The organism is Pseudomonas sp. NFX224, assembly GCF_048565165.1.
Classification (GTDB): Bacteria; Pseudomonadota; Gammaproteobacteria; order Pseudomonadales; family Pseudomonadaceae; genus Aquipseudomonas.
Map to the genome: position 1 here is coordinate 5,650,899 of NZ_CP183416.1, position 112,293 is coordinate 5,763,191.

The 112,293-nt window shown below is 60.7% G+C and carries 106 protein-coding genes and 3 pseudogenes (2 of these 109 running past the window's edge); 71 read left to right on the forward strand and 38 right to left on the reverse strand.

Going from position 1 to position 112,293, the window contains the following annotated elements:
- From ACNYC6_RS25800 to ACNYC6_RS25825, 6 genes are all read left to right on the forward strand, one after another.
- On the forward strand, nt 1-791 hold the 3' portion of the coding sequence (locus ACNYC6_RS25800; RefSeq protein WP_419709748.1) for a LysR substrate-binding domain-containing protein. It extends 136 nt beyond the left edge of the window; 791 of the gene's 927 nt are visible here — the last part of the coding sequence; its start codon lies off the left edge, out of view; the stop codon is at nt 789-791.
- Between the two features lie 578 nt (nt 792-1,369).
- Entirely contained in the window at nt 1,370-1,726 is a 357-nt protein-coding gene (locus tag ACNYC6_RS25805; RefSeq protein WP_419709749.1) for a DUF6124 family protein, read from the forward strand.
- Between the two features lie 201 nt (nt 1,727-1,927).
- The gene (locus tag ACNYC6_RS25810) at nt 1,928-2,539 is read left to right on the forward strand and encodes an antibiotic biosynthesis monooxygenase (protein ID WP_419709750.1); all 612 of its coding nucleotides are present in this window, start codon (nt 1,928-1,930) and stop codon (nt 2,537-2,539) included.
- Nucleotides 2,536-4,374: an amidohydrolase gene (locus ACNYC6_RS25815; RefSeq protein WP_419709751.1), complete on the forward strand. Its 1,839-nt coding sequence runs from the start codon at nt 2,536-2,538 to the stop codon at nt 4,372-4,374. The genes ACNYC6_RS25810 and ACNYC6_RS25815 overlap by 4 nt, the downstream gene beginning before the upstream one ends.
- Before the next feature lie 69 nt (nt 4,375-4,443).
- Nucleotides 4,444-5,070, forward strand: a complete 627-nt coding sequence (gene ycaC, locus ACNYC6_RS25820) for an isochorismate family cysteine hydrolase YcaC (RefSeq protein ID WP_419709752.1) — start codon at nt 4,444-4,446, stop codon at nt 5,068-5,070.
- Nucleotides 5,071-5,254: 184 nt separating this feature from the next.
- On the forward strand, nt 5,255-6,151 hold the full coding sequence (locus ACNYC6_RS25825; protein ID WP_419709753.1) for a LysR family transcriptional regulator: 897 nt from the start codon (nt 5,255-5,257) through the stop codon (nt 6,149-6,151).
- A gap of 60 nt (nt 6,152-6,211) precedes the next feature.
- On the opposite strand, the gene ACNYC6_RS25830 is transcribed toward ACNYC6_RS25825, so the two are convergent.
- From ACNYC6_RS25830 to gspG, 3 genes are all read right to left on the reverse strand, one after another.
- On the reverse strand, nt 6,212-6,898 hold the full coding sequence (locus ACNYC6_RS25830; protein WP_419709754.1) for a hypothetical protein: 687 nt from the start codon (nt 6,896-6,898) through the stop codon (nt 6,212-6,214).
- Between the two features lie 150 nt (nt 6,899-7,048).
- The gene (locus tag ACNYC6_RS25835; protein ID WP_416129350.1) at nt 7,049-8,236 is read right to left on the reverse strand and encodes a type II secretion system F family protein; all 1,188 of its coding nucleotides are present in this window, start codon (nt 8,234-8,236) and stop codon (nt 7,049-7,051) included.
- Between the two features lie 11 nt (nt 8,237-8,247).
- On the reverse strand, nt 8,248-8,682 hold the full coding sequence (gspG, locus tag ACNYC6_RS25840; RefSeq protein ID WP_416129351.1) for a type II secretion system major pseudopilin GspG: 435 nt from the start codon (nt 8,680-8,682) through the stop codon (nt 8,248-8,250).
- A gap of 204 nt (nt 8,683-8,886) precedes the next feature.
- Between gspG and ACNYC6_RS25845 the strand changes: the two genes are divergently transcribed.
- From ACNYC6_RS25845 to ACNYC6_RS25945, 21 genes and pseudogenes are all read left to right on the forward strand, one after another.
- Entirely contained in the window at nt 8,887-9,495 is a 609-nt protein-coding gene (locus ACNYC6_RS25845; protein WP_419709755.1) for a lytic transglycosylase domain-containing protein, read from the forward strand.
- Between the two features lie 205 nt (nt 9,496-9,700).
- The gene (gene mnxG / locus ACNYC6_RS25850) at nt 9,701-15,544 is read left to right on the forward strand and encodes a manganese-oxidizing multicopper oxidase MnxG (protein WP_419709756.1); all 5,844 of its coding nucleotides are present in this window, start codon (nt 9,701-9,703) and stop codon (nt 15,542-15,544) included.
- Between the two features lie 191 nt (nt 15,545-15,735).
- The gene (locus ACNYC6_RS25855; RefSeq protein ID WP_419709757.1) at nt 15,736-17,688 is read left to right on the forward strand and encodes a YncE family protein; all 1,953 of its coding nucleotides are present in this window, start codon (nt 15,736-15,738) and stop codon (nt 17,686-17,688) included.
- A 12-nt stretch (nt 17,689-17,700) separates the two neighbouring features.
- Nucleotides 17,701-18,354 carry an SCO family protein gene (locus tag ACNYC6_RS25860; RefSeq protein ID WP_419709758.1) on the forward strand — a complete coding sequence of 218 codons (654 nt, stop codon included), beginning with the start codon at nt 17,701-17,703 and terminating at the stop codon, nt 18,352-18,354.
- On the forward strand, nt 18,351-18,989 hold the full coding sequence (locus tag ACNYC6_RS25865; protein WP_419709759.1) for an SCO family protein: 639 nt from the start codon (nt 18,351-18,353) through the stop codon (nt 18,987-18,989). The genes ACNYC6_RS25860 and ACNYC6_RS25865 overlap by 4 nt, the downstream gene beginning before the upstream one ends.
- A gap of 9 nt (nt 18,990-18,998) precedes the next feature.
- Nucleotides 18,999-20,540, forward strand: coding sequence for an ABC transporter substrate-binding protein (locus ACNYC6_RS25870; protein ID WP_419709760.1), 1,542 nt, complete (start codon nt 18,999-19,001; stop codon nt 20,538-20,540).
- A 13-nt stretch (nt 20,541-20,553) separates the two neighbouring features.
- A complete protein-coding gene (locus tag ACNYC6_RS25875) occupies nt 20,554-21,507 on the forward strand; it encodes a peptidylprolyl isomerase (RefSeq protein WP_419709761.1) in 954 nt (317 codons plus the stop codon).
- Between the two features lie 222 nt (nt 21,508-21,729).
- Nucleotides 21,730-22,263 (forward strand): response regulator, encoded by a 534-nt coding sequence (locus tag ACNYC6_RS25880; RefSeq protein WP_419709762.1) that lies wholly within the window; start codon nt 21,730-21,732, stop codon nt 22,261-22,263.
- An 84-nt stretch (nt 22,264-22,347) separates the two neighbouring features.
- Nucleotides 22,348-24,054 carry a GspE/PulE family protein gene (locus ACNYC6_RS25885; protein ID WP_419709763.1) on the forward strand — a complete coding sequence of 569 codons (1,707 nt, stop codon included), beginning with the start codon at nt 22,348-22,350 and terminating at the stop codon, nt 24,052-24,054.
- Entirely contained in the window at nt 24,035-24,838 is an 804-nt protein-coding gene (locus ACNYC6_RS25890; protein ID WP_419709764.1) for a hypothetical protein, read from the forward strand. The genes ACNYC6_RS25885 and ACNYC6_RS25890 overlap by 20 nt, the downstream gene beginning before the upstream one ends.
- 1 nt (nt 24,839) lies before the next feature.
- A complete protein-coding gene (locus ACNYC6_RS25895; RefSeq protein ID WP_419709765.1) occupies nt 24,840-25,385 on the forward strand; it encodes a PilN domain-containing protein in 546 nt (181 codons plus the stop codon).
- Complete coding sequence (locus ACNYC6_RS25900; protein WP_419709766.1) at nt 25,372-25,920, forward strand: GspMb/PilO family protein; 549 nt, start codon at nt 25,372-25,374, stop codon at nt 25,918-25,920. Before ACNYC6_RS25895 ends, ACNYC6_RS25900 begins: the two co-directional genes overlap by 14 nt.
- Entirely contained in the window at nt 25,920-26,429 is a 510-nt protein-coding gene (locus tag ACNYC6_RS25905) for a hypothetical protein (RefSeq protein WP_419709767.1), read from the forward strand. Before ACNYC6_RS25900 ends, ACNYC6_RS25905 begins: the two co-directional genes overlap by 1 nt.
- Nucleotides 26,426-28,258: a secretin N-terminal domain-containing protein gene (locus ACNYC6_RS25910; RefSeq protein ID WP_419709768.1), complete on the forward strand. Its 1,833-nt coding sequence runs from the start codon at nt 26,426-26,428 to the stop codon at nt 28,256-28,258. The genes ACNYC6_RS25905 and ACNYC6_RS25910 overlap by 4 nt, the downstream gene beginning before the upstream one ends.
- A gap of 2 nt (nt 28,259-28,260) precedes the next feature.
- Entirely contained in the window at nt 28,261-28,734 is a 474-nt protein-coding gene (locus tag ACNYC6_RS25915; RefSeq protein WP_419709769.1) for a type II secretion system protein, read from the forward strand.
- Between the two features lie 2 nt (nt 28,735-28,736).
- Nucleotides 28,737-29,111: a type II secretion system protein gene (locus ACNYC6_RS25920; RefSeq protein ID WP_419709770.1), complete on the forward strand. Its 375-nt coding sequence runs from the start codon at nt 28,737-28,739 to the stop codon at nt 29,109-29,111.
- On the forward strand, nt 29,086-29,625 hold the full coding sequence (locus ACNYC6_RS25925; protein ID WP_419709771.1) for a type II secretion system protein: 540 nt from the start codon (nt 29,086-29,088) through the stop codon (nt 29,623-29,625). Before ACNYC6_RS25920 ends, ACNYC6_RS25925 begins: the two co-directional genes overlap by 26 nt.
- Nucleotides 29,622-30,011 (forward strand): curli production assembly/transport protein CsgE, encoded by a 390-nt coding sequence (gene csgE / locus ACNYC6_RS25930; protein ID WP_419709772.1) that lies wholly within the window; start codon nt 29,622-29,624, stop codon nt 30,009-30,011. Before ACNYC6_RS25925 ends, csgE begins: the two co-directional genes overlap by 4 nt.
- Nucleotides 30,008-30,424 carry a curli assembly protein CsgF gene (locus ACNYC6_RS25935; RefSeq protein WP_419709773.1) on the forward strand — a complete coding sequence of 139 codons (417 nt, stop codon included), beginning with the start codon at nt 30,008-30,010 and terminating at the stop codon, nt 30,422-30,424. The genes csgE and ACNYC6_RS25935 overlap by 4 nt, the downstream gene beginning before the upstream one ends.
- 30 nt (nt 30,425-30,454) lie before the next feature.
- The gene (locus ACNYC6_RS25940; RefSeq protein ID WP_419709774.1) at nt 30,455-31,357 is read left to right on the forward strand and encodes a CsgG/HfaB family protein; all 903 of its coding nucleotides are present in this window, start codon (nt 30,455-30,457) and stop codon (nt 31,355-31,357) included.
- A 1,242-nt stretch (nt 31,358-32,599) separates the two neighbouring features.
- Nucleotides 32,600-32,960: pseudogene (locus tag ACNYC6_RS25945) on the forward strand (DUF6124 family protein).
- A 68-nt stretch (nt 32,961-33,028) separates the two neighbouring features.
- On the opposite strand, the gene ACNYC6_RS25950 reads toward ACNYC6_RS25945, so the two are convergent.
- The 4 genes from ACNYC6_RS25950 to ACNYC6_RS25965 are packed head-to-tail and all read right to left on the reverse strand — an operon-like array spanning nt 33,029 to nt 38,652.
- Nucleotides 33,029-34,477, reverse strand: a complete 1,449-nt coding sequence (locus ACNYC6_RS25950; protein WP_419709775.1) for a curlin — start codon at nt 34,475-34,477, stop codon at nt 33,029-33,031.
- A gap of 27 nt (nt 34,478-34,504) precedes the next feature.
- Nucleotides 34,505-34,966 carry a curlin gene (locus ACNYC6_RS25955; RefSeq protein ID WP_419709776.1) on the reverse strand — a complete coding sequence of 154 codons (462 nt, stop codon included), beginning with the start codon at nt 34,964-34,966 and terminating at the stop codon, nt 34,505-34,507.
- Between the two features lie 60 nt (nt 34,967-35,026).
- Nucleotides 35,027-37,270: an Ig-like domain-containing protein gene (locus ACNYC6_RS25960; protein WP_419709777.1), complete on the reverse strand. Its 2,244-nt coding sequence runs from the start codon at nt 37,268-37,270 to the stop codon at nt 35,027-35,029.
- Between the two features lie 35 nt (nt 37,271-37,305).
- A complete protein-coding gene (locus ACNYC6_RS25965) occupies nt 37,306-38,652 on the reverse strand; it encodes a hypothetical protein (protein WP_419709778.1) in 1,347 nt (448 codons plus the stop codon).
- A gap of 281 nt (nt 38,653-38,933) precedes the next feature.
- Here ACNYC6_RS25965 and ACNYC6_RS25970 point away from each other — a divergent pair, with 281 nt between their 5' ends.
- The 5 genes from ACNYC6_RS25970 (at nt 38,934) to ACNYC6_RS25990 (ending at nt 47,503) form a co-directional block, all read left to right on the forward strand.
- Nucleotides 38,934-40,382 carry a sensor histidine kinase gene (locus ACNYC6_RS25970; RefSeq protein WP_419709779.1) on the forward strand — a complete coding sequence of 483 codons (1,449 nt, stop codon included), beginning with the start codon at nt 38,934-38,936 and terminating at the stop codon, nt 40,380-40,382.
- A 186-nt stretch (nt 40,383-40,568) separates the two neighbouring features.
- Entirely contained in the window at nt 40,569-43,376 is a 2,808-nt protein-coding gene (locus tag ACNYC6_RS25975) for a multicopper oxidase domain-containing protein (RefSeq protein ID WP_419709780.1), read from the forward strand.
- On the forward strand, nt 43,373-44,509 hold the full coding sequence (locus ACNYC6_RS25980; protein ID WP_419709781.1) for an SCO family protein: 1,137 nt from the start codon (nt 43,373-43,375) through the stop codon (nt 44,507-44,509). Before ACNYC6_RS25975 ends, ACNYC6_RS25980 begins: the two co-directional genes overlap by 4 nt.
- Nucleotides 44,510-44,610: 101 nt before the next feature.
- Nucleotides 44,611-46,104 carry a sensor histidine kinase gene (locus ACNYC6_RS25985; protein ID WP_419709782.1) on the forward strand — a complete coding sequence of 498 codons (1,494 nt, stop codon included), beginning with the start codon at nt 44,611-44,613 and terminating at the stop codon, nt 46,102-46,104.
- Nucleotides 46,073-47,503, forward strand: coding sequence for a sigma-54-dependent transcriptional regulator (locus ACNYC6_RS25990; protein ID WP_419709783.1), 1,431 nt, complete (start codon nt 46,073-46,075; stop codon nt 47,501-47,503). Before ACNYC6_RS25985 ends, ACNYC6_RS25990 begins: the two co-directional genes overlap by 32 nt.
- A 6-nt stretch (nt 47,504-47,509) precedes the next feature.
- On the opposite strand, the gene ACNYC6_RS25995 is transcribed toward ACNYC6_RS25990, so the two are convergent.
- Entirely contained in the window at nt 47,510-47,893 is a 384-nt protein-coding gene (locus tag ACNYC6_RS25995; protein ID WP_419709784.1) for a hypothetical protein, read from the reverse strand.
- A 223-nt stretch (nt 47,894-48,116) separates the two neighbouring features.
- On the opposite strand from ACNYC6_RS25995, the gene ACNYC6_RS26000 reads away from it, so the two are divergent.
- The gene (locus ACNYC6_RS26000) at nt 48,117-48,923 is read left to right on the forward strand and encodes a class I SAM-dependent methyltransferase (protein ID WP_419709785.1); all 807 of its coding nucleotides are present in this window, start codon (nt 48,117-48,119) and stop codon (nt 48,921-48,923) included.
- A gap of 48 nt (nt 48,924-48,971) precedes the next feature.
- Here the strand turns inward: ACNYC6_RS26000 and ppnN are convergent, their stop codons facing one another.
- Nucleotides 48,972-50,345 carry a nucleotide 5'-monophosphate nucleosidase PpnN gene (gene ppnN, locus ACNYC6_RS26005; protein WP_419709786.1) on the reverse strand — a complete coding sequence of 458 codons (1,374 nt, stop codon included), beginning with the start codon at nt 50,343-50,345 and terminating at the stop codon, nt 48,972-48,974.
- Between the two features lie 213 nt (nt 50,346-50,558).
- On the opposite strand from ppnN, the gene ACNYC6_RS26010 reads away from it, so the two are divergent.
- On the forward strand, nt 50,559-51,086 hold the full coding sequence (locus tag ACNYC6_RS26010) for a DUF3087 domain-containing protein (protein WP_419709787.1): 528 nt from the start codon (nt 50,559-50,561) through the stop codon (nt 51,084-51,086).
- A 173-nt stretch (nt 51,087-51,259) separates the two neighbouring features.
- On the forward strand, nt 51,260-52,813 hold the full coding sequence (locus ACNYC6_RS26015; RefSeq protein ID WP_419709788.1) for a sensor domain-containing diguanylate cyclase: 1,554 nt from the start codon (nt 51,260-51,262) through the stop codon (nt 52,811-52,813).
- 10 nt (nt 52,814-52,823) lie between these two features.
- Here ACNYC6_RS26015 and ACNYC6_RS26020 read toward each other — a convergent pair whose 3' ends face one another.
- Genes ACNYC6_RS26020 through dapA form a run of 3 tightly spaced genes read right to left on the reverse strand, consistent with a single transcriptional unit; the run spans nt 52,824 to nt 55,052 of the window.
- On the reverse strand, nt 52,824-53,741 hold the full coding sequence (locus ACNYC6_RS26020; RefSeq protein ID WP_419709789.1) for a LysR family transcriptional regulator: 918 nt from the start codon (nt 53,739-53,741) through the stop codon (nt 52,824-52,826).
- A gap of 21 nt (nt 53,742-53,762) precedes the next feature.
- Nucleotides 53,763-54,122, reverse strand: a complete 360-nt coding sequence (locus ACNYC6_RS26025) for a DUF2784 domain-containing protein (RefSeq protein ID WP_419709790.1) — start codon at nt 54,120-54,122, stop codon at nt 53,763-53,765.
- Nucleotides 54,123-54,182: 60 nt separating this feature from the next.
- Nucleotides 54,183-55,052, reverse strand: a complete 870-nt coding sequence (gene dapA, locus ACNYC6_RS26030) for a 4-hydroxy-tetrahydrodipicolinate synthase (protein ID WP_419709791.1) — start codon at nt 55,050-55,052, stop codon at nt 54,183-54,185.
- A 511-nt stretch (nt 55,053-55,563) separates the two neighbouring features.
- Here dapA and ACNYC6_RS26035 point away from each other — a divergent pair.
- The 3 genes from ACNYC6_RS26035 to ACNYC6_RS26045 all read left to right on the forward strand — a co-directional run bounded on the left by ACNYC6_RS26035 (nt 55,564) and on the right by ACNYC6_RS26045 (nt 56,795).
- Complete coding sequence (locus ACNYC6_RS26035; protein ID WP_419709792.1) at nt 55,564-56,262, forward strand: AzlC family ABC transporter permease; 699 nt, start codon at nt 55,564-55,566, stop codon at nt 56,260-56,262.
- Nucleotides 56,262-56,573 carry an AzlD domain-containing protein gene (locus ACNYC6_RS26040; protein ID WP_322618258.1) on the forward strand — a complete coding sequence of 104 codons (312 nt, stop codon included), beginning with the start codon at nt 56,262-56,264 and terminating at the stop codon, nt 56,571-56,573. The genes ACNYC6_RS26035 and ACNYC6_RS26040 overlap by 1 nt, the downstream gene beginning before the upstream one ends.
- A gap of 66 nt (nt 56,574-56,639) precedes the next feature.
- A complete protein-coding gene (locus ACNYC6_RS26045; protein WP_419709793.1) occupies nt 56,640-56,795 on the forward strand; it encodes a hypothetical protein in 156 nt (51 codons plus the stop codon).
- 269 nt (nt 56,796-57,064) lie between these two features.
- Here ACNYC6_RS26045 and ACNYC6_RS26050 read toward each other — a convergent pair whose 3' ends face one another.
- On the reverse strand, nt 57,065-57,337 hold the full coding sequence (locus tag ACNYC6_RS26050) for a hypothetical protein (RefSeq protein WP_419709794.1): 273 nt from the start codon (nt 57,335-57,337) through the stop codon (nt 57,065-57,067).
- A gap of 259 nt (nt 57,338-57,596) precedes the next feature.
- Nucleotides 57,597-58,277 carry an SOS response-associated peptidase family protein gene (locus ACNYC6_RS26055; RefSeq protein WP_419709795.1) on the reverse strand — a complete coding sequence of 227 codons (681 nt, stop codon included), beginning with the start codon at nt 58,275-58,277 and terminating at the stop codon, nt 57,597-57,599.
- A 271-nt stretch (nt 58,278-58,548) separates the two neighbouring features.
- Here ACNYC6_RS26055 and ACNYC6_RS26060 point away from each other — a divergent pair, with 271 nt between their 5' ends.
- The 3 genes from ACNYC6_RS26060 (at nt 58,549) to ACNYC6_RS26070 (ending at nt 60,827) form a co-directional block, all read left to right on the forward strand.
- Nucleotides 58,549-59,439, forward strand: coding sequence for an ABC transporter substrate-binding protein (locus tag ACNYC6_RS26060; protein ID WP_419713013.1), 891 nt, complete (start codon nt 58,549-58,551; stop codon nt 59,437-59,439).
- A gap of 137 nt (nt 59,440-59,576) precedes the next feature.
- Nucleotides 59,577-60,476, forward strand: coding sequence for a polysaccharide deacetylase family protein (locus tag ACNYC6_RS26065; protein ID WP_419709796.1), 900 nt, complete (start codon nt 59,577-59,579; stop codon nt 60,474-60,476).
- A 111-nt stretch (nt 60,477-60,587) separates the two neighbouring features.
- Nucleotides 60,588-60,827, forward strand: coding sequence for a DUF1652 domain-containing protein (locus tag ACNYC6_RS26070; protein ID WP_419709797.1), 240 nt, complete (start codon nt 60,588-60,590; stop codon nt 60,825-60,827).
- Between the two features lie 6 nt (nt 60,828-60,833).
- Here ACNYC6_RS26070 and ACNYC6_RS26075 read toward each other — a convergent pair whose 3' ends face one another.
- Nucleotides 60,834-61,718 (reverse strand): LysR family transcriptional regulator, encoded by an 885-nt coding sequence (locus ACNYC6_RS26075; RefSeq protein WP_419709798.1) that lies wholly within the window; start codon nt 61,716-61,718, stop codon nt 60,834-60,836.
- A gap of 127 nt (nt 61,719-61,845) precedes the next feature.
- On the opposite strand from ACNYC6_RS26075, the gene ACNYC6_RS26080 reads away from it, so the two are divergent.
- The 8 genes from ACNYC6_RS26080 to ACNYC6_RS26115 all read left to right on the forward strand — a co-directional run bounded on the left by ACNYC6_RS26080 (nt 61,846) and on the right by ACNYC6_RS26115 (nt 69,224).
- Nucleotides 61,846-62,994 carry a muconate cycloisomerase family protein gene (locus ACNYC6_RS26080; protein ID WP_419709799.1) on the forward strand — a complete coding sequence of 383 codons (1,149 nt, stop codon included), beginning with the start codon at nt 61,846-61,848 and terminating at the stop codon, nt 62,992-62,994.
- Between the two features lie 10 nt (nt 62,995-63,004).
- On the forward strand, nt 63,005-63,295 hold the full coding sequence (gene catC, locus ACNYC6_RS26085) for a muconolactone Delta-isomerase (RefSeq protein WP_419709800.1): 291 nt from the start codon (nt 63,005-63,007) through the stop codon (nt 63,293-63,295).
- A 55-nt stretch (nt 63,296-63,350) separates the two neighbouring features.
- Nucleotides 63,351-64,280 carry a catechol 1,2-dioxygenase gene (gene catA, locus ACNYC6_RS26090; protein ID WP_419709801.1) on the forward strand — a complete coding sequence of 310 codons (930 nt, stop codon included), beginning with the start codon at nt 63,351-63,353 and terminating at the stop codon, nt 64,278-64,280.
- Between the two features lie 197 nt (nt 64,281-64,477).
- Nucleotides 64,478-65,437 (forward strand): AraC family transcriptional regulator, encoded by a 960-nt coding sequence (locus ACNYC6_RS26095; protein ID WP_419709802.1) that lies wholly within the window; start codon nt 64,478-64,480, stop codon nt 65,435-65,437.
- A 132-nt stretch (nt 65,438-65,569) separates the two neighbouring features.
- Nucleotides 65,570-66,934, forward strand: a complete 1,365-nt coding sequence (gene benA, locus ACNYC6_RS26100) for a benzoate 1,2-dioxygenase large subunit (RefSeq protein WP_419709803.1) — start codon at nt 65,570-65,572, stop codon at nt 66,932-66,934.
- Nucleotides 66,931-67,419, forward strand: a complete 489-nt coding sequence (gene benB / locus ACNYC6_RS26105; protein WP_419709804.1) for a benzoate 1,2-dioxygenase small subunit — start codon at nt 66,931-66,933, stop codon at nt 67,417-67,419. Before benA ends, benB begins: the two co-directional genes overlap by 4 nt.
- Nucleotides 67,420-67,429: 10 nt before the next feature.
- Nucleotides 67,430-68,443 carry a benzoate 1,2-dioxygenase electron transfer component BenC gene (benC, locus tag ACNYC6_RS26110; RefSeq protein WP_419709805.1) on the forward strand — a complete coding sequence of 338 codons (1,014 nt, stop codon included), beginning with the start codon at nt 67,430-67,432 and terminating at the stop codon, nt 68,441-68,443.
- Nucleotides 68,444-68,450: 7 nt separating this feature from the next.
- Nucleotides 68,451-69,224: a 1,6-dihydroxycyclohexa-2,4-diene-1-carboxylate dehydrogenase gene (locus tag ACNYC6_RS26115; RefSeq protein ID WP_419709806.1), complete on the forward strand. Its 774-nt coding sequence runs from the start codon at nt 68,451-68,453 to the stop codon at nt 69,222-69,224.
- A gap of 12 nt (nt 69,225-69,236) precedes the next feature.
- On the opposite strand, the gene ACNYC6_RS26120 is transcribed toward ACNYC6_RS26115, so the two are convergent.
- The gene (locus ACNYC6_RS26120; protein ID WP_419709807.1) at nt 69,237-69,599 is read right to left on the reverse strand and encodes an NUDIX hydrolase; all 363 of its coding nucleotides are present in this window, start codon (nt 69,597-69,599) and stop codon (nt 69,237-69,239) included.
- A gap of 209 nt (nt 69,600-69,808) precedes the next feature.
- Between ACNYC6_RS26120 and ACNYC6_RS26125 the strand changes: the two genes are divergently transcribed.
- Entirely contained in the window at nt 69,809-70,000 is a 192-nt protein-coding gene (locus tag ACNYC6_RS26125) for an SPOR domain-containing protein (protein WP_419713014.1), read from the forward strand.
- 70 nt (nt 70,001-70,070) lie between these two features.
- Here the strand turns inward: ACNYC6_RS26125 and ACNYC6_RS26130 are convergent, their stop codons facing one another.
- On the reverse strand, nt 70,071-70,310 hold the full coding sequence (locus ACNYC6_RS26130; protein WP_419709808.1) for a hypothetical protein: 240 nt from the start codon (nt 70,308-70,310) through the stop codon (nt 70,071-70,073).
- 251 nt (nt 70,311-70,561) lie between these two features.
- Here ACNYC6_RS26130 and ACNYC6_RS26135 point away from each other — a divergent pair, with 251 nt between their 5' ends.
- Nucleotides 70,562-70,903, forward strand: coding sequence for a hypothetical protein (locus ACNYC6_RS26135; RefSeq protein ID WP_419709809.1), 342 nt, complete (start codon nt 70,562-70,564; stop codon nt 70,901-70,903).
- A 3-nt stretch (nt 70,904-70,906) separates the two neighbouring features.
- On the opposite strand, the gene ACNYC6_RS26140 is transcribed toward ACNYC6_RS26135, so the two are convergent.
- Nucleotides 70,907-71,476 (reverse strand): RrF2 family transcriptional regulator, encoded by a 570-nt coding sequence (locus tag ACNYC6_RS26140; RefSeq protein WP_419709810.1) that lies wholly within the window; start codon nt 71,474-71,476, stop codon nt 70,907-70,909.
- Nucleotides 71,477-71,767: 291 nt separating this feature from the next.
- Between ACNYC6_RS26140 and ACNYC6_RS26145 the strand changes: the two genes are divergently transcribed.
- Nucleotides 71,768-72,967 carry an NAD(P)/FAD-dependent oxidoreductase gene (locus ACNYC6_RS26145; protein WP_419709811.1) on the forward strand — a complete coding sequence of 400 codons (1,200 nt, stop codon included), beginning with the start codon at nt 71,768-71,770 and terminating at the stop codon, nt 72,965-72,967.
- Nucleotides 72,968-73,088: 121 nt separating this feature from the next.
- Here the strand turns inward: ACNYC6_RS26145 and ACNYC6_RS26150 are convergent.
- Together ACNYC6_RS26150 and ACNYC6_RS26155 are read right to left on the reverse strand one after the other, a co-directional pair.
- A pseudogene (locus tag ACNYC6_RS26150) lies at nt 73,089-73,238 on the reverse strand (polyamine ABC transporter ATP-binding protein); the annotation flags it as partial.
- A 133-nt stretch (nt 73,239-73,371) separates the two neighbouring features.
- Nucleotides 73,372-73,452: pseudogene (locus ACNYC6_RS26155) on the reverse strand (amino acid synthesis family protein); the annotation flags it as partial.
- Between the two features lie 151 nt (nt 73,453-73,603).
- On the opposite strand from ACNYC6_RS26155, the gene ACNYC6_RS26160 reads away from it, so the two are divergent.
- On the forward strand, nt 73,604-74,602 hold the full coding sequence (locus ACNYC6_RS26160; protein ID WP_419709812.1) for a bile acid:sodium symporter family protein: 999 nt from the start codon (nt 73,604-73,606) through the stop codon (nt 74,600-74,602).
- A gap of 498 nt (nt 74,603-75,100) precedes the next feature.
- Here ACNYC6_RS26160 and ppk2 read toward each other — a convergent pair whose 3' ends face one another.
- On the reverse strand, nt 75,101-76,018 hold the full coding sequence (gene ppk2, locus ACNYC6_RS26165) for a polyphosphate kinase 2 (RefSeq protein WP_419709813.1): 918 nt from the start codon (nt 76,016-76,018) through the stop codon (nt 75,101-75,103).
- 189 nt (nt 76,019-76,207) lie between these two features.
- Between ppk2 and ACNYC6_RS26170 the strand changes: the two genes are divergently transcribed.
- Complete coding sequence (locus tag ACNYC6_RS26170) at nt 76,208-77,143, forward strand: Ppx/GppA family phosphatase (protein WP_419709814.1); 936 nt, start codon at nt 76,208-76,210, stop codon at nt 77,141-77,143.
- A gap of 87 nt (nt 77,144-77,230) precedes the next feature.
- Here ACNYC6_RS26170 and ACNYC6_RS26175 read toward each other — a convergent pair whose 3' ends face one another.
- Both ACNYC6_RS26175 and ACNYC6_RS26180 read right to left on the reverse strand, forming a co-directional pair.
- A complete protein-coding gene (locus tag ACNYC6_RS26175; protein WP_419709815.1) occupies nt 77,231-78,157 on the reverse strand; it encodes a 2-hydroxyacid dehydrogenase in 927 nt (308 codons plus the stop codon).
- Between the two features lie 107 nt (nt 78,158-78,264).
- Nucleotides 78,265-79,344, reverse strand: a complete 1,080-nt coding sequence (locus ACNYC6_RS26180; protein WP_419709816.1) for a tartrate dehydrogenase — start codon at nt 79,342-79,344, stop codon at nt 78,265-78,267.
- A 108-nt stretch (nt 79,345-79,452) separates the two neighbouring features.
- On the opposite strand from ACNYC6_RS26180, the gene ACNYC6_RS26185 reads away from it, so the two are divergent.
- The 3 genes from ACNYC6_RS26185 (at nt 79,453) to ACNYC6_RS26195 (ending at nt 83,382) form a co-directional block, all read left to right on the forward strand.
- Entirely contained in the window at nt 79,453-80,364 is a 912-nt protein-coding gene (locus ACNYC6_RS26185) for a LysR family transcriptional regulator (protein ID WP_419709817.1), read from the forward strand.
- A gap of 228 nt (nt 80,365-80,592) precedes the next feature.
- Entirely contained in the window at nt 80,593-81,642 is a 1,050-nt protein-coding gene (locus ACNYC6_RS26190; RefSeq protein WP_419709818.1) for an ABC transporter substrate-binding protein, read from the forward strand.
- 9 nt (nt 81,643-81,651) lie between these two features.
- Entirely contained in the window at nt 81,652-83,382 is a 1,731-nt protein-coding gene (locus tag ACNYC6_RS26195; protein WP_419709819.1) for a GMC family oxidoreductase, read from the forward strand.
- A gap of 37 nt (nt 83,383-83,419) precedes the next feature.
- On the opposite strand, the gene ACNYC6_RS26200 is transcribed toward ACNYC6_RS26195, so the two are convergent.
- On the reverse strand, nt 83,420-84,847 hold the full coding sequence (locus ACNYC6_RS26200) for an aldehyde dehydrogenase family protein (protein WP_419709820.1): 1,428 nt from the start codon (nt 84,845-84,847) through the stop codon (nt 83,420-83,422).
- A gap of 138 nt (nt 84,848-84,985) precedes the next feature.
- Here ACNYC6_RS26200 and ACNYC6_RS26205 point away from each other — a divergent pair, with 138 nt between their 5' ends.
- The 4 genes from ACNYC6_RS26205 (at nt 84,986) to ACNYC6_RS26220 (ending at nt 88,850) form a co-directional block, all read left to right on the forward strand.
- Nucleotides 84,986-85,933, forward strand: coding sequence for a LysR family transcriptional regulator (locus tag ACNYC6_RS26205; RefSeq protein WP_419709821.1), 948 nt, complete (start codon nt 84,986-84,988; stop codon nt 85,931-85,933).
- A 142-nt stretch (nt 85,934-86,075) separates the two neighbouring features.
- The gene (locus ACNYC6_RS26210) at nt 86,076-86,780 is read left to right on the forward strand and encodes an HAD-IA family hydrolase (protein WP_419709822.1); all 705 of its coding nucleotides are present in this window, start codon (nt 86,076-86,078) and stop codon (nt 86,778-86,780) included.
- 60 nt (nt 86,781-86,840) lie between these two features.
- Nucleotides 86,841-88,124: an NAD(P)/FAD-dependent oxidoreductase gene (locus ACNYC6_RS26215; RefSeq protein WP_419709823.1), complete on the forward strand. Its 1,284-nt coding sequence runs from the start codon at nt 86,841-86,843 to the stop codon at nt 88,122-88,124.
- A gap of 15 nt (nt 88,125-88,139) precedes the next feature.
- The gene (locus ACNYC6_RS26220) at nt 88,140-88,850 is read left to right on the forward strand and encodes a cupin domain-containing protein (RefSeq protein WP_419709824.1); all 711 of its coding nucleotides are present in this window, start codon (nt 88,140-88,142) and stop codon (nt 88,848-88,850) included.
- A 109-nt stretch (nt 88,851-88,959) separates the two neighbouring features.
- Here ACNYC6_RS26220 and ACNYC6_RS26225 read toward each other — a convergent pair whose 3' ends face one another.
- From ACNYC6_RS26225 to ACNYC6_RS26270, 10 genes are all read right to left on the reverse strand, one after another.
- On the reverse strand, nt 88,960-89,451 hold the full coding sequence (locus ACNYC6_RS26225; RefSeq protein WP_081567735.1) for an Lrp/AsnC family transcriptional regulator: 492 nt from the start codon (nt 89,449-89,451) through the stop codon (nt 88,960-88,962).
- Between the two features lie 38 nt (nt 89,452-89,489).
- Entirely contained in the window at nt 89,490-90,176 is a 687-nt protein-coding gene (locus ACNYC6_RS26230; RefSeq protein WP_419709825.1) for a hypothetical protein, read from the reverse strand.
- Nucleotides 90,177-90,273: 97 nt separating this feature from the next.
- Nucleotides 90,274-91,563 (reverse strand): 4-aminobutyrate--2-oxoglutarate transaminase, encoded by a 1,290-nt coding sequence (gene gabT, locus ACNYC6_RS26235; RefSeq protein WP_419709826.1) that lies wholly within the window; start codon nt 91,561-91,563, stop codon nt 90,274-90,276.
- A 262-nt stretch (nt 91,564-91,825) separates the two neighbouring features.
- On the reverse strand, nt 91,826-92,914 hold the full coding sequence (locus ACNYC6_RS26240) for an ABC transporter ATP-binding protein (RefSeq protein ID WP_419709827.1): 1,089 nt from the start codon (nt 92,912-92,914) through the stop codon (nt 91,826-91,828).
- Between the two features lie 159 nt (nt 92,915-93,073).
- Nucleotides 93,074-94,534: an NAD-dependent succinate-semialdehyde dehydrogenase gene (locus ACNYC6_RS26245; RefSeq protein WP_419709828.1), complete on the reverse strand. Its 1,461-nt coding sequence runs from the start codon at nt 94,532-94,534 to the stop codon at nt 93,074-93,076.
- 270 nt (nt 94,535-94,804) lie between these two features.
- The gene (locus ACNYC6_RS26250; protein ID WP_419709829.1) at nt 94,805-95,599 is read right to left on the reverse strand and encodes an ABC transporter permease; all 795 of its coding nucleotides are present in this window, start codon (nt 95,597-95,599) and stop codon (nt 94,805-94,807) included.
- Complete coding sequence (locus ACNYC6_RS26255; protein WP_419709830.1) at nt 95,600-96,526, reverse strand: ABC transporter permease; 927 nt, start codon at nt 96,524-96,526, stop codon at nt 95,600-95,602.
- A 317-nt stretch (nt 96,527-96,843) separates the two neighbouring features.
- Entirely contained in the window at nt 96,844-97,896 is a 1,053-nt protein-coding gene (locus ACNYC6_RS26260; RefSeq protein WP_419709831.1) for an ABC transporter substrate-binding protein, read from the reverse strand.
- Between the two features lie 226 nt (nt 97,897-98,122).
- A complete protein-coding gene (locus tag ACNYC6_RS26265) occupies nt 98,123-98,578 on the reverse strand; it encodes a glycine zipper 2TM domain-containing protein (protein ID WP_419709832.1) in 456 nt (151 codons plus the stop codon).
- 134 nt (nt 98,579-98,712) lie between these two features.
- Nucleotides 98,713-98,835, reverse strand: coding sequence for a hypothetical protein (locus ACNYC6_RS26270; RefSeq protein ID WP_419709833.1), 123 nt, complete (start codon nt 98,833-98,835; stop codon nt 98,713-98,715).
- On the opposite strand from ACNYC6_RS26270, the gene ACNYC6_RS26275 reads away from it, so the two are divergent.
- Together ACNYC6_RS26275 and ACNYC6_RS26280 are read left to right on the forward strand one after the other, a co-directional pair.
- Entirely contained in the window at nt 98,835-99,023 is a 189-nt protein-coding gene (locus ACNYC6_RS26275) for a hypothetical protein (protein ID WP_419709834.1), read from the forward strand. The genes ACNYC6_RS26270 and ACNYC6_RS26275 overlap by 1 nt on opposite strands.
- 33 nt (nt 99,024-99,056) lie before the next feature.
- Nucleotides 99,057-100,064 carry an Ldh family oxidoreductase gene (locus ACNYC6_RS26280; RefSeq protein WP_419709835.1) on the forward strand — a complete coding sequence of 336 codons (1,008 nt, stop codon included), beginning with the start codon at nt 99,057-99,059 and terminating at the stop codon, nt 100,062-100,064.
- 59 nt (nt 100,065-100,123) lie between these two features.
- Here ACNYC6_RS26280 and ACNYC6_RS26285 read toward each other — a convergent pair whose 3' ends face one another.
- Entirely contained in the window at nt 100,124-101,302 is a 1,179-nt protein-coding gene (locus ACNYC6_RS26285; RefSeq protein WP_419709836.1) for a hypothetical protein, read from the reverse strand.
- Nucleotides 101,303-101,487: 185 nt separating this feature from the next.
- Here ACNYC6_RS26285 and ACNYC6_RS26290 point away from each other — a divergent pair, with 185 nt between their 5' ends.
- The 7 genes from ACNYC6_RS26290 to ACNYC6_RS26320 all read left to right on the forward strand — a co-directional run bounded on the left by ACNYC6_RS26290 (nt 101,488) and on the right by ACNYC6_RS26320 (nt 109,646).
- Nucleotides 101,488-102,417 carry a LysR substrate-binding domain-containing protein gene (locus ACNYC6_RS26290; RefSeq protein ID WP_419709837.1) on the forward strand — a complete coding sequence of 310 codons (930 nt, stop codon included), beginning with the start codon at nt 101,488-101,490 and terminating at the stop codon, nt 102,415-102,417.
- 235 nt (nt 102,418-102,652) lie between these two features.
- Nucleotides 102,653-104,077, forward strand: coding sequence for an aldehyde dehydrogenase (gene aldA, locus ACNYC6_RS26295; RefSeq protein WP_419709838.1), 1,425 nt, complete (start codon nt 102,653-102,655; stop codon nt 104,075-104,077).
- Nucleotides 104,078-104,160: 83 nt separating this feature from the next.
- A complete protein-coding gene (locus ACNYC6_RS26300; RefSeq protein ID WP_419709839.1) occupies nt 104,161-105,480 on the forward strand; it encodes an MFS transporter in 1,320 nt (439 codons plus the stop codon).
- A 1-nt stretch (nt 105,481) separates the two neighbouring features.
- Entirely contained in the window at nt 105,482-106,699 is a 1,218-nt protein-coding gene (locus tag ACNYC6_RS26305) for a mandelate racemase/muconate lactonizing enzyme family protein (protein ID WP_419709840.1), read from the forward strand.
- Nucleotides 106,700-106,775: 76 nt separating this feature from the next.
- The gene (locus ACNYC6_RS26310; protein ID WP_419709841.1) at nt 106,776-108,386 is read left to right on the forward strand and encodes a GMC family oxidoreductase; all 1,611 of its coding nucleotides are present in this window, start codon (nt 106,776-106,778) and stop codon (nt 108,384-108,386) included.
- Nucleotides 108,387-108,499: 113 nt separating this feature from the next.
- Nucleotides 108,500-108,907, forward strand: coding sequence for a response regulator (locus tag ACNYC6_RS26315; protein WP_419709842.1), 408 nt, complete (start codon nt 108,500-108,502; stop codon nt 108,905-108,907).
- Nucleotides 108,908-108,980: 73 nt separating this feature from the next.
- Nucleotides 108,981-109,646 carry an HAD family hydrolase gene (locus ACNYC6_RS26320; protein ID WP_419709843.1) on the forward strand — a complete coding sequence of 222 codons (666 nt, stop codon included), beginning with the start codon at nt 108,981-108,983 and terminating at the stop codon, nt 109,644-109,646.
- Between the two features lie 104 nt (nt 109,647-109,750).
- Here the strand turns inward: ACNYC6_RS26320 and ACNYC6_RS26325 are convergent, their stop codons facing one another.
- Nucleotides 109,751-110,410 carry a methyltransferase family protein gene (locus ACNYC6_RS26325; protein WP_419709844.1) on the reverse strand — a complete coding sequence of 220 codons (660 nt, stop codon included), beginning with the start codon at nt 110,408-110,410 and terminating at the stop codon, nt 109,751-109,753.
- Between the two features lie 275 nt (nt 110,411-110,685).
- Between ACNYC6_RS26325 and ACNYC6_RS26330 the strand changes: the two genes are divergently transcribed.
- Nucleotides 110,686-111,594, forward strand: coding sequence for a pyridoxal-phosphate dependent enzyme (locus ACNYC6_RS26330; protein ID WP_419709845.1), 909 nt, complete (start codon nt 110,686-110,688; stop codon nt 111,592-111,594).
- A 68-nt stretch (nt 111,595-111,662) separates the two neighbouring features.
- On the opposite strand, the gene ACNYC6_RS26335 is transcribed toward ACNYC6_RS26330, so the two are convergent.
- Together ACNYC6_RS26335 and ACNYC6_RS26340 are read right to left on the reverse strand one after the other, a co-directional pair.
- Nucleotides 111,663-111,980, reverse strand: coding sequence for a DUF2388 domain-containing protein (locus ACNYC6_RS26335; protein ID WP_419709846.1), 318 nt, complete (start codon nt 111,978-111,980; stop codon nt 111,663-111,665).
- Between the two features lie 114 nt (nt 111,981-112,094).
- Nucleotides 112,095-112,293, reverse strand: partial view of a RidA family protein gene (locus ACNYC6_RS26340; protein WP_419709847.1) — the 3' portion only. Its footprint extends 152 nt past the window's final position; 199 of the gene's 351 nt are visible here — the last part of the coding sequence; its start codon lies off the right edge, out of view; it ends in the stop codon at nt 112,095-112,097.

Genomic DNA, 112,293 nt, shown 5'->3' on the forward strand with positions numbered 1-112,293 from the left:
GGTTGCGCGATCTGTTCGACGATCCATTGCTGTTGCGCAATGGCCGCGCCATGGAGCCAACGGCCCGGGCGCTGGCGATTCTCAAGGAGCTGCAACCGGCGATGGACGTGATTTCCGGTGCGGTCAGCCGGGCCAAGGAGTTCGATCCGGCCAGCAGTTGCGATGTGTTTCGCATCGGGCTGTCGGACGATGCCGAGTTCGGTTTGTTTCCGCCGTTGTTGCGCCGGTTGCAGGAAGAGGCGCCGGGGATTGTGGTCGTGGTGCGTCGCGCCAATTACCTGTTGATGCCGGCGTTGCTGGCGTCCGGAGAGATTTCCGTAGGCGTGAGCTACACCACGGATCTGCCGGCGAATGCCAAGCGCAAGAAACTGCGCGACATTCCCTGCAAGGTGTTGCGCGGCGACACCCAGCCAGGGCCGCTGACGCTGGACGAGTACTGTGAGCGACCGCATGCGATGGTGTCGTTTTCCGGCGATCTGAGCGGCAACATCGACCTGGACCTGGCCAAGGTCGGGCGTCACCGCCGCGTGGTGCTCGGCGTGCCGCAGTTCAGTGGCTTGCGTGCGTTGCTTGCCGGCACCGAGATGATTGCCACGGTGCCGGATTATGCGGCATGTGCGTTGGTGGAGGGATGCGGTCTGCGCGCTGAAGATCCGCCGTTCGAGATTGAAGCGGCGCAGTTGTCGATGGCCTGGAGCGGCGTGCACGACAATGATCCGGCGGAGCGCTGGTTGCGCTCGCGGATCAGTCAGTTCATGTCGGAGTCGCTGGATATTCCCGAGCCTGCCTGATTTGATCGTGCGGGTGTACTGGGGCGGGTGGATCAAGATCAAGAGCGGCAGGCGAGCTAACGCTTGGCCTGTGGAGTGGTGAAAAGCATGGGTGTACGCCGATCCACTGTGGGAGCCAGCCTGCTGGCGATGCCGGCCTGACAACCAACCAATCTCTTTCAGATGCACCGAATCCAACTGTGGAAGTCCGCTCCCACAGGGGCTGTTTGCTGTTTCGAGGGCTATGTTTAAAAGCCTTCGGCGTATCTTCCTGAAAGCTACACCACCTTGCGTCGTTGTCTACAACTACGCCAGAATCCGCCGGCTTGTGCGCCTTGGACCCTGACTCTATCGTTGTCGGGTCGCTGCCAATTCAGCGATCGGGTTTCGCAGCCTGGATCAATCAAGGCGCTCTGCGCCACCGTTTCCTTTCAGTTGGCGCTTTTTTTCGTCTACTGCATTGCGTTATGGCGGCTGTGCGCGGGAGACTTTCGGGTCTGCCGGGTTCCTTGATTCCCGGTCTGCGAACCTGCGCACAGCTGCCACCTTCTTCGTTTCGCAGCGATTCGTGGCGGCTCCATTAATCAAGGAGCATCACGGTGATCAAACCAACGCCAAATCCCCCACACACTGACAACGTTTCCCCCTACGATTGCGCCGACCCCAAAAAGCTTCACGAAGCCGCCGACCGTGCGCTGGATTACCATCTCAATTCCCCGAAAGACCCGGTAACCCCGCGCCAACCCAGCACGATGTTCGCCATCGTTCCCGACATCAATACTGAATCCCTGTTGGCCCACGCCTGCGAATCCCTGGCGTCGGCCAGCATCATGGCCAGTGACCCTGCGGGGTTTCTGGACAGTCCGCATCGCAATGCGCGGCTGGGTATTGCGCAGATAATCATGCTCGGCGAACTTGCGGTGAATAAGGCACTGGACAACATAGACCCGCAGTAAAAAAACTCACAAAAAAACGGCCCTGACAGTGGCCGTTTTTTTTGTACCTGACGCGTACTCACTGACAAAAAAATCCCCTGTGGGACAGGGATCTACGTCGTAGTCAGAACCCAGTACGCACGAAAAAAAGAGCACGTACATCCAATTTATTCTTGCCTCGCCCCGGCACTCTGAATGCTCGTTTCGCCGGAGCCTTGCGTGATGTCTGATTCCAGTCCACTTGAACCATCCAGCCCCGGAGCTGATGAAGTCGTGACCCTGATCGTCAAGCATCGGGTCAAGGCCGGTTTTGAAGTGCCTTACGAAGCATGGTTGCGCAACATCGTCAAAGTCGCCGGGCAGAACGTCGGGCATTTGGGGGTGGATGTGGTGCGCGGCAAAAACGCGGGCCTGGATATGTACACCTGCGTGCTGCGCTTTTGTTCCACCGAGGCGATGCAGCGTTGGCTCGATTCACCGCAACGCCAGGCGTTGGTCGATGAAGCCGCGCCGATGCTCGCCGATGGCGACCAGACCGAGGTCAATCCGGTCAACGAGTTCTGGTTCTCGCCTCAAGTCGAGGACGGTTCACCACCACCACGCTGGAAGCAGGCCGTAGTGACGCTGCTGGTGATCCTGCCGCACACGCTGCTGGTGCCGCTGATCTGGGGTCCGCTGCTACGGCTCAATGCCTTCCTGTCCAATTACGTGGTCGCCACGTTCCTGATCACCCTGACCATCGTGCTGTCGGTGGTTTACGTCTTCATGCCCATGGCGACGCGTCTGTTCGCGCCCTGGCTGTCCGCCGCCCAATTGCCAAAGGAAACGCAATGAACGCCGATCTGATTCTGTTCAATGGTCAATTCCATACCGTTGACCGCAAGAACCCGTTCGCCACGGCCGTGGCGATCAGTGAGGGTCGTTTCGTCGCGGTGGGGAGCGATGCCGAAGCCATGGCGTTGCGCGGCGCGAACTCGCAGGTGATCGACCTCAAGGGCCGCTGCGTGATTCCCGGTCTCAACGACTCGCACCTGCACTTGATCCGTGGCGGCTTGAACTACAACCTCGAATTGCGTTGGGAAGGCGTGCCGTCGCTGGCCGATGCGCTGCGCATGCTCAAGGAGCAAGCCGATCGCACGCCGACGCCGCAGTGGGTGCGGGTAGTCGGTGGCTGGAACGAATTCCAGTTCGCCGAAAAGCGCATGCCGACCCTCGAAGAACTCAATCAGGCGGCACCGGACACACCGGTGTTCGTCCTGCATTTGTACGACCGCGCGTTGCTCAATCGTGCCGCGCTGCGCGTGGCGGGTTATACCCGCGATACGCCGAATCCGCCGGGTGGTGAGATTGTCCGCGACGCCAACGGTAACCCGACCGGCATGCTGGTGGCGCGGCCCAACGCGATGATTCTCTACTCGACCCTGGCCAAGGGGCCGAAGTTGCCGCTGGAGTATCAGGTCAACTCGACCCGTCAGTTCATGCGTGAACTCAATCGCCTGGGCCTGACCAGCGCCATCGATGCCGGCGGCGGTTTCCAGAATTATCCGGACGATTACCAAGTGATCGAGCAGTTGGCCAAGGATGAGCAACTGACCGTGCGCATCGCCTACAACCTGTTCACCCAGAAACCCAAGGAAGAGCTGAGCGACTTCAAGAACTGGACCGGCAGTGTGACGTTGCATCAGGGCGACGATTACCTGCGGCACAACGGCGCCGGGGAAATGCTGGTGTTCTCGGCGGCGGATTTCGAAGACTTTCTGGAGCCTCGCCCGGACCTGCCGCAAAGCATGGAGGACGAGCTGGAGCCGGTGGTGCGCCATCTCGTGGAACAGCGCTGGCCGTTCCGTTTGCACGCCACTTACAACGAATCCATCAGTCGCATGCTCGATGTATTCGAGAAGGTCAACCGGGACATTCCGTTCAATGGCTTGCCGTGGTTTTTCGATCACGCCGAAACCATCACCCCGCAGAACATCGAGCGTGTGAGGGCGTTGGGTGGCGGCATCGCGATTCAGGATCGCATGGCGTTTCAGGGCGAATATTTTGTCGAGCGTTATGGCGCCAAGGCTGCCGAGGCCACGCCGCCGATCAAGCGCATGCTCGCCGAAGGCGTGCCAGTGGGCGCGGGCACCGACGCCACGCGGGTATCGAGTTATAACCCGTGGACCTCGCTGTACTGGATGGTCAGCGGTCGCACCGTCGGCGGCTTGGAATTGCATGCCGAAGGATTGTCGCGGCAGACCGCGCTCGAACTGTTCACCCATGGCAGCGCCTGGTTCTCGTCCGAGCAGGGTCAAAAGGGTCAGATCAAGGTCGGGCAACTGGCCGATGTCGCGACGTTGAGCGCGGACTTTTTCAGTGTCGATGAAGAAGCGATCAAGTGGATCGAATCGGTGCTGACAGTGGTCGGCGGCAAAGTGGTGTACGCCGCCGGTGATTTCGAAAAACTCGGGCCGGCCAGCGTACCGGTGCTGCCGGATTGGTCGCCGGTAGCGAAAGTCCCGGGGCACTGGCGGCCGAACGCACCGTTGCAGGCCCAGGTTCACCACTGCAGCGGACCGTGCGCGGTGCATTCCCACAGCCATGAACGGGCGCGTCTGTCGAATGCGCCGGTCAGCGATTTCGCCGGTTTCTGGGGCGCTTTCGGCTGCTCGTGCTATGCCTTCTGATGAATATAAAAAAGCACTGGCGGTCAACGTCAGCGCCTCAGGTCACAACCATCCACCAAGGAGTTTCACATGAGCAACGTTCCTTACAAGCGCTTGAACAAAGACGATGCAGTGGTGCTGCTGGTCGATCATCAGACCGGCCTGATCTCGCTGGTGCAGGATTTTTCGCCCAACGAATTCAAGAACAACGTGCTGGCGTTGGGCGACATCGCCAAGTTCTTCAAGCTGCCGACCATTCTCACCACCAGTTTCGACAGTGGTCCGAACGGTCCGATCGTGCCCGAGCTTAAGGCTCAGTTTCCGGACGCGCCGTTCATTGCCCGTCCCGGCCAGATCAACGCCTGGGACAACGCCGACTTCGTCAAGGCGGTGAAAGCCACCGGTCGCAAACAGCTGATCATCGCCGGTGTGGTGACCGACGTATGCGTGGCGTTCCCGACCCTGTCGGCGCTGGCCGAAGGTTTTGACGTGTTCGTGGTGACCGATGCTTCCGGTACCTTCAACACCACCGTGCAGCAAGCTTCATGGGCGCGTATGTCAGCGGCCGGCGCACAACTGCTGAACTGGTTCTCCGTGGCCTGCGAGCTGCAAGGCGACTGGCGCAACGACATGGAAGGCCTGGCCAACCTGTTGTCCGAGCGCATTCCGAACTACCGTAACCTGATCAACAGCTACACCACGTTTACCGCCAAGTAAGTGTTCGGCTGTCGGCTTCGGCCGGCAACCTTTTAAAGATCGCAGCCTGCGGCAGCGCCTACAGGGAAACGCATTCCAATGTAGGGGCTGCCGCAGGCTGCGATCTTTTGCTTTCCAGGTTGATGGCGTGCTGAAAAGGGTAAAAACCGCTATAACGCATTTGACCGTCAACCAAGGCGTGACAATGAACCCGTTCGAAGACATGCGTATTTTTTGCCAGGTGATGGACTCCGGCAGCTTCACGGCCGCCGCCGATCAACTGGGCCTGTCCAAGCAATTCGTCAGCCGACGCCTGATGCAGCTTGAGGAACGCCTCGGCGTGCGTCTGCTCAATCGTTCGACCCGACGCCTTGACGTCACACCTCTCGGGCAGAGTTACTACGAATCCGCCCTGCGCCTGCTCGCCGAAGTCGAGCAAGTGGAGCAGGGCATCGCCGGCCAGACCACCGAGCCGCGCGGCACCATTCGCGTGAGCGCGCCGCTGTCGTTTGCCTTGGCCCATCTGGGTTGCCTGCTACCCGTATTCTTGCAGCGCTACCGCAACGTCACCGTGGAAGTGGATTTGAGCGACCGGCCGGTGGACCTGCTCGGTGAAGGCTATGACCTGGCCTTGCGCATCGGCACGTTGGAAGACTCGACCCTCATCGCCCGCCGCATCGCCTCGATCGAGCGCGTTTATTGCGCGAGCCCGGCGTATCTGGCGGAACGCGGCACACCGGTCAAACCTGAAGAGTTGCTCAACCATGACTGCCTGCCGTACGGCCACGGTCGTCAGGTGCAATGGCGATTCACGGGGCAGGGCAAGCCGCTGACGGTGAACGTCACCGGGCGGATGCGCGTCAACAATGGTGAGTTGCTCAGGGACGCGGCGATTGCCGGGATGGGCATTACTTACTTGCCAACGTTCATCGTCGGATCGGCGTTGAAGGATGGCAGGCTGGTGCCGGTGCTTGACGAATTTGGAGCGGAGCCGCTGACACTGTCGGCGGTGTATCCGCAGCATCGCCAGTCGTCACGACCGGTGCAGGCGTTGATCGGGTTTTTGCGCGAGCGGCTGGATCAGGCTGAGCGTGGGTTGTAGAGGCATTGTTTGAGTCACATAGCCCCTGTGGGAGCAAGCTCCCGCAGGGGTTATTACAAGTCAGTTGATGCGCTTGTCATCCCCCGGCTCACCGCCGATATGGACACCGCGATCATCCCCCGGCTCGCCAGCCGCATGCAGCCCTCGATCGTCGCCGACTTCCCCGGCACGATGAACGCCGTGGTCATCGCCGATTTCGCCTGAGCGATGAACGCCATTGTCGTCGCCCGAACGATGGACACCGTTGTCATCACCCGAACGGTGTACACCATGATCGTCACCCGGCTCGGCGTGGGTGCCGCTGCGTCCGGAGGAGTTGGACGCTGTGCTGCCAGAGTGTCCCGACGCATGGTCGCTGCCGCTTTGACCGCTGCCGGCGCTGCTGCCGCCGTGACCACTGCCGCTTCCGCCGCCACCGCCGCCGTTACCACTGCCACCACTGCCACCGTGACCGCCGCCGCCATTGCCGCCGCCACCACCGCCACTGCCGCCACCACCATGACCGCCGCCGCCGCCGCCGCCGCCGCCGCCGCCGCCGCCGCCACCGCCACCGCCACCGCCACCGCCACCGCCACCGCCACCGCCACCGCCACCGCCACCGCCGCCGTGACCACCACCTCCGCCGCCACTACCACCATCTCTTGCCTGTGCACTCGATACCCCGGACAGGCTGTCCGGAATCAATACGGTAGACGCCGACAAGACTGCGCCAATAGCTACTGCCAGTAAAAGCTTGTTGATGTACATGTCGTTCTCCGTCTTTTTGTTCGGCTTGGAACGTTGATGAACATTGCAACTTGCTGCTGTATTCAGTGGGGGAACACTTCAACGTCCGGGTTTATTCGGTTGAACGTTGAAAAAACACCGCAGCGTACCGTGAGACCCCGTTCCAGAGGGTCAGTGGATGCTTGAAGCGAGTTCGAAAATCGGGATGTACATCAGGATCACGATCACCCCGATCAGCAGGCCGATGAACGTCATGAGCAACGGTTCGAACAGCCGCACGAACCATTCGATCCAGCGGCTGATTTCTTCGTCGTAGAAGTCGGCGCTGCGTTCCATCATTTGCCCCAGGTTGCCGGACTGTTCGCCGGCGCGCAGCAAGCGCAGGGATACCGGAGTCACCAGGTGATTGAGTTCCAGCGCGGTCGACAACGATTGCCCCTCGCGCACCCGTTCGCAGGCCTGGTCCAGGCGCACACGGGAGGCGGGCGTCAGCAGGTTGCGGACCATGCCCATGGCGGTGACGAGGGGAATGCCGCCTTGCAGCAGAATCCCCAGCGAACGGTAGAAGCGCGCCAGTTCGTACATGAAGATGCGCTGGTGCACCGCCGGGAGTTTTTCGATCAGGCGATCCACGCCACGGCGGAACGACGGCTGTCGCTGGAGCAGGGCGAGGGCGACGATGATGGCCATGAAAGCGCCGAAGAATTCGCCTTGATGGGCGTGCAGGAACATGCCGCTGGTCATCAGGATCTGTGACAGCCACGGCAGGTTCGATCCCAGCCCTTCGAACACCAGGCTGAAGCGTGGCACCACATAACCCATCAAGAACAAGACCACGCCGCCGCCCACCACCAGCAACAGCATCGGGTAGATCGAGGCGCTGACGATCTTCTGTCGAACTTCGTCCATGCGCTGGCGATAGCTGACGTAGCGACCCAGGGCTTCGCCCACGGCGCCGGTTTTTTCGCTGGACTGCACCAGCGCCACGTACAGCGGAGGAAACACCGCCGACAACTGGCTCAGGGCCTGGGAGAAGGATTTGCCTTCATACAGCAGGCGCACCAGTTCGCTCAGGGTTTTTCGGGCCTGCGGCGCCGATTCTTTTTCCGCCAGGCTTTCCAGCGCGTCGATCAACGGCAAGCCGGCATTGAGCAACGTGGTCAGTTCCTGGCTGAACAACACCAGGTTGAAGGTTTCGCGCTGCTTGAGGCGCAACGCGCGCCAGTGCCGCTCGGCGTGCAGGCTGACCACCCGCAGGCCTTGGTCCTCGGCAATGCGCCGGGCTTCGCTGTGACCCGGTGCTTCGACGGTCATCGACACCACACCGGCCTTGCCGACTGCTTTGAGGTGAAAACGCATGGTCGCCACCGTCATTGCCAACTGGTGACTTCGGCGTTTTCGCCTTCGCCGCCGGGTTGGCCGTCCTTACCCATCGACAACAGGTCGTACTCGCCGTTTTCGCCGGGGTAGCGATAGGTGTAGTTACGGCCCCACGGATCTTGCGGCAGTTTTTTCTGCAGGTACGGGCCGGTCCAACGGGTTTCGTCGCTCGGTGCGGTGACCAGCGCCTGCAAGCCCTGTTCGGTCGACGGGTAATGACCGACCTCCAGGCGATACAGGTCCAGGGCTTTGCCCAAGCCTTCTATTTGTGCCTTGGCCACTTTCACTTCGGAACGGCCTAGTTGCGCAAAATACTTCGGCGCCACGATACCGGCCAACAGCCCCAGCACCACCAGCACCACCAACAATTCAAGCAATGTGAACCCGCGTTGAGGGCGCGGGGCGAAATGCAGTCGCTGTTTCATGATGACCTCACACAGTCGGCAGAAGGGTCGCAACAAGGGCCTATGCAATTGCCATGCAAATGCTCATCAAGCGTTTGGCATCCTCCTGCAACCCCCGTATTACGGCCTCTCGCGCTTTCGGCACAGTGCTTGCGTATGGCTGATCAACGACCGGCCATTGGGGCATTACCCCCATTTTTCGGGGCCGGCAGGGGAGCCAGAGCTATGAAAACTCTCACCACAGGAATGCTCGGTCTGATGCTGCTGGCCGGCGTCGTTCAGGCCGATGTGTTCGTTTCCGTGGACGCCAAGGGCAACTTCGTCCTGTCCAATGTCCACCGCCCCGGTCGCCACTATGAGCGGGTGATTCGTGAGGCCGAGGCGACGGTGGTCAGCCTCGACCAGCAGCCGCAAATGATCGCCGCGCGACCCTATGCCGAGCTGGTATCCAAAGCGGCCACGGACAACCAGTTGCCGGCGGCGCTGTTGCACGCGGTGATCCAGGCCGAGTCCAGCTACAACGCCAGCGCCGTATCGCCCCAGGGCGCCGGTGGGTTGATGCAATTGATGCCCGACACCGCCCGCGAGATGGGGGTAAAGGACGTCTACGACCCCAAGGCCAACATCCAGGGTGGCGCCCGCTACCTCAAACACCTGATGACGATGTTCGACAACGACATCGCCCTCGCCGTGGCCGCTTACAACGCCGGGCCGCAAGCCGTACTCAGCCGTGGCGGAGTCATCCCGCCGTTCGCCGAAACCCAGCGCTATGTGCCCAGTGTTTTGCGCCAATACCGGCGCTTGCAGGGGCTGGCGGCGGATGCCCCGTTGTGATCGAAAACCCGGGGCAGCTTTCCCCAATATTGGGGCATGGTGGCCCCTGGGAAAAAGTGGGGAATAAGTGGGGAATATCCCCCGACGTGTGAATTTATAATCACAAGATATTGAAAAATAACTGATTTTTTTATGGCATGCAGATTGCTCAAAGGGTTTTGTCGAGAATTATTCCCTGTGAGCACCCACAGTGAGGCCCGTGACCATGACTGGCATTTACCACGCTCCACAAATACTTCCCTGGTTGCTATTGGCGGCTTCGATGCTGGGCATCGAGATTGCCGAAGCAGCTGCGCGCTGTGAACGCAACCTGGTGGCCAACGTCGTGGCGCTGGATCAGCCGCTGATGTTCAACCGCCTCGGGGCGCAGAACGTCAACGGCATGATGTTCGCCCTGCGTCGAGACGTGGTCGATGACCGTCAGGTGTCCCTGGAGCAGGGCGGCGCGGCAGTGCCGGGCAAAGTTTCCCTGCGCCCCGACAAGCGCCCCCGTCCGCTGGTGCTGCGGGTGGCTGCCGGTGATTGCCTGACTGTCAACCTGCAGAACCTGCTGGCCTATCAGGCCAACCCCGGCTCCCATAGCGAGGGCGGAGAAGAGGAAGAGGGTGAAGAGGAAGAAGGCATCGAAATCGGTGGTGGCCAGGAGCAGTTCAAAGCTGACGAGCAAGTGGCTGACCGCCACGTCGGCTTCCAGGTCAACGGCATGCAAGCGGTCAACAGCATTGATGACATTTCGTCCTACACCGGACGCAACGCCAACACGCTGGTTGCCCCCGGCGCAAGCCGCTCCTACACCCTGTATGCCGAACGCGAAGGTGCGTTCGTGGTGAGCAGCCGTGGCGCAACGTTCGGTGGCGAGGGCGCGGCCGGCAACAATGCCAACGGTTTGTTCGGCCAGGTGGCGGTCATGCCCAAGGGCGGTCGCAGCTACCGCAACACCATCACCGAAGAAGAAATGCGCCTGGCCAGTACCGGGCGCACACCGGCCGGTCAGCCGATCGTCGATTACCAGGCGCGCTACCCGCAGCGTGAGCCGTGGATCCGCGAAGGCAAGGCCGGCAAGCCAATCATCAACATGGTCGACGGCAACGAAATCGTCGTCAGCGAAGCCGATGCAATCGTCATGGGCAGCAACGCCGACGGCAGCTTCCCGAACGCCACTTATCCGCTTGAAGCCCTGGGTAAACGCAACCCGGCCATCCCCAATCGTCTGGAGCCATTCCGCGATTTCTCCGCGCAGTTCCAGGATGAAACTGCCGTCACCCAGGCGTTCCCCGCTTATTTCGCAGACCCGGTCATGGCCCATGTGCTGGAGCCGACCCGCGACTCGTTCATGATCAACTATGGCTCCGGTGGCATGGGCGCCGAGGTGCTCGCCAACCGCTTGGGCGTGGGGCCAATGCACGATTGCCTGTCCTGCGCCTACGAAGAGTTTTTCCTCAGTTCCCATACCGTCGGCGACGTGGCAATGCTGGTGGACGTACCGGCCAACGTCGGGCTGGAAGGCATCACGCCCGGCCAGACTCCAAATGCCAATCAAGTCGGGGTCAAGGCGACCACTGCGCTGTATCCGTCGGAGCCTTCGAACGTTGCCCACAGCTACATCGGTGACTTCGTCAAATTCCGCAACACGCACAACGGTTACGAGCACCACATCTTCCACTTGCACGGCCATCAGTGGCTGTTCAACCCCAATGACGACAACTCCGACTACGTGGATGCCCAGGGCATCGGGCCGGGCGCCGGCTACACCTATGAAATTGCCAACGGCGGTTCCGGCAACCGCAACCGGGTCGCGGGTGATGCGATTTATCACTGCCACTTCTACCCGCACTTTGCCCAAGGCATGTGGGCCATGTGGCGGGTGCACGACGTGTTTGAAGAAGGCACCAAACTCGAAGTGTCGCAACAGGGCGCCGACGGGTTCCACAGCGAACCGTATGCGCTGCGCAGCGGCAAACCGGCGGCAGACGCACGGGCCTTGCCCGATGGCGAAATTGTTGCCGGCACGCCCATTCCGGCAGTCGTTCCACTGCCAGGCAAAGCCATGCCGCCCATGCCGGGCAAAGTCGCGATCGTACCGAAAATCGGCGAAACCCTGGTGGCTGCCAACGACGACGATGACGATGAAGAAGGCGACGATGACGGCGAGCATCATGATGGCGGTGTCACCGGAGCCATCGGCTCGCTGGCGCTGGTCGATCGTAGCGAAGCCAACCGCAACGCCGATGGCACCCTGAAAAACCCAGGCTATCCATTCTGGATCGGCGGCATGGAAAGTTCGGTCGGCCAACGCCCACCGACCCCACCGCTGGACATGCTCGATGCCGCTACGGCGCAGGCCTTGAAGGCCAGCGGTAAAGCCCTGTGGGCCAACCTCGATCCTAATCAGTCCGGTGGCTGGGACGGCGGCTTGCCGCGTCATGCCCTGGGCGGTGTGTCCGAAGGTGGCGAGGCGCACACCATCACCACTTCGCTGGACTTCTCCAAGGAAGTGAAACGGGCCAAACCGATCTACATGCCGGAAGAAGGCACGGAAGTCGAACAGGCGGCCATGGCCTTCCACGCGAAAAAAGATCACCCAAGCTTTGCCGTACTGCCAGGCAACCAGATCGTGGCGCGCAACTTCCGCACCAACGGCGCCTTGCCGATGGCCGGTGCGCCGTACTACGAACCGTGCATGGATGACCGGCAAAAACGCCTGACCAGCAGTGCTGGCACCGGTGAGTTTGCCAGCGGTGAACGCCTTGATGGCATGTCGTTTATCGGTGCCTCGACCTTTACCGCGGACCGTCCGCGGGTCTACAAAGCGGCGAACATCCAGTTCGATGCGGTGTACAACAAGGTCGGCTACCACTTCCCGCAAGCGCGCATCCTGGCCCTGTGGGAAGACGCCTGGCCGGTGATCACCAAGCAGCGTCCGCCAGAACCTCTGGTGATGCGCATGAACACCTTTGACTGCGTGCAGTACCAGCAAACCAACCTGATCCCGGCCACCTACGAGATGGACGACTATCAGGTGCGCACGCCAACCGACGTGATCGGCCAGCACATCCACTTGCCTAAGTGGGACCTGGTGGCCGCCGATGGTTCGTCCAACGGCTGGAACTACGAAGACGGCGTGCTCTCCCCAGGCGCCGTGCAAGAACGCATTCACGCCATTCGCGAGTTCAACCAATGCGAAGGCACCGATCCGCGTGACGGCACGCCGGCCTGCCCGAAAGCCAAGAATCACCCGTACTTCGGTCAATATGGTCGGGCTGATTGGGTCGGGGCGCGTACAGCCATGCAGCGCTGGTTCGTTGACCCGGTGGTGAACACTTATGGCGTCGACCGCGGCCTGGGCACCATCTTTACCCACGACCACCTCGGCCCATCGACCCACCAACAGATTGGTCTGTACGCCACTGTTCTGGCTGAACCGGCCGGTTCCACCTGGTTCCATGCCGAAACCGGCGAGCAGTTGTACAGCGGCGCGCGGCAGGACGGCGGGCCGACCTCGTGGCAAGCGGTGATTTCCACCGGTGACCTGGATGGCGACGGCAAGAACGACAGCTTCCGCGAGTTTTTCCTCGAATACAGTGACTTCCAGCACGCCTATGAAGCCGGTGTGTACGTAGGCGCTGGCCCTAACGGTGTGCCGAACCCGCAAGCATTCCCGGCCACGGCCGACAGCTTCCGCTACGCGATCAACCCACCGGTGCGTGACAACACCAGCGAGTTGCTTGAAGCAGTAGTCGAGCTGCGCGGCGGGGTGAAACCGGGCTGCCCAAGCCGCCCATGCCCACAAGCGATCTCGGTGGATGACCCTGGCATGTTCGTCGTCAACTACCGTAACGAACCGCTGGCCCTGCGTGTGTACGACCCGAACAAGGTCGGCCCGGACGGCAAGCGCGGCATGCAGGCTGATGGCCTGGGCGGCGACCTGGCGTATGCCATGCAAAGCCGTACCGACCGTGCGATCCCGGCGATGAACCTGGCGCCGAACTTGATCACCGCGGCCACCGGCCCAACCGGCGGCACCACGCTATTCCCGCCGCACATCAACAAGGGTGGCGCCGAACCGGGCGATCCGTTTACGCCGATGCTGCGCACTTATACCGGTGACAACGTGCGGCTGCGGGTGCATGCCGGCGGTCACGAAGAGGAGCACAACGTCACCCTGCACGGTGTGAAATGGCTGCAAAGCGGTTCCGGCTTCGGCAACAGTTCCAACTCGGGCTGGCGCGCGTCGCAGATGGTCGGGATCTCCGAGCAGATGGGCTTCAATGCGCCGGTGTCGATGATCTCCAGTTCGGCGGCGACCACGGGTGACTACCTGTACACCATGGACGCGTCCATCGAGGGTTACTGGAACGGGATCTGGGGCGTGATGCGCAACTACACCGCACAACGCAGCGATTTGTTCGCACTGCCGAACAACCCGAAACCGACCGGCATGCGCAACACCGTGGCGTTTGACGGCATTTGCCCACGGATTGGCGCCAACCCGAACGGCATCGGCACCCGCCCAACCGTGCAACGCAACTATGAAGTGGTCGCGGCGCTGGCCAACGACATCCTCAGCAACCCGCTGGGCTTGTCCATCGCTGACCCGGCGGGGATCGGCCAGCATGTCGGCGGGCCGCTGAAACCAGCGGGTGGCACCCTGGTGCTGAACTCGCGGCCAGTGAGCATTCCGCAAGTCACGATCACCGATCCTGAAGATGGCGAGACCTTCACCATCGGTGGGCAAAGCGGGCCGCTGCACGACCCGACCGCGATCCTGTATGTGCGCAAAGGCGACCTCGACCCGATCACCGGCAAGTTGAAACCCGGTGTGCCTGTCGAACCGCTGATCCTGCGTGCGGCGGCCGGTGATTGCATCAACATCACCCTGGAAAACCGTCTGCCGAGCGTGATGCCGGACCTGGCCCAGACCGCGATCATGCAAGGCCTGGCCAAGCGTGACCGCAACGACGGCATGGGCTCGACCACTTTCAACAACAACCTGTTGCGGCCATCGAGCCATGTCGGCCTGCACGCGCAACTGCTGTCCTACGACATCACCAAATCGGACGGAGCCAACGTCGGCGCCAACCCGATCCAGACCGTGCCACCGCGTGTCGGCAGCACCGGTGCGTACCCGACCCGTACCTATCAGTACTACGCCGGGCACCTGGAGCGTGAAGGCAAACCGATCACCCAACTGGGGCGCAACGTCGACAACATCAACGCCACGGCGGTGGAGTTCGGCGGGTTGAACTTCACCCCGGCGGACGTCATCAAGCAACCGCAAAAAGGCCTTGGCGGTGCAATGAGCGTCCTGCCGATCGGTTCCACCTGGGTTGAAGATGCCAAGCGCGCGTCGGCCACAGTGACCGCGCCGGGCCAGACCGTTTACCGCGATTTTGCGATGGTCTGGCAGCGCGCCTTGAACACTCGCTGGGCCAATGGCCGGCCGGTGGAAGGCATTGCCTCGGAAGGCAACGGTGTGCCGAACGATCCGAAGGACAACGCGAGCATGGCCATCAACTACAAGATCGAACCGATGTGGTTCCGCTTCGGTCTGGCCCCGGATGCACCGTTCGGTCACGCCGGCAGCCCTGGCACCTACGGCGACGTGCCGAACGCACACATGGCCTACAGCAACGCCCTGGTCGGTGGCGATCCGCAAACACCGGTGTTCTACGTCAAGCCGGGGCAACCGTTCCGTACGCACATTCTGATGCCGTCCGGTGGCAGTCGCGGTTCGACCTTCCAGCTCGATGGTCACGTCTGGTCGGTCAACCCGTTCCAGTCGGAGAAGAGCGATGTGGGCGGCTACCCGATGGGCGCCCCAGGTGTGGGTTCGGTGAAGTTCGGGCTCAACCCGATGTCGATGTACATCGGCGCCCGGGAAAGCGTGTTGCCGGCGGCGCACTTCAGCTTCATGCACCCGAGCGCCGGGGGCAGCAATGCGATAGCGGGGGACTACCTGTACCGCGACAACGCTTCCTTCGGTAATACCGCCGGGTTGTGGGGGCTGTTGCGGGTGACCAACGAGCCGGAACCGGCGCCTGCGCCGTAAGCGAGAGATGGAGCAAGTAATGACTATCTGTGGCGAGGGAGCTTGCTCCCGCTTGAGTGCAAAGCACTCACAAAATCTGCATTGACTGCAAAAGTTTTGGGGCCGCTGCGCGGTCCAGCGGGAGCAAGCTCCCTCGCCACAAAGGTAGGCATGCTGGATAGGCAGACACAGATCTGAAGGGGAGTTTTGCCATGAACAGGACCATCACATTCGCCGGTTGTGCGCTCGTCGTCGCAGGGGCGTTGATCTGGCTCGGGGTATCGCGCACATTGCCGCCGACCCTGCTCAACGAAGTGGCATTGCCCAACACCTGGACTGGCCAGACCCTTGAGCGTGATGGCGTGTCCGTGGCGCTCGACGTGAAGGCGCTGGCCGGGGACGGCGTGCTGCGTGAAGGTGAGTTCGCCGACGTGCAATTTCGCGTCACCGACAAGTCCTCCGGCCAACCGCTGTCGGGCGTTGCTCCCGGTGCCTGGGTCGACCCGGAAACCGTCGCCGCCGACAAAGCCCAGGGTCGCGACAAAAGCTGCAAGGCCCGGGTCGGGGTGTTCCTCAAATCAAGCATCGGCGCGCGGCCGCTGCTCGACCTCAACAGCTACTTCGTATTGGTGATGAACCGCGATGCCAGCGTTTCGGTGGTGGACCCGTCGGTGTCGGTGGGCGGCATCACCAGCACCATGACGCGGATCGACATCAAGCAGGCGCCGATGGACTGGGTTACACCGCGCGATAACAAACGTGTGTTCGTGTCGATGCCGACCGCTGGCGAAGTCGCGGTGATCGACACCGAACAATTCAAGTTGCTTGATTCGGTAGCGGCCGGCAGCAACCCGGTGCGTGTGGCCTTGCAACCGGACGAGCGCCTGTTGTGGGTCGGCAACAACGCCCAGGATGCGCAACAATCCGGGGTCACCGTCATCGACACCCGCAGCCTGAAAACCCTCAAGCACCTGGCCACTGGTGGCGGCCACCACGAGATCGCCTTCAGCAAGGACAGCCGCTTTGCCTTCGTCACCAACCGCGACGACGGCACGGTGAGCATCATCGATGTCGCCAGCCTGACCTTGCTCAAACAACTCAAGACCGGTTCGCACCCGTTGTCGGTGGTGTATTCGCCGCTGTCCGGGGCGGCGTATGTGGCCGATGGCAAGGACGGCACCGTGACCGTGGTCGACGCTGCGAGCCAGTCGGTGCGGCGGCTGATCAAGCTGAAACAGGGCCTCGGCCCGATGGGCTTCAGCGCCGACGGGCGTTTCGGCATCGTGCTCAACACCCTGGAAAACCAGGCCTCGGTGATCGACGCCGCCAACGATGCGCTGATCCATGAACTGGACGTGTCCGCCGAACCCTACCAAGTGGTGTTCACCAAGGCTTATGCCTACATTCGCGGACTGGCCTCGTCGAAGGTGACGATGATCAACCTGTCGTCCCTCGGTGAAGGCCGCAAGCCGATTACCCAGGGTTTCGAGGCCGGAACCAAGGCCCCACGGCTGGCCGGTGATTTGCCGCTGGCATCGAGCCTGGCGGTGTCGCGGGACGACAACGCGGTGTTTGTGGTCAACCCGACCGACAACACCACGTACTTCTACGCCGAAGGCATGAACGCGCCGATGTCCGGCTACCCCAATCGCGGGCAAGTGGCGCGGGCAGCGCTGGTCATCGACCGCAGCCTGCGTGAAGTCGAGCCGGGGCTGTACAGCGCTCGGATCAAACTGCCGATGGCGGGGCGGTTCGACGTGGCGTTCCTGCTCAACCAACCGAACATCATCCATTGCTTCAGCACCGTGGTTGAGGCGAACCCGAACGTCGCGCAGGTGGTCGGTACGCCGAAAGTCGAGTTCATGCTCGACAAGACCACGGCCGCACTGGGCAGCCCGTACGTGGTGCGTTTTCGCATCGTCCAGGGCAAGCAAAAGATCGAGCGCAGTGGGGTCAAGGACGTTCAGGTGCGCTACTTCCTGGCGCCATCCTCCCGTCCTCAGGCCGTCGCGGCACTGGACGTCGGCAACGGCGTTTATGAAGCCCCGGTAACGCTTGACCAGAAAGGCGCCTGGTACCTGCACGTGCGTGCGGCGTCACTGGGTGCGGATTTCGGCGACCAGACATTTGCCAGCGTTCGGGTGCTGCCCGGCGACACTCATTGAGAGGACATCGATATGAACCGATTTGCACACCGTGGACTGCTGACTCTGTGCCTGTTGGCCGTCGGTATTGGCCAGGCCCTGGCTCATTCAGCGGATGAGCACGCCGGCCATACGCCGGCCAAGAGCGCCAGTTCGGAAAGCGCCCAGGTCAAGTTCGCCGACGTGGCGCTGGTGGACCAGAACGGCAAGACCGTACGCCTGGAAAAAGACCTGGTCAGCAACAAGATCGTGGTCATGAGCTTCATCTACACCAGTTGCACCACGGTGTGCCCGGTGGTGTCGTCGATCATGGGCAAGGTGCAGAAACAGCTGGGCTCACGGGTCGGCACCGAGGTGCAACTGGTGTCGATCAGCATCGACCCGCAACGCGACGACGCCAAGCGCCTGAACGACTACGCCCGCACCTTCCAGAACGGCCCGGGCTGGAGCTGGCTCACCGGTTCGCCGCAGTCGGTCACTGAAACGCTCAAGGGTCTTGGCAGTTTCAGTGGCGACTTCAAGAGCCACCAACCGCTGATCCTCGTGGGCGACGGCAACAGCCGCCACTGGACCCGCTACTACGGCTTCACCGACCCGATGGTGCTCAGCCGTGAAGTCGAGAAACTCAGCGGCCAGCGCAACGCCCACGCCAAGCACACTGCCATCGCCATGGAGCATCAGCCATGAAAGCGCTTGCCCTGATCTTCCTGACGATGTGCTTTTGCATCATCAGTTTCCTGGCCTTTTCCCATGAGGGGCATGAGCAACCTGCGGCACCTGCCACTGCGACGGCAGCGGTAGCCGCGGCGCAACCGGCGGGTGGAACGCGTGATGCCAAAACCTGGTTCACCGACACGCCGTTGCAGGACCAGAACGGCAATACCCTGCGCTTCTACAGCGACGCGTTGCAGAACCGCGTGGTGCTGCTCAATGTGATTTTCACCAGTTGCACCGATGCCTGCCCGTTGATCACCCAAAAGCTCAAGGAAGTACGTGAAGTGCTGGGCGACAAGGCGGACGGCATCACCTTCATCTCCCTTACCAGTGATCCGCAGCGGGATACTCCTGCGGTACTCAAGGCTTACACCTTGAAGCAGGGCGTCGATGGCCCCCACTGGCTTTTTCTTACCGGCGACAAAGCGCAAATGGACGTGGTCCTGGCCCGCATCGGCCAGATCATTCCGTCCCCCGAGCAGCACTCCACGCAGTTGATCGTCGGCGATGTGGCCAACAAACGCTGGAGCAAAATCCGTCCCGATGCCCCGGCCGCCGCCATTGCCCAGCGCTTGCAGTTGCTGACAATGCCCGTGGCTGGCCGTTGAGTCCGCGCCATGAAAAGCGCCCTCATCTTCGGCCTGCTCTTGCTCAGCCTGACCGCTCAGGCCTTGCCGCTGAGCCCCAGCGAAAGCGCCGGCAAACGCCTGTACCGCGAGGGCGTGTCAGCCAGTGGTGAGCCGATCATGGCCCGGATCGGAGCGGCGGGTACTTTACTGCCGGCCACCAGCCTGCCGTGTGCCAACTGCCACGGGGCCGATGGGCTCGGGCGTCCCGAGGGCGGAGTGCGACCGCCGGACCTGAACTGGTCGCGGCTGACCAGCACCTATGGCCAGCAGCAGATCAACGGGCGCACGTACCCGGCGTATACCGACGGCACCTTGGCCAGGGCGGTGCAGGAAGGGCGCGACCCCGGCAACAATCGACTCGACACGGCCATGCCGAAGTTCGTGCTGTCGATGAACGATCAGCGCAACCTCACGGCGTACCTCAAGCGCCTGGCCGATGACCGCGATCCGGGCCTGAGCCCCGACAGCCTGCACCTGGGCACGTTGTTGCCGAGCACCGGGGCGTTGAGCGAGGAAGGCGTCACGGTGGCGGCGGTGCTCAGGGGTTGTATCGCACGGATCAATGAGGCAGGCGGGATTCATGGCCGGCAGTTGCGCCTGACCATTCTCGATCCCGGTCCGGATCGTGCCAGCGCCGAGCAGGCACTGAGCCAACTAATCGAACAGGAACAGGTGTTCGCCCTGATCGCCCCGCTGGTGCCAGCACTCGACTCTGAGCTGGCGACGCGCCTGGAACAGGCCGGTGTGCCGCTGATCGGTCCTTTGTCATTGCAAGGCACGAACCAGGTCAGCCGGCAGGTTTTCGAAGCGCTGCCGGGGCTGCGCGAGCAGATGATTGCCCTGGCCAACTATGCAGCCACGAGCTTGCGGGTTTTGCAGGGGCCGACGCTGATCGCCTACCCGGACGAGCCCGGTCAACGGCTGGCAGCGGAGAATCTCGCCAAGTACCTGCAAGACAACGCCTGGCAGAAAGTGCGGCTGCAAATCTATCAAACGGCGCAAGACGAATTGCCGCTGGGTTCGCGCTCGGTGTTTTACCTGGGCAATAGCGGCGGTTTCAGTCGCCTGGCCGAGCGGTTGAACACAGCGGGGCAGGTGCCTTACCTGTTTGCCGCGTCGAATCAGGTGGCGGGTGATTTGTTGCAGGTGCCCAGTGGATTTTCGCGACGGGTGTTCCTCGCGTATCCGTTCGTGCCCAGCGACTGGACGATCGCCGGGCGCCGGGCCCTGACCCAGTTGCGCGAACGCCAGCGGCTCGGCGGGGAGCACGCGGTCCTGCAAGTCGGCGCGTTCAGTTCGATGATGCTGCTCAGCGAAGGCATGAAGCAGGCCGGGCGGGATGCCAGCCGCGAGAAACTGGTCAACGCCCTGGAAGGCCTGCATGACTTCGATACCGGCCTGACCCCGCTGATCAGCTTCGGACCGGGTCGCCGCCAGGGCCTGAGCGGGGCCCACGTAGTCACGGTGGACCTGCCCGACCAGCGTTTCTATCTGGTTGCCCCTTATAAACCCATTGCCGCCATGCCCTGACCGGAGGCCGAATATGAAACTGAACACTGTGCTGATCCTGTTGACGTTATGGGTGCCCGCGGCGTTTTGCAGCAATGGCCAGGTCGCGGCGCGGGTCAATGGCGAGGAAATTTCGCAGATGCGTCTGGAGCGATATTTCGCCGAATACCTGGAGGACCAGGGCCGGGCGGTCGCCAGCATCCGCAGCCCCAGCGCGTACAAGCAGTTGCGCAAAGCGGCGCTGGACGCCCTGATCGACAAGGAGTTGCTCTGGCAGGAAGCGGTCAAGCGCGGCGTGGTGATCAGCGATGCCACGGTGCAAAGCCAGGTCGACCAGACCCGTCAGGCCATGGGCGGCGCGCAAGTGTTCGCCCGGCGCCTGGAAGACGCCGGTTTCGATGAGGCGGCTTACATCGAATACACCCGCCGTGACCTGACGGCCCAGCAGATGTTTGCCGAGCTGACCAAGGTCACCGAGCCTGACGAAAAACAGGTCCGGGCGTTTTTCCAAGAGCATCGCGCCGAAATGAACCGGCCCGAGGAGATCCAGGTCAGGCATATCCTGATCAAAGTGCCTCAGGGTGCGGAGGCTTCCACTGTTTCATCCGCGAGACTACGCTTGGAGGCAATGCGTACGCGTATCGCTCAGGGTGAAGACTTCGCCAGCGTCGCCCGAACCGGCTCCGAGGACGCTTCGGCCAGCCAGGGTGGCGATCTGGGCTATTTTCCACGGGGTCGCATGCTGCCGGAGTTCGACGCGGCAGCCTTTGCCCTGGCGCCGGGTGCGGTCAGCGAACCGGTGCGCACGGCGGTGGGTTGGCATTTGATTTATTTACAGAACCGAACGGAGGCAGCCGATGTCACAGAGGAGCAAGGACTTGACCTGGTTCGGGCTTATCTTGCCCGACAGAAACAGGTTCAGACTCGTCTACAAGTTCTGGCGCAGCTGCGTTCCAGCAATCGGATCGAACGGATTGACGACGATTGAGCACTCCCCCAAAAGTGGGGAAAAGCATCAATCCACATCCGATCGGTTTTCCCCGCTTTTGGGGGGTGGGGTATGTGGACAAAAAGGCATTGCGTTTAAATTCAAGGACATGAATACATAAAATTACCGGCGCTCAGCCTGGCATGAAGTGTGCGTTAGACCTAGTAAGGCGCGCACTCCGCCAGGCTCGGTATTCGGACCTGCGGTTTCAAGGAGTCCACCTTGTTAAACAAAGTACTGGTTGTTGACGACGAACAACTCCTTGCAGAAAACCTCCAGGGTTACCTGCAGGCGCAAGAGTTGGACGTCCGGATTGCTCACGACGGTGCGCAAGGAATCGTTGAAGCTAACGATTTCGCACCCGATGTGATGGTGTTCGATTACCGCTTGCCCGATATGGAAGGCTTTCAGGTGCTCGATGCCGTCCGCCAGAACAGGAATTGTCATTTTGTGCTGATCACAGGGCACCCCACCGCAGAGGTTTGCGAAAGGGCCCGGCAACTGGGAGTCAGCCACATCCTGTTCAAACCGTTTCCATTGGCGGAATTGGCCCGGGCAGTGCTGGATCTTCTGGGAGGGCAGCGCGAACCCAAAGCGAGCGCGAGCACATCCGAAGGTTTCGTCGAACGACGCCAGAGCAGGACCGAAAATTTCCCGCTGCAGTTGTACGACGGTAGTTGGGTGCTTGCAGATCGCCGACGAAGTATCACGGCCTCCACAGCGCCAGACGACGAACAATTGCTCACCGGGGAGTAGTGGCGCGACAAGACGTTCCGGCACCCGCCGCAATTGCTCGCCGCGCCGACAGGGCTCAAAGCCCCGGGCGTTGGAGAGCAAACCATGGACCGTCTATCACTTGTCGTCGATGCTGTGCCGCTGGACTGTGTACCGACCCGGTTTACCAGTGAGCAATTGGCTCAAGCGCGGTCGCTGGCCGCCACTTCCGGCGAGCGGGTTCTGCATGCCCTTGGTGAACTCTGCGAACTGGCCCCCATGCCTTTCATCCAGTGCCTGGGCGCTACCCTGCATTATCCGGTGCTCGACACCGACAGCCTGTTTCAAGCCACGCCTGTTTTCGATCGGGTCACCCTGGCCCAATGCCTCAAGCGCGAATTCACTCTGTTGCGTCACGACGACGCGGTCATCGGTGTGTTTGCCGACCCCTTCGACACGGCCCGCCTGGCCTGGATCGACGATTGCCTGCACGGCGCGCCGCTCTACCTGGTGCACGCCGACGACCTGAAAGCCTACCTGGCCCGCCACGAAGAAAGCTTTCACGCGGTGGAGTCGCTAAACGCCCAGGCTGACGGCAGCACCGAAATCGATACCCTGCAAAGCCTGTCCCTGACCAGCATCAGCGAAGACTCCAGCGTGGTGGTGAAGCTGGTCAACTCGACCCTTTACGATGCGCTGAAAATGCACGCCAGCGACATCCACCTGGGCACCACCGGCAGCGGCCTGGTGATCAAATACCGCATCGATGGCGTGCTCAACAACATCAGCAAAATCCAGGGCAACGAGTTCGCCGAACAGGTGATTTCCCGGGTCAAGGTCATGGCCGAACTGGACATCGGCGAAAAACGCGTGCCTCAGGACGGTCGCTTTAAGATCGGCATCAGCGGCCGGCAGATCGACTTCCGGGTATCGATCATGCCGAGCATTTTCGGTGAAGACGCGGTGCTGCGGGTACTCGACAAACAGGACCTCGCCGACAAAGTCTGCGGCGTGCAACTTCAAGCCCTGGGCTTTGAAGAAGAAACCCTGCGCCAACTGCGCCGCCTGGCTGCCGAACCCTACGGCATGGTGCTGGTCACCGGTCCCACCGGCAGCGGCAAGACCACCACGCTGTACGCGATGATCACCGAGATCAACCACGGCGTGGACAAGATCATCACCATCGAAGACCCGGTCGAATACCAACTGCCGGGCGTGCTGCAAATCCCGGTCAACGAAAAGAAAGGCCTGACCTTCGCCCGGGGGCTGCGCTCGATCCTGCGTCATGACCCGGACAAAATCATGGTCGGTGAAATCCGTGACCCGGACACCGCGCAGATCGCCGTGCAATCGGCACTCACCGGACACCTGGTGTTTACCACCATTCACGCCAACAACGTGTTCGACGTGATCGGCCGTTTCACCCAGATGGAAATCGACCCTTACAGCCTGGTCTCCGCGCTCAACGCGGTACTGGCTCAGCGCTTGATTCGCCTGGTCTGCGTCAGCTGCAGCGCCCCTTACAGCCCGAACGAAGAAGAGCTGGAAGCCTCCGGCCTCGATCCGCAAAACGTCGCTCACTACCAGTTCGTGCATGGCAAGGGTTGCGGCCATTGCCGGGGCACCGGTTACCGCGGGCGCAGTGCGATTGCCGAGCTGCTGCACCTGGACGATGAGCTGCGGCAAATGATCGTCGAGCGCCAACCCATTTCGAAAATCAAGGCCCACGCCTGCAAACGTGGCTTGCGCCTCTTGCGCGAATCCGCGCTGGAACTGGTGCAACAAGGCCGGACCACTCTCGAGGAGATCAATCGTGTCACTTTTATCTCGTGAGCAATTTGTCGCCGTCCTCGGCGCCAGTGGTGTCGGCCTCGGCCAGCGCAAGGGCAGTCAAACCCTGTGGCTGGGCAGCGTCGGCTACATCGACGAAGGCTTTCACGCCTGGACCGTGGCCCTGGAAACCCTCGACCGCCTGCTGGGTGAACATGCCCGCGCCGGTGCGGAATTGACCGTGGTGATCTCCGGACACTTCAGCCGTTTCTGCCTGGTGCCCTGGAGCGAGCAGATCAGCAGCCCCGAAGAACTGCGCGGGTTTGCCCAACTGTGCTTCGAAGACCTCTACGGTGCCCCGGCCCAACCCTGGAACCTGGTGCTCTCGGCCGAACCTGCCGGCTACGACCGGGTCGCCACGGCACTGCCGCAAGACCTGTTGGAACGCCTGCGGACCCTGGTCAGCGGTCGTGGCTTGCGCCTGCGTTCGGTGCAGCCGTACCTGATGGCGGCCTTCAACCACTTCGATAAAAGTTTCGGCGCCGGGGACTTCCTCTTTGTCGTCGCCGAGCCGGTGCGCAGTGTGTTGCTGGTGGCGCGCGAAGGTCGCTGGGCGGCGGTGCGTTCGGTGGGCAGCAGCGACAGCGATGCCGCGCTGACCGCGCTGATCGGCCGCGAAAGCCAGCTGCAGGCGTCCACCAGCGAACGGCCACTGAATGTTTATCTGCACGCCCCGGCGCGCATTGACTCGCACCCGGACGTTCCCGGTGTGCACCTGCGGACCCTCGAAGAGGACCGGACTGCCGTACACGATTGCCTGTACGTCATGTCCCGGGCGGTGGCCTGACATGCGCGCCCTGATGCTCGACTTTCAGCCACGCCGCCGCTCGACGCCTCTGGGCTGGAGCCTGCTGGCCGCTGGCGTGATGCTGGCGCTGACCTGCATGGTGATTCAGCAACACCTCAGCGGGGAGGCCGAACAACAGCAAGGTCACCTGCAAACCGCGCAACGAGTGCTCACCGGCGACACTGGCAGCAAGGTCAGCCTGACCCCGGCGGAAACCCGCGAGCAGGCACAGAACCTGGCCGAGATGCGCAAGGTCTCGCAGCAATTGCGCCGCCCTTGGGAACGCCTGTTCGCCACGCTCGAATCCATGCCCCGCGACAACATTGCCTTGCTGACCCTGACCCCGGATGCCCGCAAGGGCCAAGTGCGGATCAGTGCCGAGGCGCGGGACCTGGACGCGATGCTCGACTTCCACCGCCGCCTCGAAGCCAGCGACGAGCTGTCCGATGTGTCGCTGCTCAGCCACGAAATCGTCGCCAACGTGCCGGAACACCCGGTGCAATTCAACCTGTCGGCTACCTGGGAGATTGGCGATGCAAATCCCTAGATTGATCGTCCACGAATACCTGCAAAGCCTTGGCGTTCCGGGCCTGGCAGGGCTGGCGGTGCTGATTGTGGCGCTGACTTACGGCCTGGCCGGGTTGCTGCCGGACTGGCAATCGTTGCAGCACCTGAGCCAGCAGACCCGTGAAGCCAGCGAATACCTGGCCAAGGTCGAAGACGGCACGGTGGCCGCGCCGGTGGTGCCGCAACGCCAGCTCGATGATTTCCGCAGCAAGTTGCCGTCCCAACCACAGGCCACCGTGGCCATCGACAAGATCTACGCGCTGGCCGCTCAGGAACGCATCACCCTGGCGCGAGGCGAGTACTCGTTGGGCATCGATCCGAAAACGCATCTGGCCCGTTATCAGATTCTGCTGCCGGTGCGTGGCAGCTATCCGCAACTGCGGCGCTTCCTGCACGCCTTGCTCGGCCAGTTGCCGGCGGTGGTGGTGGAGGACGTGGAGTTCCAGCGCAAAAAGATCGCCGACACCGACCTGACCGGCCGGATCCGCATGACCCTTTACCTGTCGAGGTCATGATGAACAGCAAACGTGCAGTGGGTTGGGTGGCGTTCCTCGGCGTAGCCGCGGCGCTGACCTGGTTGCCCGAATACTTCAAGCAGGCCGACGACAGTGACGTGGACGTCGCCGCCGTCGCCACGCCTGCCAAAGGCAAGGTGTCGTCGGCCGCTAAAGCCGCCGCTGCGGCAGCGCCGATCAAGGACCTGAGCCCGGCCGGCGACCTGTTCGCTGCCCGCAGCTGGAAGGCTGCACCCAAGCTTGCCAGCGTCACCGAACAAGCCGTCAAGGTGGCTCCGGTCGTGCAGGCCCCCACTGCACCGCCGATGCCTTTCCAGTTCATTGGCCGCATGGATGACCGCACCGATCTGCAAGTGTTCTTGCAGAACGGCGAGAAGATCTACGTCGTGCGCAAAGGGGATGTGATCGACGAAACATGGAAGATCGAGGGGATTTCCGATCTGGAACTGAGCCTGGTCTATTTGCCTCTGCATTTGTCCCAGACTTTGTCTGTGGGGAGCGCGCAATGAACAAGTCCCGTTTGCTGATGAGCCTGTGCCTTTGCGCAGGGCTGGCCGCATGCAGCTCGGCGAAGGTCGCCAAAGAAGAAGCCACTGACCTGATCGAACAAGGTCAGTATGAAGCCGGCCTGGCACGGATCGAGGAAGGGTTGCGCGAAAACCCTCGTGACACCGAACTGCACATTGCCCTCAACAGCGCCCGTGCCCGTGCGATTACGGCGCTGCTGACCCAGGCCGACATGGACCGCGCCCAGCGCGATTTCGCTTCGGCGCGCATGGGTTACGGACGAGTGCTGACCCTCGAGCCGAACAACCGCCGGGCCCAGGACGCCATGCGTCAACTGGAACACATGCGCAGCCTCGATGAAAAACTCGAACTGGCCCGTGGCGACCTGCGCCGGGGCGACATCTACGGGTCCGAGCGCCAAGTGCGGCAGATCCTCGAACTGGACCCGAACAACGAAGGCGCCCTGGAACTGCAAGGCAATATTCGCCTGGTGCAGAGCCGCAACGTGATTCCTTATCCACAACTGCGCACTCGCCTCGACAAACCGGTGACCCTGGAATTTCGCGACGCCAACCTGAAAACCATTTTCGAAGTGCTGTCCCAGGTTGCCGGTTTGAACTTCATCTTCGACAAGGACCTGCGCCCGGACATGAAAGCCACGATCTTCGTGCGTGACGTGCGCATCGAAGACGCTGTGGAGCTGCTGCTGCAACAGAACCAGTTGCACCAGAAAGTGGTGAACGAAAACACCTTGCTGATCTACCCGGACTCGCCGCAGAAGCTCAAGGATTATCAAGAGCTGGTGATGCGTACCTTCTACCTGACCAGCATCGATGCCAACACCGCGCTGAACATGATCAAGACCATGCTCAAGACCCGCGATGTGTTCGTCGACGAACGCCTCAACACCCTGACCATGCGCGACACCGGCGACGCCGTGCGCATGGCCGAGAAACTCTTGCAATCGCAGGATCAGTCCAACCCGGAAGTGGTGCTGGAAGTGGAAGTGATGGAAGTCGCCACCCAGCGGATTCTCGACCTGGGCCTGCAATGGCCGAACACCTTCGGCGTGGTCAACAGCGATGGTTCGGCAGTGACCATTCTCGATCAGCTCAAAGGCATCAACTCCAGCCGCATCACCATTTCGCCGTCGCCACAGGCCAAGATCAATGCGCAGGACAAGGACATCAACACCCTGGCCAGCCCGGTGATCCGCGTCAGCAACCGCGAGCAAGCGCGTATCCACATCGGTCAGCGCGTGCCGATCATCAGCGCCACTTCGGTGCCGTCGACCCAGGGACCGGTGATCACCGAAAGCGTGACTTACCTCGATGTCGGTTTGAAACTGGAAGTGCAGCCAACCGTGCACCTGAACAACGAAGTGGCGATCAAAGTGGCGCTGGAAGTCAGTAACGCCACGCCGCTGGAACCGACCCGCCAAGGCACCATTCCGGTTCAGGTCGATACCCGCAACGCCCAGACCACCCTGCGTCTGCATGACGGTGAAACCCAGATCCTCGCCGGCCTGATGCGTAACGACCATGGCAGCACCGGCAACAAGATTCCAGGCCTGGGCGACATCCCGGGGATCGGCCGCCTGTTCGGCAGCAACAAGGACGACGTCAGCAAATCCGAGCTGGTGTTGTCGATCACTCCGCGGATCGTGCGCAACCTGCCGTACCAGAGCCCGTCGGACATGGAATTCCCTACCGGCACCGAAACCAGCATGCACATCCAGGGGCCGGACCGTTCGAAGGTCGAAGTCGAAGAGGTTCGGGCCAATGGCATGAGCGCACCGATCGCGACCACCGTTACCGTCGGGAAGCCTTGATCATGAACGCCTCGCAACGCGGTTTTACCCTGATCGAAGTCGTGGTGACGCTGGCCCTGATCGGCCTGCTGGCCGGCATGGCCGCGCCGCTGACCGAGACCGTGGTGCGCCGGGGCAAAGAGCAGGACCTGCGTGCCGCGCTGTACCAGATCCGCGATGCCATCGACGCCTACAAACGCGCCTTTGACGCGGGCTACATCGAGAAGACGCTCGACAGCAACGGCTACCCGCCGAACCTGAAAGTGCTGGTCGATGGCGTGCGTGACGTGCGCAGCGCCAAGGGCGCCAAGTTCTACTTCCTTCGGCGTCTGCCCCATGACCCGCTGGCGGTGGTCAAGCGTGACGACGACGGCGGCTGGGGCCTGCGCAGTTATGACAGTTCGGCTGAAAACCCACGGGATGGCCAGGACGTCTTCGACGTCTACTCCAAGGCCCGGGGCAGAGGTCTCAACGGCATCGCGTACCGGGAGTGGTGAATATGCGCCGGGAAAAGGGTTTTACCCTGCTGGAACTGATGGTGGTCATGGCAATCATCGCCACCCTGATGACTATTGCCTTGCCACGCTACTTCAACAGCCTGGAGGCCTCCAAGGAGACCACCCTGCGCCAGAGCCTGTCGTCGATGCGCGAAGCGCTGGATCACTATTACGGCGACACCGGGCGTTATCCCGACTCCCTCGATCAACTGGTGGAGCTGCGCTACCTGCGCAACTCGCCGATGGACCCGATTGCCGAACGCAAGGACACCTGGGTCCTGGTCGCGCCGCCTGACGGTGTGGCCGGTGGCGTGGCCGATATCAAGAGTGGTGCCACAGGGAGGGCGCGTGATGGCAGCCTTTATTCCGAGTGGTAGGTCTGCGTCGCAAGGCGGCTTCACCTACCTGGGCGTGCTGCTTCTGATCATGGTGATGGGCATGGGCCTGGCCAGTGCCGGTGAATTGTGGGCGACCGCCGCGCGCCGTGACCGCGAACGCCAGTTGCTGTGGGTCGGCACCCAGTACGCCCAGGCGCTGCGCAGCTACTATCGCAGTTCGCCAGGCCTGGCCCAGTACCCGAAAGAGCTCGCCGACCTGTTGCAGGACGAGCGTTTTCCAAGCGCCAAACACCATCTGCGCCAGCTCTACCCGGACCCGATCAGCGGCGACGACTGGTTCCTGATGCGCGGTTTCGACGGCCGTATCACCGGCATCAGCAGCGCCTCTACCGACAAGCCGCTCAAGCAAGTGGACTTCCCGGCGCAGTGGTCGGATTTCAACGGGATGGCCAGCTACAAGGACTGGCAGTTCGTGGCCGAGAAAGCTTTTACCGACGGCGCCAGCGGCCCGGTCAAAGGCCAGTCCACCGCACCCCAGGCGTTGCAGCCATGAACCGCTTCTGCCTGGCGCTGATCCTGGTGTTGAGCACCTCTGTGGCCTCGGCCGGCGAAGAGGACGAGATGCTCGGCTTCATTATCGACGACACGATTTCGCACATCGGCCACGACTTTTACTACTCGTTCAGTGAACGCCTGCGGGCCACCAGCCCGATGGATTTCAACCTGGTGGTACGCGAACGACCTTCGGCTCGCTGGGGCAGCCTGGTGACCGTGGAATTTCAACAACGTTTGGTTTATCGGCGATTCCTGCCGCCGAACACCGTGGAACTCAAGGACGAGGCCTATGACGCCGCCGACTGGGTACGCGGGCAGATTGTCCAGCGCAAGCTGGAAGCCTTGTTGCAGGACACCACGGACCTTGAGAGGGACGAATTATGAAAACGACAACGTTTGTGCAATACAGCGGCTGGTGTTTGCTCGGTCTCGGCGCCAGTGCGCTGGTCCAGGCCACGGAGCTGGTCTACACGCCCGTCAACCCCTCGTTCGGTGGCAACCCGTTGAACGGCACTTGGCTGCTTAACAATGCCCAGGCGCAGAACGACTATGACGACCCAGATCTGAAGGACCGCGCCACCGTGGCCGGGACCTCGGCCCTGGATCGCTTCAGTGCACAGTTGCAATCGCGGTTGCTGGGGCAATTGCTGGACAACATTTCCACGGGCAACACCGGGAGCCTGTCGACCGATGCGTTCATTGTCAACGTCGTCGACGATTCAGGGCAGTTGACGATTGAAGTGACCGATCGAGCGACCGGTGAGCTTTCGGAAATCAAGGTGAATGGCCTGAATTGATTCGATTCGGGTCTACGGGGAGTTAAGGACATGAAAAAAATAATTGCGCTAGGGCTGATGTTAGCGGCATTACAAGGGTGCAGTCTGCGTGAGCCGATGCCGGCCGAGCAGGACAGCCAGACCCCGACCCTGACCCCCAGGGCCTCGACCTACTACGACTTGATCAACATGCCACGGCCAAAGGGCCGCTTGATGGCGGTGGTGTACGGCTTCCGTGACCAGACCGGACAGTACAAACCGACCCCGGCCAGCTCCTTCTCCACCAGCGTCACCCAAGGCGCGGCGAGCATGCTGATGGACGCCATGCAGGCCAGCGGCTGGTTCGTGGTGCTTGAGCGCGAAGGGCTGCAGAACCTGCTGACCGAACGCAAGATCATCCGCGCCTCACAGAAAAAGCCCAACACCCCGGTCAACATCATGGCTGAACTGCCACCGCTGCAAGCGGCGAACATGATGCTCGAAGGCGGCATCATCGCCTACGACACCAACGTGCGCAGCGGCGGGGAAGGGGCACGTTACCTGGGCATCGACATCGCCCGCGAATACCGCGTGGACCAGGTCACCGTTAACCTGCGGGCGGTGGACGTGCGCAGCGGCCAGGTGCTGTCCAACGTGATGACCAGCAAGACCATCTACTCCGTGGCCCGCAGTGCCGGGGTGTTCAAGTTCATCGAGTTCAAGAAGTTGCTCGAAGCCGAGGTCGGCTACACCACCAACGAACCGGCGCAGCTGTGTGTGTTGTCGGCGATCGAAGCGGCGGTGGGACATTTGCTGGCGCAGGGGATCGAGCGGCATTTGTGGCAGGTGGCGGGGGACAACTCGGTGTCTACGCAGAATGAGACGCTGGATCGGTATCTGACCCAGGCCAAAGTGGTGCCTGAGGGGTTGGAGCCGGGTTCGGGCTCGGGTTCGGATTCGGATTCGGATGAGTGAGCCGAGGCGGCCTTCGGGCCGACCTGGTGCTTGCGGATGTCGTTGTTCCCCTGTGGGAGCCAGCCTGCTGGCGATGGCGGCCTGATAGCCGACCGGGGTTTGGTTGACTGTGTACATATCCATTTCTGCGGTAACGGCGGCTTATGGTTTCGCCCTTACGGCGAGTCCCTTTTGTCAATCGACACAAAAGGAACCAAAAAGTCTCGCCCCTTACGTACGGCCCCTCGCTAAGGCTCGGGGTTCCTTCGCTCCGATATTCATCCGGGGACACTGCCCTCCGGTCTGCTTCGCGACGACCTACATGCAGCGTGTTCGACTGCGTCGAACGGCGCTGCGCGCCACTCCCCGGATAAACACCTCCACTCAGCCTGCCGAGGGGGCGGGTGGATCAAGATCAAAAGCGGCAGGCGAGCTAACGCTCGGCCTGTTGAGTGGTGAAGAGCGACGGTGTACACCGTTTTGTCTTTGTCTTTGTCTTTGTCTTTGTCTTTGTCTTTGTCTTTGTCTTTGTCTTTGTCTTTGTCTTTGTCTTTGTCTTTGCCTTTGCCTTTGCCTTTGCCTTTGCCTTTGCCTTTGCTTCTCTGTAGGAGCAAGGCTTGCCCGCGATGACGGCCAGACAGCCGACCTGGGTCTTGAAGATTGACTCGGTCCCTGTGGGAGCTGGCTTGCCAGCGATGGCGGCCTCACAGCCAACCAATCCTTTTCAGATGCAACCAATCCAACTGTGGGAGCCAGCCTGCTGGCGATGGCGGCCTGACAGCCGACCAGGTTCTGGCAGATGTACCCCCGATCCTTGTAGGAACGAGCCTGCTCCGGACGACGTTCCGACGAAAAAAGTCCGGACAATGCGATCATTCAGAAAGGGCACGTTATCGTTGACGTTCATTGCGAGCAGGCTTGCTCCTACAGGGATTTTCGGTGGGTCTCAGAGGCGTGTTTAAAAGCCTTCGGCGTATCCTCCTGAAAGCTACATCACCTTGCGTCATTGCTTACAACTACGCCAGAATCCGCCGGCTTGTGCGCCTTGTCCCTGGTCTTTATCGTTCCCGTGTCGCTGCTAATCAGCGATCGGGTTTAGCAGCTCGGTAAATTTCAAGGCTCGCCAGTGTCACCCTATGGTGGCTGTGCGTGGGGCACTTCGGTGCGCCGGGTTCCTTGATCCCTGGTCTGCTAACCCGCGTACAGCCGCCACCCAGTCCGTTTAGCAGCGACGAGTGGCTCCATTGATCAGGGAGTTTTACCATGTTCAAACCAACACCCAACCCCCCCGAAACCGACAACGTTTCCCCCTACGATTCACCCAACTCCAAAAAAACTCCACGAAGCCGCCGACCGCGCGCTGGATTACCATCTCAAACAATCAAAAGACTCGCCCCCAACCCACCAGCCCAGCACGATGTTCACCATCGTCCCCGACATCAACACCGAATCACTGTTGGCCCACGCCTGCGAATCCCTGGCCTCGGCCAGTGTCATGGCCAGTGATCTCGCCGGGTTCGTGGAAGGTCCTCAGCGCAACGCGTTGCTGGGCATTGCGCAGATCATCATGTTGGGTGAACTGGCGGTGAACCGGGCACTGGATAACCTCGATCCGCAGGGCTAACTCAATCCCTGCCACAATAAAAAAACCGCGACCCTCCCCCAAGGGCCGCGGTTTTCTGCGCCGCGCGATTATTGCTGCAACACTGTTGCCTGGTTGGCCGAGCCCATTTGCTGCACGTTGGCAGTCTGGTAGTTGCCACTCTGGTCGACGCTGGCGATGTTGCCGGTGCCGCCCTGGGTGACGTAGGCCACGTTCATGGTGTCAGCCTGTTTGACGGTGATCATGTTGTCGTCGCCATACAGCTGGGTGGTGAAGGCCTGGTTGCCGGTGCCTTCCTGGTTGAACTCGGTGCTGTTGCCGGTGCCGTTGGTGCTGCCCTGGGCCAGGTTGGTGGTGCCGCGTTGATCGGAGATCAGGATGTTGTCGCTGCCGTTCTGGTCGAAGTACAGCTCGTTATAGGCGTCGGCCTGGCTGACCGTGGTTTTGTTGCCGGACCCGGTCTGGTTGGTGGTCATGATGTGGCCGATGCCGTTTTGGGTGAAGCTGGCCACGTTGCCGTTGCCGTTCTGGTTGACGGTGGCGCGCTGGTTGCTACCGAACTGGCCGCCCAGTTGCGGGCCTTTCCAGTTGCTGGCGTAGACCTTGTTGTCGCTACCCACCGAGGTGGCGTTGAGCACTTGGCTGTCACCGCTCTGGTAGGTGTAGTGCACGTTGCCGGTGCCCTGTTGATAGAGCGCAACGGTGGAGCCCAGGGACTCGAACTGGTCGGCGTAGATAGCGTTGAGGTCGCCCACTTGCAGCACGGTGGCCACGTTGTTTTCGCCGAAGCTCTGGTCGACGATGGTTTCGTTGGCGCCGCCGTACTGGTTGATGGTGGCCTGCGCATTGACCTGGGTGTCCTGCCAGACTTCGGTGCCGTTGCCGTCGCCGTACTGGTTGATGGTCAGGTTGCCGCCCACGCCGTAGCGCTGGTCGCCATAGGCATAGTTGGTGCTGCCGGCCTGGTTGATGTCGATCTGGCCGTTCATATGGCCGATCTGTTCGGCGGTGGCGTAGTTGGTGTCGCCGTACTGGATGATCACCGCGTTGTTGCTCGCACCCAACTGGATCTGCTCGATGTTGGCTTCGTTGTTGTCACCGTACTGGTAGGTCTTGCCAGAGGTGCCGTCCTGGCTGTCCTGGTAGACGAACGAGAAGTTGCCGGTGCCTTCCTGCTGCTGCAAGGCTTCGCCGTTGCCCACGCCGATCGACTGGCTGGCGTGGGCGGTGTTGAAGGCGCCGGTCTGGGTCTGGGTGATGGTGCTGTTGTCTTCGAACAGTTGCTCGGCGTAACCGGCGTTGTAGTCGCCGGTCTGGGTCTGGGTAATGGTGCTGGTCGCCGTGTCTTGTAGGGCGGCCGCGTTGTTACCCGAGCCGAGTTGTTGTTGGGTGGCGGTACTGAACGGAGCGCTGCTCTGTTTCACATCGGCGATGTTCTCGGTACCGAACTGGTTCTGGATGGACACGCTGTCATCGGCCAATGCCTGGGCACTGACTACGACCAGGATGGCGGCGGTTATGGGCGTCAGTTTGAACATGATGAAACCTCCAAGTGGTGCAGTGCTTTAGCGATATTGAGTGACCGATACGCTCATTCCATTGCCTGCCTGGGTCACAGCACTTTGCTGTCCCGTGCCAGCCTGGACGATGTTGGCGTCGTTGTTGTTGCCGTTCTGGGATATCTGCGCACGGTTGTGGCTGCCGCTCTGGGTAATTGATGCGGCGTTGCCGGAACCTTGCTGGTTGATCAGGGCCATCAGGTCGCTGCCTTGTTGCAGGATGTACGCTTCCTGATTGCTGCCCGACTGGACGATCTGGCCGAGCAGCGACTGGCCGTGCTGTTGCAACAGCGCAATGTTGGCCAGGCCGTTCTGGTCGATCAGTGCTTGCTGGCCCACCGGAGGTGGCAGCTCGCCGAGATCGGCACCGGGCGCCAGGTCATCGTTCTCCATCAAATCGTCGGCACGCACGCCCGCACTGCTGCAAAGCAGAAGCAGGCAGAGCAGGGCGGCGGTCGGCGTTTTCATGGCGTTGTCCTTATGTGAAGAGCCTGCCCCCTCGACTCGGTGAGCCGAGGGGACGTGGACTCAGTTCGAGATCACTTGCACCGTACGTACCGTGCCTTGGGACGAGGTGATGGTGGCGGTCGGGTTCGCCGATGGCACCACCGTGGTGGTGTTGTTTACCGTCAGCCTCCAGCGACCGGTCACGGGTACGGTGGTGGTCCCCAGTGTCTGCAGCCCGGTCGGGGTGGTGACCTGTACGGTGATGGTGTTGCCGGTGGTCACCGACGAAGTACCAGTGAGGTCCCAGGTGAAGCGGTTGTTGGACCGCGCTGTCACGGTTGCAGCGGTGACCGCGAAGGTTTCCGCAGCGGGCCGTGGCGAGACTTGCACCGTGACCGTGGCCGGCGTCGCCGACACAGCACCGAAGCTGTCCCGGACGAAGTAGGTGAAGGTCGTGGTGAAGGCCGTGGTCACCGTGGCCGGTGGGGTGTAGGTGATCACCGTGCCGTTACTGCTGACGGTGCCGCGCCCGGTCGGTGGCTGGGTGAAGCTGTTGATTGCCAGCGGCAGGTTGTTTTCCGGATCGGTGTCGTTGGCCAACACGTTGATCGGAATCGCTACACCCAGTGTGGTGGCGGCGTCGGCGACGGCGGTTGGGGCCTGGTTGGGCGCCACGGTGATGGTCACGGTCGCCGCAGCGGTCGAGGCCAGGCCTTTGGCGTCTTGCGCCTTGTAGGTGAAGGTGGTGGTCAGTGGCGCGTTGACGACGGCGGGCGGGGTGTAGACCACCACCGTTGTGCCATTGAGTGCGACAGTGCCTTGGCCGGTTGGCGGTTGGGTCAACGCGGTGATGGTCAGCGGCGTGTTGTTGTCAGGATCGCTGTCGTTGGCCAGCAGGTTGAGGGTGACCGGCACCCCGAAACTGGTGCTGCCGCTGTCGGCGACGGCGATCGGCGCTTGGTTCTCACCGGTGTCCGGCGCGGTGCCGACCACGACGACAGGTTCCACGTCACTGCCGCCGGCGGCGGATTTGACGGTGACGCTGGCCGGTGGCTGCGTCAGGTTGGAAACGGTCAGGCTTTGCGAGGTACCGGACTTGGTCAACCGTCCATAACCCTGGGCGACCATGTCCGGCACGACCACTTCGTCAGACGAGCTGGCTTCGATCAGCAGGCTGTGGTTGCTCCAGGTGTATCGAGCGGTCTTGACTTTCACCACGTCAGTGAGCTTTTTCGATACGGCAGTTGGCTGGGTCGTGCCGGCCGGGTTGGTGGCGGTGACCACCACGACAGGTGGCACAGGGCCGGTGATCAGGTGGCTGCCGAAGAACTGCCCGCCACTGCCGGCCATGCTGATTTGGCACGGTGTAGGCGGTGGCCCTGGAAAGAGGGCGACGGTTTCCCGGAAGCACAGGCTCGAGCTGGTGTCCGCACTGCCAAATACTTCCACTCGGGTACTGCTGGTGCCCGGACCTGCCGACGTGCGGCGGTAAGTGGCGCGACCAATGTCCACGTGGGTTTGGGAACGGCTGTCGAGGATCTTGCCGGACACGGTGAACAGGTTGGTCTCGATGGTCCCGGCCGGGCCTTGGACGCGCAGGAAGTTATTGCCGGTAGGGCTACCGGTGACCGCTTCGGGAACGTTCGGGTCGCCGATGAAATTATCGACGGTGCCGGTTTCCGGATTCACGGCCGTGTAGGGTGGAGTGAGACCGCGCAGGAATGGCCCGATCTCACCATTGAGCGCACCGCTGAAGTCGCCCGGTGCGCCGATGCCGACGTCGCGGGTAATGTTGATCGTCCGGCGGCCCGGTGTGGTGACGTTGACCGTTTCCACGCCGTAAGGGTGGGTGATGGTGTAAGTCCCTGCGACGGGGATGTTCACCCGAATGCGAATCCGCGCGAAGCTTTGCTGATCGCCATCGATCGGGTTCTCCGAAGCGAATGCCGCTTCGATCCCGGCCACGTAGGCGTCTACGCCATAAGCACCGTTCTTGTTGATGCTGGTTTCGGCCAGGTACCAGAACGCTTCCGGTGGCCAGTTATCCGGGAATACGATCGGCTGGGTGTCGTCGAAGATCCCGGGTTCCGGATTGAGGATGCACATGTAGGCCGGTGGCACGGTGGCTGCCACTCGTGTGCTCACGGCCTTGGACTGGCACAGTTCCAGCGACAGCAAACTGTTGTCCTGATACCACGCAGGGAATTTCCCCGTGGCGAAGGTGTAGGGGCCGGTATCGACGGCGGCGAGTTGCGCGAACGCACTGCCCGATAGCGAAAGAGTCAGCCCGAGCGCGTTGAGCGCGAAGCGTGGCCACTTGTTCATGATGCCTCCTGATGCGGGTCTGGGCATGAGAGCGTTCATTGCACGATGACCACTTCTTCGGTATCGCCGCCGCCATTGGATGACGACACGTGAACCTTGGCCGGTGGAATCGGCGAAATGCCAGTAGCCAGGGACTTGTCTACGCCGGAGCCAGAGAGGGCGCCGATGACCGCGCCCGTTTCAGTCGTGGCGGTGAGTACCGGCGGCGAGGTTTCATCGCTGGAGGAGGCCGTGATCGTGATTTGCCCGGTACTCATGCTGTATTGGGCCTGCGAGATCACCACCAGGTCGGTCAGCGGCATGGGCAAGGTGGTCGGCGAGCTGGTAGCAATGGCCAGGTGGTTATCGGCGGTCACCTGCAGGGTGCTCGGGACCGAAGGGTTGGTAGCGGACTGGGCGTACCAGTGGCCGGTAGTGTCAGCTTCGCTCAGGTTCAGCACCGGACTGTTGCTGTCCAGCTTCACAGTGGCAGGTGGCGGTGGGGCCATCACGAAGACGTCCTGTTGCGCCACCGGTGCACTGGAACCGGCCTTGCGCGAGTAAGTGCTGCGTTCGGCAATGATCGGAGTAGGGCGTACCACCGTCGACAACTTGCCGGAAATGGCCATTACCGTGGTGCGCACGTCGATGCCGTTCGGGCCTTCGACGCGAATGTAGTTGGTATTGAAAGGGCTGCCGGTGAAGGCTTCGTCCAGGTTCGGATCGCCGACAAATTGATCGACCTGGCCGGTTTCCGGGTTAGGCTCTGTGTAGGGGCCGTTGACGCTGCGCAGGAACGGACCGACGTCGCCTTTGAGCGCGCCGTTGTAGGTTTTTGGCGAACCGATGCCGATGTCCCGGGTCATGTTGATCGCCTTGCGCCCGGGGGTGTCGATATTGAATACATCGACGCCATAGGGGTGGGTGATCACATAGGTGCCGGCGGTGGGGACATCCACCCGAATACGGATGCGAGCGAAACTGATCTGGTCGCCTTCCTTGGGATCGCCACCGCTGAAGGCTGCTTCGACGGCACTGACATACGTCAAATCGATGCCGCTTGCCGCATCAACGATTGATCCGTCGCCGGTGAACCAGAACGCTTCATCGGGAAAATTGTCCGGGAACGCGACGGGTTGTGTGTCATCGAAAATGCCGGGAGACGGGTTCAACAGGCACATGTAGGCAGGTGTGCCGGGGACGCCGGCAACCCTGGAACTGACAGCTTTTGAAAGGCAAAGATCCAAGGTTCGACCATGGGTATCCTGGTACCAGGATGCGAAGCTACCCAGGGTTGGCACGTAGGGGCCGGGATCTACAGCAAACAGCGCAGCCTGGGCAGCGCCTTGAGCCAGAGCGCTCACGATCAGGGCGATCGTGGTTTTGGACAGTAAAGGGTGCATGAGTATTCCCTCTATCAGAGTACCTGCCCCTTGGATATGGGTCAGTTGACAGGGCTTCGGCAACTCCCATGCCAACCGTTGAAAACGGCCGTGAGAGGCCCGGTGCACAGGCGTTTGCCCAGCGCTGGGGAACGGTTTCCCCGATTGTGGGAACGGGCCTCTTTCCCCAGGATTGGGGGTGGATGGGGGCAACGGGGCAGGGCGGGGAAAGAAACCCGAGGTCAGGCAAACTGCCAGCAGTGGGCTATAAATCTTGTAGGGGATTTCCGGGAACAACATCCATGACCACGCTTGCAAAGACACTGGCCACCGACAAGGCTGACATTCGCCTGAGCACGCGCAAACAGCCGTTCAATCTGCTGCGCTGGTTTTCGCTCATCAGCATGGCGGTGATCGGCACGGTGGCGGTGGCGTTGGGTTCGGTGTCGACCAAGTTCGTGATTACCGAGAGCGTGCAGCGCGATGCATTACTGACGTCGCAGTTCATCCAGGCGATCGCCTCGGCCGAGGTGCGCCACGTGTCGATTCCCAACGTGCGGACCATGGGCGAGCTGCTCGACCCGCGCAAGGACCGCGACTTTCCCGACGTCGACCCGCTGGCCCGCGCCAACGCCCGGGGCGAATTCCTCGATCACATTGAACACTTGCCGGACGTCATCCTCGCCAATATTTATGCTGCCGACCGCATGATCATCTGGTCGACCAATCCCGCCCTGATGGGCACCACGATTCATACCGATGACGACCTGGATCAAGCCTTCGACAAGAAGATGCCCGTGTCGGCCAGTTATCACGAAGTCGACAGGGCGCGCATGGAACAGAAGTTCATCACGCCACCGGAATACATCTTCATCGAAAACTACATTCCGCTGTTCGATGCCGACGGCAAAAACGTCACGGCGATGGTCGAGATCTACAAGGAACCCAAGGACCTGATCAACCGCATGGAGCGCGGATTGGTGTTGATCTGGCTGGCCACCGCTTTGGGTGGTGGGTTGATTTACCTGGGGTTGTACTGGATCGTGCGCCGGGCGGCGATTCTGCTGGCGACCCAGCAAAAACAACTGATCACCAACGAAACCTTCGTCGCCTTGGGCGAGATGTCATCGGCAGTTGCCCACAGTCTGCGCAATCCCTTGGCGACCATTCGCTCCAGCGCCGAGCTGGCGCTGGAATTCGACAGCGGCCCGGCGCATAAGAACATCAACGACATCATTGGCCAGGTCGATCGAATGTCGAAGTGGGTACGCGAGTTGCTGCAATCCTTGCGACCGCTCACTGACGACGCCGAACCGGTCAACCTGGTCGCGGCATTGCACGACAGCCTCATGGCGTTCGAACAGCAGATCGCCAAGGGTCGGGTCAACGTGGTGTTCGAGCCCAAAGAGACGCCGATGGTGTTGAGTCAGCAAATACAGCTCACGCAGATCCTCAACAGCTTGCTGGCCAATGCGCTGGAGGCAATGGACGAAGGCGGCACGCTGGCCATTACCCTGGAACCGACCGATGCCCGCGGCGTGTGCGTGTTAGTCGGCGACACCGGCAAAGGCATGACCGAAGAACAGCGCACCATGGCGTTCCGTCCGTTCTTCACCACCAAACAGGGTGGGTTGGGCGTCGGGTTGGTGCTGGTCAAGCGGATCATGGAGCGCTTCGGCGGCTCGGTGACCCTCGATAGCCGCGAAGGCGAGGGCACCTGTGTCCGTCTGTCGTTCAAGTTGGTTCCCTGACAATGGGGGCGAACTTTCCCCGTTAGCGGGTGTCATTCCCCAGTAGTTTTTCCCGGTCATGGCACATTGATGTTGATAAGCCATTGTTTTGTTGGGTATTAACGCTTTTGTATAAAACAGTTACAAATTTGGCGAGCTCCTTGCAAAACCCCCATCACCCCCTTCACGCATACGAGGCGGCTGGTGATGGACATAAAAGCGCGGTATCCCTTCAAATGGTTTGGTCTTTTGACGCCTCTGAGCGTCGCTCTGACGATGACGCTAAGCACAGGGACATTGCGCGCCAGCCCCATAGACGACGAACGACAGCCAGAACCTTCCGACCCTTCGGCTTACTACGACGAACCGGCTGACAAGGCCGGCGCATTGAACGCGATTTTGACCCTGCCGGAGGCCAACGAAGATTCCTTCGATTTGCCGGATGGCGTCAAAGGCACCCGCAGCACCACGCGGGTGGAAAACGTTTTGCCGCCCACTGCGCAGACCAGTTTCAACTACCCCACCAATGGCAAGCCCAGCCCGTTGTACGGTGCACAGCCATTCACCCAGCAACTATTGCTGTTCGAAGAATTCGGGCCGGAAAAACTCGACCCCACCACACCGGCGGCACCCTTGCCGTTTCCACCGGCGGCCATCGGTCCGTTACCGGCGCAAGACCCTGCCAGCGCGGCCCGCAGCGCACCGCCAGGCCCGGCGCTCGATACGTTCCTGAAGCAACCGGGATTGACCCCGTTCCCCAGTCAGTTCTCCAACTCGGTTGACCGTAACCCGTGGCAGGCGCAGATCGAGTACTTCCTCAACCGTCGCATCGGTTCTTCCGCTGAAGGGCGTCCACCAGGAAAGGGTTGGTCGCATCAGCGCTGGAACGAGTTCTACCCGCAAAACGCCTACAAAACCGTGCAGACCGGTGCACGGATCAACGGCGGCTTGCGTGACGCCCGGCAAATGCACGGCTATGCCGTGGGTGAATTCGGCCCCGGCGGCTTGTATCACAACGTCGCCGGTGTACCGGCAACGGACGGCACCGCCAAAGGCGTCGATGCGCAATTCCACCCCAACATGCCGGTGCAGAACCACAATTCGGTGTGGACCTTCGACGGCACCTTGCCGCCAAAGCTGTTGATGGTGCGCTACGGCCAGCCGGTGCTGATGCGCCATTACAACGGCTTGCCCATCGACCCCGCGGCGAACATGGGCTTCGGTCTGCATACCATCAGCACCCACGAGCACAACGGTCACGCGCCGGCAGAAAGTGATGGTTATGCCAACGCGTTTTTCTTTCCCGGCCAGTACTACGACTATCGCTGGCCGATCCAGTTGGCCGGTTACGACAGCATCAACACCAACGCGCAGGACCCACGCGCGGCGTTCCCTTGCTCGCCGGGCGAAACCCTGTGGACCAATGACATGAGCCCGGGCCTCAAGACCTGTGACCACGGCACCATCAAGATCCGTGGCGACTGGCGCGAGACCATGAGCACCCACTGGTTCCACGACCACATGCTCGATTTCACCGCGCAAAACGTCTACAAGGGCAATGCGGCGATGATGAACTACTACAGCGCCCTCGACCGTGGCAACGAGTCGGTGAACGACGGGGTCAACCTGCGTTTTCCCAGCGGTAGCGCCTTGCCGTGGGGTAACCGCGACTACGACGTCAACCTGGTGTTCGCCGACAAGGCTTGGGATCAGAACGGCCAGCTGTGGTTCAACCCGTTCAACACCGATGGCTTCCTCGGGGATCAGGTGCTGGTCAACTGGCAATGGAAACCGGCCCTCGACGTGCGTGCCCGCAGCTATCGTTTTCGCATGCTCAACGGCTCCGTATCGCGTTACTTCAAACTGGCGCTGGTGCGGGAAATCAAGGGCAGCAGTGGTGAATTCCAGGGGCCGAAAGGTTCGGGCGTGTCCTACGCCAGGGTGCCGTTCCACATGATTGCCAACGACGGCAACATCATGGAACACAGCGTGCCGTTCGACGGCACCATGGACCTCGACGCCGATGGCGATAAGCAAAACCACAACGCGATCTTGCCGACCCAGGGCATTGCCGAGCGCTTCGACATCATCGTCAACTTCGCGAAAAACGGTATCAAGCCAGGGGACAAGGTGTTCTTCGTCAACCTGCTGGCCCACGACGATGGCAAAGGCCCGAAAGAGCCGATCTCCCTCGCTGACGTGCTGTCCGAGAAATACCTGGCGGTGATCAAGCAATCGAGCAAAGGACCGCAATGGGACAAGGGCGACCCGGCGATCGGCAAGGTGTTGCAACTCAACGTCAAGGCCTACACCGGTCAGGACCTGGCCATGGACCCGGCGGCGTATGAACCGGCCAAACCGGGCAAGGCTGAAGGCCTGGTGATGATCCCGCTGAAGATCCACCGCGACAACGCCGCCGACAAGGCGCTGCTGGCCAACGCCCGTCACCGCACCTTCACCTTCGGCCGTTCCGACGGCACCGATGAAGCGCCGTGGACGGTCAAGACCGATGGCGGCTTCGGCTTCCACATGGACCCGCGTCGCCTGAACGCCTCGACCCAGTTGGCCAGCGGTCCCACCGATGCCGGGGTTGCCGGGTTCGGCACGCTGGAGGTGTGGAATATCAAGGCCGGCGGCAAAGGCTGGAGCCACCCGGTGCATGTGCACTTCGAGGAAGGAATCATCCTCAGCCGTGGCGGCAAGGCACCACCGGAATGGGAAAAATGGGCGCGCAAGGACGTGTACCGCATCGGTTCGGAAAACGATGGCCTGGACAGCGTCGAGATGGCGATCAACTTCCGCGAGTTCGCCGGGACTTACATGGAGCACTGTCACAACACCCAGCATGAGGACAACTCGATGCTGCTGCGTTGGGACATTGAGAAGCCCGGGCAATTCCAGTTGATGCCGACACCGCTGCCGAGCTGGGATGGCGTGCGCTACGTGAACTCTGCCGCACTGCCAACCTTCCGTACCGGCGACGGCATGGGCCCACAAGTAACAGTCAAAAAATGAACCGGGAGGGTGTCGACATGAAGCCGCATACACCACGTTCACGCGCCTTGCTCATGCATCTGGTGCTGGTACTGGCGATCAGTTTGCTGGCCAGCCAGCTGCTGGTCGCCAAGCCGGCGCCGTCGACACCTGAACCCACCCCCGAACCGGCCTCCACGGCGGCTACGGCATCCGCTTCGCAATCCGCCACCCCGTGGGGTGGCGACTATTTCCCCAACACGCTGCTGACCGACCAGGACGGTCGGCAGGTGCGTTTTTTCGATGACCTGATCAAGGGCAAGGTGGTGGTGATCAACTTCATCTTCACCTCATGCAGCGACTCTTGTCCGCTGGAAACCGCGCGCCTGCGCCAGGTGCAAAAATTGCTCGGCGACCGGGTCGGCAAAGACATTTTTTTCTACTCCATCAGCATTGATCCCTTGAGCGATACACCGGCAGTGCTCAAAGCCTATGCGCAACGCTTTCAGGTCGGGCCAGGCTGGCAGTTCCTCACCGGGGAGTTCGCCGACGTCACCGAACTGCGGCAGAAGCTCGGGCTGTTCATCGAAGGCGTCGATAACGGTCGAAGCAAGGACCACAACCTGAGCCTGATCGTCGGCAACCAGGAAACCGGACGCTGGATGAAAGCCTCGCCTTTCGAAAACCCGTGGATTCTGGCCGATCAACTGGCAAACACTTTGCATAACTGGAAACAACCGAGCGTCGCGGAAAGTTACGCCGACGCTCCGGAAATTCGCCCGCCGAGTAATGGCGAAGAATTGTTCCGCACCCGTTGTGCGTCGTGCCACAGCCTTGGCCCACTGGACGGGCAGGGTATCGGCCTGCGCAGCATCGGCCCGGACCTGATCGGCGTGACCCGCCAGCGCGATCCGGCGTGGCTCAACCGCTGGATTCGCGAACCGGACCGCATGCTTGCCGAGAAAGACCCGATCGCCATGGAGCTGTTCGAACGCTTCGACAAGATTCCCATGCCCAACCTGCGCATGGACGAGCATTCGGCACAGTCGATCATCGAATTTTTGCAGGCGGAAACCGACCGCCAACATCCGCCGGTCACGCCGTTGGCCGCCGGTAACGAGGAGCCCGAACACCACCACGCCATCGCCGTTCCCGACAAGACCCAAGTGCAATAGTGGCGGAATACCTTCATTGCTCAACCAAGGCGATCAATGCCACCTACACTGATTCGAAACACGGCTGAAAAGGCTTGAAAACCAGCAACCAGGACAGTCCCATGCAGACACTGGAAGAACAAAAAAAATCTGCGCCGAGTGCACCGGCAGCAGAAGGCAAGGATTGGCGGCCGCCGTTCAATCTGGTGCGCTGGTTTTCCCTGGCGAGCTTTTTCATCATCGCCGCGGTGGCGCTGGGGCTGGGCTACATTTCCACGCGTTTTGTGGTGGAAGAGAGTATCGAGCGCGATTCGATGCTGACCGCGCAGTTTATTCAGGCCATCGGCGCGGCCGAAATTCGTCATGCCCAGATTACGCCGACCCGGACCATGGGCGAGATGCTCGACCCGAGGGATGAAAACGCTTACCCCGATGTCGATCCGGCGGCCCGTGCGTCTTCGCGCATCGAGTTTCTCGATCATGTGGAGCATTTGCCGGATATTCTGCTGGCTACGGTGTATGCGCTGGATCGCACCGTGGTGTGGTCGACCAACCCGGAACTGATCGGCGTGAAGATTACAGACGACGAAGAGCTGGACGAATCCTTCGAAATGAAGGAACCGGTGTCCACCAGTTACCACGAAATCGATGAAGAGCGCCCCGAGCAACGTTTGCTGCGTGAACCGCAATACCTGTTCATCGAGAACTACATCCCGATGTTCAACGCCGACAAAAGCAAAGTGATTGCCATGGTGGAAATCTACAAGGAGCCGGCAGATCTGGTAGAGCGCATCCAGCGCGGGTTCAAGGCGATCTGGCTGGCGACCCTGCTCGGCGGGGCGGCGATCTATCTGGGGCTGTTCTGGATCGTGCGGCGCGCGGCCATGCTGTTGCAGAGCCAGCAAAAACAACTGGTCGCCAACGAAACCTTTGTCGCGCTCGGGGAGATGTCCTCGGCGGTCGCGCACAGCCTGCGCAACCCGCTGGCGAACATCCGCTCCAGCGCCGAGCTGGCCCAGGAAATCGCCAGCCAGAGCGCTCAGAAAAACATCGGCGACATCATCAGCCAGGTCGACCGTATGTCACGCTGGGTCCGCGAGTTGCTGGTGTCGTTGCGTCCGGTCAATGACGACTACGAAGAGGTCGATCTGGTGCTGGCCATCGACGACACCCTTGGCGCTTTCGAACCGCTGATCAAGCGCTCGAACGTCGAAGTACGTTTCACGCCAAAAAGCGTTCCACCGGTCGTCAGCCAACAGGTGCTGCTCACGCAAATTCTCAATAGCCTGTTTGCCAATGCCCTGGAAGCCATGCCCAAGGGCGGGGTGTTGAGTATCGATATTGAAACACCGGCGCCGGGCCAGGTCTGCATGATCCTCAACGACACCGGCAAAGGCATGACCAAGCAGCAACAGCAAATGGTCTTCAAGCCGTTCTTCACCACCAAACAAGGAGGGCTAGGCGTTGGCCTGGCTCTGGTCAAAAGAATAATGGAGCGTTTCGCAGGCTCGGTCGAACTGACCAGCCAGGAGCAGGAAGGAACCCGCGTAAGTCTGAACTTTAAAGTAGCAACGGGAGGGGAATATGGAGCACAGCATACTGCTGGTCGAGGATGATGAACTCCTCGCTGAGAATATTCAGACTTACCTGGAGCGCAAGGACTTCGAGGTGACCGTCTGCCACTCGGCTGAAGACGCACTGGATCAACTGAAGACGTTCTTGCCTGACGTGGTACTGACCGACAACTCGTTGCCGGGCATGAGTGGTCACGACCTGATCCAGAAGCTGCGCATCAAAGCGCCGGATCTGAAGGTGATCATGATGACCGGCTACGGCAACGTCGAAGACGCGGTGGTGGCGATGAAGGAAGGCGCTTTCCACTACGTGACCAAACCGGTGGCTTTGCCGGAGCTCAAGTTGCTGCTGGACAAGGCGCTGGCCACCGAACGCATGGAACGCACGCTGTCGTTCTATCAGGAACGGGAAGCGCAGAAGTCCGGGGTTCAGGCGCTGATCGGCGATTCCGCGCCGATGGTCTACCTCAAGGGCACTATCGCCCAGTTGCTCGACGCCGAGCGCCGCATGGCCAACTCCGACCTGCCGCCGGTGCTGGTGGAAGGCGAGACCGGCACCGGCAAGGAACTGGTGGCCCGTGCCCTGCATTTCGATGGCCCGCGCAGCAAAGGTCCGTTCATTGAATTCAACTGCGCCTCGATCCCTGCCAACCTGGTGGAGTCCGAGTTGTTCGGTCACGAAAAGGGCGCCTTTACCGACGCCAAGGATCGTCGCGTCGGGCTGGTGGAAGCGGCCGACGGCGGTACGCTGTTTCTCGATGAAATCGGTGAAATGGACCTGATTCTGCAGGCCAAGCTGCTCAAGCTGCTGGAAGACCGGACCATTCGTCGGGTCGGTTCGGTGAAGGAGCGCAAAGTCGACTTGCGGGTCATCAGCGCGACCAACTGCAACCTCGAACAAATGGTCCAGCAGGGCAAGTTCCGCCGCGATTTGTTTTTCCGCCTGCGCATCATCTCGCTCAAGGTGCCGCGCCTGTATGCCAGGGGCGAAGACATCCTGCTGCTGGCCCGGCACTTTCTGGCCAGTCATGGCAAGCGGTATGGCAAACCGAACCTGCACTTCAGCGATCAGGCCGAAGAGCTGCTGCTCAACTACACCTGGCCGGGCAATGTGCGTGAATTGCGCAACATGCTCGAACAGACGGTGCTGCTGGCCCAGAACGACACCATCGCGGCCCATCAGTTGAATGTGTGCCTGAGCCTGGTGGATGATCCGGCGATGTTTCAACACGAAATGCCACCCAGCGAACCGCGTCCGGTCTACAACGGCACCGAGTCGATGAACCTGCCGGAAGTCGAGCGCGACATGGTGCGCAAAATGCTCGACAAGACCGACTGGAACGTCACCAAATCCGCACGGTTGCTGGGGCTTAGCCGCGACATGCTGCGTTACCGGATCGAAAAACTGGGCCTGGCGCGTCCGGACAAACGGCAGTGGTAGCGTTGCCTACAAGGCCGGGCTTTGCCCGCTCAGGCACGCCAGCATGCACGTCGGGTCGATGACCTCCTCATTCACATAGACGCCGTGTTCGGCGTCATAGGTGCGAATGAACACGCGAACGCTGGCATCCGCCACCGTCGGCAACCGCGAGTCGGAAAACCCGTGCTCGCTGGACACCGGGATGAACGTCAGGGGCGATGTCGGAATGTAGGCCCCCGGCGGTACTGTGCTCAGTGAGGGCGGTGCGGGGTGGGCGAAAGGTTGGTCGGCCCCGTAATAGTGGAATTCAGTGTTCGCCTGGTCGGTTTGCATCAGGCTGTCGTCCGCCTGTGCCCAGGTGGCGATGGTCAGGCAAAGGGCAAGCAACAGCGTTTGTTCGGTCTTCTTCATGGCAGCACCTGCGACATCGGATTTCGCGCTATCCCCAAGGTCATTAACTATAGCGTTCCTTGGCACAACGTGACCTGCAGCCGTTGGCGAAGCCTGCGTTCGAGGACGCAGTCCTCGCAAAAATCGGGTTTTGCGATACATTTGCTCCACGGCCGAACGCAGCCACGCTGGCGTTCGACAGCTGCTACAGGCCTCAATCAAAGACCCGATACCGGAGCGTGCAATGGAATTGCCGACAAAAGAAAACGTCATCGCCAGCAATCGCGATGCCTGGAACGACTCTGCCCGTCACCACAAAGACTCTCCTGAATGGCAAGTGCACTGGAACGCGGTGCCTCACACGGATTTTTCCTGCCTGGATGACACCCTGGCTGGCGTGCTGACCGAGGTGGGTGTCGACGGCAAGGACGTGGTGCAACTGGGCTGCAACAACGGCCGCGAAAGCCTTTCCCTGTTTGCCTTGGGCGCCCGGCAGGTGGTGGGTGTCGACCAGTCCGCGGCGTTTCTCGAACAGGCGCGGGAACTGGCATCGCGTTCACCGCATGCGCCCACGTTCATCGAGGCCGACATCCATCACTTGCCCCGTGAACTGCATGAGCGTTTTGACGTGGCGCTGATCACCATCGGCGTATTGAACTGGATGCCGGACATCGGCGAATTCTTCCGCCATGTGGCGAAAACCTTGAAACCGGGCGGTGCGCTGGTGGTGTACGAAACCCATCCGTTCCTGGAAATGTTCGACCCTGAATCGGGCGATCCCTACGGATTGGCCAGTTCGTACTTTCGCCGTGAGCCGTTCGTGCAAAACGAACCGATCGTCTACGAAGGCAAAGTCGAACAGCAGGCTGCGCCGTCCTATTGGTTCGCTCACACCCTGGGCGACATTTTCAGCGGTGCCATTGCGGCGGGGCTACAGATCAGCCACTTCAAGGAGTACCCGCACTCCAACCGCGAGGAGCTCTATGACCGCTATCAGCAGCAGGCGGCGCAGTTGCCGCTGTGTTTTACCTGGGTCAGCGTTAAGCGCTGAAGGTGGGGTCACAAGCCGAAGCCACGGCTTCGGCTTGTTTTACCTGGGTTATGCAACCACCCGATAACACGGCACATACGCCGCGCCGCCAGGCAGTTTCATCCGGTGCTGGGCAACGAACGCCTTGAGCAATTGATCCAGCGGCTGCATGACCGCCGCATCGCCACGGATCTGGTACGGACCGTGTTGTTCGATCAGGCGAATGCCCTTGTCCTTGACGTTGCCGGCGACGATGCCGGAAAACGCGCGGCGCAGGTTGGCCGCCAGTTCGTGGGCCGGCAGGTCGCGACTCAGCTTCAGGTTGGCCATGTTTTCGTGGGTCGGGTCGAACGGGCGCTGGAAGCCTTCGTCGATTTTCAGCAGCCAGTTGAAGTGGAACGCGTCGTTGCGCTCGCGGCGGAACTGCTTCACCGCTTTGAGGCCCGCGGTCATCTGCCGGGCGACTTCGGCCGGGTTGTCGATGATGATCTGGTAATGCTGCTTGGCGGCTTCACCCAGCGTGGCGCCGACAAAGGCGTCCAGTTGCTCCAGGTACGGCGCGGCATGTTTCGGCCCGGTGAGGATGACGGGGAAGGGCAGGCCTTCGTTGTCCGGGTGCATCAGGATGCCGAGCAGATACAGGAACTCTTCGGCCGTACCGGCACCGCCCGGGAAGATGATGATGCCGTGGCCGACACGGACGAAGGCTTCCAGGCGCTTCTCGATGTCCGGCAGGATTACCAGTTCGTTGACGATCGGGTTCGGCGCTTCGGCGGCGATGATGCCCGGCTCGGTCAAACCGAGGTAACGGCCGCCGTGGATGCGTTGCTTGGCGTGGGCGATGGTCGCGCCTTTCATCGGGCCTTTCATCACGCCGGGGCCGCAGCCGGTGCACACGTCCAGGCTGCGCAGGCCCAGTTCGTGGCCGACTTTCTTGGTGTATTTGTATTCTTCGGTGTTGATCGAATGGCCGCCCCAGCACACCACGATCTTCGGCTCGACGCCGGGGCGCAGGGTGCGGGCGTTGCGCAACAGGTGGAAGACGTAGTCGCTGATGCCCTGGGACGTGCTCAGGTCGATGCGTTGGCTATCGAGTTCGTTTTCGGTGTAGACGATGTCGCGCAGGGCGCTGAACAGCATTTCACGGGTGCTGGCGATCATTTCGCCGTCGACGAAGGCGTCGGCCGGGGCGTTCAGCAGTTCCAGGCGTACGCCGCGGTCTTGTTGGTGAATGCGGATTTCGAAGTCTTTGTAGGCTTCGAGGATGGTCTTGGCGTTATCGACGTGGGCGCCGGTGTTGAGGATGGCCAGGGCGCATTGGCGGAAGATGTCGTAGGTGCTGCCGGATCCGGCTTCGCTCAATTGCTGGACTTCCCGTTGGGAGAGTGTTTCCAGGCTGCCTTTCGGGCTGACCGAAGCGTTGATTACTTGTCGTTGGGTCATTCAATGATCCTTAAAACGATGTCATCCCCACATAAACAGAATGACATCCGAATAGTGTGTATCCATGAAAGAAGATGGCACGAACTGCGCGGTCTCGCCATGTCCCCGATTGACGATGAAAAGATGAAAAGGAGCCCCAGCATAGCTAAATCCTTCGTGGAGGCGATAATGACCCGTTGTCTTTTTGCCTCTGACTCAAGGAAACCCGACGTAATGTTCGAAATCCAGCCGATGAACGCCGAGACCTACCGGCAACAGACGCGGCGCAGCACGCTGATCATTGCCCTGACTTTCGTCGCGCTGGCGATGGCGCTGTCCACGGCGGCGGTGGCGTTGTTCGGCGAACCCGGCGGCGACAACCTGCGGTTCAACATCGGTGGCGTTTTTGCGGCGGTGCTGCTGATGGCGGCGCTGATGCGCAAGGTGTTCTGGACCCAGGAATGGATGGCGCCAGCGGTCTATAGTTGGCAACTCAAGCGTAGCTTGATGAGCGTGACCAACGTCATGCACCACGTCACGGCTGCCGTGGACGCCGGCGATCCGACCGCGATGAAGTTGTTGCGCTTCTATCATCTGGGGTTGAGCCAGATGCACCAATTGGACGGCAACTCCAGCGACCATGGGCAATTGAGTCGGGAAATGCAGCAGCACGAGGCGAAGATGCAAGCATTGGGGCTTGATCCCGAACAGACGCGACTGGACCCGGCGTGGCTGGAGTCGGTGAAGCGTACATCGGGTTAATTTGATCCCTATAACGCTTGAACTGCAGGCGCGAGCTTGCTCGCGAGGGTCGAGAACGATAGCGTGCAAACCCGGATGGCCGGCGGTGCCCTTGAGTTTTTCGCGAGCGAGTTCGCTCCTGCAAATACTGGGCTGGAAGCCTTGTTTCTCAGAATAATCACGGAGGAAATGTCATGGGGCACCCGTCCATTTACGACCGTATCGAAAAAGACCGGCCCGGTGTCGCCCGGCTCAAGGTCCGTTCGGCAGTGACGCTGCTGATTGCAGTCTGCCTGTCGATGGCGGTGATCGTCATCTGGCAAGCCTGGAGTTCGCGCCAGTACCACCTGCATGGCAAGGAAGTGGCGATGTCCAACCTTGCGCAGACCCTGGCCTCGCAGGCGCAAGCGTCGATCAAGCAGGCGGATACGCTGCTGTTTGCCCTGGTCGATCGCCTGGAAAACGAAGGCATCGACGAGACCCGGCTCAACCGCTTGCAGCGCCTGCTCAGTGCCCAGCGCAGCGAATTGAGCCAGGTCCATGGCTTGTTCGTCTACGACGAAGCCGGGCGGTGGGTCGCCAACTCCAATGGCGCCGAAGTGGGCGTCGCCAACAATTCCGACCGCGAATATTTTATCTTCCACCGCGATCACCCTGACCGTGGACCGCACATCGGTCCGTCGATCAAGAGCCGTTCCAGCGGCGAATGGATCATGACCGTGTCACGGCGGATCAACCATCCCGATGGCAGCTTTGCCGGCGTGGCGCTGGCGACGATCTATCTCAGTCATTTCCTGCAGCTCTACGACAGCATCGACCTGGGCAATAACGGAGTGATCAACCTGATCGCCGACGACGCCACCATCGTCGTGCGTCGGCCGTTCAATGAGGCGGACATTGGCTCCAGCCTGGCCAAGAGCCCTCTTTTCACTCAGCTTCTGCCCAAGGAAAGTTCGGGTACGGCGATGCTCAAATCGACCATAGACGGTGTCGAGCGGGTGGTGGGTTATCGCCGGGTCGAGGGCTATCCGCTGATTGTGTTTGCCGCGTTGAACAAGGACGAAGTGCTGGCCGGCTGGCGCAAGGAATCGTTGCTCGGTGCGGGCATCGTTTCGCTGTTGTTGGGTTTTCTGGGCGTGCTCGGCTATCGCCTGATCAAGTTGATGAAGCAGCAGAACCGCATTCAGGTCGAGTTGCTCGGATACCAGGAAAAACTCCTCGGACTCAATCGCAACCTGGAGTTGCTGGCGTTGGAGGATGCGCTCACAGGATTGGCCAACCGCCGCCAGTTCGATCTGTTCATCCAGGCCGAAACGGGGCGCGCGCGGCGCAACCAGACCGGTCTCTCGCTGCTGATGATCGATGTCGATCATTTCAAGGCGTTCAACGATCGCTACGGCCACCTGGCCGGTGACGAGTGTTTGCGCGCGATCGCGCCCATCATCACCGGGCATATCAAGCGCCCCGGCGACCTGGCCGCGCGGTTTGGTGGCGAGGAGTTTGCGGTGGTGCTGCCCGGCACCGACTACGTGGGGGCGTTTCTGGTGGCGGAAAAAATCCGTCGCGCGGTACAGGCGGCGAACCTGCAACACAGTGAAAGTCCCGAAGGTATGGTCACGGTCAGCGTCGGCGTGTGCGGCTACGATCCGGCGGTACAAACCCGCACCGAGGACCTGATTGGTGCCGCCGACAAGGCGTTGTATGTGGCCAAGGCCAGCGGACGGAACATGAGTGTGATTGCCAACTGACCTTCGTCTGTCACATAAACAGGTCGATGCCCTGCACCAGTTGGCGGGAGAGGTGTGACTGCTTGAGTTTTTCCAGCCACCAGTTCAAAGCGCGGCCGTCCTGATCGCCCCGCCAGCCGGCATACAGGAGGTTCGGTTCGCGCGGATCGGCCATTTGTTTTTCCACCAGTGTCCCGTTGTTCAGCAACGAAGTGACCCGATGCCTGGGCAACCAGCCCACGCCTAATCCGGCGCACTGCGCGAGGATTTTCGCGCGCATGGTCGCCACCGCCAGCACCGGTTGCCCGCCAGAGACACCATAGGTTCGACCCTCGGTGGTTCTCGACGAATCGGCCACGACAATCGCCCGGTGCTGCGTCACCGTCACCCTGGAAATCGGCTCCTTGGCCTTGGCCAGCGGATGCTTTGGCGAGACAGCGAACACCCATTCCATTTCCCCTAATTGCATCCAGCGCAATGACGCAATTGCCGGTGGTTCGTTGGTGGCGCCGATGACTAAATCGGCACGGCCTTCACGCAGGGCTTCCCAGACGCCCTTGAGCACTTCATGGGTGACCCGCAGCGGCACGCCGGAACCCAGCGCATCGAACTCGCGGATCACCGGGATCAGGCTCTCGAATTCCAGCAATTCGTCGGTGACGATCCACAACCGGCTCTCCCAGCCATTGGCCACTTGCTGCACCCGTTGCGTCAGGCGCGAGACATCGTCCATCAACCGCGACGCTTCGTTGACCAGCAACTCACCGGCCGGGGTCAGTTGCAAACGATAGCGACGGCGGTCGAACAGCAAGGCATCGAAACGCTCTTCCAGCTGCCGTGCGGCATAGGACACCGTGGACGGCGCCTTGCCCAGTTTGACGGCGGCCCGCGACAGGCTGCCGGTTTCGCGGATGGCCTCCAGCATTGCCAGGTCTTCGATCGACAGCATGGTTTGAGCCTTTGGTTGAAGTCAGGATCTTTGTTTGATCACTCGAAGATAGACCACGACATTGACCAGCAACACCAAACCGGCCAGCCACAATTGAATCGCCGGGGTCAGTCCGGCCGGATAAATCACCGGCCACACATAATGCTCGATGAATCCGCCGCCATAGACGCTTTGTCCGGCGGCGTGCCGCATCAGGTTTTCCCATCGCGTCAGCGGGCAGGGCAGGTGGAAAAACTCCACCGCCACACCCCACGCGGCGGCGGGCAGGTGCCACCAGATCAGGCGGCGCCATTTGAGCACCAGCAACCCACCGAACAACACGAACAATATGAATGTCAGGTGAAACAGCACCAGCCCATCGGCGGCGATTCGGTAGAGCATGGCGGCTCCCGCAGGCGTCAGGCGAATCGCTCCATGGTACTCGGGCCGGTGGCCGACGCTCTATCGATTGTTCAGAGCGCCGAGTACAGCCTTCAAGTGCGTCACCATGGCGTCGCTGCTGCGTTGCATCGGTGCGCGCAGTTCATCGTCGATCAAGCCTTCAAGGGCCAGGGCGGTTTTGACCGGGGCGGGATTGGGTTCGATGAACAGGCTTTGAATCAGCGGCAACAATTCGAAAAATGTGGCGCGGGCGGCGGTCAACTGATTGTCGCGAACCTGCTGGTAGAGCGCGACAAAACGTTCGGGATGCACATGGGACGACGCCGCGATCGCGCCTTTGGCGCCGAGGCACAAGGCACTGAAAATCTGATTGTCCTCGCCGCACAGCACATCGACTTTTCCAGAGGCCAGCAGCGCCAGGGTGTTGTTCAGATTGCCGCCGCAATCCTTGATCGCGACGATTCGCTCGTGTCCGACGATGTTGAGCAAGGTCGCCTGTTCGAAGGTCACACCGGTGCGGTAGGGAATATCGTAGAGGATCAGCGGCACGCTTGAAGCGTCGGCAACTGTCTTGAAAAACGCCTCAAGCCCCGCCTGGGAGGGGCGGATGTAATACGGCGCCGGCACCAGCAAACCCGCCACCGGACGCTTGAGGATTTCGCTCTGAAATTGCAGCAATTCGGTCAGGTTGTTGCCGGCCAGGCCCATCACCACTCGGTGGGCGGGGACTTGCTCCAGCACCGCATCGAGCACCGCCAATTGCTCATGTTTGGCCATGGCGGCGGGTTCGCCGGTAGTGCCACAGACAATCAGGCCGTCGACGCCTTTTTCCAGCAAGTGGCTGACCAGCCGCTGCAAGCCGACGAAATCGATGGCGCCGTTGTGGAACGGCGTGACGAGCGGAACCCAGATACCTTGAAACGATGACATGCACTTTCTCCTGATGGTTGACCGATTTCGTCACCGTCAGGAGCGTAGAAGGAAGTAAGCAAGGGGAGGGTGGTCCGTCGCGCTCAATGTCCTGTCAGCTCATCTGACGGGACAGCGCGCCCCGGTCACATGAGCGACTGTTTCTTCGATTTGAGGGTGCGCGCAACGCAACCTTGCGCCTTGGCAATCAAGCCAATGACGGAAAAGTTGTGATTGAAGGTTGCGGACATCTTTGCTTACACCCTGAATGAGGCGCTCAGTTTTAAAAGGCCGGGCGGTGTTTGTCAATCACGAAAACCGGCGAACTCCGCGCGCATCCGTCCGTTGTGTTCGGCTTTGTAGAGCCTGCACCTTGAAGGAAAAATGCAGTGCCGTCATGTTGCTACTACTTTGGAGGCGCAAGCGGTCAGCCGATGAATGGCACGGGGTCGCGGTATTGAGCAAGATTGTTCAAGCCATTGGCCGCGACTGCTGGCACAGTCTTGGGTCTTTCCCCTGGTTGTAGAGCGTTATGTCCAATTCACACTTGCCGCGCAGTGCATTCCTTCGCGGCGCCGCAGCGATCATGCCGCTGTCCCTGGCGACCGCGCCCTGGGGCTTGCTGGCCGGGTCCATGGCCATCGAAGCCAATCTCACGCCCCTGCAAGGCCAGGGTTTGTCGAGCATCGTGTTCGCCGGTGCCGCGCAACTGGTGGCCATCGGCATGCTCAAGGGCGGCGCCGGGATCTTTTCGATCCTGCTGACCACGTTGTTGCTGACTTCCCAGCATTTGCTCTACGGGATGAGCTTGCGTTCGGTGATTTCACCGTTGCCGGGGCGCTGGCGCGCAGGGCTGGGTTTTCTGCTCACCGATGAGTTGTTCGCCCTGACCAGCCAGCACGACAAACAACAATTCGACCGCTGGTTCGCGTTGGGCGTCGGCCTGACGTTCTACATCGCCTGGAACCTCTTCACCCTGGCCGGCATCGTGCTCGGCAGCAGCATTCCCGGCCTGGAACACCTGGGCCTGGATTTCTCGATTGCCGCCACCTTCATCGCACTGATCACCCCGGTGGTGCGCAACGTGCCGACAGTGGTCTGCGTCGCGGTTTCGCTGTTCTGCTCGGTGTTGTTCAGCTACTGGCAATGGGGTTCGGCGCTGGTGCTGTCGGGGTTGGCGGGGATGACTGCCGGGTTTATCTGCAACAAATTCCAGGGAGCGCGCACATGATGGTCTGGGCAGTGATTTTCGGTATGGGCGTGTTGGTGTTTCTCAATCGCTACGTTTTTCTGGAGCCGCGACTGCCGGTACGGTTGAGCAGTAACGCCCGGCAGTTCCTCGGGTTCGCCGTGCCGGGCATGTTGACCGCAATCTGCGGGCCGATCGTGTTCATGCCCGAGAAACAGTTGAACCTGCAATGGGACAACCCCTATCTGATCAGTTCGCTGGTGGCCGTCGGCCTGGTGCTCTACACCCGCAACACCTTGCTCAGCATGCTGTTGAGCATGGGCTTTTTCTTTTTGCTGCGCTGGTGGCTGTAAGCCGGGCAGGCGAATCTGTTCTACGCTTAAAGTTGATGACCGATCCCTTCAGGAAGAGAGGTGAACATGGCAAATGACCCCAAGCGTCCGGATCCGGATGAAGACATGGATGAACCGACGGAAGAAGAGATTGAGCAGCAGAGAAAAGCGGAGAAGACCTGGAAACATGACGACAGCCGCGAGCTGTCGGATCGCGATATCGAAATCCCGTTGAAGCCTTGATCAAGGCTTTCCCCCTGCAGGCGCTGCCGAAGGCTGCGATCTTTTGATTTCCAAAAATCATAAGATCGCAGCCTTCGGCAGCGCCTGCACGGAGGGTGAGCCGGAATATTGGCTCGATTCAGAGAGATCTGCGATCCAAACGGCGTGAAGAGACAGGGTGCAGAAATAAGGCGACTGAAAAAACAAAGAGGCTCAGCGAGCCTCTTGTCTTCAAAGTGGTGCGTGGGCGGGTTCGTTCAATGCTTCTGCCGAAAGGTCCCGCGCAAGGTTCAAGCGTCGTCCAGCGGCATAAAGTCGGGATGAGAGGCTCGAAAACCCAACGTCTTGTCGATCCAGGCATTCAGCTCGTTGACCATCACCGGAGGCATGCCCGGGTAGCTTTCGAGGGTTGAATTCAGAACCGCGTTGATATTGGGGATTGAACGCAAGTTACGGGTTTCTATGTATTGCCCGATAAAGCAGTCGAGTTGGTAGTGCTCTGTCTTTGTAAGATAAACACACGCCAGACTCACGACTTGATTATTTATAAAATCGTCGCGCAATTTAGTTCTCTGCAAGGCTTGGTGTATGGAATTTCCTTAGTTATTGACTCTTTGGTCAACTGGGTGATGCAACTGGAAATGCGGCGCGAATATTAGCGTCAGCGACAAAAAATGTATGCAATGCGACTCTATGGTCAGACCGGCGGTTAGCTCGAAAGAGCGAGTGTTAATTGATTGAAACAGGTGTTGTAACACTTATAACTTCGTTCTCAAGATCGCATCGTTATTTATGCCTGTCTTACTGTCATTATTGACATTGTCAGGTCGCTTCAACAATTAACTCTGCTCCTTGGTTTCTCGCGTTGCCAACCGCCTTGGTGACCTTGTGCCAGTGGAATGCATCGCTGTCCTCACCCTGCAAAAGCAACATTTGCTCGGCGCGATCCCTCGGCGTCGCCGGGTCCAGCCATTCCCGCGCCAGTTCTGCCGAGAACACCACCGGTCGTCGGTCATGAATGTCCACCATGCCGCCCGCGCTGTCGGCGGTGATGATCACAAAACCGTCGTCGTCCCTGGGAGGAGCGGTACCAATCGGGAATTGCCCGATCGCCGCACACAGCACCGGCCCATGGTCGCGTCGGCGAATCAGCCAGGGTTGTCGTGTACCATCCCCGGCATCGACCCATTCGAACCAGTTATCGACCGGGCAGATCGCGCGGTGCGGCCAAATCGCCCTGAAGAACGGGCCGTGGGCAACTTTCTCGACCCGCGCATTGATCGGTGCGGCGCGATCCTTGGCCCAGTGCGGCCGCCAACCCCAGCGCTGCGAATCGGCATGCAGGCCGTCGTCCTCCAGGTGCAACAGCGCAAGTTGTGTGGTCGGCGCCGCGTTGTAGCGCGCCAATGGCTGATCACCGACGTGGTTGACCAGCGCGTCGGGAATGCTCAGCACCGCGACGAAATCGTGAATGCCCCGGTATTGCGAGAGTCGTCCGCACATCGACGTATTCGCTCAGTGAACGGCACAGGCCGGTGATTTCAGCTTAGTCGATGGGCGCTGTCGATATCGTCGCAGTGGCTGGCGGGCAACACTTTGCCGGCGCGCTGTTGCTGAGCGAAATGGATTTCAGATCATTAGCATATGCATAAATAGAATTTAATTTAGGTGCTGTAAGAGCGTTATGGTCTATAAAACCATCCTCAAGGAACCCTCGATGAACCTGTCCCGATTCGTGCGCGGTCTGTTGACCAGCGCGCTGTTTGCCGCGCCCATGGCCTACGCCGCCGAGCCTGTCGTCCTGCATGTCGGCGACCAGAACTATTACAACATTCGCGCTTCGGTCGAAGCGTCGGGCGTGCTCAAAGGCGCGCCGTACACGGTTGACTGGAAACACTTCCAGGCCGCCGCGCCGCTGGCCGAAGCCTTGAACACCGGGGCGCTGGACTTGGGCTTTCTTGGCGATTCGGGTTTTCTGTTCCTCGCCGCCAAGCAGGCACCGGTCAAGCTGATCGGCGTGTCGCGGCAGAACCCGGACACCATTGCCTTGCTGGTGCCCAAGGATTCACCGGTGAAAACCATCGCTGATCTCAAGGGCAAGAAAGTCGCCTACTGGCCCGGGGCCTGGAGCCAGCAATTGACCTTGCGTGCCCTGGAAAAAGCCGACCTGCCGGAAGACTACGTCGACTTCATCAAGCTGATGCCGATCGATGCCGCCGCCGCGTTGCCTCAGGGCAGCATCGACGCCTTCCCGGTGTGGGAACCGTACATTTCCCAGCAGATTCTGTTCTCCGGCGCCCGGCCGATTCTTACCGCAAAAAACCTGATGCCAGGCCTCAGTGCCATTGCCGCATCGACGCCTTCGATCGACAGCAAGCGCGAAGCCATCGCCGACTTTCTCGGACGCCTGAAAAAGGCCCGGGCCTGGGTGGATAACAACACGGACGAATACGCTGACCTGTGGGCGAAGAAGGCCAATCTCGATCAGAATGTTTCGCGTCACTGGTTGCGTCAGGCCCACATGACCGTCGGCCCGGTGGATGTGCAGGCCGCCAAGGATTTGCAGAGCACTGCGGACTTCCTGTTCAAGGTCAAGGCACTGCCGACGGAACTGGCAACCGCGCCGATCATTGACGGCTCATTCCAACAGGCGCTGGCGCAGTAGACGAGCCTTGGAACCAAACACTGTGTACCCTTATCCAACCTCGGCCCGCCGCTTCCTGCGGGTCGATGAAGGATGAACGGGCGAAGGAATTTTGCCGTTTGACGTGTTGACCAAAACGGTCTGGCCCAAGGCAAAACATGAAACAGGTGTTCAAGGTTCTATTGGCAGGCGCCATGGCGGTCGGTCTGCTGGGCTGTATCGCTGCGCCCATCGAGATGACCCCGCAAACCGAACAACGGCTGAGCGCTCAGCCGCCGATCCGTTTTTTGCTGACATTCGATGACGGCCCCAGCGCGTCCAGCTTCTGGAATCCGACCGAAACCGTGCTCGACAGCCTGGCAATCAATCCGCTGCAACCGGACATCAAAGCGGTGTTCTTCGTGCAGACTCGCGCCACACGGGCCGGCAACAGTGAAATCGGCCGTGCGGTCATGCATCGCGAGCGCGATGCCGGGCACATTCTGGCCTTCCACACGGCCACGCCGTCGCACACCAATCATCGCTCTCTGGATGCGCAAGAACTGGAGCAGGCGCTCACCGATGGCTGTGCCGACCTCGCCGCGATCACCGCTGCGCCGCCGACCTTGGTGCGCCCGCCATTCTGGAGCTACGACAAGCGCACGTTCGCTGCCTATCAACAGCATGGCTTGCATGTGTTGCTGACCGACCTGAGCGCCAACGATGGAAAAATCTGGGGTTTTAACGCCAGCCCGCGACGCCGCTCGCACATGCTGCGTTCGATGTCCGAAGTGCGCGAGCGCATCGCCCGTGGTGAGCTGCCGGTGGTGGACGGCGTGATCCCGGTGGTGGTGACCTTTCACGACCTCAATCGCTACACCGCCCGGCATACCCGCGAGTACTTGCAGATCCTGCTCGACAGCGCCCAGGCCACGGGGGTGAAAACCGCAAACCAGCCGTTTTATAACGACACCGCCGAACTGCAACGGGCGGCGATGGCGCGTACGTTGCGTGACAGTGCGCAGCCGGTTGAATTGCCGGGGGTCTGGAACTGGATCTGGAAGGACAATGCCCACTGAAAATCTGCGCAAAGTGAGAGGCATTTAACATTTTTTGCTGACGCAAAATCTTCAAAGCGGATCTATGCTGAAACGGATCCAATCCGCTCAACTGCCGCCGAGGCACCGGCCATGCTTCCCATCTCAGTTCTTTGCAACATAGTGGAGTCGGGTTTTGAACCCCTGTCCTGCGAGTGCACGGAAACCTTGGGGTTGCTGCGCATCGAAGTTTTCGAGCCCGATTCCGGAGTCGTCAAGCTGTTGCTCGACGGTGTTTCGACCGAGCAACTGACCAGCGTGCGCGCCATCTCTGAATTTGTCGGCGAGTTGCGCACCGAAATGAAGGCCGGGCGCCGGGCATTTGCGGGTTGATCCTGTCTAGCCTCGGGGCAGCAGCTCATCGATCATCCGCAAACAATGGTTCAACCCCGGCGACACATCGCCCACCCGTCGACTGAGAATGATCGGCGAGGTCGCGTTGTCTTCCAGTAAAGGGGTGAAGCCGATGTCGTCGCGGTGCAGCAACTGCACCGAGGCCGGCACCAGGGTGACCCCGATCCCGGCCCCCACCAGACCGATCGCTGTTTGCAGCTCATTGGTCCATTGCGCCACGTGGATGCTCACCCCATAGGATTCGAACAGTGCGATGACGTGGTCCGCATAGCTCGGCCGCGGGTTGCCGGGATACAGCACAAAGGGTTCTTTGGCGAGATCGCGCAGGCTGATGGGGTCGGCGAGCAGCGGGTGACCGGCGGGCAGGGCGGCGACCAGGCGGTCTTCGGTCAACACGGTCTGCACGATGGCTGGGTCGTCGATGCGGATACGCCCGAAGCCGATATCGATGCGCCCGGCCTTCAGCGCCTGCACCTGCTGCAACGTGGTCATTTCCGAAAGCCCCAGCTCCAGCTCCAGCGGCTCGCCACTGCGCAAGCGGCGAATCAGTTCCGGCAGCACGCCGTAAAGCGTCGACGGTGCAAAGCCGATCCCCAGCCAGGTTTTCTCACCCAACCCGATACGCCGTGTGTTGTCGCAAACCTTGTTCAGTTGTTCGAGCAGGGCGGTGGAGTGTTCATGAAAAAAGCGCCCGGCATCGGTCAGCTTCAAGGGGCGCCCGCGTTCCAGCAGCATCACGCCGAGTTCGTCTTCCAGTTGCTGGATCTGCCGGCTCAGCGGCGGTTGGGCGATGTGCAGCAGTTCGGCGGCGCGGGTGAAGTTGAGGGTTTGAGCCAATACCTGGAAATAACGCAGGTGACGCAGTTCCATGGAACCTCCAGACTTCTATTGGTTGCATACCTAAAAGGTATCAAGTCAGACCAATTCTATATTGGCAACGCGAAAAAAGCCGTACGAGAATCGATTCCAGAACTTCAAGAACCTGATGGGTATCGAAATGCTTGCTACTGCCATTGAATCGATCGAGACGATCATCGTCGATCTGCCGACTATCCGCCCGCACAAGCTGGCGATGCACACCATGCAGAACCAGACCCTGGTGATCATTCGCGTGCTTTGCGCCGACGGCATCGAAGGCATCGGCGAATCCACCACCATCGGTGGCCTGGCCTACGGCAATGAAAGCCCGGACAGCATCAAGACCAACATCGACACGCACTTCGCGCCGCTGCTGATCGGCCAGGACAGCGGCAACGTCAACGCCGCCATGTTGCGCCTGGAGCGCAGCATCCGTGGCAACACGTTTGCTAAATCCGGTATCGAAACCGCATTGCTCGACGCCCAGGGCAAACGCCTCGGCCTGCCGGTCAGTGAATTGCTTGGCGGTCGTGTTCGCGACGCGCTGCCGGTGGCCTGGACCCTGGCCAGCGGCGACACCGAAAAAGACATCGCCGAAGCGGAAAAAATGCTCGACCTGCGCCGCCATCGCATCTTCAAGCTGAAGATCGGTGCCGGTGAGGTCAATCGTGACCTGGCCCATGTCATTGCGATCAAGAAAGCCCTCGGTGACCGCGCCAGTGTGCGGGTCGACGTCAACCAGGCCTGGGACGAAGCGGTGGCGATTCGAGCCTGCCGGATCCTCGGCACCAACGGCATCGACCTGATCGAACAACCGATCTCGCGCAACAACCGCGCCGGCATGGCCCGCCTGAATGCCATGAGCCCGGCGCCGATCATGGCCGACGAGTCCATCGAATGCGTGGAGGATGCGTTCAACCTGGCCCGCGAAGGCGCGGCCTCGGTGTTCGCCCTGAAGATTGCCAAGAACGGCGGCCCACGTGCTGTATTGCGTACCGCTTCCATCGCCGAAGCGGCCGGTATCGCCCTGTACGGCGGCACCATGCTCGAAGGTGGCATCGGCACCATGGCTTCGGCCCATGCCTTCGTCACCTTGAACAAACTGGCGTGGGACACCGAGTTGTTCGGCCCGCTGCTGCTGACCGAAGACATTCTCAGCGAACCGCTGGTGTATCGTGATTTTGAACTGCACGTGCCGAAAACCCCGGGTCTGGGCCTGAGCCTGGATGAAGAGCGCCTGGCGTTTTTCCGCCGCGACAAAACGTCCACTGCCATTCATCAAGCCTGAGGAGAGCATTATGCTGTTCCACGTAAAAATGACCGTGAACCTGCCGGTCGACATGAATCCTGAAGTGGCCAATAAACTGAAGGCTGACGAGAAGGCCCTGGCCCAGCGCCTGCAAGAACAGGGCAAGTGGCGCCACCTGTGGCGCATCGCCGGGCACTACGCCAATTACAGCGTGTTCGATGTCGACAGCGTCCAGGAACTGCATGACCTGCTGATGCAACTGCCGCTGTTTCCGTACATGGCCATCGAAATCGATGCGATGTGCCGGCATCCTTCTTCCATTCGTGATGATGACCGCTGAGCCCAGCCTGTTCAGCTCGCTACGCTAATAATTACAAGATGAGGAACCCACCAAAATGAACGTCAAGATTTCCCATACTGCTGAAGTACAAAAGTTTCTCGAAGAAGCCAGCGGCCTGCTCAACGATCAGGGCAATCCGCGCACCAAGGCCCTGATCTACCGCATCCTGCGTGACTCGGTGAACATCATCGAAGACCTCTCGGTGACTCCGGAAGAATTCTGGAAAGCGGTTAACTACCTCAACGTGCTGGGCGCGCGCCAGGAAGCCGGGCTGGTGGTGGCCGGGCTTGGTCTGGAGCATTACCTCGACCTGCTGATGGACGCCGAAGACGAACAGGCCGGCAAATCCGGCGGTACCCCGCGCACCATCGAAGGCCCGCTGTACGTGGCCGGCGCGCCGCTGTCCGAAGGCGAAGCGCGTCTCGATGACGGCGTCGATCCGGGTGTGACGCTGTTCATGCAAGGTCGTGTGTTCAACACCGCTGGCGAACCTTTGGCCGGTGCCGTGGTAGACGTTTGGCACGCCAACACGGGCGGCACCTACTCGTACTTCGACCCGACACAATCGGAGTTCAACCTGCGTCGCCGCATCGTCACCGATGCCGAAGGTCGCTACCGTTTCCGCAGCATCGTGCCGTCGGGTTACGGCTGCCCACCGGACGGTCCGACCCAGCAACTGCTCGACCAACTGGGCCGTCACGGTCAGCGTCCGGCGCACGTACACTTCTTCATTTCCGCACCAGATCATCGTCACCTGACCACCCAGATCAACCTGGATGGCGAAAAGTACCTGCATGACGATTTCGCCTACGCCACTCGCGATGAGCTGATCGCCAAGATTACCTTCAGCGATGATCAGGCCCGTGCGGCGGCTCATGGTGTGAGTGGTCGTTTTGCCGAAATCGAGTTCGATTTCACCCTGCAATCGTCCGCCCAGCCTGAAGAGCAGCAGCGTCACGATCGAGTCCGCGCACTCGAAGACTGACAGCACAACAATTGTAGGAGCGAGCCTGCTCGCGATAGCGGTTTAACATTCAACATCTATGTTGACTGGCATTCCGTCATCGCGAGCAGGCTCGCTCCCACAAGGGGTTTTGGTTAACTGTCCGGAATTTCTCAAGCTATTGGTGCAGTGTTTTAGAATGGCCCGAAGCAACCCATAACAACAATGAGAGTGACCCGATGATGCAAGCTCAACTGTTGAGTCAGCGCAGCAGAGTATTCGACCATGCCGACCCTTATGCAGTGTCGGGCTACGTCAATCAGCACGTCGGTAACCACTGCATTCTCATGCCACGCGCCGGCAGCCCGCTGGCCAGCCTCGATCATCGCAAGTTCGCCAGCCTCGACCTGTGCCGCATCAGCTACGGCGCCAGCGTGCGAGTAACCTCTGGCGCGCTGGAGAGCATCTATCACCTGCAAGTGCTGCTGCGCGGCAACTGCCTGTGGCGAGGGCACGGCCAGGAGCATTACTTCGCACCGGGTGAACTGCTGCTGATCAACCCCGACGATCCGGTAGACCTGACCTATTCCGCCGATTGCGAAAAATTCATCCTCAAAATCCCCACCCATTTGTTCGAGTCCGTTTGCGATGAGCAGCGCTGGCGCTATCCGGGGCAGGGAGTGCGGTTTCTGGAGAACCGTTATCAGCTCAATGAACTGGAAGGCTTCGTCAATTTGTTGGCAATGATCTGCCAGGAAGCCGAGTCCACCGAGCAGATTCCCAGGGTGCAGGAGCATTACACCCAGATCATCGTCAGCAAGATGCTCGGCCTGATGAAGACCAACGTCAGCCGCCTTGAACTCGGCTCGCAGACGGCCACCTTCGAAGCGATTGCCGATTACATCGCGAACCATCTCAAGCAAGACATCGACAGTGAAGAATTGGCACGCCAGGCCAGCATGAGTCTGCGTTCGTTGTATGGGCTGTTCGAGCGCCATGCCGGCGTCACGCCGAAAAACTACCTGCGTCAGAAACGCCTGGAGCGCATCAACGCCTGCCTGAGCGACCCGACCTGCAACGTGCGCAACGTTACGGAAGTGGCGATGGACTATGGCTTCCTGCACCTGGGGCGTTTTTCCGACAGCTATCGCAAGCAGTTTGGTGAGTTGCCGTCCGATACCCTCAAGCGCCGGCATTGACCAGCACGATCGCCCCAGCGTCAAATCACCTTCTGCACAAAACGGATAAAGGTCTGCAGCCCGCGGATAGTCCGCCCCATTGCCCCGTCCTAGCATGACCCTGCCTGAACAATAACAATGGAGGCGGCGGCCATGACCCTGCGACCCGAATACGTGCATTCCCTGCTTGAAGACGATCCCGAACAGGGCCTCTATCGCTGCAAACGCGAGATGTTCACCGACCCCCGGTTGTTCGATCTGGAGATGGAACACATCTTCGAAGGCAACTGGCTCTATCTGGCCCACGAAAGCCAGATCCCCAACGTCAACGATTTCTACACCACCACCATGGGGCGCCAGTCGATCTTCATCGCGCGCAACAAGGACGGTGTGCTCAATGCCTTCATCAACGCCTGCAGCCACCGCGGCGCGACTCTGTGCCGACACAAGTCCGGCAACAAAAGCTCTTACACCTGCCCGTTCCACGGCTGGACGTTCAACAACTCCGGCAAGCTGCTCAAAGTCAAAGACCCGGCCAACGCCGGTTACCCGTCGAGCTTCAACTGCGAAGGCTCCCACGACCTGACCAAAGTCGCGCGTTTCGAGTCCTATCGCGGTTTCCTGTTTGGCAGTCTCAAGGCTGATGTTTTGCCGCTGGTCGAGCACCTCGGCGAGTCGGCGAAGATCATCGACATGATCGTCGACCAGTCCGCCGATGGCCTGGAAGTGCTGCGCGGCTCGTCGAGCTATATCTACGAAGGTAACTGGAAACTCACCGCTGAAAACGGCGCTGACGGCTACCACGTCAGCTCGGTGCACTGGAACTACGCGGCCACCCAAAACCAGCGCAAGCAGCGCGAAGCGGGTGATGCCAACCCGACCATGAGCGCCGGCAGCTGGGCTAAGCAGGGCGGTGGTTTTTATTCCTTCGACAAGGGCCACATGCTGCTCTGGACCCGTTGGTCCAACCCCGAAGACCGTCCGCTGTACGAGCGTCGCGACGAGCTGGCGCAAGACTTCGGCAAGGCCCGCGCCGACTGGATGATCGAGAACTCGCGCAACCTGTGCCTGTACCCGAACGTGTACCTGATGGACCAGTTCAGCTCGCAGATTCGTATCGCCCGGCCGATCTCGGTCAACCGCACCGAAATCACCATTTACTGCATCGCCCCCAAAGGCGAAAGCGACCACGCGCGTTCAAGCCGGATTCGTCAGTACGAAGACTTCTTCAACGTCAGCGGCATGGCCACACCGGACGATCTGGAGGAATTCCGCTCCTGCCAGACCAGTTATCAGGGCAGCGTCACCACCTGGAACGACATGTCCCGCGGCGCCGAACACTGGATTGAAGGCGCCGACGACGCGGCCAAGGAAATCGACTTGCATCCGCTGCTCAGCGGCGTTCGCACCGAGGACGAAGGCCTGTTCGTGCTGCAACACAAGTACTGGCAGCAGACCATGCTCAAGGCGCTGGCTGCCGAGCAGTCGAAGCTGATCGCCGTGGAGGACGTGCAATGAGCATTTCCTATGAAACAGTCCGCGATTTTCTCTATCGCGAAGCACGCTACCTCGACGACCGGCAGTGGGACGAATGGCTGGAACTGTACGCCCCCGACGCGACGTACTGGATGCCATCGTGGGACGACAACGACGAGCTGACCGAAGACCCGCAACGGGAAATCTCGCTGATCTGGTACGGCAATCGCACTGGTTTGGAAGACCGCATCTTCCGCATCAAGACCGAGCGTTCCAGTGCCAGCGTGCCGGACACTCGCACCTCCCACAACATCAGCAACATCGAGCTGCTGGAACAGGCTGACGGCTTGTGCAAGGTGCGCTTCAACTGGCACACCCTGAGCTTTCGCTACAAGACCGTCGACAGCTATTTCGGCAGCAGTTTCTACACCCTCGACGTGCGTGGTGAAAACCCGCTGATCAAGGCCAAGAAAGTGATCCTGAAGAACGACTACGTTCGCCAGGTCATCGATGTTTACCACTTGTGAGGCTGCCGTCATGACCCATTCCATTGCATTCAATTTTGAAGACGGCGTCACCCGGTTCATCGACGCCAACGTGGGCGAAACCGTGGCCGATGCGGCGTACCGCCAGGGCATCAATATTCCGCTGGACTGCCGCGACGGCGCCTGCGGCACCTGCAAGTGTTTTGCCGAAGCCGGCCGCTACGATCTGGGCGAGGAGTACATCGAAGATGCCCTCAGCGCGGAAGAAGCCGAACAGGGTTTTGTCCTGACCTGCCAGATGCGCGCCCAGAGTGATTGCGTGGTGCGGGTGCCGACCTCCTCGGAAGTCTGCCGCACGCGTCAGGCCAGTTACGACACGACCATCAGCGCCGTGCGCCAGTTGTCCGACAGCACCATCGCGCTGTCGATCAAGGGCGAAGCGTTGAGCAAACTGGCGTTCCTGCCGGGCCAATACGTGAACCTGGGCATTCCCGGCAGCGAGCAGACCCGCGCCTATTCGTTCAGCTCGTTGCAGCGCGACGGCGAGGTCAGCTTCCTGATCCGCAACGTGCCGGGCGGTCTGATGAGCAGCTTCCTCACCGGCATGGCCAAGGCGGGCGACAGCATGAGCCTGGCCGGTCCTCTGGGCAGTTTTTACCTGCGCGATATCCGCCGTCCGTTGCTGTTGCTGGCGGGTGGCACCGGGCTGGCGCCGTTCACCGCGATGCTGGAAAAAATCGCCGAGCAGGGCAGTGATCATCCGCTGCATTTGATCTACGGCGTGACTCACGATTTTGACCTGGTTGAACTCGATCGCCTGGAGGCCTTCGCTGCGCGTATCCCGAATTTCACTTATAGCGCCTGCGTCGCCAGCCCGGACAGTCAGCACCCGCTCAAGGGCTACGTGACCCAGCACATCGAGCCAAAGCATTTGAACGATGGTGACGTCGACGTCTACCTGTGCGGTCCGCCGCCGATGGTCGAGGCGGTCAGCCAGTTCATTCGCGAAAAAGGCATCGCGCCGGCGAACTTCTATTACGAAAAATTTGCCGCCAGCGCGGCGTGAGGTGCTCATGGACAGATTCACAGACAGCGTCGCGCTGATTACCGGCGCCGCCCAAGGCATCGGTCGGCGTGTTGCCGAGCGCATGGCGGCGGAAGGGGCGAAGTTGATTCTGGTCGATCGCTCCGAGCTGGTGTTCGAGTTGCAGCAGCAATTGGCACCCCACAGTCAGGTGCTGGCGCTGACCGCCGATCTTGAGCAGTACGAGGAATGCGACCGGGTGATGCAAACCGCTGTCGAGCGTTTCGGGCGTCTCGACGTGCTGATCAATAACGTCGGCGGCACGATCTGGGCCAAGCCGTTCGAGCATTACGAAGCGTCGCAGATCGAAGCCGAAGTCCGTCGTTCACTGTTCCCGACGTTGTGGTGCTGCCATGCCGCATTGCCGTTCATGCTGGAGCAGGGCAGTGGTGCGATCGTCAACGTTTCCTCGATCGCTACCCGCAGCGTCAACCGCGTGCCGTATGGCGCGGCGAAGGGCGGAGTGAATGCGCTGACGGCCTGCCTGGCGTTCGAAACCGCCGGACGCGGGGTTCGGGTCAATGCCACTGCACCTGGCGGCACCGAAGCGCCGCCGCGCCGGGTTCCCCGCAACACGACTGAGCAAAGTGCCGAGGAAAAAGTCTGGTATCAGCAGATCGTCGATCAGACCCTCGACAGCAGTTTGATGAAACGTTATGGCACGCTGGATGAACAGGCCGGGGCCATTCTGTTTCTGGCCAGCGATGAAGCGTCGTATATCACCGGCATGATCATGCCGGTGGGGGGCGGCGATCAGGGCTGACGCAGTGCTGGGCTACAGGCGACGCTGAAATGCTTTGACGATCCTGAGCGTGGCGTCGCTAGTGTTGAGGTTCTGCACCGAGTCAAGCGGGAACCAGATGCAGTCGAAAATCTCGTTTTGCGGTCGCACTGCGTGGGCATTCGGCACCGATGCCTCGAAGACATGGTGGCGGGTGCTGCCGGTTTCCAGCTCCATCAGGTACAGCATTTCGTAGGCGCCAAGCCCGGTTTCTTCCTGCAGTTCGCGCATTGCCGCGCCCGCAATGGTTTCGCCGGGCTCGACCTTGCCGCCGGGCAATGTCCAGCGAGACCTTGGTTTGCGCACCAGCAGTATGTGTCTGTCCTGCTCGCAAATGACGGTTGCGCGTACTTTCATGTGATACCTGAATACCGTGCGTCATCAAACTGTCATGAAACTGCAATATTCGAGCCGGCCCCCGTTTCACCGGTATCTGACTGTTTGGAGCGCTTGAGGCGCGTGAAAGTGCCGGAATCCTGACACGACGTCTGGTCGTCATTTTCGCGAAGTGTGGGTGTAAGGTAGGTGCGTTAGCCTTGGATATCATTGCCGAGATGGAGGTGACCATGAGTGTTCCGATGCTGAATAAAATGCACATGAACGGTTATGACGTACTCAGCGTGAATAACGGCCCCTGGCGGGTCTGCACCAAAGGTGACCGGCTGGGGTCATTTGGCAGTCGGGAAGAAGCACTGGCGTTTGCCGCATCTCTTCCGGGCTACAAGTCGCGGTCGAGCAGGCAAGCCAACAGTCAGTAAGCGCATTGACGCTACGTTAAAGCCCCGGCATGCCGGGGCTTTTTGTTGTGTCAGTGCGGTGGGTTAGCGGTCATTGCGCTTTGTTGCGGGTGATGACCTTGGCTTTTACTTCTTCGGCATAACCAGACAGCCGCTGCTCATCACCCTGAAACAAGTCGCACAGCTTCCTGATAGCGTCTGCATCGACATCGTTGCCCGTCAGGCGCAACTGTTCCGAGATGCGTAGCAGTTCGACGGCCGACCAGCGGAGATCCGATGCCAGGCCTATCAGGCCGCGCCGCAGTTCCTGTTCCGATTCGTTAAGCCACATGATGACCTCCTGTAACTCTGTGCTTCGAAATTTTAGACCCATTTGCGCAGTGGGGCGTTGTGTTCTTCCAAACCCGCAGCGCTTCCTTTGGTCGGGAAATTTGCGCGATCGGAAAAATTCGCTGTCGTAGTGAAGTACCGATTTTCCGGCAGGGCGGGTGATCACAACGCCAGTCGCTAAAGTGCGATGCAGTTCACGGATGTCTGCACGGTAGCAGGCTACATTTTATTTTTCGGATTTAAGGAAGCTTCATGCAGAGTCGGATGTTGATGGGGGGCGCCGTTCTGGCGTTGCTGGCGGGTTGCTCGTTGCCGGCGTCCCTGGTGCCAGGCGAGCCCAATTACAAAAAGCAGAGTGACAAGATACCCAAGGACGTTGCAGCGTGCGTGTTGCCGGCATGGCAAAAAGAGATTTCCAAGACGACTCAGGCATCGATTTCCAACGGCTACCGGATCACCGCGCCGAGCATCATCACGGCCGATGAAGTGCTGGATATCGTGAAATACAAGGACGGCAGCCGGGTTTCGCTTTACCAGGGGCCGCCCTGGGCCAAGTCAGGGGCGATGCGCGAGGCAGTGCGTGACTGCCTGTAGGTTTCAGTCGGAAATGTCGGTGACCTGGATAAGCTGATCGTCGCTTGTCTGGGTGCTGCCGGTGCCTTTCTTTTCCCGGCGATCATTCATCCAGTTGTCCACCTTTGCGCTGAACTCCGCCGGGGCTTTGCGTCCGACCTTGCGGGCAATGTCCAGGATGGTTTGCTGGTCCAGCGCCTCTTCCATGCGCTTCTGCGCCGTCAACATCGCGCCATGCACCGAGCAGTGGCCGTCCAGCGCCCAGGCGGGGGCTTCACCCTCGAACAGCGCACATCTGCCGCGAATCTCCCGGCATTCGAAAATAGCCTTGCGCCCGTCGATGGCGTTGACGATATCCAGCAGGGTGATTTCGTCAGCCGGGCGCGCCAGCTTGAAACCGCCGCGCACACCTTCGGTGGCAACCACCAGTTTTGCCTTGGCCAGTTTGGTGAAGATTTTCGCCAGATAGTCCGAAGGCACGCCTTGCAACTCTGCCAGGTCGCGCACGCTGGCTTCGCGGGAGTCGCCACCATTGCCCACCAGGAAAATCAGGCAGTGGATGCCGTATTCGACACCTGCGCTGTAAAGAGACATATCGATCTCCGACTAATGTTGTCGCAAATATTAACAGCTGATAGTGAGCTAGACAACGAACCCCTGGATTTTTCGTTGCCTTGGCGAATCCTTTGGGAGTGCCGGTTTCAGGCGCTTTGCTCAGCGTATCGATTTGATCGATGCGAACCATTGAAAAAAATCTGTTGCGGCTTTTAACTCGGATCAATAGAGTCGCCGTTGTCAGGTCTGGAGCGGAAAGCGTCTTTCAACAGAAAAGCGCGCAACGACGCACTGATCCTTCAACAAAATCAAATGCACCTGGAGTGACAAATGAAACAGCACATTTTGGTAATCGGCGCAGGTTTCGGTGGCATGTGGACCGCTTTAAGCGCCACGCGTCTGTTCGACATTCACGGTCACAGCGACTACGACGTGACGGTGCTGGCGCCTCAGGCCGAGTTGCGCGTTCGTCCGCGTTTCTACGAACCAAACGCCCACCAACTGGCCGCTCCAATCGGCGAGCTGTTCGATGACGTCGGCGTGAAGTTCATCAAAGGTGCTGCCGAGAGCATCGACGTTGCGCAAAAAAGCGTTGGCTACATCGATGCCTCGGGCAATAAACAAGTCTGCATCTACGACAAACTCGTTCTGGCCACCGGTAGCCGCCTCGCACTGCCGAACACTCCCGGCGTGTCTGAACATGCGTTCGACGTCGACCAGATCGAGCAGGCCATACGTCTGGAAAACCACCTCAAAGACTTGGTCAACCAGCCAGAAAGCCAGTCACGCAACACCGTCGTGGTGGCCGGCGGAGGCTTCACCGGGATCGAAACGGCGACTGAAATGCCCACTCGTCTGCGCGCCATCCTGGGTGATCGGGCAGATATCAACGTGATCATCGTTGATCGCGGCGACAAGGTTGGCGGCTCCATGGGCCCGCAAATCGCCGAGAAAATCGCTGAAGCCAGTGTTGAAACCGGCGTGAAGTGGCACCTCAAAGCCTCGGTTATTGCCGTCGACGAAAACGGTGTGAACTTGTCCGATGGCCAGCGCATCGACGCCAAGACCGTGGTCTGGACCACCGGCGTTCGCGCCAGTTCGCTGACCGAGCAGATCCCGGCTGAACGCGATCACCTCGGCCGTCTGCATGTTGATGCACACCTCAAGGTCATCGGCCAGGACGATATCTACGCGACCGGCGACGTCGCTTACGCGGCCTCCGATGACATCGGCAACTACGCACTGATGACCTGCCAGCACGCCATCGTGTTAGGCCGTCATGCCGGCAACAACGTGGCCGCGCAGATCCTCGGCGTGGACCCGACGCCATACCGCCAGCCTAAATACGTCACCTGCCTGGATCTGGGCGCGTGGGGGGCGGTGTACACCGAAGGTTGGGATCGCCAGGTGAAACTGACCGGGCAGGAAGGCAAAGAACTGAAGACGCAGATCAACACCGTGTGGATCTATCCGCCGGCGGATCGTGCATCGGCGTGGGCGGCGGCGGATCCGCTGATTCCAATTGCTTGATGCGAGTTGATTAAACCAATCCTGCCCGGAGGTTTCCGGGCGGGATTTTTTTGCGTCTACATCCGCCGAAAAATAAGCCGCCGCAACCCGACGTTGCGCCGGCCCGAGGGTGACGCCTGAATCAATGTGCGCCAGCGGCCTTGTCCAGATCGCTTTCCGCCCATTCGGTGTATACACACGCGTCCGCCGTAGCCCAGCGCACCTGCACCGGATCACCCTCCTTGAGCGGCATGCCGGCCGCCGAGAGCGCCTTGACGGTCATCGATGTGTTTGTGAGGGTGGTGGCTGATTCGGCATTTGTGTTGGCTGAGTGGGCGCTATCGCTGGCAAGCCAGCTCCCACAGTGTTTTTGCTTTGTTTGCTCAGGCCGGGGTCGGCAGCGGCCCCAACTTGCCCTTGTGATAAATCATCGGTTTCAGGTCTTCGACGAAACCGTTGCCCAGCCACGGGTTCTTCATCACCACGCCCAGCCCGACCATGGTGACCTGATTCGGGTTTCTGGTCGGAAGGCGATGAAAAGCGGGAGATCGGTTACTTTGTCCGTTAGGCGCTATCTACTGACTTACTAGCGTTAGTCGGTAATCCGCAGGCGCGTTAGAGTCGGGCTCACGTTCCTGGCAAACCCGGATGACCCCGATGACACGCCCTCGCTTTTTACCCGACAATTTCACCCTGACCCTGATCGGCGTAGTGCTGCTCGCCAGTTTGCTGCCCGCCAGCGGACAAGTGGCGGTGGGCTTTGGATGGTTGACCAACTCCGCCATCGCACTGCTGTTTTTCCTGCACGGCGCCAAATTGTCGCGTGAGTCGATCATTGCCGGTGCGGGCCACTGGCGCCTGCATTTGCTGGTGTTCAGCCTGACCTTCGTGCTGTTCCCGCTGATCGGCCTGGCGCTCAAACCGGTGCTGTCACCGATGATCGGCGCCGACCTGTACATGGGCATGCTCTACCTCTGTGCGTTGCCCGCCACCGTGCAGTCAGCGATTGCCTTTACCTCTCTGGCGCGCGGCAACGTGCCGGCGGCGATTTGCAGCGCCGCCGCCTCCAGTCTGTTCGGGATCTTCCTCACGCCGTTGCTGGTGACCCTGCTGCTGGACGTGCACGGCGACGGCGGCTCGACCCTCGACGCGATCGTCAAGATCAGCGTGCAATTGCTGTTGCCGTTCATTGCCGGGCAGATCGCGCGCCGCTGGATCGGCGCGTGGGTCGGGCGCAACAAGAGTTGGCTGAAATTCGTGGATCAGGGTTCGATTCTGCTGGTGGTCTACGGCGCGTTCAGTGAAGCGGTGAACGAAGGCATCTGGCACCAGATCCCGGTGCGCGACCTGGCGGGTCTGGTTGTGGTCTGCTGCGTGGTGCTGGGCCTAGTGCTGGTCGCGTCCACCGTGCTGGGCAAAGTCTTCGGTTTCAATCAGGAAGACCGCATCACCATCCTCTTCTGCGGCTCGAAGAAAAGCCTGGCCACCGGCGTACCGATGGCTCAGGTGTTGTTCGCCGGCAGCACCATCGGCGTATTGATCCTGCCGCTGATGTTGTTCCATCAGATTCAACTGATGGTCTGTGCGGTGCTGGCGCAACGATATGCCAAGCGCCAGGAATCGGTGGCGGAGTTGATGGGGCAGGTGGATCCGTAGTTCGTATCGGCAGATGGCATTTATACGATTTTGATATCAGTGCTATTCGACTGGTGCCGTATATCAATTAATGAGTGAAGGTTAAGTTGCGACTCCAGGATTCCAACTCGAGAGCAACCCATGATGCGAAACACAGTCATGGCCTGTGATCGGAATGTCGGCCGCCGAACCAGAGGCCGCCGACCACAAGCAGAATCCATTCACATTGACCTAAAGTGGCGTGATCTGACCGTCAGTAAAGCTGCGCTCCTGCGCAACGGCGGCGAAGATCGCGAGCTGGTCGTAGCTTTCAGCGGTCATTAATACGCTCCTGGTATGAACCATTGGCGAATATGCCGATAAAGCGGTCTCTCAAACCATCAGGCAAAAAAAAGCCGCCTGAGAAGGCAGCAATAAAAAAGCACGCGGTGTATGGCGTGAGTATTACGGCAACAAGGTTACAAGCTGATGACAAACGATTGTGCGCCCGCATCAAGGCGCACAATCGAGCCTGTGTCTTCAGTACACCTGCGGCACGATGATTTGCGGTGGCGTCGGGCTGCGCGAGTAATCTTCCTGGCGCACGCGTTCCGGCAGTTCGATCACCGGGAGCTCGACTTCTTCGTAGGGCATTTGCCCGAGCAGGTGATGGATGCAGTTGAGCCGGGCCTTTTTCTTGTCGTCGGCTTGCACTACCCACCACGGCGCTTCGGCGATGTGGGTGCGCTCGAGCATGATTTCCTTGGCCTTGGTGTAGGCCTCCCAGCGTCGACGGGACTCCAGGTCCATAGGGCTGAGTTTCCATTGCTTGAGCGGGTCATGGATGCGGCTAAGAAAGCGCAAATGCTGTTCCTGGTCGGAGATCGAGAACCAGTATTTGATCAACTGGATTCCGGAGCGGGCGAGCATTCGTTCGAATTCCGGCACGGTGCGGAAGAACTCTTCGTATTGGTCCTCGTTGCAGAACCCCATGACTTGCTCGACGCCCGCGCGGTTGTACCAGCTGCGGTCGAACAGCACGATTTCACCGGCTGCCGGCAGGTGCGAGACGTAGCGCTGGAAGTACCACTGGGTACGTTCGCGGTCGTTGGGGGCGGGCAGGGCGGCGACCCGGCAGACCCGAGGGTTGAGCCGCTGGGTGATGCGCTTGATCACGCCACCTTTGCCCGCCGCATCGCGCCCTTCGAACAGGATCACCACCTTGTGCCCGGTCTTCACCACCCAACTCTGCAACTTCACCAGTTCACCTTGCAGGCGGAACAGTTCGCTGAAGTAGCGGCGACGCTCCTGCCTTTGCGGGCTGTCGCCGAGATGATCATCGAACAGTGCTTCGAGGTCGTGATCGTCCTCCAGTAACTCCAGCTCCAGTTCTTCGTCGCTGTGATCGAGCAGTTCGCGGTGGATGCGTTGCATCAGGGTGTCGTTGGTCAACAGCATGGTCAGAACTCCCGACGAAGTTGGAAGTGCCCATGCTAGGCCCGGGCGTGTGACGGCGTGGTGACGAACAGGTGATAGCAGAATTAATGGGGCTGTCATCGTCGTGTCACTGAACGCATGGCAGGATCGGCGCAAACCGCCCTGCGGCACGCCATTCGCAGACCGATGAAACTGCCGGGAATCCCCATCATGAAAGGTGACACCTCTCTGTTTGCGGCCATTGACCTGGGCTCCAACGCGTTTCGCCTGATGATCGGTCAACCGGTCAAGCGCAACCGCGAGTGGACGATCCAGGAGGTGAAAACCTTGCGCGAGCCGGTGCGCCTGGCGGAAGGGTCTCAGGGCGGGGTGCTCGACGAGCTGGCACTGGACCGGGGTTGGCAGGCGCTGGCGCGCTTCGGCAAGAAGTTGCGCGGCTTTGAAGCGGGGCGGGTGAGGGCGGTGGCCACCAGCGCGGTGCGCGAGGCGGACAATGCGCAATTGTTCCTGGCCAGCGCAGAACGCCACTTGGGGTTTCGAATTGACGTCATCTCGGGTCAGGAAGAAGCGCAATTGGTGTACGCCGGTGTCGCCCATACCAACCCCGGTTCAGAGAGCATGCGGTTGGTGGTGGATATCGGCGGCGGTTCCACCGAACTGATTCTGGGACGCGGTCCTCAGTTGCTGGTCACCGAGAGTATTGCGATTGGCAGCGGCACCTTTGGGGCGCGTTATTTTGCCGGCGGCAACATCACCGCCCAAGCGCTGCTTGAGGCCGAACGGGTCGCGACGCTTGAGTTCGACAAGGTTGCCCGTCGTTATCGCGCTCAGGGTTGGCAGCAGACCATTGGCTCTTCAGGCACGGCGCGCATGCTGGCCAAGATCCTCAATGCCAATGGGTTGAACGACGCTGGAGAAACCGGTATCACCTACAGCGGACTGCTGCGCCTGTCGCTGCGTCTGCTGGAAGTCGGGCATGTCAAAAAGCTGCGGCTGGCGGGGCTGCAAGCCCATCGCCTGAGTATCTTGCCGGGCGGTCTGGTTTTGATGCTGGCGGCGTTCAAGGTCTTCGGTATTGCACACATGACGCCTTCGGAGCCAGGGCTGCGCCTGGGTGTGCTGCATGGCCTGATGTCCCGGCACTGAGCTCCACACGCGCCCTGTTATTGGATGGGCTCGCCCAAGCCGAGGCGTCAACGTGGACGCCATCGCCCTTATCGTCTGTACGGAACCTCAGTAACCATGATCGCGCTTGATCAAGCCTTGCATGGGTTCGCCGGCCTGATGGCGCCTGATATTGGCCAGCAACCCGGGGAAGGCGCTTTGCGGTGCGGTCATTGCGCCAATGTGCGGGGTCAGCCAGATCTGTGGGTGCTGCCAGAAACGGTGATCCGGCGATGGTGGTTCTTCGTTGAGCACGTCGAGAATGGCGTGACTCAGTTGTCCGCCATCCAGCGCTTGAAGTAGATCGTCTTCCTTGAGATGACCACCCCGGCCCAGGTTGATCAGGCTGGCACCCCTTGGCAGTGCGGCCAGCGTCCTCGCGTTCAGTATGCCGCGGGTGTCGTCGGTCAGTGGCAGCAGGCAGATCAGGATGTCGCACTGGTTGAGAAAGGGTTCGAGCTGGTCGGCGCCGGCGTGGCATTGCACGCCGTCGATGCACTTCTGCGAGCGTGCCCAGCCATGTAATTGGAAGTCGAACGCACGCAGGCTCTGCAGCACCGCAACACCCAGGTTGCCCAGGCCAATGACGCCGACGCGACGTTGCGTTGCCGGGGTCAGGAGGTGGTCCTGCCAGCGCCTGGCCTGTTGTTGATGCAGGTACAGCGGGACCTGTCGATGCAGGCTCAGCACGGCGAAGCAGGCGTACTCGACGATGCCTTGGGCGATGCCGGGGTCGAGCATACGGACGACCTTGATGTGTTCCGGTAGTTCGCCGAGGTCGAATTGATCGACGCCCGCCGAGGTGGCGAAGATTACTTCGAGATTCGGGAAGCGTTCATGCAGCTGCCGTGGCGGTTGCCAGGCGGCGAAGTAGCGTACTTGCGACGGGTCGCCGATGTCCGGCCAGAAGCGCACGTCGATGTCCGGCGCCTGTGTTTCGAACAGCAATTTCCAGGCGCAGCCACGGGCATCGTCGACTTTGAACAGCAGGGTCATGGTGTGTCTCACAAGCGCTGGAAAGGTGTTCACACGATGCCAAAGTCACGCGCAACAATCTCCCGTATCACGGGACGTGAACGGAAGATTGCGCGTTATTTGCCGGCTCAGACCGCAGCGGCGATGGCCTTGCCTAAGGCTTCGGTGTTGCCCTTGCCGCCGATATCGGCGGTCAATGGCGCGTTCTCCGGCCCCATTGCCAATACCGTTTCAATGGCGGCCAGCACCGCCGCGCCCGCCTGCGGGTGGCCCAGGTGCTCGAGCATCATCGCGCCGCACCAGATCTGTCCGATCGGGTTGGCGATGCCTTTGCCGGCAATGTCCGGTGCCGAGCCGTGCACGGGTTCGAACAGGCTCGGGAAGTTGCGTTCCGGGTTGATGTTGGCTGATGGAGCGATACCGATGGTGCCGGTGCAGGCAGGGCCCAGGTCGGAAAGGATGTCACCGAACAGGTTGCTGGCGACCACGACATCGAACCAGTCCGGATGCAGGACGAAGTTCGCGGTGAGGATGTCGATGTGGTACTTGTCGACCTTCACTTCAGGAAATTTCTTGCCCATCTCGGCGACGCGCTCATCCCAGTACGGCATGGTGATCGCGATGCCGTTGGATTTGGTGGCGGAGGTGAGGTGTTTCTTCGGGCGGCTCTGGGCCAGGTCGTAGGCGAACTTGAGAATGCGGTCGACACCGACGCGGGTCATGACGGTCTCCTGCAACACGATTTCCCGGTCGGTGCCCGGGAACATCTTGCCGCCGACACTGGAGTATTCGCCTTCGGTGTTTTCCCGAACGACCCAGAAGTCGATGTCGCCGGGCTTACGATTGGCCAGCGGAGCCTTGACGCCCGGCATCAGGCGGCAAGGGCGCAGGTTGACGTACTGGTCAAATTCGCGGCGGAACTGCAGCAGCGAATCCCACAGGGAAATGTGATCAGGTACGACGTCTGGCCAGCCCACCGCACCGAAGTAGATTGCGTCGTAGTCCTTGAGAAGGTCGAACCAGTCGTCGGGCATCATTTTGCCGTGGGCGAGGTAGTAATCGGCGCTGGCGAAATCAAACCAGTCCCATTGCAGTTCCAGGTCGTGTTTGGCCGCTACAGCGTCGAGCACGCGCACGCCTTCGGGCATGACTTCCTTGCCGATGCCGTCGCCGGGGATCACTGCAATCTTGTACTGGGCTTTGCTCATGGATTCGACTCCTGGGATTGATGTGGACTGATTCCCAGTGTATGCAGTAGCGCTGTATTAATAATTAGTCTTGAGCGAAAGCCATTCTTAGTTTTAAGGAAAGAATCCATGGCGATGATCGATGACTTGAGTTTCTTCGAGCAGGTGGCGACACGCGGCAGTCTCACCGAAGTGGCGCGGCACCTCGGTCTGTCGTTGCCGGCGGTGAGCAAGCGCTTGAGCCAGCTTGAGGCGCGTTTGGGGGTGCAGTTGCTGCAGCGCACCACCCGACGACTGTCGCTGACGCCGGAAGGGACCTTATACCTGGAAGGAGGGCGGCCGATCCTGCGGCAACTGGAAGAGCTGGAGAGCGCGCTTAACAGCCGGCAACCGACCTTGCAGGGGCGTTTGCGGATCAATGGCACCCTGGGTTTCGGTCGGCAGCATCTGGCGCCGGTGGTCTCCAGCTTTGCCCGATTGCACCCGGAGCTGGAGCTTTCCCTGGAGTTGTCCAGCCAGCCTTCGAGCCTGCTGGATGATCAGTTCGACATGAGCGTGTGCATGGGTGAACCACCCGATTCTCGGCTGATCGCTGTGCGCCTGCTGGAAAATCCGCGCATTCTCTGCGCTTCTCCGAAATACCTTGAAGCTATGCCAGAGCTGGCGGGGGTGGCGGACTTGGTACGGCACAATTGCATCGTTCTTCGCCAGTTCGGTAGCGACTATGCGATCTGGCGCTTCAGCAAGGATGGTCAGGATTACGCCCAAAAAGTCAGCGGCACGCTATCGAGCAACGATGGTGAAGTTGCGTTAGGCCTGGCGTTGGACGGGCATGGGCTGATCCTGCGTTCGCGTTGGAATGTTCAGGAACACCTTGAAAGCGGGAGGCTGCGGGCGGTGCTGAACGATTACCAGGCACCCAGGGCCGATATTTTCGTGGTCTATCAGCATCGCCGGCATATTCCGCAACGCATCTCGGTATTCGCCCGCTACCTTGCGCAGGAGCTGGCCAGGCGCTTGCCGTTCGCAGCGCTCAGTTAGGCGAGAGGCCTGTGAGGAGGCGGGCAGTTGTTTGGCAAAATTAACATGATCTGAAGTTATGTCATCCCTGACTATTCGTGCATTGCCCCTTGGTGTGTTGCTCTTGTAACGTCGAAATGTCCCGCTCGGTCTAACAATAAAATCAAACCTGAGCAAAGCACGCTGATGCAGGGTGTTCAGTCGAGGTTTTAACGCTGCCGAATTAATCTATGTTCAGGATGATTTGCCATGAAAACCTTGTCTGTTGCTCAAGCGTTCGGTTCCGTCATTTCCCTGTTGAGTCTTTCGGCAGCGTGCGCGATGCCCGCTGTGGCCGACGAAATCACCTTTGTTTCCCAGGGCGGCGCTTACCAGGAGGCCCAGACTAAGGCCATCCTGGATCCGGCGGCCAAGCTTTTGAACATGACCATCAGGCAGGACAGCGCGCCCGATGCCTGGCCGATGGTCAAGGCTCAAGGCGAAGCGAAAAAACCGGTCTGGGACGTGATCGATACACCACCCTCCAACTGCTTGCGCGGTGGCAAGGAAGGGCTTATCGAACCGTTGGATCTGAGCAAGCTGCCGAACGTGCAGAGCATGCCGGCGGCCTACCGCACACCGTACTCGGTGGCTTACGAGTTTTATTCGTCGGTCATTGGCTACAACAAGAAAAACCTGAAGAAAGTGCCGCAGACCTGGGCCGAATTCTGGGACGTGAAGAGCTTCCCGGGCGTGCGTGCCTTGCGTAACGATCCGATGAGCACCCTGGAAGCGGCGTTGCTGTCCGATGGCGTGCCTCGCGACAAGCTTTACCCGCTGGATATCGAACGTGCCTACAAGCGTCTCGAGCAGATCAAGCCGAACATCGCCGTATGGTGGACCTCGGGTGGTCAGTCGGCGCAATTGCTTGCCGATGGCGAAGTCGACATGTTGATGATCTGGAACGGTCGCGCCAGCGCCGTGCAAAAGAGCAATCCGGACGTGGCCTTCACCTATAACGACGGCCTGCTGCAAAACACCCAGTTGTGCATCCTGAAAAATGCCCCCAACTATGCGGCAGCCTTGAAGTTCCTCAATGAGGCGGTATCGCCTGAGCTGCAAGCCAACCTGCCGCTCTACATCGACTACGGTCCAGGTAACCCGGCGGCGTTCTCTACCGGAAAAATCACCGCCGAGCGGGCCAAGGAACTGCCAAGCTCGCCGGATAACGCGGCCAGGCAAGCGCTGATGTCGGAAGAGTGGTGGGCCTCCGCCGAAGGGATTGCCGCCAAGGATCGCTGGCTCAAGTTCGTTCAGTAAGGTGCCGGCATGATCGACTATTTGATTCTGGGTGGTGGGTCGGCCGGGTGCGCGCTGGCCGCCCGGCTCTCGGAGGACCCCGACAAACAGGTGTGCCTGATCGAGGCGGGGCGCGATATTTCCCGGCAGACGATGCCCCCCGAGATTCGTAGCCGCTACCCAGGGCGCGCCTATCTGGATGTCAGCAATGTCTGGCAGCGGCTGAGCGCATTGATGGGCCCGCGCGCGGGTATCACGCGGCGCTACGAGCAAGCGCGGATCCTCGGTGGCGGCTCGGCAATCAACGCCTTGATGACCAACCGTGGTGCACCGGCCGACTATGACGAATGGCAGGCGCTGGGGGCCGAAGGCTGGAACTGGCAAACCTGTCTGCCGTACTTTCGCAAACTGGAAAACGACACCGACTTTTGCGGACCGCAGGACAAGGCGCTGCATGGCAGCGACGGCCCGGTGAGGATCCGGCGTGCGCCATCGGAACGCCTTTCGCCTTTCGTCAAAGGGGTGATGAAGGTCCTGGGCGGGCGCGGCCTCGCGCACAAGGCCGACCAGAATGGCGCCTGGGAGCAGGGCGTGTTTGTCGGCGCCATTGGCGTCAGCGAGCAGGGCGAACGAATCCCGACATCGGTGTGTTATCTGACCGATGAGGTGCGCAAACGCAAGAACCTGACCCTGCGCACCCGCTGCGTAGTGGATCGGGTGTTGATCGAGGCCGGTCGTGCGACGGGCGCCAGGATTATCGACAGCCACGGGGTCGTCGAGTCCTTGCGGGCTTCTGAGGTCATCGTCTGTGCCGGTGCGATCCACAGTCCCGCCGTGTTGCTGCGCAGCGGGATCGGTCCGGCGCAAGACCTTACCTCGCTGGGCATTGCATCGGTGGTGGACCGCCCAGGGGTGGGGGCCAATCTGATGGAGCATCCTTCGATTGCGGTGTCTGCGCTGCTCAATCGCGAAGGCCGGACGACGTTTCCCGAAGAGCACCATGAACAGGCCATCGTGCGCTTCTCCTCCGGGCTGGCCGATACGGTGCCGTGTGACATGCACGGGGCAATCCTTTCCCGGTCCGGTTGGCATTCGATCGGTTATCGATTGGGCACGATCTTTTTCTGGGTCAACAAATCCTATTCCCGTGGGCGTCTGCGCCTGACATCCAGCGATCCCCATGACGAACCGCACGTGCACTTCAACATGTTGGGCGATGTGCGGGACCTTGAACGTCTGAAGCAGGCGTTACGCTTCGGGGCCCAGACGTTGTCGGCGCCAGCCTTGAATCGCGAGTGCAGCGTCGTGTTTCCATCAAGCTACTCACCACGGGTGGCGAGGGTCGCGATGCCAGGCAAGATCAATGCGCTGCAACGCGGCGCCCTGAGCTGGCTACTGGATATCGCCGGGCCGTTGCGGGGCTTGCTGATTCATGGTCTGGTGACTCAGGGTGTCACCTTGAAAAAGCTGCTCGCCGATGACAAGGCCCTGACCGAGTTCGTAATGCGCAATGTCGGTGGCACCTGGCATCCTTCAGGCACCTGTCGCATGGGGCGCGCCGATGATCCATTGGCGGTCACCACCGGTGACGGCCGAGTGATCGGTGTCGAAGGGCTGCGTGTGTGCGATGCCTCGCTGATGCCTTCGATTCCCTGCGCCAACACCAACGTCCCCACGCTGATGATCGCCGAGCGCATGGCCGATCTGATCAAGGCTGAGGCGAAAGTGTCGGGCAATGTGGCCAAGGCGGTTCGACTGTAGCAACCACCTGGCCGGCGAGCGTGTCAGGACGGGGGCATCAAGCCCCCCAACCGACAATCCCCTTCACCTCAAGAAAGGCCTCCAGCCCCCATTCGGCGTATTCACGGCCATTGCCCGATTGCTTGTAGCCACCAAACGGTGCGCCGGAATCCCAACCCGGATAATTGATGTAGACGCTGCCGGCACGCATTTGCAGGGCAACGTCGCGGGCTCGCGCCTGATCCGCCGATTGAACGTAGGCCGCCAGGCCAAACACGCTGTCGTTGGCCATGCTGACCGCTTGCGCTTCATCTTCGTAGGCCTGGATGACCAGCACCGGTCCGAAAATTTCCTCTCGGGCGATGGTCATGTCCTGGGTCACCCCGGCGAAGATTGTTGGCTGCACATAGTAACCCTGGGGCAGGTGATCGGGCCGACCCGGCCCGCCGCAAACCAGTTGCGCGCCTTCGTCGATACCGATGGCGATCATTCGCTGGATGCTGTCGTACTGGCGTTCACTGATCACCGGTCCCATGGTTGTGGCGGCTGCATCGGGTGCCCCCACGACGTGTTTTTGCGCGGCGCGACGGGCAATTTCCATGGCCTGGTCGTGCAGCGCGGCGGGCACCAACATGCGCGTCGGCGCATTGCAGGACTGCCCGCTATTGCCAAAGCAACTGTCGACACCGCTGGTTACTGCCGCTTGCAGGTCGACATCGTCGAGCAAAATGTTGGCCGATTTACCGCCCAGTTCCTGATGCACACGCTTGACCGTCGGCGCGGCCAGGCGCGCGATTTCCGTACCCGCGCGGGTCGAGCCGGTAAACGAAACCATGTCCACTTGCGGATGGGCAGACAGGGCGGCGCCCACCGTCGGACCATCGCCGTTGATCAGGTTGAAAACACCTGCCGGCACGCCGGCCTCATGCATGACCTCGGCGAACAACAAAGCATTGATTGGTGCAATTTCACTCGGCTTGAGGACCATGCTGCAACCGGCGGCGAGGGCCGGCGCGACCTTGCAGACAATCTGATTGATCGGCCAGTTCCAGGGAGTGATCAGTGCCACCACGCCCACGGGCTCATGGGCAATCAATGTGGTGCCACGGGATTTCTGGAACTCGAACGTATCGAGGGTGCGCAGCAGTTGCTCCAGGTGACGTTTGCCGATCCCGGCTTGCCAGGCGTGGGACAAGGCTTTCGGGGCGCCGACTTCCTGGACGATGGCCTCGGCGATTTCATCGTAGCGCGCCATGAAGACATCCAGAACCCGTTGCAGCAGTTGTTTGCGTTGCGCAGGTGACGTGCTTGAGAACGCTGGAAAGGCGCGCCGGGCGGCCATGACGGCGGACTCGACATCGTACAGGTCACCCATGGCGATTTCGCAGAATGCCTGCTCGGTGGCGGGGTTGATCACGGGCAGGCGATCGAAGCTGTGAGGTTCCACCCAGCGGCCATCGATATAAAACTTCAGGTTGTTTTTCATAGCAGGGTAGGGTCTCGTGAGGGGAGGAATGCCGCGCCGAATATCCGTGGGTCGCCTTACGCAGCCGCTCACCAGAATAGGCGGGGTATTTTGTTTGGGACAATTTACTAATAGTTGTGCCAGGCATAAACTCAGGTCATGTCTAATCTTCGTCGCAAGGTCCCCAGCTCCAGCTCATTATTCGTCTTCGAAGCGGCCGCTCGATGTGGCAGCTTCACCCGGGCGGCGGATGAACTGTGTGTCAGTCAACCGGCCGTGAGTCGCATGTTGTCGCGTCTGGAAGAGCACCTTGGCGTGCAGCTTTTCGAGCGTGTTCGTGGCGGGGCCAGGCTGACGGAAAGCGGCAGCATTTTGTATCGCCGCGTGCAGGAAGGCTTCAGTACCATCGAGTCGGCAATCAGTGAAATCGAAGCCCGGGCGACGGGGATCGAGACTGTGACGCTGTCGGTGTCCACGGCGTTCACCACCCACTGGCTGATGCCGCGCATGAGTCGTTTCAGCCAGCGATTCCCCACCGTCGACATGCGTTATCAATTGATGTCCGGCAGGATCGGCGGCCCCCTGGTGGACGTCGATCTGGGTATGCGTTACTTGGAAGCAGGCAGCCTGAAAGCCACGGATACGCTGGTTATTCCCGAAATCACCCTGCCGGTGTGCAACGCCCAATACCTGGCCGATGTCGTTCAGGGCAAGGGTAAAAAACAGGTGCCGACACTGATCAGCATGGATAATCAGGACCGCGGTTGGGCCGCCGACTTCGAGGCGCCGGGCCGCGCCGACAACGCGCTGGTGTTCTCCGATTATGCCGTGGTGGTGCAGGCCGCCTTGTTGGGTCAGGGCATGGCGCTGGGCTGGCTGAACGTGGTTTCCAACTCCCTGTGCAAGGGTGAGTTGGTGCCGGCGACGGACGCCTTTCGGGTCAATTCCCGACGTTGCTGCCTGGTTGTTCCGGCCAGTCGCCCGGTGCGTCCGATCGTGGAAAGCGTGCGCGACTGGATCATCGAGGAGATGCGCGAGGACATGCTCAGGATCGACGCGCTTTACCCTCATCTGGAGCTGCTTGCCACCCTGGAATCAACCCATTGAGCACAGGTGCGGTACGTCGAGTAAAAAAACAGTAGGTTATGCCTCTAGGGTAGGGAAAAACAGAATATTTCGTGAGAAGGCGGGCAGATAATGGGCCTGTCCAGTGAGTTTCACCCTTACGACTTTTCTTGCGGAGCGCCCTATGTCTTTCAAGCAGTTCAAAGCCCTGACGTTCGACGTTGTCGGTACCCTCATCGATTTCGAAGCCGGAATCCTGGCCCATGTTCGCGAAGTCGCGGGTGAAGCGGGCAAGGCCCGCAGCGACGACGACATCCTCAAAGCCTATCGCGAGGCCCGCGCCTCCACTGATTCGGGCTGGTGGCCGGATGACCTGGAGCGTTGCTACCACGTCATCGCCTCCAAGCTGGGGCTGCCGGACAACGATGACTATGCCAAAGGCCTGGCGCAGTCGGTGAAGAACTTCCCGGCGTTCCCTGATTCGGTCGAAGCACTCAAGCGTCTGCGCAAACACTTCAAACTGGTGGCCACCACCAACTCGAGGATCTGGGCCTTGGACTACATGGCCGAAACCCTCGACCAGCCGTTCGATGTGCGGGTCACCGTCGACGACGTGCGCTTCGAGAAACCCGATCCACAGTTCTTTGCCTACACCCGTGGTGTACTGGCGACCCAGGGCATCCTGTTCGAAAACATCCTGCACGTTGCCCAGAGCCAGTACCACGACATTGGCGTGGCCATGCGCCTGGGTTATCAGACCTGCTGGATAGAGCGTCGTTTCGCCCAGAAAGGCACCGGCGGAACCCTCGAATCGGAACGCACCGAACCACATTACCACTTCACGTCGCTGGCGCAATTGGCCGACGCGGTCGAAAAAGAGCTGGGTTGATCCCCTCGGCGCTCGTGTCTTGGCCGCGAGCGCCAATCCTTATTGAGTCGAGAGGCTGGCATGACTGTTCAGAGCTTATGGGCGGCCACCGCCCAACCGGCACCCGCGCTGCAATCCCTGGAAGGCGAGCGACAGTGCGATGTGGTGATTATCGGTGCGGGTTACACCGGCCTCTCGGCAGCCCATCACATTGCCCGCAGTGGTCGCGAGCCCCTCATCGTCGAGGCCAATACCCTGGCCTGGGGCGCCAGCGGACGTAACGGTGGCGTGGTTTCACCGAAATTCCGGGTGGGCTTTCCCACGCTCATGTCGCGCTTTGGCCGCGACACCGCGTTGCAGATGTACCACACCGGTTATGCCGCAGTGGACAGCCTGGTGGAAATGGTCGATACACTCGGCCTGACCGGTGCCGAGTTACATCTGGGCGGGCACATCGCGGCGGCGCACAACATCCATGCGCTGAGTTCACTGGAAGCCACCGCGAGCTGGATCAAACGTGAAACCGGCGGTACGTCATCACAGATGATCTCGGCCGACCAGGTGCGGGAAATGACCGGTTCGAAGGTCTTCGCCGGCGGCTTGCTGACCCCCAAGGCCGGCGGCATTCATCCTTTGAACTATGCGCGCGGTATGGCTCGCCACCTTGTCGATCATGGCGTGAAAATGTTCATCAACAGCCCGGCCGAGCAGGTCCGTCGCGAAGGTGATCGGATGATCGTGCAGACGCCGCAAGGGCGGATCAGTGCCAGGCAAGTGATCTACGCCACCAACGGTTATTCCGACCAGACCCGCGCCACCGATACGCTGCATCGACGGTTGATTCCGTTCCGCAGTGCGATCATTGCCACTGAGCCCCTGCCATCGCACATCCTTGCCGCGATCATGCCGGGCGGGCAGGTGTGTGGCGACACCAAGCGCATGCTGCGCTGGTTCCGTGTCATAGGCGATCGCTTGATTTTTGGTGGGCGGGGCGCATTCGGCAAGGGTGATTCACAAAGCGCGTTCGACGCTTTACAGCGCAGCATGGGCGACGTTTTCCCGATGCTTCGCGACCAGCCAATCGCCTATCGCTGGTCGGGCCTGGTGGCGATGACGCTGGATTACCTTCCCCATGCCGGGCAGCTCGATGAGCGCAGCTACTACGCCATCGGCTACAACGGTGGCGGGGTCGCGATGTCGACCTGGATGGGCAGGCAACTGGCAGCCATGACGGCGGGCGAGAAGGTCGAGCTCGGTTTGCTGGCGGGCGAGCATTTCAACCCTATTCCTCTGCATGCCTTCCGGGCGCCGGGTGTGCGCCTGGCGGCGGGGTGGCAGCAATTCCTAGATGTCATCGGCCGATGAGCGAGGATTAAGCGTATGCCACCGATTCTGCATTACTCCCACCCCCATACCGAACGCCAGTTGCCCTGCGCACCCTTCGCCTTGCAGGGCGATCCGCTGGCGGCCGGGCGCGTCGTCAACTTCCACGACCCCGTGCAGGGTTATGCTGCCGGCAGCAGTGCCAGTACGGGGGCGAACCTGTTGATCGAGGCGTTTCCCTGGGTTGAGCTGGGTGTGATTGAAGCCGGCGAGTTGAGTTTGCAGGGCGAAGGGTTCGACCTGAAATTGACGGCGGGGGATTGTTTTGTCGTGCCCCGTGGCGTCAATGTGCGTTGGCAACACTGCGGACAACTGCGTCGGCTGTTCATGGCGTTTCCGGGGCTTTCAGTCAGTACCGGCATGCCCACGACCCCCATCAGGATCGATCTGTCCCAACCGCTGGAGCCGACGAATCCGCCGGCTGCCAGTGTGCTGTTGACCGCCACGCCGAAAGCCTGGAGCGAAACTCTTTTCAGCGCCGGTAACCTGCGCATCGGGCTGTGGCAATGCGAGGCGTACGCACGCAAGCAGGTCGAGCCGGGTTACAGCGAGCTGATGTTTATCCTCGAAGGCTCGGTGACCCTTCGGGCCGAGCAGGGCGACAGCCATCATGTGCGGGCGGGAGAAACGGTGATCGTACCCAAGGGCGCCACCAATGCGTGGGTCAGCGAAGAGACCGTGCGCAAGGTGTTCTGCATCCTGTCGTAGTTGGGGAGGGGCGCTGCAGGGTCAACCAGACCTGCAGCCGTTCGGCTTGCCGTGGATAGCGATCCGGTGATCGCCATCCACGGCAAGCCGAACGGCTGCAGGTTTTGCTTTAGACCGCGCGAACCAGGCTGCGCAATGGCACGGTGCTCTTGACCACCGGCGATTTGATCACGATGTAGCTGAAGTACTTCTCGATGCCGATGTTCTTGTCGAGGATCGATTCCATCAGCTCCTGATAGTGCTGAATACTGCTGCACAGGAAGCGCACCAGATAGTCGTAGCCGCCGCTGATCAAGTGGCACTCGAGCACTTCGTCAATGTTGCGGATGCTCGATTCGAATTTCACGAAGTCGGCCCGCTTGTGGTCCGAGAGGGTCATTTCGGTGAACACGGTCACCGAATTGGCAAACTTGGCCAGATTGACATGGGCTTCATAACCGCTGATGTACCCGGCGGCCTCCAGGCGTTTGACACGTTGCAGGCAAGGGCTGGGCGACAGTCCAACGGCTTCGGCGAGGCTGACGTTGGTCATCCGCCCGTCCTTCTGCAATTGGACCAGGATGTTGATGTCGATACGGTCGAGCTTGGTTGCAGCGTCCATTGATCAGTCCTCGCAATGTCAAATCAGGGCCGTCGTACTCAGGCGTGCAATGCCTTTTGATGGGCATGGGCCAGGTCAGCGAGGCTGGCGTATTCACAGCGCTTGCCGTCCATTGCCTGAGGCGAATGGTTCCACGGCTGGTCATGGCCGCGACGTAGTGTGCAGACCGGAAAATCCACCCGTTCATTCCACGGATCATCGCTTTCCGTGCTGCGCACCGGTAACAATTCCGAACGCTCCAACCCCAGGCGATGCAACTCGCCTTCCAGGCTGTTGTGCCAATCTTCGTCGCAGGGTTCGATGATTGCATCGAATTCGACCGGCAGGCGACGGGCCAGGGCAAGTACATCGATACCCTGGGGTGGGGCGATCAGTATCAAGCGGTAGAACTTGCCCAAGTACTGGAGGGCACCTGGCGCGTCTTCAAAAATCGGCCACAGGGATGAAGAGTTACTAAATGCCACACTTTCATCCCAGCCCGGAATGATTTGCAATTGTTGCGCCACACGATGGTAAAGCTGGCCGTGAAAAGCGGCTGCGCTGATCTGCGGGGCACTGCTGGCAAGCTCTTGTGCCACCTGTCGATAACGACTGAGCAACTGCGCATCGCTGGCGCTGGATTCACTTTGCACCGCCAGCGGTCGCAGGCCTTCGAGAATGCCCCGTTCGCGGTCAACCAACGTGCCGAAGGACAGACCCAACGCCTTGTAATGGGTGACTCTCATGACTTGCTCCTGAGTAGGCCATGCCGGTTCCATCATGATTCAACCCGGAGCCCGACACTGCCGGGGCAGGTCGGGCCGGGTGTTGCTGTTACTGCGTTCAGCAGGCGGTGGCTAACGCTTTTTCGAGCATCTGCAAGGCTTCTGCCACTTGCTCCTGCGTGGTCACCAGCGGCGCGAGGAAGCGCACCACGTTGCGATGCACGCCGCACTTGATCACCAGCAAACCGGCATTCCGGGCTTCATCGATGACCTTTTGCGCCAGTGCTGCATCGGGGCTGCGGGCGGCATCGTCGGCGACCATTTCGATGGCCTGCATGAAGCCCAGGCCGCGCACGTCACCGATTCTCGGATAACGTTTCTGCAAGGCCAGCAACCCGTCACGCAGTTGGGCTGCCAGTATCTCGCCCTGTGCCAGCAGATCCTGCTCTTCAAACAGGTCCAGCACGGCCAGCGCCGCGGCACAAGCTACGGCGTTGCCGCCATAGGTGCCGCCGAGGCCGCCCGGGGTTGGCGCATCCATGATCTCGGCGCGACCGACCACGCCAGACAGCGGCATGCCGCCGGCCAGGCTCTTGGCGACGGTCACCAGGTCAGGCTGGATGTCGGCATGCTGGAAACCGAACATCGTGCCGGTACGGCCGAAACCCGCCTGGATTTCGTCGAGAATCAGCACGATGCCGTGCTGAGTGCAGCGGGCGCGCAGGGCTTGCAGGAATTCCTTGGGCGCGGCGAGGAAGCCGCCATCGCCCTGGACCGGTTCGATGATGATCGCGGCGACACGATCCGGCGCCACGTCGGTGGCGAACAATTCGTCCAGCTCGGCCAGCGCGTCTTCGCTGCTGACACCGCGGTAGGCGTTGGGGTAGGTGGCGTGATAGATCTCAGCGGGGAAGGGGCCGAAGTTCTGCTTGTATGGCTGGCTCATGCCGGTCAGGGTCACGCCCAGCAGGGTTCGGCCGTGGAAGCCACCGCGAAAGGAAATCACCGCCGTGCGATTGGTGTGGCCACGGGCGATTTTCACCGCGTTTTCAACGGCTTCGGCACCGGAGGTGAACAACACGCTTTTGTAGTGGGCGTCACCGCCGACCAGTTTGTTCAGGCGGGCGGCTACCTGAATGTAATTCTCGTAGGCCACTACCTGGAAGCTGGCGTGGGAGATCTTGCCGACCTGTCGGCGCACGGCCTCGACCACCTTCGGATGGTTATGGCCGATGTTGAGCACGCCAATGCCGCCGACGAAGTCCAGGTAACGCTTGCCATCGACATCCCATAGTTCGGCGCCCTGGGCGCGCGCCGCGACCACCGGATGGGCGGTGGCTATACCGCGCGGTACATGGTGTTCGCGCAGGGCGAGCAGGCGTTGGTTTTCAGTCAGTGCAGAATTCATCTCGATCTCCGTGAACGCCGAAGGTGGCGGGTGATGTGATCAGGATAAGGATTGCCCGGAACCACAAGCGCTGAACTTGGGGCGTCGGCTGCTGTGATCGACTTTTTTGCAGGGGTGTGACGAAATATTTCGCTGCGCGGGGCGCCGGGTATCGTTTGCGCCAGAAACGACATCGGCCCGTGGCAGTGCGGCTTGTCGGCGGGACCTTGAATGGCTGACGCCGACAAACCGTGCTGCTACGGGCCGAGAGGTTCTGGGTGAATCAAACCCCGGCGCGTGGCACGACGATGGTGTCTTCCGGGTGCAGGCGCATCATCATGGGTGCGCCAATGGGCGGCAGGCTGAGGTTGCCTTCGTGGTGGCTGGGTTGACGCAGGCTGACCGTTGGCCCGCCTTCGAGGTCGACGAACACTTTCAGGCTTTCACCCTGGAAAACGATGTCGGCCACGCGACCACGCAGACGGTTCCATTCCGGCCCCGAACTGGCGTTGTCCAGCAGCAGCTTTTCCGATTGCAGGGCCAGGAACACATCCCCCGATGCCGGCACCGGGCGGGTGGTGCGCAGGGCTGTGCTGCCCAGGGTCAAACCGTTGTCCGCGCTGCGTTGCAGCGGCACCAGGGTGCTCTCGCCGATGAAGCTGGCGACGAAATCGTCGGCCGGATGGTCGTGCAGGCGGCGCGGTGTATCGACCTGCACCAGCTGTCCGCCGCGCATGATTGCGATACGGTCGCTCATGGTCAGGGCTTCGCGCTGATCGTGGGTCACGTAGATCATGGTCGCGCCCAGGCGCTTGTGCAGGGCACGCAGCTCGATTTGCATGATTTCGCGCAGTTGCTTGTCCAGGGCCGACAGCGGCTCGTCCATCAGGATCAGCTTGGGTTCGAAGACGATGGCGCGGGCCAGGGCCACGCGCTGGCGCTGCCCGCCGGACAGTGCCGCGATGTTGCGGTCTTCATAGCCGGACAGCTCCACGGTCGCCAGGGCGCTCTTGACCCGGTCGCGGCTTTTGCTGGCGCTTTCGCCACGGGCACGCAGCGGAAAGGCCACGTTTTCGCCAACGGTCATGTGGGGGAATAGCGCATAGTTCTGAAACACTACGCCGATTTCGCGCTTGTGCGGCGGCATCAGCGTGACATCGCGCTCGCCGAATAAAATGCTGCCGGAACTGACCCGAATGAAACCACCCAGAATGCTCAGCAAGGTGGTCTTGCCGGAACCGGACGGGCCCAGCAATGACATGAACTCCCCGGCTTCGACCTTGAGGTCGACGTTGTTCAAAGCCTTGAGGTTGCCGTAGTGCTTGCACACCTTGTTTACGCTGACCGATTCAAAACCTTCAGTGAAATTCATGAAGCGTCGTCCTCTGTAGAACCAGGGATTGCCCGATAAGCCTGATGGTTATCTGAACACAGGCGTGGGCCTGATTCGTGCCGTTTTGGGGCGCCGGACCAACAGGATCTGCCGTCCGACGCGAGTGGGGGGCCACAGGCTGCTTTACGCCTGCCTCGATCAGCCCAGGCCGCCGATGTGCCAGGCCTTCACCTCGAGAAACTCGTCCAGGCCGTACTTGGAGCCTTCGCGGCCGGTGCCCGATTGCTTCATGCCACCAAAGGGCGCCACCTCCATGGAGATGATCCCGGTGTTGAGTCCGACCATACCGAACTCCAGTCGCTCACCCACGCGCCAGGCGCGGCGCATGTCCTGGGTGAAATAGTACGCGCCAAGGCCGTAGGGCGTGGAATTGGCCAGGGTCAGCGCCTCGGCTTCATCCTTGAAACGGAACAGCGGAGCCACCGGGCCGAAGGTTTCTTCCGTGGCCAGCAGCATGTCGGCGTTGGCGTCGCGCAGCACGGTCGGCTGCACATACAGTCCCTCGCCTTGCGGGATGCCACCGATGGCGATGCTCGCGCCTTTCTCCAGCGCGTCGTTGATGTGCCGTGCCACTTTGTCCACGGCAGCGGCGTTGATCAGAGGCCCGATGGTGACACCGCTTTGCAGGCCGTCGCCGACTTTCAACTCGGCAACGGCAGCGCTCAGGCGTTCGGCGAAACGGTCGTAGATGCCGTCCTGCACCAGGATACGGTTGGCGCAGACGCAGGTCTGGCCGGCGTTGCGGAACTTGCTTTGCATGACGCCGGCGATGGCCAGGTCAAGGTCGGCGTCGTCGAAGACAATGAACGGCGCGTTGCCGCCCAGTTCCAGGCTCAGGCGTTTGATGGTGGCGGCGCATTGACTCATCAGCAACTGACCGATCCGGGTGGAGCCGGTGAACGACAGTTTGCGCACATCGGGGTTGGCGGTCATCTCGCCGCCGACCCCTGCTGGCAGGCCGGTCAGGACGTTGAACACGCCAGCCGGGATGCCCGCGCGCTCAGCCAGCACCGCCAGCGCCAGGGCCGACAGCGGGGTCATCTCCGATGGCTTGACCAATACCGTGCAACCGGCCGCCAGGGCGGGGGCGCATTTGCGGGTGATCATCGCGTTCGGGAAGTTCCAGGGCGTGATGGCCGCGACGACGCCGATGGGTTGCTTGAGCACCAGAATCCGCCGGTCGGCGGCTGGTGAAGGGATTGTGTCGCCATAGATGCGTCGGGCTTCCTCGGCGAACCACTTGACGAAACTGGCGCCGTAGGCGATTTCGCCGCGGGACTCGGTCAGCGGTTTGCCTTGTTCGGTGGTCATGATCAGCGCCAGGTCTTCCTGGTTTTCCATGATCAGGCTGAACCACACCTCCAGATAGCGCGCGCGTTCGGCGGCAGGCACTTCGCGCCAGGCAACGAAGCGCGCTTGCGCGGCTTCGATCGCACGGCGGGTTTCAGTGGCCTGCAACGCCGGCACTCGGGCAATCACGCTGCCGTCGGCGGGGTTGGTCACGTCGATTGTCGCGCCGTCATCGGCCTCGATCCAGGCGCCGTTGACGTAGGCGCGTTCGACAAGCAGGGAAGGGTCACGCAGTTGGTTTTTCAACATGATCAGGGCCTTGAGGGTACGAACGATGGGTCCATTGTAAAAAGCCCCGTCCAGTGGCCGATGCCGAGATGAGCCTGCGCACGGGTGATAGATGCTGAAATCGGGCGCGTGACGGCAGGCTGTGCTGGGGCTGGAAGTGGCCGAGTGGCGCGTGATCGACCGGTCCGTAACGAAGCCCCGGAAACGACGTTGCCCGCCTGGGTGGTGCGCCGGACATTGATCATGTCCGGCGCACCACCCAGGCGGGCAACGTCGTTTCTGCGAGTGTGATTACTGCTTGTTGCGACCGGCGATCAACACCAGGATCAGGGAGGCCAGGATCAGGATCGAGCTGATGGCGGCAATGGTCGGATCGATCTCATCGCGCAGCGCCGTGAACATGCGCTTGGTCAGGGTCTGGTTGTCGCCACCGGAGATGAACAAGGCGACCACGGTTTCATCCAGCGAGGTGATGAAGGCGAACAGCGTGGCCGACACCACGCTCGGCTTGATCTGCGGCAGGGTCACGGCCATGAACGCCCGGAAGCGGTTCATGCCCAGGCTGCGCGCCACCATTTCCTGCGACATGTCGAAGTTACGCAAACCGGCCAGCAGCGCGATGATTACATAGGGCAGGGCGAGCATGATGTGCGCCAGCACCAGCCCGGTCAGCGTGCTGATCAGACCGACCCGGGCATACACGAAGAACACGCCGGCCGCGATCAGGATGATCGGCACCATCATCGGCAGCAGCAGAATGATCTGCAGCGTGCGCACCACCTTCAGGCTCGAGTTGTTGATGGCGTAGGCGGCTGCCATGCCGATCGGCAGGCTGATCGCCATGGTGAAGAATGCCGTGATCAGGCTGACCCGTGCCGCCGACATCCACTCCACGCTGTTGAAGAACGCCTCGTACCAATGGAAAGACCATTGCTTGGGCGGAAACTGCAGGAAGCGAGCTTCGGAAAACGACATGGGTACCACGATCAACACCGGGATGATCAGGTACAGCAGGATCGCCGCGACCACCACGGTGAACAGCACGTGGGACAGGCGCAGGTGACGCAGGTTAGCAAGCAGGTTCATTTAGCGAGCTCCCAGAATGCGTTCGATGGGAATGAAGCGGTTGATGCCCCAGAAAATCAGGAACACCACGAACAGCAGCACCAGGCCGACCGCGCTGGCGGCGCCCCAGGCGTGGTACAGCTCGACGTTGCGCTGCACCAGCATCGACACCAGGATCGTACGACCGCCACCGAGCAGTTCAGGGGTGATGAAGAAGCCCAGGCAGATGACGAAGACCAGGATCGAACCGGCCATGATCCCGGGCGCAGCCATTGGCAGGAACACGCGGCGGAAGGTGTAGAAGGGTTTTGCGCCCAGGCTTTCCGAGGCTTGCATGAGGTCCTGGGGAATTTTCTTCATCACTGAATACAGCGGCAAGACCATGAAGGGCAGCATCACGTGCAGGGTGCCGATCACCGTGCCGGTGGTGTTGTGCATCAGCGTCAGGGGCTGGTCTATGATGCCCAGGTCCATCAGCGTCTGGTTGACCAGCCCGCGGCGTTGCAACAGCACCAGCCAGGCATAGGCGCGGACCAGTACGCTGGTCCAGAACGGCAGGATCACGCAAATCAGGATCAGGTTGGCCCAGAAGCCCTGCAGACGCGAGGCGGCGTAGGCGATGGGGAAGCCCATCACGATCGACAGGATGGTCACCATGAAGCTGATCTTGAAGGTCAGGGCGAAGGTGTCCCAGTAGATGGTTTCCTGGAAAATCCGGATGTAGTTGGCCAGGGAAAACCCTTCCTCGGTCTGGACCGACTGCAAGGCCAGCCAGCACAGCGGCATGATCAATAGCACCACCACCATCACCAGCGCGGGGGTGAGCAGCAACAGCATCGAGGTATGTTCCTTGCGCTCTTCGCGGGCCAGGGCGTCTTCGCTGGTCAACGGCGGCTGAGGCTGGTCGCTGGAGTCGGGCATGGATTTGGCGAGATAGGCGTTAGACATAAAGACCTCTCGTCACTGCAGGGGGCTGGAGGGGATCCAGCGCTGGCGGACAGTGTTGGCGGCAATCGTCCTCTCGGACTGCAAGATGCTCGGATAGTGTCATGTAAGGAACTCCCAATGGTGGGCAGGTACTTAGGGTGAGCGCGAGCTGTCTGCACAGGTCACTCTGCGGGACCCTCAGGCCTAATGTACCGGGATGCCAACGAACGAAGCGGGTGGAATTAGCCGGTGCCGAAGTGCTTTATGTCGAAATCGGGGAGGCAGACGGCATGTCCTGCGCCGAGGCGTCTGGCCCGCGGCGCAGCAACAATCGACCGTTATTTTTTCTGGACGAAGGCCAGCCAGCGCTCTTCTGCCTTTACCCCATCCTGCGAGGCCCACCATTGCGCCGAGAGCAGGGCCTGGCGGGAGATGTTCTCGGGGGAGGACGGCAGCTTGGCTTCACGCTCGGCAGGAATCACACCGGTCTTGAATGCCTCGGGATTCAGGGGGCCGTAATCGATGATCATCGGCAGTGCTGCCTGGAGCTTGGCATCGATGGCTTCGTTGACGAACTTCATCGCCGCGACCTTGTGCGGGGAACCCTTGAGTACGCACAGCGAGTTGGTTTCCAGTACGCCCTGGTTGTAATCGAAGGCCACCGGTGCGCCGGCGGCCTGTACAGCGGTGATACGGCCATTCCAGGCCTGAATCATGTCCACTTCGCCGTCGCTGATCAGCTGCGCCGACTGCCCACCGGACGTCCACCAGGTGGCGATGTCGGGCTTGATCTGTTCGAGCTTCTTGAAAGCGCGATCAACGTCCAGGGGGTAGAGCTTGTCCACCGGCACGCCGTCCGCCAGCAACGCGATTTCCAGGGTCGGGCGCGGCAAGTTGCGCAGGGAACGTTGGCCTGGAAACTTCTTGGTGTCCCAGAAATCGGCCCAGGTCTTGGGTACGTTGTCGCCTTTGAAGGCGTCTGTGCGATACGCCAGTACCGTGGAGTAACTGATGTAACCGACGCTGTATTCGTCCTTGAGGCTGTCGGGTATCTGAGCGGCGTTGGGAATCAGCGACAGGTCGAGCTTCTCAAACAGGCCTTCAGCCTCGCCCCGGATGCAATCCCCGGTAGGCAGGTCGACCACGTCCCAGGTGACCTTGCCGCTCTCGACCTGGGTCTTGATGATCGGGTAGGCCTTCGGTGAACTGTCCTGCTTGAGCGTCAGGCCGAGCTTTTTCGCGGCTGGCTCGAGAATCGCCTTGCTCTGCGCTTCCTGGTAGGCACCGCCCTGGGAAACGAATGTGATGTCCTCGGCCATGGCCTGCGTGGCGCCACCGATGAACAGGGCCAGGCTCGCGAGTTTGAAAGCTGTAGTGCGCAATGTGCTCATGGAAAGACTCCGAATGGTTGGCAGATTTTTGGGGCGAGCTGTAGGTTTTGTTGTCGGTCGCTCTGCGGGACCATGGAGGTCTAATGTACCGGCTTGTCCATGAACTAAGCGGCTACAAATGTGCGGATGAAAAGTCGTTTATTGCGAAATTCGCAAGGGACACGGTATTTCGTGCGTCGAGTGCGGGGGGCGTTGAGCCTGCCGTTTAACCGGGCAGGACAACGGACTAACCCTGGGGCACCACACGCGCTTCGCTGCCGGCACCTTCAACATAAACGTTCATGCCTTTGGTCAGTGACGGATTGATCGGTTGGGTCACCGAAACCAGTACGCCGCTGTGGGTTCGAACGATGATCTGCTGCGCATCCTTGGGCTGGTCATATTGTTTCTTTTCTGCGTAGTTACCGCCGGCCGCACCCGCGAGGGCACCGGCGACCATCGCAACATCCCGGCCAGTGCCACGCCCGATCAAACTGCCAAGGGCAACGCCGCCAATACCGCCGAGGATCGCCCCGACGCCACTGTCGTGATTAGTCTGCATCTGAACCTGCGAAATCTGCTCGATCTTGCCCGAGCGAATCTCCATTTCACCCGCGCCACCGCTCCCGGCATCGACCGCGGCGCAGGCGCAAAGCAATACACTCAACAGTGAAATCGTCAGCCAGGAAGCGAAAGTTTTCATCATCGAACTCCATCTCATAGGGATTGGGTCATATAAACGCACTCCATCCACGCTAGACGAAAAAGTCCGGTGCGGTTGCATACATCATTGCGTGCCCGACGAATCAACCGCCTATTGTTTGCGCCTCTGCAAGTTCACACCGCTTCTTTGACCTTTCGCTGCACCCACTGCGCCTCGTTTTGCAGTTCCAGGACTTGCCGATGGAAACGCACCAGCGAGGCATTGTGGCCGACGCTGATCAGGATCGTTTCGGGCAATGAGCTTTTTCACCAGCGCCCAGAAGTTCTCCAGCGCCACTTCCAGGCGATGGGTGAAACGGGCATTTTCCACGGATGCGCCGCGGTACTGGGCCACCGAGTTGGCGTTTTCCCGCAGGCGCATCAGCGCTGTGCCGATTTCGTCGTCGCCAACGGCCAAAGCCATCAAGCCATCTCGCCCCGGTTAGACCACCCTGAACGGTCTGTTCAAGGAGATGACCATGATTCGATTGACCCTGATCCAGGCCCGCGAGCTGGCCGAATCGATCCTGTTGCACAACGGTTTCAATCTGGCCCATGCGCAAGCGGTGGCGGCGACGGTGATTGCCGGTGAGCGCGATGGCTGTGCCTCTCACGGTTTGTACCGGATTCTGGGCTGCGTGAATTCCCTGCGGGCCGGCAAGGTGTCGGCTGATGCCGAGCCGCAGGTGATCGACCAGGCGCCTTCGATCGTGCGGGTGGATGCTGGCGGTGGTTTTTCGCAATTGGCGTTTCAGGCCGGTTTGCCGTTACTGGCACAAAAGGCGCGCGATAATGGCATTGCCGCATTGGCAATCAATCGCTGTGTGCACTTCTCGGCACTGTGGGTGGAGATCGAACAACTGACCGCTGCCGGGCTGGTGGCGCTGGCGTGTAATCCGAGCCATGCCTGGGTGGCGCCTGCCGGTGGGCGCGTGCCGGTGTTCGGCACCAACCCCATCGCCTTCGGCTGGCCGCGTGCGGGGCGTGACCCGTTTGTGTTCGATTTCGCCACCAGCTCGATTGCCCGTGGCGACATCGAGTTGCACCGCCGGGCCGGCAAGGCGATTCCCGAGGGTTGGGGCGTGGACGCACAGGGCCAGTCAAGCACCGATGCCAACGTGGTGCTCGACAGCGGCGCGATGCTGACGTTCGGCGGGCACAAGGGTTCGGCATTGGCGGCGATGGTGGAGCTGATCGCCGGGCCGCTGATCGGCGACCTGACCAGCGCCGAGTCACTGGCTTACGACGCGGGCAGCAAGTCGTCGCCGTACCATGGCGAGTTGATTATCGCCCTGGACCCCCGGCGCTTTTTGGGCGACGCCACCGAACAACATCTGGCCAGGGCCGAAACCTTGTTCGAGGACATCGAAGGGCAGGGCGCACGCTTGCCGTCACAACGACGTTATGCGGCACGGGTGCGCAGTCTGGTGGAGGGCGTGCAGATTCCCGAGGCGCTGTACAACGACCTGAAATCGCTGCTGATCTGAAACGAAACGGGCGCAAGCCTGCTCGCGAAAGCGTCCTCAGGAGCCGCAAACAATCAGGATCAGAAGTAGTACCCGATGTTCATGTACAGCTGATTCTCCCAATGATCCGTCCCGCCAGCCCCCAGGCTCTGGGTGTAGCTGCTGCCGCCAATGTAGGGATCGTTCTTGCCGAATATCCATTCAGTGGCGATCCACAGTTTGCTCAGGGAGAACGATGTGCCGAGGATCACCCGTTCCGAAGTCTCGAAGTCGCTGGCGGATTTGTCGAAGGCGCTGTAGTTGGCGTACAGCTTCACCCCGCTCACCTGATCGAACAGGTACTTGCCGGCCACGTCGTAACTGAGGTCCGCCACGTACAGATTGCCGCGGCTGGCAACGTTGTAGGTGCCGTCGTAACCGCCGAGGGTGACCACTTCATCGGTGCCGGGATTGCGCGGTGACATCTGCTGTCGTGCTGCCTGCAACTGCACCCCCCACGGGCCGTTCTTGCCAAGGTAATGCACGGCCACGGCATTGCGGCGGCTGTCATTATTGGTGTCCCGGTTCTCAAGGCTCGAGGTCAGGCCGGAGAGACCGACCTCGGATTTCCACGGCCCCAGGTCCAGCGCCTTGGCCACGCGCAGCACCACGGTGTTGCGCTCCTGATTGTCGCTGCCGTCGGCCACATAACTGTCGGCTTCCGAGACCACGCTGGAGTAAGTGACGCCATTGCTGGTGCCTTTGCCTTGCCACGCCGGGCGCAGGTAGTAGCCGGCCTGGACGTTCCAGTCGCCCGATTGCTGGACGTATTTGGCGCCGACCTGTTGCACGTCTTCCAGGCCAATGACGTTGCCCAGGGTTTCGTAGAAGGTGCTGCCGAAGTACGGCTGCAAACCGAACGGCACCGTGTTCAGGCCCACTTGCACCTGTTGCTCGGGGTTGAACTTGTAGCCGACCCACGCGAACTTGGCGAACTGGATATCGCCGTAGTTCTTGGTGTACTGGTAGGGATACGAGCGACCGTAGAAGCGGTACTGGGCCTCACCGATCCAGCCGTCGGAGTTGTATTTGGCGCTGAGGAATACCGTGTCCAGGCCGAATTTCTGGATGTCGCGATCCGGATCGTAGTCCCAGCGAGCACGAACGGCGCCGCCGAGGTCGAGGTTGTCGGTGACTTGCACGGCCATGGCCGGGGCCGCAAAGGTGCAGAGTAGAGCGAGATACGAAGGACTGAGGCGCAAAGAAGCAGGGAAGGGCATGTGGCAGTTCTCGTTTATTTTTATTAGAGATGCCGCCAAGTCTTGCGATCTGCGTCGGGATGAACAAACGATTAAAAATCCGCTGAAACCTTCCTCGAACGCATGTTACTGAAAAAATCCTGTAGGACAATGTGCCGCTCGCATGGGATCCTTGCCGCCTCGTCACGGGTCCTTGAGAGCCTTTCATGAAACGCAAAATGCCCGGCCTGAATGCGCTCAAAGCGTTCGAAGTGGCCGGTAGTACTGGCAGCTTCACCCGCGCCGCCGAGTTGCTCAACGTCACCCAGAGTGCCGTCAGCCGTCAGGTGCGGCAGCTGGAAGAGCAGTTGGGCGAGAACCTGCTGGAGCGACGACATCACCATCTGGAGCTGACCAGCGCCGGCCGGGTATTGCTGCGGGCATTGCATCAATCCTTCGACAAGATCGAGTTGACGGTGCGCAGCATCCAGCAGAAATCTCACGCCAACCGCTTGCACATCAATGCGCCGCCCACCTTCACCAACCGTTGGCTGATGCCGCGATTGGGGCGCCTGCGCGAGAAGCATCCGGAGCTGGAATTGAGCATCACCACGCGCTTGCAGGACAGTCTGGCGGAAACCAGTACGCTCGATTGCGCGATCCGTTTCGGCGACGGCGAATGGGACGGCCTGGACAGTTCGCTGCTGTATCAGGAGCGGCACATCGCGGTGTGCGCGCCGACCCTGTATGCCCGGGAATGGACCGAGCAGGGCATCGACCTCAACCGCCTGACGCTGTTGCATGTACTGGCCCGGGAAGACCAGCGTTACCTGACCTGGAAGCACTGGCTGGACGCTGCGCGTATCAGTGGCGTCGACACCCAGGGCGGGTACGAATTCGACCTGCTCGACCTGGCGATTCGCGCAGCCACCGACGGCCTGGGCATCACTATCGCCGACTGGCACATGGTCGCGCCGGAACTGGCCAGCGGTCAGTTGACCCAAGTGCTCAACGTGCATGTCGAAGGCCATCAGTCGTACTGGCTGGTGACCCGGCCCGAGCAGTCGCTGCCGCAATTGCAGGTGTTCAGCCAGTGGTTGCAGGAGGAGATCTGGTTGGCGCAACGGCAGCTTGAACCGTCTACCGCAGCTGTCTAAACACCGCAGTACCCCCTGTGGGAGCCAGCCAGCTGGCGATAGCGGTGGATTCAGTCGACATTGATGGCAAATGTATGGTCGCCATCGCCAGCAGGCTGGCTCCCACAGGGATCTCGGTGTGCTTCTGAGTAATCTGCATTTTTCGAATGTTACACCGCTCAATAAATCGTTTGTCCAACACGCGCCGGGCGCCAAGACTGCCCGGACTGGATAAAAACAACGATGGGCGATTCACATGCGACTCGAGCGAAATTTTGTTAACGGCCACTTCACCGAACCTGCCAGCGAGGCGCTGATCGCGGTCTATAACCCGGCGACCGAAGCGTTGGTCGGCCACGTTTCGGCAGCGACCACCGGCGAGGCGACAGCTGCCGTCGAAGCCGCAGCCGCTGCGCAGAAAACCTGGGGCAAACTCACCAGCATCGAACGCGCCGACTACCTGCGCGCCTTCGCCGATGCCCTCGACGCCAACGCGGTGAACATCGGTGAAGCCCTGGCCGCCGAGTCCGGCAAGAGCGTCAGCGATGCCAGCAACGAAGCCCGCTATGCCGCGCAGATCACCCGTTACCACGCTGAATGGGCGCGCCGCATCGAAGGCGAGATCATTCCCAGCGACAGCCCGAACGAAAACCTGTTCCTGCACCGCGAAGCGATTGGCGTGGTTGCCTGCCTGATTCCGTTCAACTACCCGGTCTACACCTTGCTGCGCAAAATCGCCCCGGCGCTGATTGCCGGCAACACTGTGGTCGTGCGTCCGAGCAACAACACGCCGACCTCGGCGTTCGAAATCGCCAAGGCCGTGCAGCAATCCGGCTTGCCGGCCGGTGTGGTCAATATCCTGACCATGGATCACGGCACCGCCGCGACTGTTTGCACCCATAAAGCTGTGGGTTTGATCACCCTGACCGGCAGCGTCAATGCAGGGCGCATCGTGCTCGATTACTGCAAGGCCAACATCGCCAAGCCGTCGCTGGAGCTGGGCGGCAAGACACCGGCGATCATCGAGGCCGATGCCGATCTGGAAGCCGCCGCCAGCGCCATCGTCGCGTCCAAGACCACTCACTGCGGCCAGTTGTGCACGGCGGTCGAGCGGGTTTATGTGCAGGAAAGCGTCTACGACAAATTCCTCGGCCTGCTGAAAGAAAAAATCAGCGCCGTGAAATTCGGCGATCGCTCCACCGACGCCAGCCTGATGGGGCCGCTGGTCAACGCCAGTTCTCAAAAGAACATCCACGCCATGGTCGAGCGCGCCATCGCCGACGGCGCGGTACTGGAAACCGGCGGTTTCATCCCGCAAGGCAATGGCCATTTCTACCCGCCGACCCTGCTCAGCGGCTGCCGCCAGGACATGGAAATCATCCAGGAAGAAATCTTCGGCCCGGTGCTGCCGGTACTCAAATACCGCGACATCGACGAAGCCCTGGCCATGGCCAACGATCACCAGTTCGGCCTGTCCTCGGTGCTCTACACCGAGAATTACCGCACCGCGCAGAAAGTCGCCAATGCCATCGAGGCCGGCGAGTTGTACGTCAATCGCACCCCGGCCGACCCGTACCAGGGCTTCCACGCCGGCTGGAAACGCTCGGGCCTGGGCGGCGATGACGGCAAGCACGGCATGCTCGAATTCACCCAGACCCGACTTGTGGTGATGAAGTACTGATTCACCGGCAACACGCCTCACGCTGCACCCATAAAAACAATTAACACGGCCGCCCGGACCACCGGGCGCCAGAGGTCTACTCGATGTCCAAGCATGCATCCACTGCTGCCGCTGTTCAGGGTTCGAACGCGGGTACACAAAGCCACAGCGACAAGGGAAGTCGCTATTTCCAACTGATGCTGCTGGTGCTCGCCGCCGGTGCGATCTATCCGATCCTGTACCTGCGCCAGGTCTACCAGACCACCATGCTCGAAGTGTTCCAGATCAACCACAGTGAGCTGGGTTATCTGTACTCGATGCTCGGGACGATTTTCCTGTTGTCCTATCTGCCCAGCGGCTGGCTGGCCGACCGCATTGCGCCGCGCTTCCTGATTTTCTTCTCGCTGGTCGCGACCGGCGCATTGGGCCTGTGGTACTCCACCGCGCCATCGATGACCGGCCTGATGATCATCTTCGGTTGCTGGGGCCTGACCACCGGCCTGACCTTTTGGGCCTCGGTGCTCAAGCGGGTCAAGATGGTTGCCCTGCACTCCGAGCAGGGCCGCTTCTTCGGCATTCTCGATGGCGGTCGCGGTCTGGTCGAAGCGTTGCTGGCGACGGTCGCGCTGGGCCTGTTCGCCTTCGCCACTGAAACCCGTGGCGAATCGGCGGCCGAAGGTTTCAAGCACGTGATCTACCTCTATGCCTTCACCTGTATCGCCATCGGCTGTGTGCTGGTGCTGATCAAGGACCCGAAGTCGATGGAAGAAACCGCGGCAGTGGAGAAGGGCACGTTCAACCTGCTCAGCGACCTGACCACCCTGGTGAAAATCCCCGAGCTGTGGCTGGTCACCGCGATCGTGTTCTGCGGTTATCACATCTTCTGGGCCACCTACAGTTTCTCGGATTACTTGCAGGGCGGCGGCATGACCGCGGTCATGGCCGGCACCATCACCACCATCAAATTGTGGATGCGTCCGATTGGCGGCATTGGCGGCGGTTGGCTGGGTGACAAGTTCTCGAACATCTCAGTGTTGGTCGTGGCGTTGTTTCTCGCGTCGCTGGCAATGGTCGGCCTGATCGTGTTCCCGGCGCTCAACAGCATGGGCTTGCTGATCGGCACGGTGATTTTCATCGGCCTGATGACCTACGCCATTCGCGGTCTGTACTGGGCGATTCTCGATACCTGCAACATTCCACTGCGCATCACCGGCCTGGCCATCGGCATTGTCTCGGTGGTCGGTTACCTGCCGGACGCGTTCATTCCGTTGATCAACGGCTACCTCACCGAGCATTTCCCCGGTGCCTTTGGTTACAAGCTGTATTTCGGCTACATCGCTTTCGTCGGCCTGCTCGGGACCCTCGCGGCCCTGACCTTGCGCGCACGTATCAACCGTAAAACTTCGAACCGCACAGGTGCCTGAGATGAAAATCGTCGCCCTTGAAACCCATATCGTCGCCGTACCACCGCCGCACATCGGCGGCATGTACTGGCTTTTCGTCAAGCTCAAGACTGATTGCGGCATCGAAGGCGTGGGCGAAATCTACGCCGCAACCTTCGGCCCCAAAGCCATGCTGCCGATCATCGAAGACGTGTTCGAACGCTACCTGTTGAACCAGGACCCGCACCACATCGAGCGCTTTTTCCGCCAGGCCTATTCGAGCGGTTTCACCCAGCGCCCGGACTTGACCATGATGGGTGTGGTCAGCGGCCTGGAGATGGCCTGCTGGGACATCATCGGCAAAGCGGCGAACAAACCGGTTTATGAATTGTTGGGCGGCAAGGTCAACGAGCGCCTGCGCTCCTACACCTACCTGTACCCGGTCAACAGTAAGGGCGAGTACGACTACGACGACCCGGACCTGGCCGCCGAGTGCGCCATCGAGAACATGAACAAAGGCTTCACCGCGGTGAAATTCGACCCGGCAGGCCCGTACACCGCGTACTCCGGGCACCAGATTTCGCTGGAAGTGCTGGAGCGCTGCGAAACCTTCTGCCGCAAGATCCGCGAAGCGGTGGGCGACAAGTGCGACTTGCTGTTTGGCACCCATGGGCAAATGGTGCCGTCCTCGGCAATCCGTCTGGCCAAGCGCCTGGAGAAATACGATCCGTTGTGGTTTGAAGAGCCGGTGCCGCCGGGCCAGGAAGACGCCATGGCGCAAGTGGCGGCGAAGACCAGCATTCCGATTGCCACTGGCGAGCGCCTCACCACCAAGTACGAATTCTTCAAGTTGTTGCAGGCCGGCGGCGCCTCGATTCTGCAAATGAACGTCGCCCGCTGCGGCGGTCTGCTGGAGGCGAAGAAAATCGCCAGCATGGCCGAAGCCTATTACGCGCAGATCGCCCCGCACCTCTACAACGGGCCGATTGGTGCCGCCGCGAGTTTCCAGTTGGCCACCTGCACGCCGAACTTCCTGATCCAGGAAAGCATCATGACCTGGGGAGGGTTCCATGCCGAAGTCCTGACCAAACCGTTGCAGTGGGAGGACGGCTACATCATCCCGTCCACCGAGCCGGGCCTTGGCGTGGAGCTGAACATGGACGTGGTGCGCAAGCACTCGCCGTACACCGGCGAGCGGTTGCACCTGCAAATGGCGCCGACCCCGGCGGATGTAAAAGACACATCGCCGGCCAGGGGCTGACAGGCCTGACGCGGTTCCCACAGGGGATCGCATCGTCCATCCGATTTTTGTACAACGACTTACGCGGTAACCGTGCATGACATACGACTACATCATCGCTGGCGCTGGCGCCGCAGGCTGCGTTTTGGCCAATCGCCTTTCGGCCTCGGGAAAACACACGGTGCTGCTGCTGGAAGCGGGCGGGAAAGACAGTTCGCTGTGGTTCAAGATCCCGGTCGGCTTCGCCAAAATGTATTACAACCCGACCTTCAACTGGATGTATTACAGCCGTCCGCAAAAGCAGCTGAACAATCGCGAAATCTACGCGCCGCGCGGCAAGGTCCAAGGGGGCTCGGGCTCGATCAACGCGATGATCTACGTGCGTGGCCAGGCTCACGATTTCGATGACTGGGCGGCCAACGGCAACGACGGCTGGGGTTTCAAGGACGTGCTGCCGTACTTCCGCAAACTGGAAAACCATCCGCTGGGCGACAGCGAATACCACGGCGGCAGCGGGCCGATCAGCATCACCCCGATGAAGGGCCAGACCCATCCGATCTGCGATGTGTTCCTCAAGGGCTGCGATGAGCTGGGCTATCCGCACAGTGATGACTTCAACGGGCCGAAATTCGAAGGCGCGGGGATCTATGACGTCAACACCCGCAACGGCCAGCGCAGTTCCAGCAGTTTTGCCCATCTTCATCCGGCGCTGAGCCGGCCGAACCTGACCGTCGAGCATTACGCTTTGGTCGACCGTGTGCTGTTCGATGACCAGCAGCGTGCCACCGGGATCTCCATTACCCAGCACGGTGTGGTGCGCACCTTCACCGCGAACAAGGAAGTGATTCTCTGCGCCGGCGCCGTGGACACACCGAAGATTTTGCAGTTGTCCGGCGTCGCCGATAGGGCGCTGCTGGCCAAACACCACATCCCGCTGGTCAAGCATCTGCCGGCGGTGGGGCAAAACCTGCAGGATCACCTGTGCGCCAGTTACTACTACAAGGCCAATATCCCAACGCTCAACGATGAGCTGAGTTCGTTGTTCGGTCAGTTCAAGCTTGGCCTGAAGTACCTGACTACCCGCAAGGGCGCACTGGCGATGAGCGTCAACCAGGCCGGTGGTTTCTTTCGCGGCGACGAGCAACAGGCCAACCCGAACCTGCAGTTGTACTTCAACCCGCTGTCGTACCAGATCCCGAAAAACAACAAGGCCAGCCTCAAACCCGAGCCGTACTCAGGCTTCCTGCTGTGCTTCAACCCGTGCCGGCCGACCAGTCGCGGGCACATCACCATTGCCTCGAAAAACCCGCGTGATGCAGCGCTGATCGACCCGAACTATCTGAGCACCCAGAAAGACATCGACGAAGTGATCCAGGGCAGTCGCCTGATGCGCAAGATCATGCAGGCGCCGGCGCTCAAGGACATCACCGTCGAAGAAGTGCTGCCCGGCCCGGTGGTCAACACCGACGAGCAAATGTTGCAGTACTTCCGCGAAAACAGCGGTTCGATCTATCACTTGTGCGGTTCATGCGCGATGGGTGCGGATGAGCAGAAGTCGGTGGTCGACAAGCGTTTGAAGGTTCATGGCTTGGGCGGTTTGCGCATCGTCGATGCGTCGATTTTCCCCAACGTGACATCCGGCAATACACACGCAGCCGTGCTGATGGTGGCGGAGAAGGGCGCTGACCTGATCCTCCAGGACGCCTGATTTCGTCGTCTCCCTGTATCAAAAATGAATTTCCGCCGAGTCCGCTGCTCATACCTGTAAGCCGCGGATTCAAGCCCGCGAAATCATAGGTGCAATCAGGGAGCGGCAAGGTCATGAGTCGAGTATCGACGACGGGCGCAGATCTTCCAGGCGGGTTTATTCTGGTGGTTGAGGATGACCCGCTGATCCTGGAATTTCTCTGTGAAATTCTTCAGGAAGAAGGTTTTGTGGTTGAACCACACGTCAGCGCGGACGCCGCATCGGTGTACCTGCAACAACATGCCAATCAGGTCGGGCTGTTGCTGACGGACATCACCATGCCCGGCACTCTAAACGGCGCGGACCTGGCCAACCAGTTCGGTGATCGCTGGCCGGACAAGCCGATCATGATCATGTCCGGCTACGAAACGCCGGAAAGCTCCGGCGTTCGTCATCCAGTGTCTTTCATCAAGAAACCCTGGGCGATCGGTTCGCTGCTGGACTGCGTAAACGCTGCGTTCGCGTCGAAGAAACGCCACTGATCGGCTGTGCCCTCAACCCCCTCGCAATGCTACATTGCCCGGCACATCCGCCCCGGCACCTGCGAGGTTTCCCTTGTCCGCTCAACCCTCGGTCTTCAACACGCCATACCGCGCCTTCCTGTTCGACATGGACGGCACCATCCTCACCTCGATTGCCGCCGCCGAACGGGTCTGGACGCACTGGGCCGTGCGCCACGGTGTCGATGTCGAAACGTTCCTGCCGACCATTCACGGCGCCCGCGCCATCGATACCATCAAGCGCCTGGCGTTGCCCGGTGTCGATGCTGAAGCAGAAGCTGCGTGGATCACCGAGGCGGAAATAGAAGATGTCGAAGGGGTTGAAGAGGTGCCCGGCGCGGTGCAGTTTCTCAAGTCGCTGCCGGCTCATCAGTGGGCCATCGTCACCTCCGCACCGAGAACGCTGGCGTTGCGGCGCATGGCGGCGGCGGGGATTCCCGAGCCGGATGTGATGGTCACTGCCGAAGACGTCAGTGTCGGCAAACCTGACCCGGCAGGTTATCGGTTGGCCGCTCAAAGATTGGGTGTGCAGATCACCGATTGTCTGGTGTTTGAAGATGCAACGGTGGGGATTCTTGCCGCGCAAGCGGCCGGAGCGGATTTATTGATTGTGACGACAACGCATGATGAGCCGATCGAGACGGCACATGCGACGTTGGCCAGTTATGAACTGATCGAAGCCCGTTCGGGTGCACAGAACCTCAGCCTGCACACCCTCTAACTGTGGGAGCCAGGCTGCTGGCGTTGGCGGCATAACATTGACATCAATGTCGACTGAAACGCCCCCATCGCCAGCAGGCTGGCTCCCACAAGGGGATTGCGTGTTCAGTAGACCCTCGGCACAAGCCGCCAACTCCGTGCGCAGTAAGCCTCGTACTCACTGCCGAACTGCGCCCGCAACAACGCTTCTTCCGAATGAATTCGCGCAATCAGTGGGATCATCGTCAACGCCGCCAGCAGTAATCCAACGCCTGAGCGAAACGCCAGCGCCCAACCCACGCCGATGACCACTATCCCCAGATAGCTCGGATTGCGCAGGTGGCGATAGATCCCATCGGTGACCAGTTGGTGCCCCGGTTGTATCGCCACCAGTGCGCTGAAGCGCTTGCCCAGCACAAACACCGGCCACAACCGCAGCGCACCGCCGATGATGAACAGCAGTGCCCCGAGCCAACGGATGCCTTCGCCACCGAAGGTCCAGAAGTCGATGCGGTCGGTATAGGCCGGCAAGAAACCACTCAATAATCCAAGCACGCCGAAGGCCGGAATCACCCAGCGGTTGGCGCGGTCTTCACGCTCGCCGGAACTCAGGTTGACCTCGGTGAACAGTGAGGCGATGGCCATGACCAGCGTCGCCAGCGCTACAACCACCAGCGCACCGTGGGAGAAAAAAGCACCGAAGCCACCCAATCCCCAGATGGCCATGCCGATGTAGGCGAGGGTGGTGACGATGGCGAAAAACGCCAGTCGGGCTGAGATTTTCATGGCGTCTCCAACAATGGATACACCGTTAATTGTAGGAGCTGTCGCAGGCTGCGATTGGAAAACCTGCCCCAGGAAATCGTCATGCCCGTGGACGAGATGGTCGACGCTGCGCTGGTGGGCCTGGCCAATGGCGAAGTGGTGACCATTCCACGGCGGCGCCGCGTTATCGCTGAAAGGAAATGCTGTTGCGGGGTGGGCTAAGCTTGGAGAAGGACCGTTCACCACGGGCCCGCTGAAAATCTCGACGGGCCTTTGGTGTGCAACAGGAGCCGAAAATGCTTCACATCAGAACGCCGCTGATCCTGCATCCAGACCTGTCGACCCCAACCCGCCGCATCTGGCTCAAACTGGAAAACCTGCAACCAAGCGGCTCGTTCAAGCTGCGCGGCATCGGGCTTTTGTGCGGTCAGGCAGCCGCGCAGGGTAAGCGCAAAGTGGTTTGTCCTTCTGGCGGCAATGCCGGGTTCGCCACCGCTGTGGCCGCCGCCCGCCTGGGGTTGAAGGCCTGCATTGTCGTGCCCAACACCACCCCGGAATCCACCCGCAACAAGATCAGGAAAACCGGTGCCGAGGTGATCGTCCATGGCAAGGTCTGGGACGAGGCCAATCTGCGGGCCAAGGAGCTGGCGCGAGGCACGGACACCGAATACGTGCCGGCCTTCGACCATCCCGTTTTGTGGGAGGGGCACAGCACGATGATCGATGAGATTCTTGAGGATTGCCCGCAGGTCGACGCGCTGGTGACCTCGGTAGGCGGCGGTGGGTTGCTGGCGGGGATTCTTACCGGACTGATTCGCCACAAGCGCATGGACTGCCGGATCATCGCCTGCGAGACAGAAGGGGCAGCGTCTTTTGCCGCTGCTGTCAGTGCCGGGCACCCAGTCAAATTCCCACGGATCGACACCGTCGCCCGGTCGCTGGGCGCAACCCTGGTGGCCGCGTGGCCGGTACAGCACATTGTCGACTTTGCCCACGAATGCGTGGTGCTCAGCGACGAGGAAGCAATCATGGGCGTGGTGCGTTACGCCAGCGATCTGCGCCAATTGGTCGAGCCAGCCTGCGGGGTTTCTCTGGCAATCGCTTACCTGGATCACCCGGCAATCGCCGAGACCCACGACGTCGTGATTGTGGTGTGCGGCGGGGTCAGCATCAGTGCGCAACTGGTGGCGGGCTGGGCGCGTTAAGTCGCAAGCAAGGCAGGGCCGGAAACGCTGTTCGGGTTTCACCAGCCCCACCGACGGGTTGACGTGTCTTATTGACCTGCCGCAACGCCTTCCTGGACGAGAATGGCACGAGCCAGGTCTTCGTCGCTTGCGTTAAGGCCGGGATTTTCCTGACGGATCCGTTGCAGGACCTGCTCCAGATACACGCCGCGAATCGCGCCGCCACTGGCCACGAAGCTGGAGGCGTCATCCCGGGCGGGAATCATCAGTTTGTGATCCTTGAACGTCGAGTACAGCGAGGCGGAGACCCCGGCTGAAGTGGCGACGTCGCCCGCATCCACTTTGGCCATTGCGGAGCCGAACGGTAAGCACAGCACAAGGGAAGAAATGATAATCAGACGGCGCATGACGGTGTCCTCTGAAAGCGTGCAGCAAAAAGGGAAACATCTCACCTGTTAGGATGCGCGGTGATTGCCGAGAGTTCCCCCTATCGATGCATCACCAGTCCGAAGTGGTAGTGCTCAGGCCCTTGCCGCGCAGACAATTACCTCGACCAAAAGCCCTGGATCGGCCAGTTTTGCCTCGCCACAGGCACGGGCCGGTGCTTGCCCGGTCGGCACCCAGGCATCCCACACGGTGTTCATCGCCGCGAAATCCGCCATGTCGGCCAGCCAGATGGTGGTCTGCAGCAGGTGCTGCCTGGATGAACCGGCCTGCTCC

What these genes read in the sequence shown, in the direction of transcription:
- ACNYC6_RS25935 (WP_419709773.1), top strand. Translation starts at nt 30,008, where the DNA reads ATGAAAACGACAACGTTTGTGCAATACAGCGGCTGGTGTTTGCTCGGT.
- ACNYC6_RS26215 (WP_419709823.1), top strand. Translation starts at nt 86,841, where the DNA reads ATGACTGTTCAGAGCTTATGGGCGGCCACCGCCCAACCGGCACCCGCG.
- ACNYC6_RS25995 (WP_419709784.1), bottom strand. Translation starts at nt 47,893, where the DNA reads ATGAAGAAGACCGAACAAACGCTGTTGCTTGCCCTTTGCCTGACCATC.
- ACNYC6_RS26185 (WP_419709817.1), top strand. Translation starts at nt 79,453, where the DNA reads ATGGCGATGATCGATGACTTGAGTTTCTTCGAGCAGGTGGCGACACGC.
- ACNYC6_RS26210 (WP_419709822.1), top strand. Translation starts at nt 86,076, where the DNA reads ATGTCTTTCAAGCAGTTCAAAGCCCTGACGTTCGACGTTGTCGGTACC.
- ACNYC6_RS26015 (WP_419709788.1), top strand. Translation starts at nt 51,260, where the DNA reads ATGGGGCACCCGTCCATTTACGACCGTATCGAAAAAGACCGGCCCGGT.
- ACNYC6_RS26220 (WP_419709824.1), top strand. Translation starts at nt 88,140, where the DNA reads ATGCCACCGATTCTGCATTACTCCCACCCCCATACCGAACGCCAGTTG.
- dapA (WP_419709791.1), bottom strand. Translation starts at nt 55,052, where the DNA reads ATGTCATCGTTTCAAGGTATCTGGGTTCCGCTCGTCACGCCGTTCCAC.
- ACNYC6_RS25875 (WP_419709761.1), top strand. Translation starts at nt 20,554, where the DNA reads ATGAAACTGAACACTGTGCTGATCCTGTTGACGTTATGGGTGCCCGCG.
- ACNYC6_RS26300 (WP_419709839.1), top strand. Translation starts at nt 104,161, where the DNA reads ATGTCCAAGCATGCATCCACTGCTGCCGCTGTTCAGGGTTCGAACGCG.
- catC (WP_419709800.1), top strand. Translation starts at nt 63,005, where the DNA reads ATGCTGTTCCACGTAAAAATGACCGTGAACCTGCCGGTCGACATGAAT.
- ACNYC6_RS25860 (WP_419709758.1), top strand. Translation starts at nt 17,701, where the DNA reads ATGAACCGATTTGCACACCGTGGACTGCTGACTCTGTGCCTGTTGGCC.
- ACNYC6_RS25825 (WP_419709753.1), top strand. Translation starts at nt 5,255, where the DNA reads ATGAACCCGTTCGAAGACATGCGTATTTTTTGCCAGGTGATGGACTCC.
- ACNYC6_RS25900 (WP_419709766.1), top strand. Translation starts at nt 25,372, where the DNA reads ATGCAAATCCCTAGATTGATCGTCCACGAATACCTGCAAAGCCTTGGC.
- ACNYC6_RS25815 (WP_419709751.1), top strand. Translation starts at nt 2,536, where the DNA reads ATGAACGCCGATCTGATTCTGTTCAATGGTCAATTCCATACCGTTGAC.
- ACNYC6_RS26335 (WP_419709846.1), bottom strand. Translation starts at nt 111,980, where the DNA reads ATGCGCCGTCTGATTATCATTTCTTCCCTTGTGCTGTGCTTACCGTTC.
- ACNYC6_RS26190 (WP_419709818.1), top strand. Translation starts at nt 80,593, where the DNA reads ATGAAAACCTTGTCTGTTGCTCAAGCGTTCGGTTCCGTCATTTCCCTG.
- ACNYC6_RS26325 (WP_419709844.1), bottom strand. Translation starts at nt 110,410, where the DNA reads ATGAAAATCTCAGCCCGACTGGCGTTTTTCGCCATCGTCACCACCCTC.
- ACNYC6_RS26125 (WP_419713014.1), top strand. Translation starts at nt 69,809, where the DNA reads ATGAGTGTTCCGATGCTGAATAAAATGCACATGAACGGTTATGACGTA.
- ACNYC6_RS25925 (WP_419709771.1), top strand. Translation starts at nt 29,086, where the DNA reads ATGGCAGCCTTTATTCCGAGTGGTAGGTCTGCGTCGCAAGGCGGCTTC.
- ACNYC6_RS25830 (WP_419709754.1), bottom strand. Translation starts at nt 6,898, where the DNA reads ATGTACATCAACAAGCTTTTACTGGCAGTAGCTATTGGCGCAGTCTTG.
- ACNYC6_RS26045 (WP_419709793.1), top strand. Translation starts at nt 56,640, where the DNA reads ATGGCAAATGACCCCAAGCGTCCGGATCCGGATGAAGACATGGATGAA.
- ACNYC6_RS26160 (WP_419709812.1), top strand. Translation starts at nt 73,604, where the DNA reads ATGACACGCCCTCGCTTTTTACCCGACAATTTCACCCTGACCCTGATC.
- ACNYC6_RS26070 (WP_419709797.1), top strand. Translation starts at nt 60,588, where the DNA reads ATGCTTCCCATCTCAGTTCTTTGCAACATAGTGGAGTCGGGTTTTGAA.
- ACNYC6_RS26075 (WP_419709798.1), bottom strand. Translation starts at nt 61,718, where the DNA reads ATGGAACTGCGTCACCTGCGTTATTTCCAGGTATTGGCTCAAACCCTC.
- ACNYC6_RS26000 (WP_419709785.1), top strand. Translation starts at nt 48,117, where the DNA reads ATGGAATTGCCGACAAAAGAAAACGTCATCGCCAGCAATCGCGATGCC.
- ACNYC6_RS25955 (WP_419709776.1), bottom strand. Translation starts at nt 34,966, where the DNA reads ATGAAAACGCCGACCGCCGCCCTGCTCTGCCTGCTTCTGCTTTGCAGC.
- ACNYC6_RS25970 (WP_419709779.1), top strand. Translation starts at nt 38,934, where the DNA reads ATGACCACGCTTGCAAAGACACTGGCCACCGACAAGGCTGACATTCGC.
- ACNYC6_RS26225 (WP_081567735.1), bottom strand. Translation starts at nt 89,451, where the DNA reads ATGGACGCTGCAACCAAGCTCGACCGTATCGACATCAACATCCTGGTC.
- ACNYC6_RS26250 (WP_419709829.1), bottom strand. Translation starts at nt 95,599, where the DNA reads ATGAACCTGCTTGCTAACCTGCGTCACCTGCGCCTGTCCCACGTGCTG.
- ACNYC6_RS26255 (WP_419709830.1), bottom strand. Translation starts at nt 96,526, where the DNA reads ATGTCTAACGCCTATCTCGCCAAATCCATGCCCGACTCCAGCGACCAG.
- ACNYC6_RS26285 (WP_419709836.1), bottom strand. Translation starts at nt 101,302, where the DNA reads ATGCCCTTCCCTGCTTCTTTGCGCCTCAGTCCTTCGTATCTCGCTCTA.
- ACNYC6_RS25855 (WP_419709757.1), top strand. Translation starts at nt 15,736, where the DNA reads ATGAACAGGACCATCACATTCGCCGGTTGTGCGCTCGTCGTCGCAGGG.
- gabT (WP_419709826.1), bottom strand. Translation starts at nt 91,563, where the DNA reads ATGAATTCTGCACTGACTGAAAACCAACGCCTGCTCGCCCTGCGCGAA.
- ACNYC6_RS26315 (WP_419709842.1), top strand. Translation starts at nt 108,500, where the DNA reads ATGAGTCGAGTATCGACGACGGGCGCAGATCTTCCAGGCGGGTTTATT.
- ACNYC6_RS25975 (WP_419709780.1), top strand. Translation starts at nt 40,569, where the DNA reads ATGGACATAAAAGCGCGGTATCCCTTCAAATGGTTTGGTCTTTTGACG.
- ACNYC6_RS25960 (WP_419709777.1), bottom strand. Translation starts at nt 37,270, where the DNA reads ATGAACAAGTGGCCACGCTTCGCGCTCAACGCGCTCGGGCTGACTCTT.
- ACNYC6_RS26310 (WP_419709841.1), top strand. Translation starts at nt 106,776, where the DNA reads ATGACATACGACTACATCATCGCTGGCGCTGGCGCCGCAGGCTGCGTT.
- benC (WP_419709805.1), top strand. Translation starts at nt 67,430, where the DNA reads ATGACCCATTCCATTGCATTCAATTTTGAAGACGGCGTCACCCGGTTC.
- ACNYC6_RS26120 (WP_419709807.1), bottom strand. Translation starts at nt 69,599, where the DNA reads ATGAAAGTACGCGCAACCGTCATTTGCGAGCAGGACAGACACATACTG.
- ACNYC6_RS26140 (WP_419709810.1), bottom strand. Translation starts at nt 71,476, where the DNA reads ATGTCTCTTTACAGCGCAGGTGTCGAATACGGCATCCACTGCCTGATT.
- ACNYC6_RS26180 (WP_419709816.1), bottom strand. Translation starts at nt 79,344, where the DNA reads ATGAGCAAAGCCCAGTACAAGATTGCAGTGATCCCCGGCGACGGCATC.
- ppk2 (WP_419709813.1), bottom strand. Translation starts at nt 76,018, where the DNA reads ATGCTGTTGACCAACGACACCCTGATGCAACGCATCCACCGCGAACTG.
- ACNYC6_RS26245 (WP_419709828.1), bottom strand. Translation starts at nt 94,534, where the DNA reads ATGTTGAAAAACCAACTGCGTGACCCTTCCCTGCTTGTCGAACGCGCC.
- ACNYC6_RS26200 (WP_419709820.1), bottom strand. Translation starts at nt 84,847, where the DNA reads ATGAAAAACAACCTGAAGTTTTATATCGATGGCCGCTGGGTGGAACCT.
- ycaC (WP_419709752.1), top strand. Translation starts at nt 4,444, where the DNA reads ATGAGCAACGTTCCTTACAAGCGCTTGAACAAAGACGATGCAGTGGTG.
- ACNYC6_RS26275 (WP_419709834.1), top strand. Translation starts at nt 98,835, where the DNA reads ATGAGCTTTTTCACCAGCGCCCAGAAGTTCTCCAGCGCCACTTCCAGG.
- benA (WP_419709803.1), top strand. Translation starts at nt 65,570, where the DNA reads ATGACCCTGCGACCCGAATACGTGCATTCCCTGCTTGAAGACGATCCC.
- ACNYC6_RS26280 (WP_419709835.1), top strand. Translation starts at nt 99,057, where the DNA reads ATGATTCGATTGACCCTGATCCAGGCCCGCGAGCTGGCCGAATCGATC.
- ACNYC6_RS26065 (WP_419709796.1), top strand. Translation starts at nt 59,577, where the DNA reads ATGAAACAGGTGTTCAAGGTTCTATTGGCAGGCGCCATGGCGGTCGGT.
- ACNYC6_RS25910 (WP_419709768.1), top strand. Translation starts at nt 26,426, where the DNA reads ATGAACAAGTCCCGTTTGCTGATGAGCCTGTGCCTTTGCGCAGGGCTG.
- ACNYC6_RS26035 (WP_419709792.1), top strand. Translation starts at nt 55,564, where the DNA reads ATGTCCAATTCACACTTGCCGCGCAGTGCATTCCTTCGCGGCGCCGCA.
- ACNYC6_RS25980 (WP_419709781.1), top strand. Translation starts at nt 43,373, where the DNA reads ATGAACCGGGAGGGTGTCGACATGAAGCCGCATACACCACGTTCACGC.
- ACNYC6_RS26115 (WP_419709806.1), top strand. Translation starts at nt 68,451, where the DNA reads ATGGACAGATTCACAGACAGCGTCGCGCTGATTACCGGCGCCGCCCAA.
- ACNYC6_RS25940 (WP_419709774.1), top strand. Translation starts at nt 30,455, where the DNA reads ATGAAAAAAATAATTGCGCTAGGGCTGATGTTAGCGGCATTACAAGGG.
- catA (WP_419709801.1), top strand. Translation starts at nt 63,351, where the DNA reads ATGAACGTCAAGATTTCCCATACTGCTGAAGTACAAAAGTTTCTCGAA.
- ACNYC6_RS26130 (WP_419709808.1), bottom strand. Translation starts at nt 70,310, where the DNA reads ATGTGGCTTAACGAATCGGAACAGGAACTGCGGCGCGGCCTGATAGGC.
- csgE (WP_419709772.1), top strand. Translation starts at nt 29,622, where the DNA reads ATGAACCGCTTCTGCCTGGCGCTGATCCTGGTGTTGAGCACCTCTGTG.
- ACNYC6_RS26170 (WP_419709814.1), top strand. Translation starts at nt 76,208, where the DNA reads ATGAAAGGTGACACCTCTCTGTTTGCGGCCATTGACCTGGGCTCCAAC.
- ACNYC6_RS26095 (WP_419709802.1), top strand. Translation starts at nt 64,478, where the DNA reads ATGATGCAAGCTCAACTGTTGAGTCAGCGCAGCAGAGTATTCGACCAT.
- ACNYC6_RS25870 (WP_419709760.1), top strand. Translation starts at nt 18,999, where the DNA reads ATGAAAAGCGCCCTCATCTTCGGCCTGCTCTTGCTCAGCCTGACCGCT.
- ACNYC6_RS25845 (WP_419709755.1), top strand. Translation starts at nt 8,887, where the DNA reads ATGAAAACTCTCACCACAGGAATGCTCGGTCTGATGCTGCTGGCCGGC.
- ACNYC6_RS26080 (WP_419709799.1), top strand. Translation starts at nt 61,846, where the DNA reads ATGCTTGCTACTGCCATTGAATCGATCGAGACGATCATCGTCGATCTG.
- ACNYC6_RS25885 (WP_419709763.1), top strand. Translation starts at nt 22,348, where the DNA reads ATGGACCGTCTATCACTTGTCGTCGATGCTGTGCCGCTGGACTGTGTA.
- ACNYC6_RS26205 (WP_419709821.1), top strand. Translation starts at nt 84,986, where the DNA reads ATGTCTAATCTTCGTCGCAAGGTCCCCAGCTCCAGCTCATTATTCGTC.
- ACNYC6_RS26055 (WP_419709795.1), bottom strand. Translation starts at nt 58,277, where the DNA reads ATGTGCGGACGACTCTCGCAATACCGGGGCATTCACGATTTCGTCGCG.
- ACNYC6_RS25915 (WP_419709769.1), top strand. Translation starts at nt 28,261, where the DNA reads ATGAACGCCTCGCAACGCGGTTTTACCCTGATCGAAGTCGTGGTGACG.
- ACNYC6_RS26290 (WP_419709837.1), top strand. Translation starts at nt 101,488, where the DNA reads ATGAAACGCAAAATGCCCGGCCTGAATGCGCTCAAAGCGTTCGAAGTG.
- ACNYC6_RS26195 (WP_419709819.1), top strand. Translation starts at nt 81,652, where the DNA reads ATGATCGACTATTTGATTCTGGGTGGTGGGTCGGCCGGGTGCGCGCTG.
- ACNYC6_RS26135 (WP_419709809.1), top strand. Translation starts at nt 70,562, where the DNA reads ATGCAGAGTCGGATGTTGATGGGGGGCGCCGTTCTGGCGTTGCTGGCG.
- ACNYC6_RS26330 (WP_419709845.1), top strand. Translation starts at nt 110,686, where the DNA reads ATGCTTCACATCAGAACGCCGCTGATCCTGCATCCAGACCTGTCGACC.
- ACNYC6_RS26025 (WP_419709790.1), bottom strand. Translation starts at nt 54,122, where the DNA reads ATGCTCTACCGAATCGCCGCCGATGGGCTGGTGCTGTTTCACCTGACA.
- ACNYC6_RS25835 (WP_416129350.1), bottom strand. Translation starts at nt 8,236, where the DNA reads ATGCGTTTTCACCTCAAAGCAGTCGGCAAGGCCGGTGTGGTGTCGATG.
- ACNYC6_RS25950 (WP_419709775.1), bottom strand. Translation starts at nt 34,477, where the DNA reads ATGTTCAAACTGACGCCCATAACCGCCGCCATCCTGGTCGTAGTCAGT.
- ACNYC6_RS25895 (WP_419709765.1), top strand. Translation starts at nt 24,840, where the DNA reads ATGCGCGCCCTGATGCTCGACTTTCAGCCACGCCGCCGCTCGACGCCT.
- ACNYC6_RS25965 (WP_419709778.1), bottom strand. Translation starts at nt 38,652, where the DNA reads ATGCACCCTTTACTGTCCAAAACCACGATCGCCCTGATCGTGAGCGCT.
- ACNYC6_RS26240 (WP_419709827.1), bottom strand. Translation starts at nt 92,914, where the DNA reads ATGAATTTCACTGAAGGTTTTGAATCGGTCAGCGTAAACAAGGTGTGC.
- ACNYC6_RS25865 (WP_419709759.1), top strand. Translation starts at nt 18,351, where the DNA reads ATGAAAGCGCTTGCCCTGATCTTCCTGACGATGTGCTTTTGCATCATC.
- ppnN (WP_419709786.1), bottom strand. Translation starts at nt 50,345, where the DNA reads ATGACCCAACGACAAGTAATCAACGCTTCGGTCAGCCCGAAAGGCAGC.
- ACNYC6_RS26175 (WP_419709815.1), bottom strand. Translation starts at nt 78,157, where the DNA reads ATGACCCTGCTGTTCAAAGTCGACGATGCCCGTGGCTGCGCCTGGAAA.
- ACNYC6_RS26305 (WP_419709840.1), top strand. Translation starts at nt 105,482, where the DNA reads ATGAAAATCGTCGCCCTTGAAACCCATATCGTCGCCGTACCACCGCCG.
- mnxG (WP_419709756.1), top strand. Translation starts at nt 9,701, where the DNA reads ATGACTGGCATTTACCACGCTCCACAAATACTTCCCTGGTTGCTATTG.
- ACNYC6_RS25990 (WP_419709783.1), top strand. Translation starts at nt 46,073, where the DNA reads ATGGAGCACAGCATACTGCTGGTCGAGGATGATGAACTCCTCGCTGAG.
- benB (WP_419709804.1), top strand. Translation starts at nt 66,931, where the DNA reads ATGAGCATTTCCTATGAAACAGTCCGCGATTTTCTCTATCGCGAAGCA.
- ACNYC6_RS26230 (WP_419709825.1), bottom strand. Translation starts at nt 90,176, where the DNA reads ATGAGAGTCACCCATTACAAGGCGTTGGGTCTGTCCTTCGGCACGTTG.
- ACNYC6_RS25985 (WP_419709782.1), top strand. Translation starts at nt 44,611, where the DNA reads ATGCAGACACTGGAAGAACAAAAAAAATCTGCGCCGAGTGCACCGGCA.
- ACNYC6_RS25810 (WP_419709750.1), top strand. Translation starts at nt 1,928, where the DNA reads ATGTCTGATTCCAGTCCACTTGAACCATCCAGCCCCGGAGCTGATGAA.
- ACNYC6_RS26010 (WP_419709787.1), top strand. Translation starts at nt 50,559, where the DNA reads ATGTTCGAAATCCAGCCGATGAACGCCGAGACCTACCGGCAACAGACG.
- ACNYC6_RS25920 (WP_419709770.1), top strand. Translation starts at nt 28,737, where the DNA reads ATGCGCCGGGAAAAGGGTTTTACCCTGCTGGAACTGATGGTGGTCATG.
- ACNYC6_RS26145 (WP_419709811.1), top strand. Translation starts at nt 71,768, where the DNA reads ATGAAACAGCACATTTTGGTAATCGGCGCAGGTTTCGGTGGCATGTGG.
- ACNYC6_RS26260 (WP_419709831.1), bottom strand. Translation starts at nt 97,896, where the DNA reads ATGAGCACATTGCGCACTACAGCTTTCAAACTCGCGAGCCTGGCCCTG.
- ACNYC6_RS25905 (WP_419709767.1), top strand. Translation starts at nt 25,920, where the DNA reads ATGAACAGCAAACGTGCAGTGGGTTGGGTGGCGTTCCTCGGCGTAGCC.
- ACNYC6_RS26040 (WP_322618258.1), top strand. Translation starts at nt 56,262, where the DNA reads ATGGTCTGGGCAGTGATTTTCGGTATGGGCGTGTTGGTGTTTCTCAAT.
- ACNYC6_RS26060 (WP_419713013.1), top strand. Translation starts at nt 58,549, where the DNA reads ATGGCCTACGCCGCCGAGCCTGTCGTCCTGCATGTCGGCGACCAGAAC.
- gspG (WP_416129351.1), bottom strand. Translation starts at nt 8,682, where the DNA reads ATGAAACAGCGACTGCATTTCGCCCCGCGCCCTCAACGCGGGTTCACA.
- ACNYC6_RS26020 (WP_419709789.1), bottom strand. Translation starts at nt 53,741, where the DNA reads ATGCTGTCGATCGAAGACCTGGCAATGCTGGAGGCCATCCGCGAAACC.
- aldA (WP_419709838.1), top strand. Translation starts at nt 102,653, where the DNA reads ATGCGACTCGAGCGAAATTTTGTTAACGGCCACTTCACCGAACCTGCC.
- ACNYC6_RS26265 (WP_419709832.1), bottom strand. Translation starts at nt 98,578, where the DNA reads ATGAAAACTTTCGCTTCCTGGCTGACGATTTCACTGTTGAGTGTATTG.